At 67.9% G+C, this 110,871-nt stretch carries 110 protein-coding genes, 3 tRNA genes and 2 pseudogenes (1 of these 115 only partly in view); 48 read left to right on the top strand and 67 right to left on the bottom strand.

Features of this window, described 5'->3' with window-relative positions; all coding sequences use genetic code 11:
- Positions 1-71: 71 nt before the first annotated feature.
- The 3 genes from EPY72_RS07655 (at position 72) to EPY72_RS07645 (ending at position 3,153) form a co-directional block, all read left to right on the top strand.
- Positions 72-947, top strand: coding sequence for an ABC transporter ATP-binding protein (locus tag EPY72_RS07655; protein WP_135806042.1), 876 nt, complete (start codon positions 72-74; stop codon positions 945-947).
- A gap of 1 nt (position 948) precedes the next feature.
- Complete coding sequence (locus tag EPY72_RS07650) at positions 949-2,604, top strand: ABC transporter permease (protein WP_135806041.1); 1,656 nt, start codon at positions 949-951, stop codon at positions 2,602-2,604.
- A gap of 261 nt (positions 2,605-2,865) precedes the next feature.
- A complete protein-coding gene (locus EPY72_RS07645) occupies positions 2,866-3,153 on the top strand; it encodes a hypothetical protein (protein ID WP_135806040.1) in 288 nt (95 codons plus the stop codon).
- Between the two features lie 27 nt (positions 3,154-3,180).
- Here EPY72_RS07645 and EPY72_RS07640 read toward each other — a convergent pair whose 3' ends face one another.
- Complete coding sequence (locus tag EPY72_RS07640; RefSeq protein ID WP_168216010.1) at positions 3,181-3,549, bottom strand: hypothetical protein; 369 nt, start codon at positions 3,547-3,549, stop codon at positions 3,181-3,183.
- Between the two features lie 562 nt (positions 3,550-4,111).
- On the opposite strand from EPY72_RS07640, the gene EPY72_RS07635 reads away from it, so the two are divergent.
- From EPY72_RS07635 to EPY72_RS07615, 5 genes and pseudogenes are all read left to right on the top strand, one after another.
- Positions 4,112-4,687 carry a hypothetical protein gene (locus tag EPY72_RS07635; RefSeq protein ID WP_135806038.1) on the top strand — a complete coding sequence of 192 codons (576 nt, stop codon included), beginning with the start codon at positions 4,112-4,114 and terminating at the stop codon, positions 4,685-4,687.
- Positions 4,688-5,101: 414 nt separating this feature from the next.
- Entirely contained in the window at positions 5,102-5,317 is a 216-nt protein-coding gene (locus EPY72_RS07630; protein WP_135806037.1) for an AbrB/MazE/SpoVT family DNA-binding domain-containing protein, read from the top strand.
- A gap of 167 nt (positions 5,318-5,484) precedes the next feature.
- Positions 5,485-6,048: pseudogene (locus tag EPY72_RS20050) on the top strand (bacterio-opsin activator domain-containing protein); the annotation flags it as partial.
- A gap of 148 nt (positions 6,049-6,196) precedes the next feature.
- Positions 6,197-7,255, top strand: coding sequence for an ATP-binding cassette domain-containing protein (locus EPY72_RS07620; protein ID WP_135806036.1), 1,059 nt, complete (start codon positions 6,197-6,199; stop codon positions 7,253-7,255).
- On the top strand, positions 7,252-8,160 hold the full coding sequence (locus tag EPY72_RS07615; RefSeq protein WP_210423509.1) for an ABC transporter permease: 909 nt from the start codon (positions 7,252-7,254) through the stop codon (positions 8,158-8,160). The genes EPY72_RS07620 and EPY72_RS07615 overlap by 4 nt, the downstream gene beginning before the upstream one ends.
- Before the next feature lie 558 nt (positions 8,161-8,718).
- Here EPY72_RS07615 and EPY72_RS07610 read toward each other — a convergent pair.
- The 9 genes and pseudogenes from EPY72_RS07610 to EPY72_RS07570 all read right to left on the bottom strand — a co-directional run bounded on the left by EPY72_RS07610 (position 8,719) and on the right by EPY72_RS07570 (position 16,739).
- On the bottom strand, positions 8,719-10,119 hold the full coding sequence (locus tag EPY72_RS07610) for a DUF7845 domain-containing protein (protein WP_135806035.1): 1,401 nt from the start codon (positions 10,117-10,119) through the stop codon (positions 8,719-8,721).
- Positions 10,120-10,201: 82 nt separating this feature from the next.
- Positions 10,202-10,651: pseudogene (locus EPY72_RS20155) on the bottom strand (DUF7845 domain-containing protein); the annotation flags it as partial.
- A gap of 283 nt (positions 10,652-10,934) precedes the next feature.
- Complete coding sequence (locus tag EPY72_RS07600; RefSeq protein ID WP_135806033.1) at positions 10,935-11,426, bottom strand: DUF8129 domain-containing protein; 492 nt, start codon at positions 11,424-11,426, stop codon at positions 10,935-10,937.
- The gene (locus EPY72_RS07595; protein WP_135806032.1) at positions 11,423-11,695 is read right to left on the bottom strand and encodes a hypothetical protein; all 273 of its coding nucleotides are present in this window, start codon (positions 11,693-11,695) and stop codon (positions 11,423-11,425) included. The genes EPY72_RS07600 and EPY72_RS07595 overlap by 4 nt, the downstream gene beginning before the upstream one ends.
- Before the next feature lie 103 nt (positions 11,696-11,798).
- Entirely contained in the window at positions 11,799-12,065 is a 267-nt protein-coding gene (locus EPY72_RS07590) for a DUF7563 family protein (protein WP_135806031.1), read from the bottom strand.
- Between the two features lie 96 nt (positions 12,066-12,161).
- Positions 12,162-12,234: transfer RNA gene (locus tag EPY72_RS07585), tRNA-Pro, on the bottom strand.
- 81 nt (positions 12,235-12,315) lie between these two features.
- Entirely contained in the window at positions 12,316-14,136 is a 1,821-nt protein-coding gene (locus EPY72_RS07580; RefSeq protein ID WP_135806224.1) for an SLC13 family permease, read from the bottom strand.
- A gap of 153 nt (positions 14,137-14,289) precedes the next feature.
- Positions 14,290-14,589 carry a HalOD1 output domain-containing protein gene (locus EPY72_RS07575; protein WP_167599383.1) on the bottom strand — a complete coding sequence of 100 codons (300 nt, stop codon included), beginning with the start codon at positions 14,587-14,589 and terminating at the stop codon, positions 14,290-14,292.
- Positions 14,590-14,684: 95 nt separating this feature from the next.
- A complete protein-coding gene (locus tag EPY72_RS07570; RefSeq protein ID WP_135806030.1) occupies positions 14,685-16,739 on the bottom strand; it encodes a DEAD/DEAH box helicase in 2,055 nt (684 codons plus the stop codon).
- A gap of 231 nt (positions 16,740-16,970) precedes the next feature.
- On the opposite strand from EPY72_RS07570, the gene EPY72_RS19300 reads away from it, so the two are divergent.
- Positions 16,971-17,144 carry a hypothetical protein gene (locus tag EPY72_RS19300; protein ID WP_167599382.1) on the top strand — a complete coding sequence of 58 codons (174 nt, stop codon included), beginning with the start codon at positions 16,971-16,973 and terminating at the stop codon, positions 17,142-17,144.
- Here the strand turns inward: EPY72_RS19300 and EPY72_RS07565 are convergent, their stop codons facing one another.
- Both EPY72_RS07565 and EPY72_RS07560 read right to left on the bottom strand, forming a co-directional pair.
- The gene (locus EPY72_RS07565; RefSeq protein ID WP_135806029.1) at positions 17,145-17,537 is read right to left on the bottom strand and encodes a cupin domain-containing protein; all 393 of its coding nucleotides are present in this window, start codon (positions 17,535-17,537) and stop codon (positions 17,145-17,147) included. It lies immediately after the preceding gene.
- A 54-nt stretch (positions 17,538-17,591) separates the two neighbouring features.
- A complete protein-coding gene (locus EPY72_RS07560; protein ID WP_134668496.1) occupies positions 17,592-18,800 on the bottom strand; it encodes an RNA-guided endonuclease InsQ/TnpB family protein in 1,209 nt (402 codons plus the stop codon).
- Between the two features lie 181 nt (positions 18,801-18,981).
- On the opposite strand from EPY72_RS07560, the gene EPY72_RS07555 reads away from it, so the two are divergent.
- Complete coding sequence (locus EPY72_RS07555; RefSeq protein WP_134668494.1) at positions 18,982-20,166, top strand: CBS domain-containing protein; 1,185 nt, start codon at positions 18,982-18,984, stop codon at positions 20,164-20,166.
- Between the two features lie 4 nt (positions 20,167-20,170).
- Complete coding sequence (locus EPY72_RS07550; protein WP_135806028.1) at positions 20,171-20,845, top strand: SOS response-associated peptidase; 675 nt, start codon at positions 20,171-20,173, stop codon at positions 20,843-20,845.
- A 355-nt stretch (positions 20,846-21,200) separates the two neighbouring features.
- On the opposite strand, the gene EPY72_RS07545 is transcribed toward EPY72_RS07550, so the two are convergent.
- The 5 genes from EPY72_RS07545 to EPY72_RS07525 form a co-directional block, all read right to left on the bottom strand.
- Positions 21,201-22,055, bottom strand: coding sequence for a class I SAM-dependent methyltransferase (locus EPY72_RS07545; RefSeq protein ID WP_134668491.1), 855 nt, complete (start codon positions 22,053-22,055; stop codon positions 21,201-21,203).
- A 1-nt stretch (position 22,056) separates the two neighbouring features.
- Positions 22,057-22,434, bottom strand: coding sequence for a 6-pyruvoyl trahydropterin synthase family protein (locus tag EPY72_RS07540; protein ID WP_135806027.1), 378 nt, complete (start codon positions 22,432-22,434; stop codon positions 22,057-22,059).
- A gap of 52 nt (positions 22,435-22,486) precedes the next feature.
- Positions 22,487-23,518 (bottom strand): zinc-dependent alcohol dehydrogenase, encoded by a 1,032-nt coding sequence (locus EPY72_RS07535; protein WP_135806026.1) that lies wholly within the window; start codon positions 23,516-23,518, stop codon positions 22,487-22,489.
- Between the two features lie 92 nt (positions 23,519-23,610).
- Positions 23,611-24,387: a CDP-alcohol phosphatidyltransferase family protein gene (locus EPY72_RS07530; protein ID WP_167599381.1), complete on the bottom strand. Its 777-nt coding sequence runs from the start codon at positions 24,385-24,387 to the stop codon at positions 23,611-23,613.
- Positions 24,384-26,351, bottom strand: a complete 1,968-nt coding sequence (locus EPY72_RS07525; RefSeq protein ID WP_135806025.1) for an aldo/keto reductase — start codon at positions 26,349-26,351, stop codon at positions 24,384-24,386. The genes EPY72_RS07530 and EPY72_RS07525 overlap by 4 nt, the downstream gene beginning before the upstream one ends.
- A gap of 164 nt (positions 26,352-26,515) precedes the next feature.
- Between EPY72_RS07525 and EPY72_RS07520 the strand changes: the two genes are divergently transcribed.
- Complete coding sequence (locus EPY72_RS07520) at positions 26,516-27,628, top strand: glycosyltransferase (RefSeq protein ID WP_135806024.1); 1,113 nt, start codon at positions 26,516-26,518, stop codon at positions 27,626-27,628.
- Between the two features lie 24 nt (positions 27,629-27,652).
- Positions 27,653-28,033, top strand: coding sequence for a DUF7475 family protein (locus EPY72_RS07515; protein WP_135806023.1), 381 nt, complete (start codon positions 27,653-27,655; stop codon positions 28,031-28,033).
- Between the two features lie 104 nt (positions 28,034-28,137).
- Here the strand turns inward: EPY72_RS07515 and EPY72_RS07510 are convergent.
- A tRNA-His gene (locus EPY72_RS07510) sits at positions 28,138-28,210 on the bottom strand.
- Between the two features lie 134 nt (positions 28,211-28,344).
- On the opposite strand from EPY72_RS07510, the gene EPY72_RS07505 reads away from it, so the two are divergent.
- Positions 28,345-28,800, top strand: a complete 456-nt coding sequence (locus EPY72_RS07505) for a DUF5814 domain-containing protein (RefSeq protein WP_134668480.1) — start codon at positions 28,345-28,347, stop codon at positions 28,798-28,800.
- Here the strand turns inward: EPY72_RS07505 and EPY72_RS07500 are convergent.
- Positions 28,797-29,207, bottom strand: a complete 411-nt coding sequence (locus EPY72_RS07500; protein WP_134668478.1) for a DUF8146 domain-containing protein — start codon at positions 29,205-29,207, stop codon at positions 28,797-28,799. The two genes, EPY72_RS07505 and EPY72_RS07500, sit on opposite strands and share 4 nt — an antisense overlap.
- 163 nt (positions 29,208-29,370) lie before the next feature.
- Between EPY72_RS07500 and EPY72_RS07495 the strand changes: the two genes are divergently transcribed.
- Positions 29,371-30,183, top strand: a complete 813-nt coding sequence (locus tag EPY72_RS07495; protein ID WP_168216009.1) for a mechanosensitive ion channel family protein — start codon at positions 29,371-29,373, stop codon at positions 30,181-30,183.
- Positions 30,184-30,290: 107 nt separating this feature from the next.
- On the opposite strand, the gene EPY72_RS07490 is transcribed toward EPY72_RS07495, so the two are convergent.
- Complete coding sequence (locus EPY72_RS07490; protein ID WP_134668475.1) at positions 30,291-31,019, bottom strand: helix-turn-helix domain-containing protein; 729 nt, start codon at positions 31,017-31,019, stop codon at positions 30,291-30,293.
- An 88-nt stretch (positions 31,020-31,107) separates the two neighbouring features.
- Here EPY72_RS07490 and hutU point away from each other — a divergent pair, with 88 nt between their 5' ends.
- Genes hutU through hutH form a run of 4 tightly spaced genes read left to right on the top strand, consistent with a single transcriptional unit; the run spans position 31,108 to position 36,605 of the window.
- A complete protein-coding gene (gene hutU / locus EPY72_RS07485) occupies positions 31,108-32,871 on the top strand; it encodes a urocanate hydratase (RefSeq protein WP_135806021.1) in 1,764 nt (587 codons plus the stop codon).
- On the top strand, positions 32,868-33,809 hold the full coding sequence (gene hutG, locus EPY72_RS07480) for a formimidoylglutamase (RefSeq protein ID WP_135806020.1): 942 nt from the start codon (positions 32,868-32,870) through the stop codon (positions 33,807-33,809). Before hutU ends, hutG begins: the two co-directional genes overlap by 4 nt.
- Positions 33,806-35,026, top strand: a complete 1,221-nt coding sequence (hutI, locus tag EPY72_RS07475) for an imidazolonepropionase (RefSeq protein ID WP_135806019.1) — start codon at positions 33,806-33,808, stop codon at positions 35,024-35,026. Before hutG ends, hutI begins: the two co-directional genes overlap by 4 nt.
- Positions 35,019-36,605 carry a histidine ammonia-lyase gene (hutH, locus tag EPY72_RS07470; RefSeq protein ID WP_135806018.1) on the top strand — a complete coding sequence of 529 codons (1,587 nt, stop codon included), beginning with the start codon at positions 35,019-35,021 and terminating at the stop codon, positions 36,603-36,605. The genes hutI and hutH overlap by 8 nt, the downstream gene beginning before the upstream one ends.
- Here hutH and EPY72_RS07465 read toward each other — a convergent pair whose 3' ends face one another.
- Together EPY72_RS07465 and EPY72_RS07460 are read right to left on the bottom strand one after the other, a co-directional pair.
- Positions 36,606-36,905: a DUF7521 family protein gene (locus EPY72_RS07465; RefSeq protein WP_134668466.1), complete on the bottom strand. Its 300-nt coding sequence runs from the start codon at positions 36,903-36,905 to the stop codon at positions 36,606-36,608.
- A gap of 10 nt (positions 36,906-36,915) precedes the next feature.
- Positions 36,916-37,446, bottom strand: a complete 531-nt coding sequence (locus EPY72_RS07460; protein WP_134668465.1) for a DoxX family protein — start codon at positions 37,444-37,446, stop codon at positions 36,916-36,918.
- Between the two features lie 140 nt (positions 37,447-37,586).
- Between EPY72_RS07460 and EPY72_RS07455 the strand changes: the two genes are divergently transcribed.
- The gene (locus tag EPY72_RS07455; RefSeq protein WP_134668463.1) at positions 37,587-37,991 is read left to right on the top strand and encodes a universal stress protein; all 405 of its coding nucleotides are present in this window, start codon (positions 37,587-37,589) and stop codon (positions 37,989-37,991) included.
- Here EPY72_RS07455 and EPY72_RS07450 read toward each other — a convergent pair.
- The 4 genes from EPY72_RS07450 to EPY72_RS07435 form a co-directional block, all read right to left on the bottom strand.
- Positions 37,988-38,317 (bottom strand): hypothetical protein, encoded by a 330-nt coding sequence (locus EPY72_RS07450; protein ID WP_135806017.1) that lies wholly within the window; start codon positions 38,315-38,317, stop codon positions 37,988-37,990. The genes EPY72_RS07455 and EPY72_RS07450 overlap by 4 nt on opposite strands.
- A gap of 324 nt (positions 38,318-38,641) precedes the next feature.
- Positions 38,642-39,277 (bottom strand): RPA family protein, encoded by a 636-nt coding sequence (locus EPY72_RS07445; protein ID WP_134668459.1) that lies wholly within the window; start codon positions 39,275-39,277, stop codon positions 38,642-38,644.
- Positions 39,277-40,212, bottom strand: a complete 936-nt coding sequence (locus tag EPY72_RS07440; RefSeq protein ID WP_134668457.1) for a replication factor A — start codon at positions 40,210-40,212, stop codon at positions 39,277-39,279. Before EPY72_RS07440 ends, EPY72_RS07445 begins: the two co-directional genes overlap by 1 nt.
- Before the next feature lie 135 nt (positions 40,213-40,347).
- Positions 40,348-40,983 (bottom strand): LysE family translocator, encoded by a 636-nt coding sequence (locus EPY72_RS07435; protein WP_135806016.1) that lies wholly within the window; start codon positions 40,981-40,983, stop codon positions 40,348-40,350.
- A gap of 113 nt (positions 40,984-41,096) precedes the next feature.
- Between EPY72_RS07435 and EPY72_RS07430 the strand changes: the two genes are divergently transcribed.
- From EPY72_RS07430 to EPY72_RS07420, 3 genes are all read left to right on the top strand, one after another.
- On the top strand, positions 41,097-41,375 hold the full coding sequence (locus tag EPY72_RS07430; protein WP_134668454.1) for a DUF7091 family protein: 279 nt from the start codon (positions 41,097-41,099) through the stop codon (positions 41,373-41,375).
- A 23-nt stretch (positions 41,376-41,398) separates the two neighbouring features.
- Positions 41,399-42,430, top strand: coding sequence for a mannose-1-phosphate guanylyltransferase (locus tag EPY72_RS07425; protein WP_135806223.1), 1,032 nt, complete (start codon positions 41,399-41,401; stop codon positions 42,428-42,430).
- Positions 42,431-42,621: 191 nt separating this feature from the next.
- Positions 42,622-45,087, top strand: a complete 2,466-nt coding sequence (locus EPY72_RS07420) for a methyl-accepting chemotaxis protein (protein ID WP_135806015.1) — start codon at positions 42,622-42,624, stop codon at positions 45,085-45,087.
- A 184-nt stretch (positions 45,088-45,271) separates the two neighbouring features.
- On the opposite strand, the gene EPY72_RS07415 is transcribed toward EPY72_RS07420, so the two are convergent.
- The 17 genes from EPY72_RS07415 to ahaH form a co-directional block, all read right to left on the bottom strand.
- The gene (locus EPY72_RS07415) at positions 45,272-46,057 is read right to left on the bottom strand and encodes an SDR family oxidoreductase (RefSeq protein ID WP_134668445.1); all 786 of its coding nucleotides are present in this window, start codon (positions 46,055-46,057) and stop codon (positions 45,272-45,274) included.
- Between the two features lie 76 nt (positions 46,058-46,133).
- On the bottom strand, positions 46,134-46,616 hold the full coding sequence (locus EPY72_RS07410; protein ID WP_135806014.1) for a Tfx family DNA-binding protein: 483 nt from the start codon (positions 46,614-46,616) through the stop codon (positions 46,134-46,136).
- A 120-nt stretch (positions 46,617-46,736) separates the two neighbouring features.
- Positions 46,737-47,207 carry a TRAM domain-containing protein gene (locus EPY72_RS07405; protein WP_135806013.1) on the bottom strand — a complete coding sequence of 157 codons (471 nt, stop codon included), beginning with the start codon at positions 47,205-47,207 and terminating at the stop codon, positions 46,737-46,739.
- A 215-nt stretch (positions 47,208-47,422) separates the two neighbouring features.
- On the bottom strand, positions 47,423-47,602 hold the full coding sequence (locus tag EPY72_RS07400) for a hypothetical protein (RefSeq protein ID WP_134668439.1): 180 nt from the start codon (positions 47,600-47,602) through the stop codon (positions 47,423-47,425).
- 342 nt (positions 47,603-47,944) lie between these two features.
- Positions 47,945-48,340 (bottom strand): DUF6276 family protein, encoded by a 396-nt coding sequence (locus tag EPY72_RS07395; RefSeq protein ID WP_135806012.1) that lies wholly within the window; start codon positions 48,338-48,340, stop codon positions 47,945-47,947.
- A gap of 168 nt (positions 48,341-48,508) precedes the next feature.
- A complete protein-coding gene (locus tag EPY72_RS07390) occupies positions 48,509-49,207 on the bottom strand; it encodes a V-type ATP synthase subunit D (protein ID WP_134668434.1) in 699 nt (232 codons plus the stop codon).
- Positions 49,208-49,235: 28 nt separating this feature from the next.
- Complete coding sequence (locus EPY72_RS07385) at positions 49,236-49,991, bottom strand: lycopene cyclase domain-containing protein (protein ID WP_135806011.1); 756 nt, start codon at positions 49,989-49,991, stop codon at positions 49,236-49,238.
- Positions 49,992-50,096: 105 nt separating this feature from the next.
- Positions 50,097-50,846 carry a bacteriorhodopsin gene (locus EPY72_RS07380; RefSeq protein WP_134668430.1) on the bottom strand — a complete coding sequence of 250 codons (750 nt, stop codon included), beginning with the start codon at positions 50,844-50,846 and terminating at the stop codon, positions 50,097-50,099.
- 45 nt (positions 50,847-50,891) lie between these two features.
- Positions 50,892-52,877, bottom strand: coding sequence for a bacterio-opsin activator domain-containing protein (locus tag EPY72_RS07375; protein WP_135806010.1), 1,986 nt, complete (start codon positions 52,875-52,877; stop codon positions 50,892-50,894).
- A gap of 93 nt (positions 52,878-52,970) precedes the next feature.
- Positions 52,971-54,398: an ATP synthase subunit B gene (locus EPY72_RS07370; RefSeq protein WP_134668426.1), complete on the bottom strand. Its 1,428-nt coding sequence runs from the start codon at positions 54,396-54,398 to the stop codon at positions 52,971-52,973.
- Positions 54,399-54,401: 3 nt separating this feature from the next.
- Positions 54,402-56,162, bottom strand: a complete 1,761-nt coding sequence (locus EPY72_RS07365) for an ATP synthase subunit A (protein WP_134668424.1) — start codon at positions 56,160-56,162, stop codon at positions 54,402-54,404.
- Positions 56,159-56,500, bottom strand: a complete 342-nt coding sequence (locus EPY72_RS07360) for a V-type ATP synthase subunit F (RefSeq protein WP_134668423.1) — start codon at positions 56,498-56,500, stop codon at positions 56,159-56,161. Before EPY72_RS07360 ends, EPY72_RS07365 begins: the two co-directional genes overlap by 4 nt.
- Positions 56,497-57,558 (bottom strand): V-type ATP synthase subunit C, encoded by a 1,062-nt coding sequence (locus EPY72_RS07355; protein WP_134668421.1) that lies wholly within the window; start codon positions 57,556-57,558, stop codon positions 56,497-56,499. The genes EPY72_RS07360 and EPY72_RS07355 overlap by 4 nt, the downstream gene beginning before the upstream one ends.
- The gene (locus EPY72_RS07350; protein WP_134668419.1) at positions 57,555-58,136 is read right to left on the bottom strand and encodes a V-type ATP synthase subunit E; all 582 of its coding nucleotides are present in this window, start codon (positions 58,134-58,136) and stop codon (positions 57,555-57,557) included. The genes EPY72_RS07355 and EPY72_RS07350 overlap by 4 nt, the downstream gene beginning before the upstream one ends.
- Positions 58,137-58,160: 24 nt before the next feature.
- Entirely contained in the window at positions 58,161-58,436 is a 276-nt protein-coding gene (locus EPY72_RS07345) for a F0F1 ATP synthase subunit C (protein WP_134668417.1), read from the bottom strand.
- A gap of 190 nt (positions 58,437-58,626) precedes the next feature.
- The gene (locus EPY72_RS07340) at positions 58,627-60,828 is read right to left on the bottom strand and encodes a V-type ATP synthase subunit I (protein WP_135806009.1); all 2,202 of its coding nucleotides are present in this window, start codon (positions 60,826-60,828) and stop codon (positions 58,627-58,629) included.
- On the bottom strand, positions 60,815-61,147 hold the full coding sequence (gene ahaH / locus EPY72_RS07335; protein WP_134668413.1) for an ATP synthase archaeal subunit H: 333 nt from the start codon (positions 61,145-61,147) through the stop codon (positions 60,815-60,817). Before ahaH ends, EPY72_RS07340 begins: the two co-directional genes overlap by 14 nt.
- Positions 61,148-61,377: 230 nt before the next feature.
- Between ahaH and EPY72_RS07330 the strand changes: the two genes are divergently transcribed.
- Entirely contained in the window at positions 61,378-62,001 is a 624-nt protein-coding gene (locus EPY72_RS07330; RefSeq protein ID WP_134668412.1) for a methyltransferase domain-containing protein, read from the top strand.
- A gap of 213 nt (positions 62,002-62,214) precedes the next feature.
- Here EPY72_RS07330 and EPY72_RS07325 read toward each other — a convergent pair whose 3' ends face one another.
- Complete coding sequence (locus EPY72_RS07325; RefSeq protein ID WP_134668410.1) at positions 62,215-62,676, bottom strand: type IV pilin domain-containing protein; 462 nt, start codon at positions 62,674-62,676, stop codon at positions 62,215-62,217.
- 27 nt (positions 62,677-62,703) lie between these two features.
- Positions 62,704-63,957: a DUF7094 domain-containing protein gene (locus EPY72_RS07320; protein WP_135806008.1), complete on the bottom strand. Its 1,254-nt coding sequence runs from the start codon at positions 63,955-63,957 to the stop codon at positions 62,704-62,706.
- A gap of 154 nt (positions 63,958-64,111) precedes the next feature.
- On the opposite strand from EPY72_RS07320, the gene EPY72_RS19295 reads away from it, so the two are divergent.
- The 4 genes from EPY72_RS19295 to EPY72_RS07300 all read left to right on the top strand — a co-directional run bounded on the left by EPY72_RS19295 (position 64,112) and on the right by EPY72_RS07300 (position 68,091).
- Positions 64,112-65,242 (top strand): helix-turn-helix transcriptional regulator, encoded by a 1,131-nt coding sequence (locus EPY72_RS19295; RefSeq protein ID WP_168216008.1) that lies wholly within the window; start codon positions 64,112-64,114, stop codon positions 65,240-65,242.
- A 69-nt stretch (positions 65,243-65,311) separates the two neighbouring features.
- Positions 65,312-66,103 (top strand): electron transfer flavoprotein subunit beta/FixA family protein, encoded by a 792-nt coding sequence (locus EPY72_RS07310; RefSeq protein ID WP_135806007.1) that lies wholly within the window; start codon positions 65,312-65,314, stop codon positions 66,101-66,103.
- The gene (locus EPY72_RS07305) at positions 66,100-67,050 is read left to right on the top strand and encodes an electron transfer flavoprotein subunit alpha/FixB family protein (RefSeq protein ID WP_135806006.1); all 951 of its coding nucleotides are present in this window, start codon (positions 66,100-66,102) and stop codon (positions 67,048-67,050) included. The genes EPY72_RS07310 and EPY72_RS07305 overlap by 4 nt, the downstream gene beginning before the upstream one ends.
- A 198-nt stretch (positions 67,051-67,248) precedes the next feature.
- Positions 67,249-68,091 carry a polyprenyl synthetase family protein gene (locus tag EPY72_RS07300; protein WP_134668401.1) on the top strand — a complete coding sequence of 281 codons (843 nt, stop codon included), beginning with the start codon at positions 67,249-67,251 and terminating at the stop codon, positions 68,089-68,091.
- Here EPY72_RS07300 and EPY72_RS07295 read toward each other — a convergent pair.
- Together EPY72_RS07295 and EPY72_RS07290 are read right to left on the bottom strand one after the other, a co-directional pair.
- Positions 68,088-69,179: a DUF373 family protein gene (locus EPY72_RS07295; RefSeq protein ID WP_134668399.1), complete on the bottom strand. Its 1,092-nt coding sequence runs from the start codon at positions 69,177-69,179 to the stop codon at positions 68,088-68,090. The two genes, EPY72_RS07300 and EPY72_RS07295, sit on opposite strands and share 4 nt — an antisense overlap.
- A gap of 112 nt (positions 69,180-69,291) precedes the next feature.
- Positions 69,292-70,608: a tRNA(Ile)(2)-agmatinylcytidine synthase gene (locus tag EPY72_RS07290; protein ID WP_135806005.1), complete on the bottom strand. Its 1,317-nt coding sequence runs from the start codon at positions 70,606-70,608 to the stop codon at positions 69,292-69,294.
- 149 nt (positions 70,609-70,757) lie between these two features.
- Here EPY72_RS07290 and EPY72_RS07285 point away from each other — a divergent pair, with 149 nt between their 5' ends.
- Positions 70,758-71,717 carry a transcriptional regulator gene (locus tag EPY72_RS07285; protein ID WP_134668396.1) on the top strand — a complete coding sequence of 320 codons (960 nt, stop codon included), beginning with the start codon at positions 70,758-70,760 and terminating at the stop codon, positions 71,715-71,717.
- A gap of 39 nt (positions 71,718-71,756) precedes the next feature.
- Here EPY72_RS07285 and EPY72_RS07280 read toward each other — a convergent pair whose 3' ends face one another.
- The 7 genes from EPY72_RS07280 to EPY72_RS07250 form a co-directional block, all read right to left on the bottom strand.
- Positions 71,757-72,581: a formate/nitrite transporter family protein gene (locus EPY72_RS07280; protein ID WP_210423508.1), complete on the bottom strand. Its 825-nt coding sequence runs from the start codon at positions 72,579-72,581 to the stop codon at positions 71,757-71,759.
- Between the two features lie 169 nt (positions 72,582-72,750).
- On the bottom strand, positions 72,751-73,008 hold the full coding sequence (locus EPY72_RS07275; protein WP_135806004.1) for a glutathione S-transferase N-terminal domain-containing protein: 258 nt from the start codon (positions 73,006-73,008) through the stop codon (positions 72,751-72,753).
- Positions 73,009-73,083: 75 nt separating this feature from the next.
- Positions 73,084-74,520: an arylsulfotransferase family protein gene (locus EPY72_RS07270; RefSeq protein ID WP_135806003.1), complete on the bottom strand. Its 1,437-nt coding sequence runs from the start codon at positions 74,518-74,520 to the stop codon at positions 73,084-73,086.
- Positions 74,521-74,704: 184 nt separating this feature from the next.
- The gene (locus EPY72_RS07265) at positions 74,705-76,174 is read right to left on the bottom strand and encodes an NCS2 family permease (protein WP_135806002.1); all 1,470 of its coding nucleotides are present in this window, start codon (positions 76,172-76,174) and stop codon (positions 74,705-74,707) included.
- Between the two features lie 112 nt (positions 76,175-76,286).
- Positions 76,287-77,003 (bottom strand): phosphoribosyltransferase family protein, encoded by a 717-nt coding sequence (locus EPY72_RS07260; RefSeq protein ID WP_134668388.1) that lies wholly within the window; start codon positions 77,001-77,003, stop codon positions 76,287-76,289.
- Between the two features lie 82 nt (positions 77,004-77,085).
- A complete protein-coding gene (pyrE, locus tag EPY72_RS07255; protein WP_134668387.1) occupies positions 77,086-77,607 on the bottom strand; it encodes an orotate phosphoribosyltransferase in 522 nt (173 codons plus the stop codon).
- Positions 77,608-78,106: 499 nt separating this feature from the next.
- Complete coding sequence (locus tag EPY72_RS07250) at positions 78,107-78,652, bottom strand: CDP-2,3-bis-(O-geranylgeranyl)-sn-glycerol synthase (protein ID WP_135806001.1); 546 nt, start codon at positions 78,650-78,652, stop codon at positions 78,107-78,109.
- Between the two features lie 101 nt (positions 78,653-78,753).
- Between EPY72_RS07250 and EPY72_RS19290 the strand changes: the two genes are divergently transcribed.
- Together EPY72_RS19290 and EPY72_RS19285 are read left to right on the top strand one after the other, a co-directional pair.
- Positions 78,754-78,957, top strand: coding sequence for a hypothetical protein (locus tag EPY72_RS19290; protein WP_168216007.1), 204 nt, complete (start codon positions 78,754-78,756; stop codon positions 78,955-78,957).
- 62 nt (positions 78,958-79,019) lie between these two features.
- Positions 79,020-79,541 carry a metal-dependent hydrolase gene (locus EPY72_RS19285; protein ID WP_168216006.1) on the top strand — a complete coding sequence of 174 codons (522 nt, stop codon included), beginning with the start codon at positions 79,020-79,022 and terminating at the stop codon, positions 79,539-79,541.
- 28 nt (positions 79,542-79,569) lie between these two features.
- On the opposite strand, the gene EPY72_RS07240 is transcribed toward EPY72_RS19285, so the two are convergent.
- Positions 79,570-80,133, bottom strand: a complete 564-nt coding sequence (locus tag EPY72_RS07240; RefSeq protein ID WP_135805999.1) for a hypothetical protein — start codon at positions 80,131-80,133, stop codon at positions 79,570-79,572.
- An 11-nt stretch (positions 80,134-80,144) separates the two neighbouring features.
- Positions 80,145-80,504, bottom strand: a complete 360-nt coding sequence (locus EPY72_RS07235; protein ID WP_134668379.1) for a hypothetical protein — start codon at positions 80,502-80,504, stop codon at positions 80,145-80,147.
- 369 nt (positions 80,505-80,873) lie between these two features.
- On the opposite strand from EPY72_RS07235, the gene EPY72_RS07230 reads away from it, so the two are divergent.
- Together EPY72_RS07230 and EPY72_RS07225 are read left to right on the top strand one after the other, a co-directional pair.
- Positions 80,874-81,710: a proline dehydrogenase family protein gene (locus tag EPY72_RS07230; RefSeq protein WP_135805998.1), complete on the top strand. Its 837-nt coding sequence runs from the start codon at positions 80,874-80,876 to the stop codon at positions 81,708-81,710.
- 67 nt (positions 81,711-81,777) lie between these two features.
- Complete coding sequence (locus tag EPY72_RS07225; protein WP_134668376.1) at positions 81,778-82,389, top strand: DUF502 domain-containing protein; 612 nt, start codon at positions 81,778-81,780, stop codon at positions 82,387-82,389.
- Between the two features lie 42 nt (positions 82,390-82,431).
- Here the strand turns inward: EPY72_RS07225 and EPY72_RS07220 are convergent, their stop codons facing one another.
- The 3 genes from EPY72_RS07220 to EPY72_RS07210 form a co-directional block, all read right to left on the bottom strand.
- Positions 82,432-83,367 carry a branched-chain amino acid transaminase gene (locus EPY72_RS07220; RefSeq protein ID WP_134668374.1) on the bottom strand — a complete coding sequence of 312 codons (936 nt, stop codon included), beginning with the start codon at positions 83,365-83,367 and terminating at the stop codon, positions 82,432-82,434.
- A gap of 65 nt (positions 83,368-83,432) precedes the next feature.
- On the bottom strand, positions 83,433-84,089 hold the full coding sequence (ribB, locus tag EPY72_RS07215) for a 3,4-dihydroxy-2-butanone-4-phosphate synthase (RefSeq protein WP_134668372.1): 657 nt from the start codon (positions 84,087-84,089) through the stop codon (positions 83,433-83,435).
- Positions 84,086-84,793 (bottom strand): DUF120 domain-containing protein, encoded by a 708-nt coding sequence (locus tag EPY72_RS07210; protein WP_135805997.1) that lies wholly within the window; start codon positions 84,791-84,793, stop codon positions 84,086-84,088. The genes ribB and EPY72_RS07210 overlap by 4 nt, the downstream gene beginning before the upstream one ends.
- A 171-nt stretch (positions 84,794-84,964) precedes the next feature.
- Here EPY72_RS07210 and EPY72_RS07205 point away from each other — a divergent pair, with 171 nt between their 5' ends.
- Positions 84,965-85,327 carry a cupin domain-containing protein gene (locus EPY72_RS07205; RefSeq protein WP_134668368.1) on the top strand — a complete coding sequence of 121 codons (363 nt, stop codon included), beginning with the start codon at positions 84,965-84,967 and terminating at the stop codon, positions 85,325-85,327.
- Between the two features lies 1 nt (position 85,328).
- Here the strand turns inward: EPY72_RS07205 and twy1 are convergent, their stop codons facing one another.
- Positions 85,329-86,306 (bottom strand): 4-demethylwyosine synthase TYW1, encoded by a 978-nt coding sequence (gene twy1 / locus EPY72_RS07200; RefSeq protein WP_134668366.1) that lies wholly within the window; start codon positions 86,304-86,306, stop codon positions 85,329-85,331.
- A gap of 100 nt (positions 86,307-86,406) precedes the next feature.
- Here twy1 and EPY72_RS07195 point away from each other — a divergent pair, with 100 nt between their 5' ends.
- The 3 genes from EPY72_RS07195 to argS all read left to right on the top strand — a co-directional run bounded on the left by EPY72_RS07195 (position 86,407) and on the right by argS (position 92,384).
- Positions 86,407-88,419, top strand: a complete 2,013-nt coding sequence (locus tag EPY72_RS07195) for an outer membrane protein assembly factor BamB family protein (RefSeq protein WP_168216005.1) — start codon at positions 86,407-86,409, stop codon at positions 88,417-88,419.
- A gap of 478 nt (positions 88,420-88,897) precedes the next feature.
- Complete coding sequence (locus tag EPY72_RS07190) at positions 88,898-90,460, top strand: Na+/H+ antiporter NhaC family protein (RefSeq protein ID WP_134668363.1); 1,563 nt, start codon at positions 88,898-88,900, stop codon at positions 90,458-90,460.
- 151 nt (positions 90,461-90,611) lie between these two features.
- Complete coding sequence (argS, locus tag EPY72_RS07185) at positions 90,612-92,384, top strand: arginine--tRNA ligase (protein WP_134668361.1); 1,773 nt, start codon at positions 90,612-90,614, stop codon at positions 92,382-92,384.
- A 149-nt stretch (positions 92,385-92,533) separates the two neighbouring features.
- On the opposite strand, the gene minD is transcribed toward argS, so the two are convergent.
- Positions 92,534-94,219 carry a cell division ATPase MinD gene (minD, locus tag EPY72_RS07180; RefSeq protein ID WP_135805995.1) on the bottom strand — a complete coding sequence of 562 codons (1,686 nt, stop codon included), beginning with the start codon at positions 94,217-94,219 and terminating at the stop codon, positions 92,534-92,536.
- Between the two features lie 233 nt (positions 94,220-94,452).
- Between minD and prf1 the strand changes: the two genes are divergently transcribed.
- Positions 94,453-95,694 (top strand): peptide chain release factor aRF-1, encoded by a 1,242-nt coding sequence (prf1, locus tag EPY72_RS07175; protein ID WP_134668357.1) that lies wholly within the window; start codon positions 94,453-94,455, stop codon positions 95,692-95,694.
- Between the two features lie 60 nt (positions 95,695-95,754).
- Here the strand turns inward: prf1 and EPY72_RS07170 are convergent, their stop codons facing one another.
- Positions 95,755-96,747, bottom strand: coding sequence for a radical SAM protein (locus EPY72_RS07170; protein WP_134668355.1), 993 nt, complete (start codon positions 96,745-96,747; stop codon positions 95,755-95,757).
- Positions 96,748-96,882: 135 nt separating this feature from the next.
- On the opposite strand from EPY72_RS07170, the gene EPY72_RS07165 reads away from it, so the two are divergent.
- Positions 96,883-98,307, top strand: a complete 1,425-nt coding sequence (locus EPY72_RS07165; RefSeq protein ID WP_135805994.1) for an amidohydrolase family protein — start codon at positions 96,883-96,885, stop codon at positions 98,305-98,307.
- A 46-nt stretch (positions 98,308-98,353) separates the two neighbouring features.
- On the opposite strand, the gene EPY72_RS07160 is transcribed toward EPY72_RS07165, so the two are convergent.
- Genes EPY72_RS07160 through EPY72_RS07150 form a run of 3 tightly spaced genes read right to left on the bottom strand, consistent with a single transcriptional unit; the run spans position 98,354 to position 100,994 of the window.
- The gene (locus tag EPY72_RS07160; protein ID WP_134668351.1) at positions 98,354-98,875 is read right to left on the bottom strand and encodes an NUDIX domain-containing protein; all 522 of its coding nucleotides are present in this window, start codon (positions 98,873-98,875) and stop codon (positions 98,354-98,356) included.
- Positions 98,872-100,038, bottom strand: a complete 1,167-nt coding sequence (locus EPY72_RS07155; protein ID WP_135805993.1) for a pyridoxal-phosphate dependent enzyme — start codon at positions 100,036-100,038, stop codon at positions 98,872-98,874. The genes EPY72_RS07160 and EPY72_RS07155 overlap by 4 nt, the downstream gene beginning before the upstream one ends.
- Positions 100,038-100,994, bottom strand: a complete 957-nt coding sequence (locus tag EPY72_RS07150) for a succinylglutamate desuccinylase/aspartoacylase family protein (RefSeq protein WP_135805992.1) — start codon at positions 100,992-100,994, stop codon at positions 100,038-100,040. Before EPY72_RS07150 ends, EPY72_RS07155 begins: the two co-directional genes overlap by 1 nt.
- 125 nt (positions 100,995-101,119) lie before the next feature.
- On the opposite strand from EPY72_RS07150, the gene EPY72_RS19960 reads away from it, so the two are divergent.
- Both EPY72_RS19960 and EPY72_RS07145 read left to right on the top strand, forming a co-directional pair.
- The gene (locus tag EPY72_RS19960) at positions 101,120-101,248 is read left to right on the top strand and encodes a hypothetical protein (RefSeq protein ID WP_280177968.1); all 129 of its coding nucleotides are present in this window, start codon (positions 101,120-101,122) and stop codon (positions 101,246-101,248) included.
- Positions 101,249-101,296: 48 nt separating this feature from the next.
- Positions 101,297-101,557 carry a DUF7536 family protein gene (locus EPY72_RS07145; RefSeq protein ID WP_134668345.1) on the top strand — a complete coding sequence of 87 codons (261 nt, stop codon included), beginning with the start codon at positions 101,297-101,299 and terminating at the stop codon, positions 101,555-101,557.
- 1 nt (position 101,558) lies between these two features.
- On the opposite strand, the gene EPY72_RS07140 is transcribed toward EPY72_RS07145, so the two are convergent.
- The gene (locus EPY72_RS07140; protein WP_135805991.1) at positions 101,559-102,773 is read right to left on the bottom strand and encodes a potassium channel family protein; all 1,215 of its coding nucleotides are present in this window, start codon (positions 102,771-102,773) and stop codon (positions 101,559-101,561) included.
- A 114-nt stretch (positions 102,774-102,887) separates the two neighbouring features.
- Between EPY72_RS07140 and citZ the strand changes: the two genes are divergently transcribed.
- Entirely contained in the window at positions 102,888-104,027 is a 1,140-nt protein-coding gene (citZ, locus tag EPY72_RS07135; RefSeq protein WP_135805990.1) for a citrate synthase, read from the top strand.
- Positions 104,028-104,049: 22 nt separating this feature from the next.
- Here the strand turns inward: citZ and EPY72_RS07130 are convergent, their stop codons facing one another.
- Entirely contained in the window at positions 104,050-105,360 is a 1,311-nt protein-coding gene (locus EPY72_RS07130; RefSeq protein WP_135806221.1) for an MATE family efflux transporter, read from the bottom strand.
- 391 nt (positions 105,361-105,751) lie between these two features.
- Here EPY72_RS07130 and ilvA point away from each other — a divergent pair, with 391 nt between their 5' ends.
- The 6 genes from ilvA to EPY72_RS07100 all read left to right on the top strand — a co-directional run.
- Positions 105,752-106,963, top strand: coding sequence for a threonine ammonia-lyase (ilvA, locus tag EPY72_RS07125; protein WP_134668339.1), 1,212 nt, complete (start codon positions 105,752-105,754; stop codon positions 106,961-106,963).
- A 45-nt stretch (positions 106,964-107,008) separates the two neighbouring features.
- Positions 107,009-107,389 (top strand): Rid family detoxifying hydrolase, encoded by a 381-nt coding sequence (locus EPY72_RS07120; protein WP_134668337.1) that lies wholly within the window; start codon positions 107,009-107,011, stop codon positions 107,387-107,389.
- Between the two features lies 1 nt (position 107,390).
- Positions 107,391-107,582 (top strand): DUF7981 family protein, encoded by a 192-nt coding sequence (locus EPY72_RS07115; RefSeq protein WP_134668336.1) that lies wholly within the window; start codon positions 107,391-107,393, stop codon positions 107,580-107,582.
- 41 nt (positions 107,583-107,623) lie between these two features.
- Positions 107,624-107,705 (top strand) — tRNA-Ser (locus EPY72_RS07110).
- A 459-nt stretch (positions 107,706-108,164) separates the two neighbouring features.
- On the top strand, positions 108,165-109,811 hold the full coding sequence (thsB, locus tag EPY72_RS07105; RefSeq protein ID WP_135805989.1) for a thermosome subunit beta: 1,647 nt from the start codon (positions 108,165-108,167) through the stop codon (positions 109,809-109,811).
- A 266-nt stretch (positions 109,812-110,077) separates the two neighbouring features.
- Positions 110,078-110,871 carry the 5' portion of an ornithine cyclodeaminase family protein gene (locus EPY72_RS07100; RefSeq protein ID WP_135805988.1) on the top strand. The gene runs 202 nt beyond the window's last position, so only the first 794 of its 996 coding nucleotides appear in the window; its start codon is at positions 110,078-110,080; its stop codon lies off the right edge, out of view.

The raw sequence follows: 110,871 nt of genomic DNA, 5'->3' as shown, positions 1-110,871 counted from the left end.
CGGCGCCTTTCCGGGAAATCTGTGGACTGCGAACTGATTGAGAGAAGAGACCCGACTGAACGGAGTAACGTATGAAACTGAGCGTAGAGGATCTCGGAAAGCAGTACGGGGAAGATACGTGGGGGATTCGGGATATCTCTCTAGAACTCGATGTCGGCATCCACGGGCTTCTCGGGCCAAACGGAGCCGGGAAATCAACCCTGATGGGGATTCTTTCGACAGTAATCAAGCCGACGACAGGCACGGCATACTGGAACGGAACGGACATCATCGAGTCCCCCGAGGTTGTTCGGTCAGTGCTCGGATACCTTCCACAGGAATTTGGCGCCTATCCCGACCTAACGCTCGAAGAGTTTTTGGAATACGTCGCCGCCCTGCGCGGTCTCGACAAGGAGACTGCGAGTGCTCGCATCGGGGAAATGATAACGCTCACGAATCTCCGTGACGTTCGAGACCGAAAAATCAAGACGTTCTCGGGTGGGATGAGGCAACGAGTCGGTATCGCGCAAGCGCTACTCAATGACCCGGACCTGCTCATCGTCGACGAACCGACCGTCGGATTAGATCCCGAAGAGCGCGTCCGCTTACGAAGCGCCTTGGCGAACACTGCGACAGACCGAATAGTCCTCCTCTCGACACATATCGTCCCGGACGTCGAGGCGACGGCGAACAAACTTGCTGTCCTCGAGAACGGACAGTTAGTGACACACGAGACGGTTGACCATTTCATCCAGCGGGTGTCTGAGAGGGTCTACGAGTGTCTCGTTCCTCGGTCAGATGTCCCTCAACTCAGGGAGCAATACCAGGTATGTAGTACCGTCCAGCGTTCGGACGGTGTCAAAGTTCGACTGATCGCGGAAACACGCCCGATAGAAACTGCCGAACAAGTTCCTGCCACCCTCGAGGACGCGTACCTCGACACGGTCGACCATCCCGCGGAGGTGTGAGATGCGCCGAGCGTATCACGTTGCGCGGGCCGACTTCCTCCAGCGAGTCCGGTCACGTCGACTTATTGTCGTTCTTGCTATCGTCGCGTTCTTCGGCTATCTCGTCAACGTGGGTCAGATCGAACTCGCGTACCAAATCGGAGACGGTGACTCGCTGAAAAATATTCAGGGGACGAACACGGCCGCGTTCGTCGGCTTGAAAGCGGGTATGACCGGCTCGATGGTGTTGTTATTCGCGGGATTCTATCTGATGAAAGGGACACTCAACCGAGACCGAGTCCACGATGTCGATAGACTCGTCGCGAGTACCGCGGTCCCGAATCGGACGTACCTACTTGGGAAGTGGGTGAGCAACATCGGTCTCGGGGTCGTCGTCCTCGTTACGCTCGCACTCGCGACGGTAATCAATCATGCCGTCCACGGTGTCGGACCGACCAAGCCGCTCGCGTTAGTCGGCCCAGTCTTCGTCCTCGCGCTGCCGTTGAGTGCGCTGGTCGGGGCCGTTGCACTTCTTTTCGAGACCGTCGACCGGCTGAGTGGCACGCTTGGAAACATCGGCTATTTCTTCCTCGCGACGTTCGCGCTCGCTGGGCTTCAGTCGGCCGAGGGGCGACTTCCGAGTGAACTGCCGTTCTGGGTGAAATCGGTCGACATCATGGGACACCTCGCCGTCTACACTTTGACCGCAGACGCGCTGCTGGCGGTCGTTCCCGACGCGAGCGGTATACTCCCGTCGTTCGGGACGCTCAGTGGTGAGACACAGATGTTCCGTTACGACGGTCGGCCCTGGCCGCTATGGATATATATTCAGCGAGCCGGACTCCTACTGCCTGCTGTTATAACTATCCTCGTAGCTACGATACCGTTCACCCGAAGACCATCGGATACCGGTTCGGAAGACTCCAGATGGCTGTCGCGTCTCACGACACTACTACCCGCAGTCGGTCACAGTACCGATACGAACGAAGACACGTCCGATCGAGTTCCAGTTGATTCCATGTCGCTGACGAACGTCGAAAAACGAGAGACATGGAATTTCTGGCGGCTGGTCGCTGCCGAGACTCGGCTCACAGTTCGTGGACAACAGTGGTGGTGGTACATCGGCGCTGCGGCCTTCGTCGTAGCTCCCGTCAGTATCCTTGTGGGGGCCGGAGCGTCGACACGCTCACTCGAGCTCGCGCGAAGGGTACTGCTACCGCTCGCGTTCGTATGGCCGATCTTCATCTGGTCTGAACTGGGTGTACGGGTGACAAAACATCGAGTGGCGGATCTCGTGTTATCGTCGAACCATCCTGTCAAACAACTCGTCGCTGAGTGGTTCGCCGGCGTTATAGTGGCTGCCGGTGTGAGCAGTGGACTACTCACGTTGTTCGCGCTCAGTAATCAAACGGGGACTCTCGTTGGTATTGCGAGCGGCGTGTTGTTTGCTCCATCACTCGCGGTTGCGATGGGAATGTGGAGCCGTTCATCATGGCTGTTCGAGATGTCATACTTGCTGGTGTGGTACATCGGGCCGCTCAACGGAGCAACGCCCATGGATTTCATCGGTACGACGGCTGGTAGCGTAGAATCTGGTGTTCCCATCGTTTTTACCGGACTAAGCGTCATACTGCTCGGTGCGGGGTTAGCTCGTCGGACGATAGAACTACGGCGCTGACGGATCGCGGCTCACGATTTTCGTGGTAGATGTTGCAAGCCGATACATTTTGAGTGCGACTCCCAGCGGTTGCACGCGGACAGAAACGAATCCCGCTCGTTGCACAACCCCAGCGAACTCGGTTGTGCAACGAGCACTACGACGCGCCCCAAACCATCCCTATCTTCGGCTCAATCGCGCCGTCCCCACTCGCCTTTTATATACGAATCCCGTTTCAATCACCGCAGAATACTAGGTTCGGGGGGAGGTTGTGCAACGAGTATGCGCATCGAAGCCACTGACGCTCGCGAACGCAAGTGGGAGAATCTCAAAGAAGCCACTGGGGAAGGCCACAAGTCGACTGCCCTCGACGCGGCCGCCGATTACTACCTCAAAATGGCCGGCGACACTACCGCCGTTCCGGTCGGTCGCTTTCAAGAGCTCATGGGACTTGCCACCGAACAAGGTTCGGTCACACCCGAACAGATTGCTGAGGTTCTCGACACTCAGGAACTATCCGTCGAGGCCGAGACTACATGGTCAGTTGGAGAGACTTCTGCTAAAAAATAGTGTCACAGTACAGGATCTCGCTGAATCCTATAGAGATGATTTCGTTTCTTCGTACTCCCAAGATTCCTCATTCTTTGGATGGGACGGCGACCGATAGCGAAACCCCGCGAACTTCGCCGAGTATGTTCGCCAGTCTTCCCCATTCCGTTTTTCTTCCATCACATACCGATCCTCGCCGCAATCGACGACCAGTCGGTACGGTTTCCCTTTTGGGTAGTGGCTGCTCGGGGGACTCCGCAGGTACACGACTACGCGGTCACCAACCTCGTTTCGAGATTCACGTTCGACATACTTCACCTCGTAGCGAGTATCTTGCTGAAGTGTGTAGAGGGCCCCACCTTCTTCGACGCACGCCAATTCGCGGTACATGTCCTCCGCTGTTTTGGTGATTTCCATCATAGGCAATTCCTCAACACGCAATATTATTCCTTCGATTAGAATTTATACTATCCTACAATAATTCTGGGGCTTAACTTGATAGCACGTCCGAATTTACTAATTCGAGTTTATATTCACCATCCGCCGTGCACTTGAGTGAGATGAACCGCCCGTCCGATAGTAGGATCTCGTCTATGCCTGCAAGTTCTTTCTGACGGTGACCATCTTGGGGCGCGCCCCCTCTGCGTCCAACCAGTCATACCTCTGTAATTTAACAGTGACGTGATGATCATGTCGACAGGCCCACGAGAGATTTGTTTAATATTCTATCTTTATTGCTCGAAGTATTCTCCGGCCCAATCTTTATAGCACTACCGGTTTCTCCCATGGCCGTCTATGGCAGAAACCGAGTGCCGAGATACCGATTCAGCACACTACCGATCGTTCACACCAGTCGGCCGAAACCGCGAGTGTGAGTGTCCCGCCTGCACCCACGATAATGGGGGCCTCAGCTTCTGCGCTCGCTGCCGATTCAACGATTGCACCTCAGATCGAGCCTGCTGTGGCCAGGGGACAACCAATGAGTAAAACCATCACTCAATCCTCTACGAGCACTACCGACGATCTCCTCGACCGATTCGCGAACGTGCGAGGAGTGTTTCAGGATCGCGTCGTCGCGAAGCCGAACGGCAGCGGCTTCCACCGGCTCGCACTCGACGCCAGCGCCGACCAGCCCACTCCCGCGTGCCCGGCCGGTGGCTCCGCCTCCGACTGGCAACTCGTCCCGCCAGCCACAGTCCGCCAAAGCGGGCTTACTCCCTGCGAGTCGTGCTATAAAGCCATCTTCGAGCACCTCGCAGCCGATCCCGAAAGTCCGGTCGAGCCGCGGCGGACGCCCATCCGGTCTCGCGAGTTTGGCGAGCAGTTCGAAGACGACGAGGAACTGTTCGAGCCGCTTGAGCTCCCGTCGATCTCGTCACTGGCTGTCCTCACTCAAGAGGTGCTGGTCCGCGGTGGTTCCTCGAAAGTCATGCATGCACCGACGACTGACGGCCCGCTTTGCGGACAGTCCGGCGAGTATCGCCACGTCGTTCCCGACGCTCTCGGTGGTCACTATCGGCCGTGTCAGGAGTGCTTCGCCACCAACCGAGACTGATTCGTCTGCTACAGAGCCACTTTCGCGTGGGAAAGCCACTGCTATGTGAAATCCGGATTCAGTCCCCTCCCCGGGGTTGAGTTCCGTTGCGATACTACGAGCGGGTGCGTACTCCCCAGGGATTTCTCCCAAAATGAGTTCTTCCAGTTGAGCAATACTGATTCGAAACGAGTCACCGGCTCAATCTCAGTGCTACAGTAAATCAAGGGGAGGGGGGTTGGCTTTACTCTCCTAACTACGCGCGCGCCTGTACTGCCAGCCAACCCGTCAGTGTCTCCACCTCGAAATCAATCCAAATCAAGAGAGTTATCTCCACCAGCAACATTGTGAAGTGAGATTTGGAAGGTTGTTGGCTCAATTGAGTACGCTGGGGGTAATCTTTTTGAGGCCCCCGGTTTGTAGCGATGTGAACAGATGTCCGCAGAACTCCCCGAAACCATCGTCGAGTCCCGGAAAGTCCAAGACAGCCATAGCTCCTACCACGTCACTCTCCCGAAAGAGGCGGTCGAAGCGCTCGGTATCGGCCCCGGCTCCTCGGTGTTCTTCACCGGCGAAGCAGGCGATACCTCCCTCGAGCTCCACACCGCCGATCAGATGGTCGAGTCGATCCAGCAACTCAGCGACGCGTAACAGTCGCCGGTAGCGTGACCTCTTTTTCTTTTAGAATCGGGTGTGGAACTGAGACCTCGAGATTCGGTAAGTACGAAGTACGTACTGAACAAAAAGTGGCCCACAACTGTCACTACGAAAACTTGCTTCTCCGCCAGCGCTAACTGTCCGTCCGTCCTCTGACCTCCATGGGACTGATTGCAGAGTTCCGGATGACCTCCCAGCATCTGCCGCTGGTCGACGTGGCGGAAGACGTGTCCGAAGCAACCGTCGAGTTCGAGTCGGTCCAGGGGCGCCCGTCGGGGGCGCCGACGTTCATCGTGCGGATCGTGGGCGGCGACGCTGACGCGATCGAGGCGGCGTTCGACGACGCCGACTCGGTAACCGACTACTCGTTGGTCGTCGCCGACGGGACGACGCGGCGCTACCGCTGTCGCCCGACCGGCGACCCGCCGACGGATCTGGAACTGCTCGCGGACAACGGGTCTATCCCCGACCGTGTGCTCGCTACGCCGAGCGGCTGGGAGGAGCGGCGCTGGTTCGCCGACCGCGAGGAGTTCGACCGGTTCCGGACGTTCTGCCGAGCCAACGACTACGGGTTCCGGTTGGATCGCCTCGTGGAGGCCGACGAGGATTCGGACGAGAGAGAGACCAGCCCGTTCGGGACCGGCGACCGCTTTCGGCCGCGCGAGATGACCGGCGCCCAACAGCAGGCGCTCGTCACCGCCCACGAGATGGGCTATTTCGACACGCCGAGGACCGCCACGATGGCCGATGTCGCCGACGAGCTCGGCGTCGCTCTCCGAGCGACTGCGCCGCGCGCAGAACCACCTCGTCGCGGAGTTTCGACGCATCTCCGGTATAAAAACCCGAACAAATTAGGGCAGATGCTACGGGTCCGTGGTCACAAAGAAGCCTGTGACCGACGACACGCTACGGACGGACGGACGCGGCGCCGCCATCGACGCCGAGGGCGTGGAACTCACCTACGCCGACGGGACGGAGGCGGTGAAAGGAATCGATCTGAGGGTCCCCGAGGGCGAGTTCTTCGGCTTCCTCGGCGCGAACGGTGCGGGGAAGACGACGACGATCAAGACGTTCTCGACACTGCTGTCGCCGACCGCGGGGTCGATCACCGTCAACGGCTTCGACGTGCGCGACGAGCCCCGCAGGATCCGCGAGACAATCGGCTACATGGCCCAAGAGACCAGCGTCGACGAAGAACTCACCGCCCGCGAGAACATCCGCTTCGCCGCCCAGGCCTACGGCGTCCCGAAAAGCGAGCGCGCCGAGCGCATCGACGAACTACTTGACCTGGTGGACCTGGCGGACGTGGGCGACAAGCAGGCTGGCGAGTTCTCCGGCGGGATGAAGAAGCGGCTTGACGCCGCGACGGCGCTCGTCCACAACCCGCCGCTCGTCTTCCTCGACGAACCGACGACCGGGCTGGATCCGAAGGCACGCAATCGCCTCTGGGAGTACTTCGAGCGCATCAACGAGCGCGGGACGACGCTGTTTCTCACCACGCAGTACCTCGAAGAAGCCGACCAGCTTTGCGACCGAATCGCCGTCATTATGCACGGCGAGATTGCCGCCACGGGCTCGCCCGTGGAGCTGAAACGGCGGGTCGGCGGAGAGATTCTCGACGTGGACGTTCCCGCGGGGAAGGACGCTCGCGAGCGCGCCGCCGAGATCGCCCGCGAGGGCGATGTCTTCGACGCCGACGCGGATGTGAGCGTCACCGACGACGGAATCAGCGTCACCGCCGAGCGGGCGCGCGAGCACGGGACGGACCTGCTCGTCGCTCTACGCGACGCCGGGATCACCGTCACCGGGTTCAATATCCGCGCGCCGACGCTCGACGACGTCTTCCTCGCGATCACCGGCGAGGAACTCGACTCCGAGGATCGGTCGGCTGACGCCGTTGACGTGACGGAACCGGAGGTGGGCGCCGAATGAGCGAAGCCTCGGGAGACAAGGCCGCCAACGAGTCTCGCCCCGACGGCGGACAGGTCCGCACGATGCCGTCGAGCAACTCCTTTTTCAGCGATTTCTGGGTGAACTTCGTCCGCTGGAACTTGAAGGCGGTACGTAACCCCTTCGTCGTCGTCGGATCGCTCGTCCAGCCGATCATCTTCCTCGTCCTATTCACGCAGGTGTTCGGCCAGATCGCGACGAGCGCGCTCGGTAGTGGTGGCGGGGCAGGGGGAATCACCTACGAGACGTTCCTGCTGCCCGCTATCGCGATGCAGGTCTCACTGGCGGCCGCCGCGGGGTCGGGGATCGGTCTCGTCAACGACATGGAGGAGGGGATGTTCGAGAAGACACTCGTGATGCCGATGAGTCGCTCGGCGATGTTCCTCGGCAAAACCGCCGCCGAGATCCTCCGGATTGTCGTCCAGATCGCCATCATCCTCGCGCTGGGCACGGTGCTCGGCGCAAACGTCGCCACTGGGGTCCTCGGCGCCGTCGGAATTCTCGGCATTGGCATCCTCTTCTCGCTGTGGTTCATCGCGCTCTCGAACATCATGGCCATCGTCACCCGCGATCAGGAGTCGACGATCATCGGCGCGAACCTCCTGCAATTCCCCCTGCTGTTCGTTTCGACCGCCTTCCTCCCGTTGGACGCGATGCCCGACTGGATCCAGGTCGTCGCGACGTACAACCCAATCACCTACGGTGTCGACGCCGCACGCGCGCTCATGCTTGACCAGGACGTCATGACCGTCGTCGAGGTCACTCGCTTCGGCGGTATCTGGGACACGCTCGTCCCGGCGATCGCCGTGCTCCTCGCACTCGATATCGTTCTCGGCGGCGTCATGATCTACTTGCTCAACCGGGCGTCGAGTTCCGCTGTACAGTGAGACCCGCGAAGTCGGCATCCACCCCACTGACGTGATCGCGGGGCTGTCGGTACACGCGTCGTCTCGATTCGACTCCCAGTTTGTCACCGGTCGCTCCGTAGTAGATATTTAAATCAGCGGTGGAGCAGAACAACTCCATGGAGGAATGCGTTCGCTTGCGGACGAAGCACGAGCGCTCACTCGCGTGGGAGCAGTCGATCCATGCGCACTCGGCGCCTACTTGTGGGCGTGGCCTCGATCTCGCGCTCGGACCCGTGTGCGCGACGAGGCTGAGTGGTCGTGCGTGGCCTGAGCAACCGACCGTGGTGTCTTTTGTTTCCGGTGTCCTGAGCGAAGCGAAGGACGTACTTTGAGCCCGTGGCTCTTTAGCCACACCCTCTAAGCGGAAATTCGGGGGGACCCCCCGGATTCCGCGCTCGGCCACCGTCCTGATCACGGCGCTCCCGATGCAGGAGATACCACTCAAAACAAGTCTACTTTACCACTATGGCAAATAGAACAAATAGAGTTAGAATAAGGTCAACCGAGAGATAGTGTTGCCACTCACCAGTCGGCCCGTCAGCCGAACGTCTGGCTGAACAGGCTCGGACCCTTCGTCCGAGTAAACAGATTCTTCCAGAGCACCGGGTTGTATCGCGAGCCGTCCGCCAGTCGAACATCCGGCCGGAACTCGACGGCGAATCGTCCCACCGCGCTGTCGGTCAGCTCCGCCCAGTGACGAGCGCCCGACCGGAGGATTCGCTTGAGCTCTTTCCGGTCCTCCGGCGTGTACTTCATCGAGAGCGTGTCGCGATCCTCCTCGTCGTCACTGTCAATCTCGACGCCGTAAGTCTGGCGCCACTGTGCGAACGCAGAGTCGCCATCCGCAACGCGCTCGGCCTGAACCATCTTGTCCGCCGCTTCGGACATCGAGACTTCGAACGACTCCTTCGCGCCCTGGACGTACTTCAGAATCTCTTGTGCGACGTTCTTCGAGCGCAGACGAACGTCACCGTACTCGTGGACGACGATGTCGCCGAGGCGATCCAGCGCCCGGTAGACCGTATCGATGTGGCGTCCGAGATCCGCCGCGAGGTCGGCCGGCGAGATCTGGCCGCCGTCGGCCAGTAGCTTGTCGAGCGCCTCCGCGTCGGTCGGCGCGAGATTCGGAACGACCCGCATCACGTCGTCATTCTGCTCCTGCTGGATGCTCGGGAGCTGGTTCACGGCCAGCTGGCGAAAGCGACGCTCACCAGTTACTTCGAAGACCTCGTCCTCGACGTAGTACTGATCGTCAGGTCGGAGCGGAATGTCCGCCCAGTCAAGGACGTTCAACAGTGCCTCGTCGAGTTCCTTCTCCAGGCGCCGGAGATCGTCCCAGTAGACAGTGCGGTCGGTGACCGAGTTCTGAAGCGCGACGCCGACCTTCGGATGTTCGAGCATCCCGTCGCCGTCGACAGCGCTAGGGTTGTTGACGTGATAGTGCTTGAATTCCTTGCCGAGCGAGTGGCCGCCGAGCAGCTCGGACGCGCGATCGCTCCCGATCGTCGCGACGTGGTAGTAGCCCTCACACTCGCGATCGTCCCGAATCGACTTCGCGTACCCCGAGCGCTCGTCAGCCAACAGCATCGAGATGCGATGAATCGGCCCGTCAATGGCGTACAGCGGGCCGGTCTTCTCCTCGTCGAGGCGGACGTAGAGCTCGCCGTCGACGATGTTCGAGGAGTGGTGGATGTTCTCCGGTCGGACATCGTCGTAGGGGATGTAGGTCGGGTTCGACCAGTTCTTGCCCTGCTGGCCGTGGAGCACACCCAGTGCGTGATAGAACAGCTTCGGGTACACATTCGGTTCGAGGTTCGACCCGTCGAAGGTGACGTCGACGCCGAGGATGTCGTGGGGGTTGCTCGGATTCGAGTAGCCGTCTTCTGATTCGAGGTCGGGCCACCGCGGTTTCACCGAGAACGTTTTTCCGAAGTGCATCGTTGTGATCGTCGACACCTGCGGGATGAACTTTGATCGAGTACTCGCGGACGTTCTGAATGCGGAACGACTGATCGTCCCACGGTTTGAGCTTGCTGTCCGAGAACGAGAACTCCAACTCCCAGCGTTCGCGGTCGGTCTCCTCGGCGATCTCGTCCGGGACTTCAAATTCGGTAGTGAGGGCGCCGTCGTCGCGGAAGTCGTGTTCCTTCTGGAGACTGTTCAACCCGTAGTAGACGTCGAGGCCGATATCGTACTTCACGTAGGCTTTGAATTCGTGCCACTGGGTCCGGATGAAGTACGTCCGATTGATGTCGTCGACCGTCGCGTCCTCTTGGTCGTCACTATCAGTTTCCTCGCGAGCGACCGCATGCTGGAGGTCCTCGCAGGTGTACTCGTGGTCGTCGTAGTCGACGATACGTTCGAACTCTTGTTCGCAGTACCGACAACAGATGACCGTGTCCGGACCGGAGTCGGCTGGCCCCGGACCGTCTTCGACCTCGTAGTCACCCTCCAGGAGGGCGCCCTCCATCTGGTCGGCGAGATCGTCCTCGGCGTGGATGTCGTCCATCGTGACCGCGTCGCGGTCTTCGCCGACGTGGTGGACCTCGCGGGTCACGGTTGGTCACCCCCGCGAATCACGGGCCGACTCGCGCTCGGCAACTCGGTCGGCGAGTACTGGCGCTCGTCGGGATACCGGTGCTGGCAGTCTCGACAGAGTACCCGCGCGGTCTCGCCGGCCTTCGCGACGTAGATCGTCGCGGACCTCTCGAATACCCGCTCGCTGCATTCGGCGCACTCCGGGCGAGCGAGCGTCACTGGCCCTCACCTCCGTCAGCTACGACCTCGGTCTGTGTCGTTGCCGAGTCGAATCGCCGGCCGACTGTGGGCTTCGTGGGCCGTTTGTCTGCGGGAACGCGTTCGCCGTCGGCGGTGACGTAGGTGACCTCGGTTGCAGGAAGATCGCGACTGTGAGGCTGGTAGCGCGACGGTCGTTCGTCGAGACGTGCGGTAGCGAGGTCCGGACGCTCGCCGTACTCTTCGAGGTATGCCTTCCGTTCTTCGAGTAACTCGATAATCCGATCGCGCGGCCCGCGATCGAGCTTGCGCTCAACTGCAATCCAGGCGTTCACCACGCCGATCTTGTCGATACCTCGGATTCGAGCTCGGACGAGTGGCTGAAGCGTCCGATCCGTATGTCGGGAGCCGCGCTCGACGAGGTCGTGGTCGAGGAACCGCGCGGGATTCTCGCCGAGCTTCCGCTTGAGTCGCCGCTGCCAGTCAGGCGTGGCGTCGCGATCGTTCACGACTCGGCTCCCTCCTGATCGAAGGTCTCGCGAGCGTGGTCGTCGCCCTTGAGCAGCTGGGGGTTGCTCGGTCGATTGTCGAACCTGATGCCCGAGCGATGGTGGATATGGTACTCGCCGGCCGAGAACACCAAGTACGGGCTCGCACCGTCGGCGATGGCGGTTAGCTGGTGGACGTAGACGTAGCGCTCGCGACCGTCGACACGATCCCAGGCACGCCACCGGCAATAGCCGTCGCTACGGGTCTCGTAGCGGGCTGGCGCGGCCATCCTTAGCCCTCCTCGCTAGGTAGCTCGCTCGGACGCTCAGCTGGATGAACGAGAAGTTCCCCTTCGCGAACGTCGTAGAGTTCGCTCGCGCGGACGAATCCGGTCACGGCGATTCACCTCCGTCAGCCACGCACTTGCGACGGAGTTCCTTCCCGCCGTTACGAGCGGGGTTCTCTTGCGGATCAGGATGGTCGACTTCGTCGCCGCGCGCCGAGCCGTGTTCGATACGTGGCCACGAATCGTAGCCCGGACATCGTTTAGCTCGGCCGCTCTCGGTCCCGTAGATGCGGCGGAACTCGGCAGTGACGTGGGCGTCGCAGTAGTCGCAGGTGTGGCGGTCGCGGTCCGAGTCGGGGAGTTGAACCGCCATCAGAAACCGCACCTCCAGCCAGTGAGAAGGGCGAGAACGAGACCGATTCTAAGGCGTTTAGAAGCGGCAAAATCAGCTGATTTACTTAAGTGGCTATGGGACCGCCCGGATTCGAACCGGGGTTATCGGCACCCAAGGCCGAAAGGATACCAAGCTACCCCACGGTCCCGTACCGTGTACGTAGCGCGCGAACACCTGTAAAGGGTTTCGTTTGTCGCGGCCGACGGCGCCGATCGGCGACCCGCGCGCCTCAGACGCCCCAGATCACCGCGATACCCGCGGTCGTGGCGATCGCGAACAGCAACTGAAGCGGCGCGCCGACCCGGATGTAGTCGGTGAACCGGTAGCCGCCGGGACCGTAGACGAAGAGGTTCGTTTGGTAGCCGACGGGCGTCATGAACGCGGTCGAGGCCGCGAACGTGACCGCCAGGACGAACGCAAAGGCGTTGGCGTCGAGCTGGGCGGCGGCCTCGGCCGCGACCGGGATCATCAACACGACGCTGGCGTTGTTGCTGATGACGTTGGTGAGCAGGGCGGTCACGACGTAGAACAGCCCGAGGACCGCGATCGCGGGCAACACGTCGGCCGAGGCGACCACCAGATCCGCGAGCAGGTCCGCGCCGCCGGTCTTCTCGAGCGCGATCCCGAGGGGGATGACCCCCGCGAGCAGGAAGATGACGTCCCACTCGACGGCGTCGTACACCTCCGGGGGCTTGAGCACGCCGGTCACGACCATCGCGAGCGCCCCGGCCAGCGCCGACACCATGATCGGGAGGACGTCGAGGGCGGCGACCGTGACGACCGCCGCCACGATCCCGAGCGCGAGCGGGATCTTCGACTCCCGGTAGTCGGGGCGCTCGATCTCCTGGGCCACGATGAAATCGCGGTTGGCGTTCAGCCGCGAGACGCTGTCGGCGGTCGCCTGCACCAACAGCGTGTCCCCGACACGGAGTTCGGCGTGGTCCATGCGCTCGCGGATGTACTCGGGCCCCCGCCGGAGCGCGAGCACCGTCGCGTCGTACCGGTCCCGGAAGCTCGCGCTGGCGAGGCTCTCGCCGACCAGCGACGACCGGGGCGCGACGACCACCTCGACGAGGCTTCGCGCGAGGCCGGTGTCGTCGCCGCCCTCGAGTTCGGCGTCGGTCACGTCGACTTCGGGGAGCAGTGCCAGCCCCTCGGCGTCGATGAGCTCGACGAGCGTCCCGCGGTCGGTCCGGAGCGCGAACACGTCCCCGGACTGGATCTCCTTGGGACCGAGCGGTTCGGCGAACGTCGTCTCGCCCCGGATGAGCTGGACGAGATCGACGTCGAAGTCGGTCTCCGCGAGCGCGTCGGCGACGGTCCGGCCCACCAGCGGCGAGTCGTCCTCGACGACGACCTCGGTCAGGTACTCTTCGAGCTCGAACTCCTCGGTGAGGTCTTCGCGGGGCGGGATGCGTGCGGGGGTGAGCCACCGGCCAACCGTGAGCAGGTACACCGTCCCGACCCCCGAGACGATCAGCCCGAGCGCGGTGAACTCGAACATCGAGAACGCGTGGAGTTCGCCGAACGCCGCGGGGTCCTGTGTCGCGAGCCGGACCGAGAGGTCGCTGGCGAGGATGTTCGTCGAGGTGCCGATGAGCGTGAGCGTCCCGCCGAACATCGAGGCGTACGACAGGGGCAACAGCAGTTTCGACGGGGAGGTCTTGCCCTCGTGGGCGAGGTCGGTCACCATCGGCAACAGGATCGCGACCGCCGCGGTGTTGTTGATGAACCCGGAGATAGAGCCGACGACGCCGATCGTCGCGCCGAGCTGGCGGCCCTCGTCGTCGCCGGTGAACGCCGCGATCTTCCGGCCGAGAATCTGGACCGCGCCGGTACGCTGGACGCCGTAGCTCAGCACGAACATCGCGAGCACCGTCACGGTGGCGGTGCTGGCGAACCCCGAGACGCCCTCCGCGGGAGAGACCCGGGTCCACGGCTCGAGCACCATCAGCGCCACCATGATCCCGATCGCGGTGATGTCGATCGGAACCGGCTCGGTGGCAAACAGCACAAGCGCGACGAGGATGACGAGGAAGACGACCTGCATGCCGCCGACACCCGCCGTCAGCTCCGGAAGTACCACGGCGGATACGTCTCGACGGGTGACCAAAAATCGTGCGGACTGGCGGCGACGGCGATCCCCCTCAGCGAGCGTCGAGCGCCCGGTCGGTCGTCGACCGGGCGGCGAGCGTCGGGAGCGTCAGCGGTCGTCGTACACCGCGATACAGCCGTCGCCGTGGACGACGACCACGAGATCGTGGACGCCGAACTCGAAGCGCCAGTGGTCCCCGCGCGAGCGGCGCTCGAACAGCGAGTCGAGCGCTTCGAGATCGAGCGCGTCGTACAACTGGAGGTTCCGGTGGGTCGGGTCGACGCCCTCGGCGGCCGCGACCGCGTTGATCACCGTCGTGCTGAGCGCGGCGTCGCCGTCCGGGTCGTGGTACGCTTCGTGTTTGGGCGCGACCGCGCGTTCGGAGCTCTCGGGGTTTGCCGTGGCCATTATCAACGCATTGGCAGCTACCGCATATGAAACTCCGGCAGACGAGCGTCAGACGCTCCCCGGTCGTCGCGCCCAGACGGCGGTCGCGGGCGGTCTCACTCCTCGTCGCCGTGGAGTTCGAGTTCGGCCGCGATCTCGTAGAGGTCGGTGTCTTTCCGGATGCCGTCGAGGATCTTGAACGCCTCGTCGGGCGCGAGGAAGTGGCTGGTGACCACCCGACCGAGGTCGGTGGGTTCGAGCCCGTCGATGAAGCCGTATTCGAGGAGCTTGCCGAGCGCGTGCTTGGTCGGCACCTCGCCGATCATCCGCTCGTTGAGCCGCTTGGTCTCGGTGCCGGCGACGGTGATGTTCGCGAGCGTCTCCTCGACGGCGGCGCTCTCGTCGTACAGCGTCCGGACGTTCTCCATCTCGCCTTTCAGGAGCTTGAACGCGACCTCGTCTTCGGTCATCTCCATGCTGTTGTGGTAGGCGGCGTCTGGCTCGACCAGCACGTACACCTTCCCGCGGTCGTGGTAGTCCGGCCGGCCCGCTCGCCCGAGCATCTGGTGGAACTCCTGGACCGAGAGCCACTCGATCCCCATCGCGAGGGTGTCGAACACGACCTGCGAGGCCGGGAAGTCGACCCCGGCCGCCAGCGCCGCGGTCGTCACGACCGCCGCGAGGTCCTGATCGGCGAACTGGCGCTCGACGGTCTTCCGACGGCCGTAGTCGAGGCCCGCGTGGTACGGCGCGGAGCTGTACTCCAGCTTCCGGGAGATCTCGTGACACCGCCGCCGGGAGTTGGTGAAGATGATGGTCTGGCCGCGATACCCCTGCGAGGACGTGCTGTCGAACTCGCGTTTGACCAGTTTGTTCTCGATGTCGCCTTTCTCCTGGCCGTCGGCGAAGGTGACGTGGCGTTCGAGCGGGACCGGCCGCTCCTCGTACTCGACGAGGTTCGCCCGGAGCGACTCGGCGAGCCCGGAGGGGTTGCCGACCGTCGCCGAGAGGTAGACGTACTGCGCCCCGTCGTACGCCTCGCGGCGCTCGGCGCGGGTCTCGCAGTAGTGTTTCAGCCGGGCGATGAGCCCGTCGAGGCGGTGGCCCCGCTCCTGTTCTTTGAGGGTGTGGACCTCGTCGATGACGACCGTCCCGATGTCGCCCAGATCCCGACCCGTCCGGAGCGCGTGGTCGACGCCCTCGTAGGTGCCGACGATGACGTCCGCGCTCGGGTCGAACGCCTGTCCGTCGTCGCGCACCCGGCTCGCGCCGACCCGGATGGTCACGTCCACGAGGTCGCCGTACTCCTCCTCGAAGTCCTCGTGTTTCTGGTTGGCCAGCGCGACCAGCGGCACCAGAAACAGCATCTTGCCCTCCCCGTCGAGCACCCGGTCGAGGCCGGTCATCTCGCCGACGAGGGTCTTGCCGGTCGCGGTGGCGCTCACCACGAGCTGGTCCTCGCCGTCGAGGAGGCCGTTCTGGACCGCCAGACTCTGGACGGGCAACAGCTCCTCGAAGCGGTCTTCGAGGAGGTTCTGGACGCCGGGGTGGAGCCCGAGCGAGTCGACCGGGACCGTCTCGACGTCCTCGACGTTGGCGCTGATCTCGTCGAACTTCGTGAGGTCGGGGTCGAGCTGTCCCTTCAGGAGGTTCGTGATGCGTTCGAGGTCCTGCACTTCGAGCAGGAGGTCTTCGAGCCGGTCGTGGGCCTGCCCGGTGAGGTCGCCGTGGAACGCGAGCTCACGCTCTAGCTCCTCTTTGGCGCAGTCGGGACAGATGTACTCCTCGCCGGCGTCGATGGCCGTCTCGCTCGTGATCGGCGAGTAGCGCCCGCTCGACGCACACAGCCGACAGGTCCGGACGACCTTGGCGTCGAGCTGGTAGCCGTCGAGCATCTCCCGTAGCTCCGTTCGACTCGACGACGGGGTCTGTTCGGAGATCCGGATGCGGTCGGCCCTGCGGGCGATCTCCACGAACTGGTCCGGGTCGCGTAGCTCCTCGCTCGACCCGCGCTGGACCCGGAGCTTTCCGGGGCGGGGCCCGGCGTCGGTCTGTTTCAGTTCGAGCTTCGCGCGGAACACGCGCGACCCGTCGCGGTTCACGACCGCGACGTAGTCGCCGGACTGCTCGTGGAGGAACAGCGTGTCCACCTGCGGGACCTGCTTCGACACACCACCCGATAGTGGCTCGCGGTATTTGAGCGGTTCGGAACGGTCGGTCGGCCGCCGAGCGCGCGGCGTCGACGACCGTCACCGGACGGGTCGCGACCGACCGAAACGCGACGATACCGGTCGGTAAGCTCGGGATAACTCCCCCGACGGGTTCGTTATCGTCGCAATTCCGTTCGGCAACCGGCAAATAACAAAGCCCGCTTCGTCGCAACCGCGGGACGTACCAGACCTATGCGGGGGAGCCAAAACGAGCAGTTGCCGGCGCGGTTCGACGAGGAAGTCCAGTTACAGATAGACGACGCCACGGACGGCCGCCCGACCGTGCGGATGCAGGACCGACGCGTCTCCGAGGCGTGGATCTCGGCGGACATCTCGGCGCTCGTCTCGCTGCCGGAGTACGAGTAGCTACTCCACCAGTTCGATCTCGTCGTCGCCGTTCGGAACTGCACAGAGGAAGGCCCCGGACTCGTCGCCCTCGTTTCTGTACCAGTGGACGGCGCCGGCAGGGATGAGCAGCGAGTCGCCCGCGCTGACGGTGTACTCCTCGCCGTCGGCTTCGGACGGCTCTCTGATCCCCACGACGTACTCGCCCGCAAGGACGTACTGCTCGTGTTCGACGTCGTTGGTGTGCTCGGGGACCGACGCGCCGGGGTCGAGTTCGAACCGCCGGATCGCGAAGTTCGGGGCGCCGTGCTCCTCGGCGACGAGCACGCCCTTTCGCATCCCGTCGGCCGCGCCGACGTTCTCGTACTCGATGTCGTCTCCGCGCCGGATCACCGGCTCGACTTGCTCGCTCATACGGATGTCCTACGCACGCGAGCGCTTAAAAGGTCGGCTCGGTCGGCGAGCGCGTCAGTCCGACAGCGGCGGGTCTGACAGCTCCGCGTACGGCGTGAACCCGTCGTCTGGGGTCACGACGCCCGACTGGAGCGCACACGCCGCCGCGCCGAGCCCGCGCGAGGAGAGCGGGCCGCGTCGCACGCACCGGAACGCGATGTTCTTGGCGGCGTTGTAGTCGTCGTTGGCCGACGCCTCGCATTTGAGACACTCGAAGTGGCCGGCCTCGACGTCGCGGTTCTGCGGGTGGGTGAACCCACACTCCATGCACCGCTGGCTGGTGTACTCGGGGTTGACCTCCACGACGGCGATGTCGCGGGCGGCCGCACGATACTCCACCATCGAGAGGAGTCGCTCGAACAGCCACTCGTGGAAGGGGTCGGCCTCGGGGAGCAGGTCGTGGACCTCCGCGAGCTTGCCGAAGGCGACGAGCTCGCAGTCGTAGCGCGTCGCCTCCTCGACGATGCCGTTGGCGATCTCGTGGAGCCGATGGGTGACGAACTGGTCGGTCCGGTAGCCCGCCTGCCGGAGAGTCCGGGACGCGCTCCGGGTGCCGGTCGCTTCGAGGGACTCCCGGACGCGCTCGAACTCCTCGCGGCGGTGGGAGAGTTCGCCCGCGGGGAAAAACCGGGCGGTGCTGGTGACCGCGAGGTTCTCGACGCCCAGATCGACCCCGAGCACGGTCGCGCCCTCGGTCGGCGGGTCGACGGCGGGCTTGGGCGTCCGGAAGCCGAGGTGGAAGACGAACTCGCCGTCGCGGTAGCGGAGCGCGCTCTTTGCGGGCTCCCACTCCTCGCCGTCGAGGTATCGGGACTGGTAGCCGCCGTCGGCCGGCAGATCGAGGTCACACCGGACCCGGTCGTCGGTGGTCGTGAGGCTGACCGTGCGGTCCTCGAACACCGTCATCGTGCGGGTGTCGAACGCGACGGTCGGGCTGGTGAACTCGGGTTTGGTCCCCGACTCGCCGGCGCGTTTGATCGCCTCGGCCGCTCGGTGGGTCGCCAACACCGCGTGCTGGCTACTGAGGTCGGTGTGCTCGCGGAGTTCGTCGTACGCGAGCTGTTGGACCTCGCTCCGCGTGTGACAGACACCCCACGCCTCGTTGACCGCGAGCTGACAGCCGCGTTTCCACTCCGAAACCAGCTCGCGGAGCCGTGTGGCGTCCGTCGGAGACACGGAGAGACCCGTGACCGCCGTCCGTCTGCAGTACTCGGTGTCTGCCACGTTGTTCGTGACTGTCTCCGGGGGCCTCTTGAATACTTGGGTTGACGGTCGCCGGACGGGACCGACCCGGGCCACCGTCGAACCGCCGGCACAGACCGCCGGGGTGGCCGACTGTCGTCCCACGAAGCCCCCGAACGGGCGACCAAATACTGTTAAGGGTCTGCCACGGTAACCCACAGGTATGCGAAGTTTCACAGTGGGTCGGGCGTTCGGCATTCCGATCAAGCTCGACCTGACGTTTCTCCTCATCCTCCCGGTGTTCGCGTGGCTCATCGGGTCACAGGTGGGTCTGTGGGTCGAGAACCTGAACATGCTGTGGGCGCTCGATCTGGACGCCGGCCCGCTCACCGCCGACGGAACGCAGTGGGTGCTCGGCGCCGTCGCGGCCGTCGGGCTGTTCGCCGGCGTGGTGCTTCACGAACTCGGCCACTCGCTGGTGGCGATCAGATACGGCTTCCCGATCGACTCGATCACGCTCTGGATCTTCGGCGGCATCGCGCAACTCAGCGACCAGCCCGAGGAGTGGCGCGAGGAGTTCGCCATCGCCATCGCGGGCCCCGCGGTCAGCATCGCGCTCGGCGTGCTCTCGTACGCCGCGCTGTTCGTGATCCCGACCGGACTCCCGACGGTCCGGTTCGTGTTCGGCTACCTCGCGCTGATGAACCTCGTGCTCGCGGCGTTCAACCTCCTGCCGGGGTTCCCGATGGACGGCGGGCGGGTCCTCCGGGCACTGCTCGCCCGGAACCGGCCGTTCGCCGACGCGACCCGGATCGCCGCGGAGGTCGGCAAGCTGTTTGCGGTGTTGCTCGGGCTGTTCGGACTGCTCCAGTTCAACATCGTTCTCATCGGGATCGCGTTTTTCATCTACGTCGGCGCGACCAGCGAGGCCCAACAGACCGTGATGAGCACGGCGTTTCGCAACGTCCGGGTGCGCGACGTCATGACAGAGGTCGACGAGCTCGACGCGGTCACCCCGGACACGTCGGTCTCGGACCTGCTGGAGGCGATGTTTCGCGAGCGCCACACCGGCTTCCCCGTGATCGAGAGCGGCGAGCCGGTCGGGATGGTGACCCTCGAAGACGCCCGCGATGTCAACGAGGTCGAGCGCGACGCCTACACCGTCGCCGACGTGATGTCCCGGGAGCTCAAGACGATCCGGGCCGACGAGGACGCGATGACCGCGTTCGAGCGGATCCAGCAACACGGCATCGGCCGGCTCCTCGTCGTCGACGACGACGGCGAGCTCGCGGGGCTCATCTCCCGGACCGACCTGATGACCGCGTTCGAGGTCATCCAGCAGACCGGCCGGATCAGCGAGGTCACGCCCGCCGAGGAGCCGACCCGCGAGACCGAACAGCCCTTCTGAGACGATGTGTGGGAGAACTTCGCTTTTCGCCTCGGCCGAGCGCGTCCGCGAGCGCTTCGACGCCGAGCCGGTCCGACCGCTCGAACCGCGGTACAACGTCGCGCCGGGCGACGACCACCCCGCGGTCCTGAACGACGCCCCCGACGAGATTCGGTTCCCGACGTGGGGGCTGGTCCCCGAGTGGGGCGACGGCTCGGGCCACAGCAACGCCCGATCCGAGACGGTCGCCGACAAGCCAAGCTTCCGAGAGGCGTTCGCCGAGCGGCGGTGTCTCGTCCTCGCCGACGGCTTCTACGACTGGAAACCCGTCCCGACCGGCAAACAGCCCTACCGGATCGAGCGGGCCGACCGCGAGCCGTTCGCGTTCGCGGGGCTGTGGGAGCCGGCCCGCGCGGACGCCTCGACCGGCGCCGACGACCCGACGTTCACCGTCCTTACGACCGAGCCCAACGCGGTCGTCGAGCCGATCCACCACCGGATGCCGGTGATGCTGTCGCCGGGCGAGGAGGGCCGCTGGCTCCGCGAGGGCGGTGTCGATCTGCTCGATCCGTTCCCCGCCGAGGAGTTGCGGGCCTACCCGGTCTCGGACGCGGTCAACGACCCCGCGAACGACTCGCCCGACGTGATCGAGGAGGTCCCGGCCGAGGAGGACGTCCAGACCGGGCTCGGCGACTTCTAGGCCGGAGTCCGCCGTCGAGGTCGCTCGGAAGCCCCGCCGGCCGTCCGCGAAACGGGGAGACCGCTCGGCGTCGAACGGAACCGAAAGGAGAGATACCGAGAGTGACGGCGACCCGGAACGAGAACTTTCGTGGGAGGGTTGGTGACACGACGGCGGGAGGCCAGCCCGCCACCAGCGCCTCCGGCTCCGCCGGACGTCGCCGTCCTGTTACTGCGCCCGAGCCGCCGGGCGCGTCAGTTGCTTTGGCGGGTTCGGACTTTGTTATGGGGCGAGTTCCCCGCCACAGGACGCGACTGTGACGCGACAGACCGACGCTACGACCGCGTACGGCCCCCCGGACCGCCCCCGACCGGCGTCAGGGCGCCCGGTAGAGCAGATCGTACTGGTGGGCGACGTAGCTCAGCTCCCCGGCCGCGAGCTGGTCGCGGCGGGTCTCGATCCAGTCGTCGAACTCGGCCACCTCGCCCCCCGCGAGCGCGTCGGCGACGAAGTCGAGGATGCACGACAGAAACAGCGCCTCGTCGGCGGGGTACGAGCCGTCGCGGGGCCGGACCACCCAGTCGGAGGCCCCGACGGCGAGCAGGTCGCCGTCGGCCCGCCCGAGCAGATCGAGGAGGCGTCTGCCCGCGCGGCTGTCCCGGCTCTCCCGGGCGTCGATAGCGCGGTGGTACGCCCGCTCGACGGCGTCGTCGGCGGGGTGGCTCGGCTGGAATATGGTCCCGGCGTCGAACGTGATCGGGAAGTACGCGAGCCCGCCCGGCGAGAGGGCGCGCTCGAACGCGGCGACCGCCGGCTCGACCGCGACCACGTCCATGAACGCCTGCGCGACGAGCAGGTCGAGGCCGGCGTCGACGCCATCGACGGCCGCCAGCGCGTCGCCGGCCTCGAACGCCACCGAGAGCTCCTCGACCCGGAACCCGCGGTCGGTCTCGACCGGGTCGTAGCCGGCCGCCTCGAGCTCGGCGGCGCGGGCCGTCCGGGCGTGTTCGACCAGCGCCTCGGCGCGTTCGACCCCCCGGTAGCGACCCGCCTCGACGCCCCACTCGAGCAGTCGGGGGACGGTCACGCCGGTGCCGGCGCCGGCCTCGAACACCGTCGGGCGCTCGGGGAGCGCCGCGAGGAGTCGCTCGCGGACCGACCGCGCGAACGCGCGCTCGTCGACCGAGCGCTTGGCGTTCAGGTAGTCGATCCGGGCGTGGTCGTCGACCATCTCAGAGCGACCGCTCGTGGCTCGCCCACGCGGCGTCGTCCTCCCACATCCGGACCGCGAGCCGGTCGGGCGTCTCGGGGTCGAGCTCCGCGAGGAGCCGGTCGCCGAACTCGCGGGCGAACCGCTCGACGCTCGGGTTCGCGTCGGCGAACTCCGGGAGGTCGTTCAACAGCGCGTCCCGGTAGCGGGCTTCGAGCGTGTCGAGCGCCTCGTCGACCGCGTCGATGTCCACGAGGTAGCCGTACTCGCCGAGCTCGGGGCCCGCGAACCGGACCGCGACCTCGAAGTGGTGGCTGTGAACCTCGCCCTCCGGTCCCGGGTCGGGCACCGTCAGGAAGTGCTGGGCGACGAAGTCGCGAGAGACGGACAGTTCGTACACGGTCCGGTTCTAGGGAGCTCAGCTCTTAGTTCTCCGGGTGGTCGCGGATCGCTCAGTCGTAGGTCAAAAGCACCTGCAGGGGCGACCCCTCGCCCGCGTCGGCGCCGTCGAGGAGGTCGTAGGCCCGCGGGGCCTCGTCGAACGGGATTCGGTGGGTCACGATCTCCTCGACGGGCACCCGTTCGAGCAGGTCGACCGCGGCGTCGAGCCGGCGGTCGGTGGTCCACCGGCCGCGTCGATCGGGCGCGATGGTGCTGACCTGACTCGAACTGATGTCGATCCGGGCGCGGTGGAACTCCCCGCCGAGGTCGAGGTCCGCGCGCTTCTGGCCGTACCACGAGCCGACGACGATCCGGCCGTCGTAGCCGACCGCGTCGACCGCGTCGTCGAGCGCGGCGGGCCGGCCCGAGATCTCGACCGCGAGGTCCAGCCCCGGCGGCTCGTCGGCGTCCCGGTGATCGCCGAGTCGGTCGCTACGGTCGGGGTGGAGCGTCTCGTCGGCGCCGAGTTCGGCGGCGAGGTTCCGGCGACCCGGAAGGGGATCGACCGCGACCAGCGACGAGAGGGGAAACGCCGCGAGCAGGCCGATCGTGAACAGCCCCACGACGCCGGCGCCGTGGACCGCGACCCGCTCGCCGACCGCCGGCGCGGCGTCGAGGACGAGATTGGTCGCGGTCTCGGCGGTCGGCAACAGCGCCGCCTCGGTCGCCGACAGCGAGTCGGGGACGGGGATCAGCGAGTCGGGGGCCGCGAGGAACTGCGACTCGTGGGGATTGAACGCGAACACCGACCGGCCGCGCCACGCGTCGTCGACCCGATCGCCGCAGGCGGTCACCGTCCCCACGGCGGCGTACCCGTAGCTGACCGGAAACGAGAAGTCGCCGTCGAACGCCTCCAGCGTCGGGTCGACAGCCATCTCGGTCGGCACCTCGTCACGGTAGACCAGCAGTTCGGTCCCGGCGCTGATCGCCGAGATCGCGGTCTCGACCCGAACCTCCTCGGGACCCGGCTCCGGGACCGCCCGCTCGCGGAGCGCGACCTCGCCGGGCGCTTCGAAGTACAGCGACCGTGCGCGCTCGCTCATCTCAGCCGGTCCCCCGAACGCCGCTCGACCCGGTCGTGAAACGAGTACAGGACACACACCTAGTTGGGCCGACTGTTGTTGAAGATTACGTTTCAACGCGTCGACCGGAGCCGACCCGAGACCGCGAGGTAGTCGCGGGCGAACACGGTCAGCGACGGCGCCAGCACGACCGCCGCGACCGCCCGCAGGGAGCCGGCCGGAACCACCGGCGCCAGCGCGACCGTGAGAAAGCACATCTGGAGCGCCGCCAGCGGTCGCCGGAGCCGGCTCTCCGGGAGGTCACAGACGGGTCGCCCGCGGCGTCGACGCCACGCGACCCCGGCCTTGAACACGTAGCGGGCCGCCGACAGCGAGAGGTACCACACCGGGAGCCGGCCCCACGCGACCGCGACCAGCGGCGCGACCACGAACCCGAGCGTGTCGAACGCGAGGTCGAGGCGCTCCCCGAGCGCCGTCGTGCGACCGATAGTCCGGGCGACGGCGCCGTCGAGTCGGTCGAGGGCGACGCCCGCGCCGTAGCAGACCGACGGCCCCCACACCAGCGGGCCGGCGGACGGGACCGCGAGGAACCCCGCGACCGACGCGAACAGCCCGCCCCGACACAGCGTCACCACGTTCGCGAGCCCGAGCGATCGGCGACGAGTGGCGCCCGACTCGGGCCGACACGCGTCGAGCGAGAGCCGGAGGTACGCGAGCTCCGCGACGACGACCGCCCCCGCCACGCCGAACCACCGCCTCGCGGTCGGCGGGTCGGCGTGACCGGCGGTGACTCGCAGTCCGGCGAACAGCCAGAGGCCCGCGATCAGCGCCGACACCGCGACCTCGATCCGGACCCGGTCGCCGGGCGGAGAACGGGTCGCTTCGCTCACGCGTCGGACCCCGCGGCCGATCGTTCGGCGCCCGACAGCCCGTCGAGTCGCGCGATCTGCTCGGCGTCGAGCCGGACCGCGCCGGCCGCGAGATTCTCGACGAGGTGGTCGTCGTCGGTGCTCGACGGGATCGGGACGACCCCGCGGTGGACGTTCCACGCCAGCGCCGCCTGCGCGGGCCCCACGCCGGCGTCGGCCGCCACCGACGCCACCGTCCGGTTCCCGACCAGCTCGCCCGACGCCAGCGGCGTGTGGGCCAGCACCCGGATCCCTCGCTGGTGACAGAACGCGACGAGGTCCCGCCGAGGTTCGAGCGGGTGGGTCTCGACCTCCACCACGGACGGCTCGACGTCGGCGCGCTCGACGAGGTCGGCGAGGCGATCGGCCGAGACGTTACAGACGCCGATGGCTCGGGTCAGCCCGCGGTCGACCAGTCGTTCCATGGCCCGCCACGTCTCGGACAGCGACACGTCGGCCGCGACGATCTCGCCGTCCTCGTCGCGGGGGAACGTCAGCGCCTCCTGCTCGTCGACCGGCCGGGAGGCGAGGTCGACGAGCGGCCCCTGATACGCCCACGCGTCGGGCCAGTGGACGAGATACGAGTCGAGTCGGTCGATCCCGAGCGCGTCGAGGGTCGTCTCGCAGGCCTCCGCGACGTGACCGTGGTTCGTGTTCCACACCTTGCTCGTGAGGTGGAGCGACGACCGATCAGGAGACCCCGGTGCGGCCAGAATATCGCCGATACGTGCCTCGTTACCGTACAGCTCCGCCGAGTCGAGCAGCCGGTAGCCCGCGTCGAGGGCCGCGGCGATCGAGTCCTGGCGGTCGACGTACTCGCCGTCGCGGTAGCGCGCGCACCCGACCCCGACCGGCGGCAATCGGATCGCGGCGTCCGACCGCGACTCGGCTCCGAACTCGGGCGGGTGCGGGGCGGCGGCGGGCGGCGCGTCGGCGTCGACCGAGACCGGCGATCCGGACTCGGCGGCGCGCTCGATCGCGTTGCACGTCGCGACGACGTGGGCGGCCCGCCGCGCGGTCCGGAGCGTCTGGCGACCGCGTTGGATCTCGGCGGCGAACCGGGCGGGCCCGGAGACGAACGCCCGATCGCCGTCTGGTCGCTGGGGCGGCACCGAGACGTACTCGCGGCCCTGTCGGCCGAACGAGACGAGGTCGGGGCCGTCGGTCATCGCGCCGGCGTCCCGGAGGTACACCGAGCCGTCGTCGCCGTGGAGTTCGAGGGCGTTGAACTCCCGACTCCGGTGGGGCGCGTAGAGGCTCGCGGTCAGCCTGACCGTCGGCCCCGACGCGAACCCGAGAGTCGACTCGACGTGGCTCGGACGCTCCGGCCGACGGGCTTCCCGGTCGGGCCACGGGTCGGCGGCGTCGGCGGTGCGGACGCGCTCGACCGGGCCGAACCACGCGACCAGCAGGGTCAACGGGTAGACCGCTCCGTCGTACAGCGGCCCCACGCGGAGGAACGACTCCGGATCGTCGTGCCACTCGGTCACCCGACCGACGTGGGCGTGGGCGTAGGCCAACCGGACCGTCCCGAGTCGACCGTCCGCGAGCGCGGTCGCCGCCCGGCGCTGAGGACCGCCCGCGGGGTTGGTCGGCGCGCAGGCGAGCGAGAGCCCCCGCTCGTCGGCGAGCGCCACGAGTTCGCGAGCGACCGTCGCGTCCATCGCCAGGGGCTTCTGGCTGAAGACGTGGCGGCCGGCTTCGAGCGCGGTCCGGGTGACGGGCGCGTGGGCCGCGTGGCCGGTGAGGTTGAGAACGAGCGGGGCCTGCTCGGCCGCGATCGCGGCCGAGAGGTCCGCGTAGGGGGTCGCGCCGTACTCGTCGGCCAGCCCCTCCGCGCGCTCGCGGTCGAGGTCACAGACCGCCGCGAGCCCCAGATCGGTGTCGGCGAGCCCGGCGGCGTACTCGCGCGCCACCTCGCCGGCGCCGACGAACAGGCAGTTCATGGCGCGATCGCGCCGGCGAACCGGCCGCGGACGCCGGTACCGTGGCTCTCGGTCACAACGTTCATACAGTAGCGCAGGACCAATCGATAAAAACGGTTGTGGAAGCGGTACGGACGCCGGCGCCGGAACGTCGGAGTTTTGCCGTGCGAGCCCGTCGTTTTCGTATGGCACGGCTGGCGGTCGTTCACAACACCCTCGATCTCCGGAGCGGCGCCGACGCCGTCTGTCTGCACGTCTGCGAGGCGCTCCAGGAGGTACACGACGTAACGTTGTTCACGCTCTCGCACCCGCCGCTGGCCGGGCTCAATCGGCTGTTCGACACCGACGCCGCAGTTCCGGTCCGGACGCCGCCCGGCGACCGCCTCCTCGGCCGGGCTTTCGCGACGGCGGCCGACCGGGCGGGACCGCTACTCGCGGTCCGGAGCGTCCTGCTGGATCGGTTCTTCCGGCGACACGCCGACGGGTACGACGCCGCGGTCAGCACCGCAAACGAGTTCGCGCCGCCGATCCCGTCGGTCCAGTACGTCCACTACCCGCAGTTCAACGGTCGGGCGGTCGGCGACGAGGACGCCCCCCGGCTCGACGCGCTCTGGAGTCGCCTCGCCGGCGTGGGCGGGGGTCGACTCCCCGGAGACGCGACGCTCGTCGCGAACTCCTCGTGGACCGCCGACGTCGTGGCCGAGCGGTACGACCGACGACCCGCCGTCGTCCACCCGCCGGTCGATCCGATCACGGGCGGCGCCGACTGGGCCGACCGGGAGAACGGGGTGGTGGTCGCCGGCCGGATCGCGCCGGACAAGCGGACCCTCGACGCGATCCGGATCGTCGACGCCGTCCGCGAGCGCGGGCCCGACCTCCACCTCCACGTCGTCGGGTCGGCCGCGCCCGCCTACCGGTCGTACGTCGAGCGCGTCGAGCGCGCGGCGGCCGCCCGGTCGCATGTGACGGTCGAGACCGACGTGCCCCGGGGCCGACTCGAAACTCTGCTGACGACCCACAGGTACGGCCTGAACGCCAAGCCCGACGAGCACTTCGGGATGACGGTCGCGGAGTACGTCGCCGCCGGGATGGTGGCGTTCGCGCCGGATTCGGGCGGCCAGCGCGACGTGCTCGCGGGCGAGGACCGCCGGCTCTACGAGTCGGTCCCGGACGCGGCGGCGAAGCTCTCGGCGGCCGTCGAGAGCGACGCGAGGCCCTCGCTGGCGCGGGACCGCTTCGCGAGCGAGCGCTTCCATCGCCGCCTGCGCGACCTCGTTGCCGAGACCCTCCCGTCTTAAGTGACTGAAGCGACACGACCTTGTATGGGTATCGGTACCACCAATCAGAGTGGCGGCCTCGATCTCGGCGACGTGACCGCGCTCCAGTGGGCGGGCATCGCGCTCGCCGCCGTCACCGGGGCGATACATCTCGTGCTCGGCGTCTCGTTTCTCGGAACTCCGATGGGCTGGAGCTTCCTGCTCGCCGGCGTCGGCTTTTTCGCCGGCGGTGGCGCGGTCGCGGTCGGCTACCGCCGTCGGCTGGTGTACCTCCTCGGGCTCCCGTTCACCGGCGTCCAGATCGTCGCGTGGTATCTGGTGAACGCGCCGGCGTTCTCGGTGCTGGGAATCGCGGACAAACTCGCGCAGGTCGGTCTCATCGCCGTCATCGTCGGGCTGTATCGGCGGGAGTCGGCCGCGCGGTGACGGAGAGAGACGACACCCGACTCGCAGGGTTCGATCTCTTCTGCGATACTCGGAACTCTCGAAGCGGGTTTCGCAGTACTGGCCGTTTGGTTCGCGTCGAAAAGGTCCAGGTGCGAGAATCGAACCCGCGTCTCAGCCTCCACAAGGCTGAAGGATGGTCCACTACCCCAACCCGGACACGCATCCAGACCTAGCCTCGTGGGATTAAAATACGTTACGACTCGCGGCGGTACTGGGACGCTTTCACGCGTTCGGGCCGGAGCGAGACGACGACACGCTTTTGGGTCCGAGCGCCATATTCGGGGCTAACAGTGGCGATTACGGACAAAATATACGTCAAAAACCACCGCCAGATCGGCTCCCAGCTCGAGACCAACATCCCCAAGGGAGCGTTCAAGGGCGCGACCCTCGACATGCTGTTTCAGGGCCAGAACCTCGCGCAACTCGACGACACCACCCAAGAGCGGGTGCTCGACTTCGCGGAGGACTTTCTGGACTGTGACTGTCAGAGCAACCCCTACTGTGGCTGTCCCGAGCGGAAGTTCATGCGCTACCTGCTCGAACTCCGCGAGGAGGGGCTGGGCCCCGAAGCCATCGTGGACGTGATGACCGACGACTACATGGTGTATGCCTATCCGGGCGACGTGCTCTCGTTTCTCGACAACTCGGTCCGGACCCTCGAAGCCGTCGAAGAGCTCGCGGCGGTGGAGGGCGAGCGCGAGACCGCCGAGGAGGCCCGCCAGAAGAAGCGCCGGCTGTCGGGCTAACCCAGCCGATAGGTCTCGTCGGTGTCGAGTTCGTCGTCGAGTTCCTCCAGTTGGACGACCTCCTCGACGCCGCCGTCGCCCTCGGCCTGCTCTTGAAGCCGGGTGACGTACTGCTTGTACTCCTGTAGCTGTTCGCGGAGGTGTTCGGCTTCGAGTTCGAGGCGTTCGTGTTCGCGGACGAAGCTCTTCGACACCTCGACCTTCGGGGGGAACTCCTCGCCGTCGGCCTGCTCGCCGAGTTCGCTCTCGGGGACGACCTTCACCCGACCGTCGTGGGCGACCAGCGTGTCGACGTAGTCGCGGAACACCGCCGACAGCGAGAGGTCCCGCTCCTCGGCGATCTCCCGGAGCGTCTCGAACGAGTCCTCGTTGACCCGGAAGGAGATCGTCTTGTTCTTGTTGCCCATCTTGGTGACAGTTCGCAGGGCTCGCCACTTAAGCGTTCGTCAGACGCGACGCGGGCGACCGCGGGTGACAGCGCGCCGTCGAGAGGCGCCGAAGGACACGGCCGTCCGCGAGACCGACTGAGCGGCCGGAATGTTCAGGGGGGCTCGGGGCGTGTGTCGGTCGGTGAGCGGCGTCGCACCCGGAGCCGAGCCGTCGGAGCTCCCGACCGACAGGTACATCGAACTCGCGTGGAGCGTCGGGGAGTTCGCCGTCGCGTTCGCGGCGGTCTACGCGGTCGGGCGATGGGTGCTCGAACCGCTGGTCGAGCGGGCGCTGGACGCCCGCATCAACCGGACCGCGGCGAACGCGCTCGTGAAGGGAATCCGCGTCGGAGTCCTCGTCGTCGCGCTCCGGGTCGCGCTCGACGTCGCCGACTACGGCTACCTGCTGTCGATCCCGCCGACCGTCGTCGCCGCGCTGACAGTGGCCGCCGGGTTCGCGAGCCGGGACATCGCCTCGAACCTCGTCAGCGGCGTGTTCATCGTCACCGACCCGGAGTTCAACATCGGCGACTGGATCCAGTGGCGCGACAGGGAGGGCGTCATCGAGGACATCAGCTTCCGGGTGACCCGGATCCGGACGTTCGACAACGAACTGCTGACGGTTCCCAACTCCCAGCTCGCGACCTCCGCAGTGGTCAACGCGGTCGCCAAGTCCCCGCGGCGGGTCTCGTACACCTTCCACGTCGGCGACGACGCCGACCTCGGTCGGGTGGCCGAGATGCTGGTCGCCGAGGCCGAGCGCCACGAGGAGATCCTCGACCGGCCGACGCCGTCGGTCCGGGTCGTCGACCTCGACGCCGGCCGGGCGGGCGTCCAGACCCGGTTCTGGATCGACCGGCCCTCCCGGGAGGCGCTCGTGCGGATCCGATCGGAGTACCTCCGCCGAACGAGCGTCCGGTTCGCGGCCGAGGGGATCGAGCTACCGGCGGAGTGAACGCGGCGCCCGGTGAGCCGGACGCGTCCAGCGACGTTCCGATCCGGTGTCGCGACCTCGTCCCGCTCGTCGCGGGGATGACCCACGCGGTCGCGGCGCTCGGGCTCTTATAGGTACTCGACCATCGCGCCGAGCAGTTTGTTCTCCGCGCGCCGGAGATGCTCCTCGAAGGTGCGGCGCTCGACGCCCATCTCGGCCGCGAGGTCGGCGGTGGTCGTATCGCGCGGGATCCGGTAGTAGCCAAACTCCGTCGCGGTCGCGAGCGCCTCGCGCTGGCGGGCCGAGAGGTCGGGTAACGCCGACTGGAAGGTGAGTAGCGGCCGGTCGGCCGCGACCGACGCGACCTCGCGCTTGGACTCGACGGTCACCGGGTGGTCGGCCGCCACCGCCCGGTAGAACCCGGTGAGGTTCGCGGGGTCGAGCGCGAGCACGCGACACCACTTCGTCCCGTCGGCGTAGGTCAGCGGCGGGACCAGCAGACAGCCGTGGTCGGCGAGCACCGATTCGATGTGGTCGTCGTCGGACGACTTCAGGCAGTCGTCGGTGATGAGGAGTCGCTGGCCGTCCTCGACGAGGCGCTCGCGGACGCCGACCGTCGCCTCGACGTGGGCGACGACCGCCGTCGCGCCCGCGTCCGCGTCGCGATCGGCCCCCGTCGCACTGGCGTCGGTCCGCGTCCCGCGGCCGGCGGGGCTCCCGGCGTCCGAGTCGGCCCCGCCGCTGACGTGGAGGAGGTCGCAGTGGTCGTTGCACCACAACTCGACCGTCGTGTCGGTTCCGGCGGTCGCGTCGGCGTACGCGCCGGGCTGGTCGATCCCGAGGAGCGCCTCGTGCATTCGGCTCGGGATTCGCGCCCGACTCATTTAAATCACCCTCCGAGGGGCGGGGTTCAGCTATTTGCCGGTCGCGCCCGAACACGAACGTATGAGCGAAGGCCAGTCCGAAGCGACCGAAGCCGACGACGCCGACGACGCCGGGATCGGCGACCCGAGCGACGAGTGGCGCGAGTACCAGGGCGCGCCGACCGGGACCGACATCGAGTGTGAGGGGTGGCGACAGGAGGCCGCCCTCCGGATGCTGAACAACAACCTCGACCCCGAGGTGGCCGAAAAGCCCGAGGAACTGGTAGTGTACGGCGGGACCGGACGGGCGGCCCGGTCGTGGGACGCCTACGACGCCATCCTCGGAGAGCTCCGCGGGCTGGACGACGACGAGACGCTGCTGGTCCAGTCGGGCAAGCCCGTCGGGCGGTTCAGGACCCACGAACGGGCGCCCCGCGTGCTGATCGCCAACTCCAACATCGTCGGGAACTGGGACGACTGGGAGCACTTCCACGAGCTCGAATCGAAGGGGCTCATCATGTACGGCCAGATGACCGCGGGGTCGTGGGCGTACATCGGGACGCAGGGCATCATCCAGGGCACCTACGAGACGCTGGCCGAACTCGGCCGCCAGCACTTCCCCGACGACGACGGCCTCCGCGGGCGCATCGTGGTCACGGGCGGACTCGGCGGGATGGGCGGGGCTCAGCCGCTCGCGGTCACGATGAACCACGGCGTCTGCATCGCCGCCGAGGTCGACGAGGACCGCATCGACCGCCGGATCGAGACCGGCTACTGCCAGGAGAAAGCCGAGGACGTCGAGACCGCCATCGAGAAGGCCCGGGCGGCGGCCGAGGCCGGCGAGCCCTACTCGGTCGGCGTCCACGTCAACGCCGCCGACATGCTCGAAGGGATGATAGACAGGGAGTTCGTCCCGGACGTGGTCACCGACCAGACCAGCGCCCACGACGAACTCGAGGGGTACTACCCGTCGGGCTACTCGGTCGCGGCGGCCGACCAACTCCGCGAGGACGACCCCGAGACGTACCGGGCCGAGAGCCTCGACACGATGGAGCGCCACGTCGACGCGATCCTCGAACTCCAGGACCGGGGCGCGGTCGCCGTCGAGTACGGCAACAACATCCGCGGGCAGGTCAAAGAGAACCGCGGCCGGGAGGACGCCTTCGACTTCCCCGGGTTCGTCCCCGCCTACATCCGGCCGCTTTTCTGTCGGGGCAAGGGGCCGTTCCGGTGGGCCGCCCTCTCGGGCGAGGAGGCCGACATCCACCGGACCGACGAGGCCGTCAAGGAGTTGTTCCCGGAGAAACGACGCCTCCACAGGTGGATCGACCTCGCCCAAGAGCAGGTCGAGTTTCAGGGACTGCCCTCGCGAGTGTGCTGGCTCGGCTACGCCGCCGAAGACGGTCTCACCGAGCGGGCGGCGTTCGCGCTCCGCATCAACGAGCTGGTCGCCGACGGCGAGATCTCGGCCCCGATCGTGGTCACTCGCGATCACCTCGACGCCGGGAGCGTGGCCAGCCCCAACCGCGAGACCGAAGCGATGCGCGACGGCTCGGACGCGGTCGCCGACTGGCCGATCCTGAACGCGCTGGTCAACTGCGCGGCCGGCGCCGACATCGTGTCGGTCCACGACGGCGGCGGGGTCGGCATCGGGAACTCGCTCCACACGAACAACCACGTCGTGCTCGACGGCTCGGAGCTCGCCGCCGAGAAGGCCCGCCGGGTGTTCACCACCGACCCCGGAATGGGCGTGATCCGCCACGCCGACGCGGGCTACGACGAGGCGATCGACGAGGCCGCCGCCTCGGGCGTGGCCGTACCGATGCGCGACGGGACCGACAAATGACCGAACTCGCACGAACCTTCGACTGGATGGGCACCTCAACCGACGCCAACGACGAACAGTTCGGCCACGTAGTCGAACTCGCGAGCATCGACGACGCCGACGGCTACGACGCCGCGCTGGTCGGCGAGCCGTTCGACCGGGCGGTCATCGGTCGGAAGGGGGCCGCCGAGGGCCCCGCGGCGCTCCGCCAGCGACTGGCCGGCACCAAGACCCACCACTTCGACGCCGGGCCGGTCGGGTCGGTCGCCGACCTCGGCGACGTGACCTTTCAGGCGCCCCCGGAGTCGGTCGCGGAGCTTCAGGACCGGGTCCGGACCATCGCCGAACGGGTCCACAACGCCGACGCCTTCCCGGTCTTTCTCGGCGGGGACAACTCGATGACGTACCCGAACGCCGCGCCGCTGTTGGCGGAGGGGTCGCTCGGGGTAGTCAACTTCGACGCCCACCTCGACGTGCGGGACGTCGGCGACGACCCCACCAGCGGGAGCCCCTACCGCCAGCTCTACGACGCCGGGCTCGACGCCTACGCCTGCGTCGGCGCGCGCCACTTCGAGACCTCGACGGCGTACGCCGAGTTCGTCCGCGAGCGCGGCGGCGAGGTCGTCACCAGCGAGGAGGTCGGCGACGACGAGATCGGGGCGGTCGACCGCGCGCTCGACGCGGTGGCGAGCGTAGACCGGGTCTACGTCAGCGTCGACCTCGACGTGCTCGACGCCGCGGCCGCGCCCGGCGTGAGCGCCCCGACGCCCGGCGGTATCACGACCAGAGAGCTGTTCCGGATGCTCCGACTGCTCGGCGAGGAAGACCGCCTCGCCGGCTTCGAAGTCGTGGAGTGTGCGCCGCCCCTTGAGCAGGGGTCGGCGGCTCTGACCGCGAGCGCCGGCGCGCGAGCGATCGCCCACCTCCTGAGCGCGCGCCAGTCGGGGGCCGAGCCATGACGGTGAGCGCGGTCGTCCACGACGCCCGCGAGGTCGTGACGGTCGAACCGGACGGGAGCCTCGGCGTCTACGAGGAGGCGGCGATCGCGATCGAGGACGGCGCGGTCGCCCGGGTCGGCCCGACCGGACCCGTGACCCGCGAGTTCCCGCCCGAGAACGCGACCCACGCGGTCGACGCCTCGGGGAAGGCCGTGATCCCAGGGTTCGTCGATCCCCACACCCACGCGGTGTTCGCGGGCGACCGCTCCGACGAGTTCGAGGCGAAACTCAGGGGGAAGACCTACCAGGAGATCCTCGAAGACGGCGGCGGCATCCTCCGGACGGTGCGGGCGACCCGGGAGGCCAGCGACGACGAACTCCTGTCGAACCTGCTCGACCACCTCGACACCATGCTCGCCCACGGGACGACGACGGTCGAGGTGAAGTCGGGGTACGGCCTCGACACCGAGACCGAGCTCCGGATGCTGGAAGTCCTCGACCGGGCCGACGACCGCCACCCCGTCGACGTCGTGGCGACGTTCATGGGCGCCCACGCGGTGCCGGCCGACCGGGACGCCGACGAGTACGTCGACGATGTCGTCGACGACCAGCTCCCGGCGGTCGCCTCCCAGGGCATCGCGGAGTTCTGCGACGTGTTCTGCGAGGAGGGCGTCTTCGACGTCGAGCAGTCCAGACGCGTGCTCGAAGCCGGCGCGGAGGCGGGCCTGACGCCGAAGGTCCACGCCGAGGAGCTGGCGCACATCGGCGGCACCCGACTCGCCGCCGAGGTCGGGGCCGCGAGCGCCGACCATCTGCTCCACTCGACGGCCGACGACATCGACGCGCTCGTCGAGGCCGACGTGGTGCCGGTGTTGCTCCCGGGGACCGCGTTCGGGCTCGGCGCCGAGTACGCCGACGCGCGGGCCTTCGTCGAGGCGGGCGCGGACGTGGCGATCGCGACCGACTTCAACCCCAACTGCTACAGCCAGAGCATGGGGTTCGCGGCGTCGCTGGCGTGCGTCGAGATGGGGCTGACCCCCGCCGAGGCGCTGGTGGCGTCGACCGCGAACGCCGCGAGCGCGCTCGATCTCGACGACGGCGTCGGCACCCTCCGGGAGGGATCGCCGGGCGATCTGGCGGTGCTCGACGCCCCGACCTACGTCCACGTCCCGTACAACTTCGGCGTGAACGCGGTCGGGACCGTGCTGAAAGACGGGGAGGTGGTCCACCGTGCCTGATCCGGTCGAGGTCGACGGCGAGCGCCTCACGCCCGAGGACGTCGCCCGGGTCGCCCGCGAGGACGCCCGGGTCGTCGTCCCGGACGCGGCCCGCGAAAAGGTCCGGGTCGCCCGCGAGCGCGTCGAGGCGGTCGTCGACAGCGGCGAGGCCGTCTACGGCGTCAACACCGGCTTCGGCGAGCTGGTCGACGAGCGCATCCCCGACGAGGACATCGAACAGCTCCAGTTGAACCTCGTCCGGAGCCACGCCGCGGGCGCGGGCCGCGAACTCGGCCGCGAGGAGGTCCGGGCGCTCTTGCTCGGCCGGCTCAACGCGCTCGTCAAGGGCCACTCGGGCGTCCGGGAGGTCGTCGTCGACCACCTCGCGACCGCGCTCAACGAGCGGATCCACCCCGTGGTGAAATCTCGGGGGAGCCTCGGGGCGAGCGGCGACCTCGCGCCGCTGGCGCACCTCGCGCTCGTGCTGATCGGCGAAGGGGAGGCAGACGTCGAGTCCGGAACGGACATCGAGCGACTGCCGGGCGAGGAGGCGCTCGCGACCGCCGACCTCGACCCCCTGACCCTCAAGGCAAAGGAGGGGCTCGCGCTCATCAACGGGACCCAACTCAGCGTGGGTCTGGCCGCGCTCGCGGTCGTGGACGCCGAGCGGGCGATCAGGGCCGGCGACGTCGCGGCCGCGCTGACGACGGAGGTCACCATGGGAACCACCGCCTCGGCCGACGACGCGATCGCTCGGGTCCGCCCGCACGAGGGCCACGCCGAGACCGCCCGCAACCTCAAGCGCCTGACCGCCGACTCCGAGGTAGTCGAGTCCCACCGCAACTGCGACCGGGTGCAGGACGCCTACTCGATCCGGTGTGCGCCCCAGGTCCACGGCGCGGTCCGGGACGCCGTCGCCCACCTCCGGGAGGCGGTCGAGGTCGAACTCAACAGCGCGACCGACAACCCCCTCATCTTCGACGCCGCCGACGCCGACCCGCGGGCCTCGGGCACCGAGAGCGCGGCAGTGCTGTCGGGCGGCAACTTCCACGGCGATCCCCTGGCGCTCCCGCTCGATTACCTCACCAACGCGATCACCGAACTGGCGGCCATCTCCGAGCGCCGGGTCGACCGGATGGTGAACCCGAACGTCCAGGAGTCACACCTGCCGCCGTTCCTGACCGAAGCGAGCGGCCTGCGCTCGGGGTACATGATCGCCCAGTACACCGCGGCGGCGCTCGTCAACGAGAACCGCGCGACCGGCCGGCCTTCGATGGACAACACCCCGGTCAGCGGCAATCAGGAAGATCACGTCAGCATGAGCGCCCAGAGCGCGTTCGACGCCCGCGCGGCGGTCGAGAACGCGACGACCGTGGTCGGGATCGAACTGCTCTGTTGTGCGCAGGCCGCCGAGTTCCTGCCCGACGACCTCGCCCACGGCGCCGGCACGGCCGCGGCGTACGAGGCGGTCCGAGACGCGGTGCCCCGATTGGTCGAGGACCGACCGATCCACGACGACATCGAGCGCGCCGACGCGCTGGTGGCGTCGGGGCTACTCGAAGAACGAGTCGAGAGCGCCGTCGGCGACCCGCTCGAATAGTCACCTCGGGCCGTCGTCGCCGGGATACTCGGCGTACAGCGAGTACGCGAGTACCACGAACCCGAGGGTGACGACCGCGGTGCCCGCGAGCAGGCTCGGCGCGGGCGCGAGCCCGACGCCCAGCGCGGCCACGCCGGGCAGCGCGGTTCCGACGGTGACTACGCAGATGCCGATCGCGACCACCCGCAGTCCCGGCGACTCGGTGCGCCGGAACGCCTGCTGGGCGAAGTACGCGAGGACGCCGCCGAGCGCGATGAGCACCGCGTCGAGCGCGAGGACGAGCGCGGTGAAACCCGGCATCGTCCCGTCGTCACCCGAGGACGTATCGGAGCCACGGGTTTCGTTGCACGATGCCAGCGTCCTCGACGAGCTCGTCGAGCCCGAGGATTCGGCCCGCGCCGAACGCGCCGAGCCCGAACAGCAACATCGCGTAGACGATGTGGTCGTCGATGACGATGCCGTTCTCCAGCGGGAGGCTGGCCGCCCAGTAGAACAGCATCATGACCGCGCCCCAGAAGGCGCTCCATCGGACGAACGCCCCGACGAGCAACGCCAGCCCGACGAGGGTCAGGCCCCACTGGTTCAGCGGGTCGATGAGCCACAGCCAGTCGCTGGCGAGCGTCGTCCAGAGGCCGGTGAAGGGATTGCCCTCCGGGATCGCGTGGAGGAGGAACCCCTCCGCGGACCACGACGGGTCGAGCACCTTCGTGATGCCGGCGTAGAACATCGTCCATCCCATCACGAGGCGGAGCGCGAGCAGGGCGTACCCGACCCACGTCTCGGAGTATTCGAAGTCGGTACGCCGCCCGAGCAGTTCGGTTTCGAGTGTACGAGTGGACATCGGCGGTCACCTCACATGCGATACTCGTTCGGGAAAACAGTTTAATAGGGGACCCGAATCTCAGTTCGTGAAAATCGGTCGAGGCCGCCGACCGACGGTCGAGTTCCACACTTATGGCGGAAGCGGCCGTATTCGCGGGTATGTACCGCGTGCTCGCGGCGATCGGCGACGACGAGGAGCGAGCGATCGAACAGGCTCGGGCCATCGCGGATCTGCCCCGGGACCCCGCGGCGATGGCGGTCACCCTCTTTCACGACTTCACCGACAACACCGAAGGGGCGTCGGTCCACCAGGTCGCCGCCGTCCGGCGGGCGGCCGAACACTTAGAGGACGCCGGCATCGAGATCGAGTACGCCGAGTCGAGCGGCCCCGCCGCCGAGGAGATCCTCGAGGCCGCCGCCGACCTCGACGCCGATCTGGTCTCGCTCGCGCCCCGAGGCCGGACGCCGGCCGGGAAGGCGCTGTTCGGGAGCGTCACCCAGCAGGTGTTGCTGGAGACCGACCGCCCGGTCCTCGTCTGCGGGGCCGGAACCGCCAGCGGCTAATCGGCCGTCCCGCGAATTCGGTCGTTCGGGTCGGCGGAGTCTTCGGACCGGTCCTCGCCGGGGCGAAACAGTCCGTGGGCCACACAGTCGTAGGCGTCGCCCGCGACGTTCGGACACGGTCGGTCGCAGTCCGGACACCGCGCGGTCGCGGCCTCGATCCCGGTGTCGACCGCCATCTCGCGGCACACGCCGCGCCACCCCGCGCTCGGGGACTCACGCTCGTCGGGCATCGTCTCCTCCGCGTCGTCGGCGGGCGCTCGCGTCCGAGACGCCGGGCCGGTCGCGGTGCTCGCTCGTCGAAACTCGTTGCAGTTCGTCGTCTCCACACCGGAAACACCCCTCGCGGAGGTCCGGATCCGTGCTTTCGAGCCCGCAGCGCTCGCACCGCCAGTAGCGGTGGTCGGGCCCGCCGTCACGGCCGCGGCCGAGGTGCGGCCCGGAGACGGTCTCGGTACCTTCTTGTAATCGTGACGTATGGGTTGCCATTGGGCTACTCGTAGCTGACACGCCCAGCGTTCGGGTGCTGGTACCACCCGGGCGCGTTTTCGAGCGCGGCCGCTGGGCTGTTCGGTCACCGATGCTCCGGCCGCGACGTCGTCCCTACCCCCCGGAGAGCCGGTCGGCTGTCGAATCGGCGGATCGGGCCCCGGCTACGTCTGGGGCTCGAGTTCGGTTTCGTCCGAGCCGTCGGGGTCGTTCCCGTCGGCGTCGGACTGCTGGTCTTCGAGGCTTTCGAGCGCGGCGATGGCCGTCTCGCGGTAGCGGTCGAGCGGCAGGTCGTACTCGTCTTCGACCATTCGGGCGTACTCGTTGGTCTCGTCGTCGAAGGCCTGAATCCGGTCGAGGGTCTGTTCGGCGGTCTCGACCACCCAGCGGTCGCGGGTCGCGGCGTCGACCAGCGTGATCGATTCGGGTCGCACGGAGACGTTGGTGTTCCCGTCGTCGGTCTCGTACGTCCGGGGCTTGCCCGTGATGGCGACGTACGCCGGCGGCTCCAGTTCTCTGAGCATGCTCGCGGCCTCGGGCTGGTACTGGCCCGCGTAGACGAAAAACGGGTCACCGTTCGGGTCGACCACGCGGCCCTGCCAGTACTCGCTGTCCTCGCCGACGTCTTCTGTCTCGGTGAGGGTGCCGACGATGAACACGCGGTTGGCTCGCTCGCCGGTCGGCAACAGGACGTACACCGGGGCGCGCTCCTCGTCGGACTCTTTGAACGTGTGGGTCGCGTCGTTGAACTCGTCGGCGAAGACGCGGCGCGCGACCTCTCTGGTCGGGGTTCCGCTCATTATATCGACCTCGCTTTGATGAGAACGTCCTCGGCGTCCGTCGGCCCGGCGAGGGTCTCTACCTCGTCGGCGAGGAGATACCGGCCCATCGTGGGACCGCTCACGCGGTAGTACCGCCCGAGGGTCTTCTCGCGCATCTCCTCGGCGACGACGGTCGTGTCGAGCGCGTCCATCGCCATGTCCTGGGCCTCCTGCAGGCCGATACCGGTGAACTCCTCGGTCGCCTCCTTGTCGAAGATGACCTCGTGGACTTCGAGGCCGTCGTCGAGGACGCCCTTGATCCGGAGGTCGAACTCGCCCTCGACCTCGCCGTGCTCGGAGCACCGACCGTTCTGGAGGACGCGGGTGCAGTCCTCGGCGGGACAGCGCTTGATGAGGCCGCTCCCGCTCTGGATGTCGACGAGCGCGCCCTCGACCTCGGCGGTGTCGTCGCCGACCTCGATGTCCTCGTCGGCCTCCGCGACGGTGGTCGTGCGGTTGAGCTTCACCGAGTAGTTACCCTGGTACTCGTCGGAGACGAGGTTGCCGAGGTGGTAGACCGCGCCCTCCTCGAGTTCGGGGAGGTCCGAGTCGGCCCACTTGGTGAACTTGATCGTGCCCGTCTCGTCGCCGAGCAGACCGACCTGCCCGACGGCGTCGCTCCGGGGCTCCCAGAGGTCGACGACCTTCGCGGTGAGGCTGAGCCACTGCTCGTCCTCGTCGACGTCCTCGACGGAGACCTGTTCGGAGCCGCCCCCGCCGCTCCGGATCTCGTCGCGGTCGAGGCCGGCCTCGTCGAGGTAGTGGCTCACGACGCTCCGGCGAGCCTCCTCGAGGGGGACTCGGTACTCGTTGACGAGGTTGTCGAGGCGCTGTTCGACCTCGTCGACGGTGACGTCTAGGTGCTCGGAGAACTGTTCGCGTATCTCTTCGGCGTGCTGGCGCACATCGCTCATGGGTGTATCTGTCTCCGCGTCGTTTTCTTCGGGAGACGTGCGAACGGTTAGTGCGCCATGATATAAAAAGCTCGGTGAGGCCGGAGTGAAAGTGAAACTGAAGCGCTCTGGCCCTCTGTGCCGGTCCCGCAGGGGTCACGCGTCCAGCGCCAGCGCGGCGCCGAGCGCCCCCAGCACCGACCCCGAGAGGTATCGGAGGCCGTCCGCGAACCGAGGCCGGGTCCGGAGAACGGACCGCACGCCGCCCGACGCCACCCCGACCCCGCCGAGATACAGCGCGGTCAGGGCGGCGTAGGTCCCACCGAGCGCGATCATCGCGGTCGGCGCGCCGGCCCCGGCGTCGACGAACTGCGGGAGGAAGGCCAGAAAGAACAGCGCCACCTTCGGGTTCAGGACGTTGACGGTCACGCCCCGGAGGTAGCTCCGACGGAGGTCGGGGTCGGCCCGCGAGGCGTCGGTCGCGGTCGGCACGTCGAACTCTCCGCCAGACCGGAGTGTCTTCGCACCGAGATACAGGAGATAGACCGCGCCGGCGTACTTGACCGCGGCGTACGCCAGCGCCGAGGTCCGGAGCAGGGCGGCCAGTCCCAGCGTGGCGGCCGCGGTGTGGACGAGTATTCCGGTGCTGACCCCGAGCGCGGAGGCGACGCCGCCGCGCTTGCCCGCGCTCACGCCCTGCGTGAGCACGAAGACGGTGTCGGGGCCGGGCGTGAGAATCAGCGCCGCCGCCGCGCCGACGAACACGAAGTACGAGTCGATCGACGGGAGCATCGCTGGTTCGAGGGTCGGTCTGGGTCGCCCTAAATCGTGGGGTTGGCACAATCCGTTCGATCGAGCCGATCGACGAACAAACCTTTCTACGCCCACGCCCTACATGAACCGACATGGACGACCGCCTCGAAAGCTTCCTCCGCGCCAAGCTCAGGTCCGCGGGGCGACAGGTCGCCGACGCGAAACGGGCCTACCGCGACGGCCGGCAGGCCGCGCTCGCGGACCTCCCCCAAGACGAGGAGGGCCGCGCGAAGATCGTCTGTCGGCGGTACGCCGAGCGTCGGGCCGTCTCGCTCGACGCGGCGGCCCGCCCCGCCTGCTTCGACGCCGACCACCCCGACTGCGAGGGGTGTGTCGAGGACGTTCGCGACGGACGGGTCGAGACGTGGTAGCCCGCCCGATCGTCGCGGTGGTGATGGCCGGCGGCACCGGGACCCGGCTCTATCCGGCGAGCAGGGCGGATCGGCCGAAGCAGTTCCTCGCGCTCGGCGGGTCGGAGTCGCTGCTCGCTCGGACCGTCGAGCGCGTCGGCTTCGCCGACGAGGTGTACGTCTCGACGACCGCCGAGCACGCAGACCGCGTCCGCGAGGCGGTTCCCGGGGCGGGGGTCATCGTCGAGCCCGACGCCAAAGACACCGGCCCCGCGCTGGCGTACGCCGCCCACCGGGTCCGAGAGCAACGCAACGGGCCCGCCCCGGAGACGGGCGAGCAGGGCGAGACGACCGCCGATCGGGACGGCGACTGCGTGGTGCTCTGTGTCCCGAGCGACCACGTCGTCGGCGACGGCTTCGCCGGCGCGGCCCGGACCGCGGCCCGCGCCGCAGTCGAAACGGAGGGGTTGGTCGCGTTCGGCGTCGAACCGACGCGGCCAGCGACCGGCTACGGCTACATCGAGCCGGGCGAGTCGAGGGGCGAGTACGCCGAGATCGCTCGGTTCCGCGAGAAGCCCGACGCCGAGACCGCAGAGCGACTCGTGGCCGCGGGCTGTTACTGGAACGCCGGGCTGTTCGCGTGGACGCCCGAGGCCTTGCTCCGGGCGGCCCGCGACTCGCCGCTCGCGCCGCTGGTCGAGGCCCTCGACGACGGCGATCCCGAGCGAGGGTTCCGGGCGGTCGAGCCCGTCAGCGTCGATTACGCGGTGATGGAGCGGACCGACGACGCCTACGTCGTGGCCGCCGACTTCGAGTGGGACGACGTGGGGTCGTGGGACGCGATCGAGCGCGTCGTCGAGACCGACGCCGACGGCAACGCGGTCCTCGGGGACGCGCTCACGATCGACGCCGAGGAGACGGTGGTCGCGGGCCTCGACGGCGCGCACGTCAGCGCGGTCGGCGTCGAGGGACTGGTGGTCGCGGCCGCCGGCGACCGAGTGGTGGTCGTCCCGAAAGACGACGCCCAGCGCGTCCGCGAGGTCGTCGCCGCGCTTCGCGAACAGGGGCGGTTCTGAGACGGGCGATCGAACCGGGTTCGGTGCCGTGGTGTCGAGGCTCGGGCGAGACGTCGGTCCCTGTCGCGTTCGGTCCGTCCCGACTCGATCGAGAGTCTACGATTTTCGTTCAACATGGCTGATCTGCTATCAGTATTGATAACTGCGACGAAGGTTCTATGACATACCAGTAATCAGTAATTTTCACGGGGATGGATGAACAGACGCTCAGTTTCGTACGGAAGAGCTATCTCAGAAAGTTCGCCGCGGTGGTGCTCCTCACGCTCGCGGTCGTCGCGGGCGTGGGATTCTGGATTCAGGGCGAGGTGTCGGCCCAGCTCACCGACGAGAAGCACAACGAGGCGAAGACCATAACCGAGTTGTCGGCCGATCAACTACAGGAGTGGCAGAGCGAGCGAAAGCGAACGACGCGGTTGCTCTCGGAGGGAGTCGCGGTCCGTTCGGGTGACGCCGACCGAATTCGGTCGACGTTCGAGACCGAACTCGAAGCGCTACCGGACGAGGTACACGGCATAAGCTACCTCAACACGAGTTCCGGACGGGTCATCAGCGGGACCGAAGACGAACTGGTGGGCGCCGACCTCGCCGAGCGGGGCGTTCCGTGGCTGGCGAACGTCTCGGCCCTACAGAGCGCCGACGGCGTGTTCGTGTCCGGTCCGTATCGGAGCCACAACGAGTCGACCATCGCGTTCGTCAGTCCGGTTCCGAACGCGCCCGACAGGGCGGTCCTGATCACCGTCGACCCCGGGCACGTCGCGGACCTGTTCAAGCGACCGTACGAGGGGAGCTTCACGCAGGTCGTCGACTCGGAGGGGACCGTCGTGTTCGCACAGCGGGAAGGCCGGATCCTCGATACGTACATGGGCAAAGACTCGATGGCGATGAAAAAGGGGCTCGGCGGGGAGTCCGGAGTAATGGACATGGGCCCGATGGAGGGCGTCATCGACTCGGACCACGTCATGGCGTTCGCCCCCGTCGAGGGGACCGACTGGGTCGTCCTGATGCACGTCCCCCAGTCGAGCGCCTACGCCCTCAAATCCCAGATAGAGCAGGCCATCGTGGCTCTCGTAGGCGTTTTCACCCTCGGGTTCGTCGTCGTTGGACTCACGATCGGTCGTCGAACCGCCGTCTCGCTCGACGACCTCTCGGGGAAGGCCAGCGCGATCGCCGACGGCGACCTCGACGTGGAGATCGACGAAACCGACCGCATCGACGAGGTCGGCGAGGTGATCGACGCGTTCGCGTCGATGAAAGCGTTCCTGAACACCGCCGCCGAGCAGACGAACGCGCTCGCCGCCCAGAACTTCGACGCGCCGGTGTTAGACGAGGACGTGCCCGGCGAGTTCGGGGAGTCGCTCGAGGAGATGAGCCGCGACCTCGAAACGCTCATCACCGACATCGAGCGAGCCCGCACCGAGGCACAGGAGGCCCAAGCGGAGGCCGAGGCGGTCAACGACGCGCTCGAACGGAAAGCCGTGGAGTTCCGCGACGTCATGGAGGAGGCGGCGGCGGGCGACCTCACTCGGCGGATGGACGCAGAAAGCCAGAGCGAGGCCATGAGCGACATCGCCGACTCGTTCAACGCCATGATGGACGATCTCGAGCGGACCATCGGTCGCATCCAGGAGTTCTCCGACGAGGTCGCCGACGCCAGCGAGGAGGCGAGCACCGCGAGCGAGGAGGTCGAAAACGCGAGTCAGGAGGTCGCCGAATCCACCGCGGACATCTCTGCGGGAGCGGTCGAGCAGTCAGAACACGTCGACGAGGTTACCAACGAGATGAGTACCCTCTCGGCGACCATCGAGGAGGTCGCGGCCTCAGCGAATCAGGTCGCTTCCCTCTCCGAACAGGCCGCAGAGAAGGGAGCGACCGGTCGGGAACTCTCCGACGAGGCCATGGACGAAATGGACCGCATCGAGGAGACCACGGTCGAGACCGTCGAGACCGTCGAGCAGTTGAGCGACGAGATGAACCAGATCGGTGAGATCGTGGACATGATCGACGACATCGCCGAGCAGACCAACGTGCTGGCACTCAACGCCTCGATCGAGGCCGCACGGGCGGGCGAAGCCGGTGAGGGGTTCGCGGTCGTCGCCAGCGAGGTGAAAGACCTCGCCGAGGACACCCGCGACGCCACCCAGGAGATCGGTGACCTGATAGACCGAGTACAAGAGTCGACTTCCGATACGGTCGAGGACATGCAAGAGATGCGCGACCGGGTGGACGCGGGGATGGAAACTATCGACGAGGGCCTCGGGACGCTCGAAGAAGTCGTCGAAGACGTCGAGAAGGCCAACGATGGCATCCAAGAGATCCACGAGGCCACCGAAGATCAGGCGACCACGACCGAGGAAGTCGTCTCGATGACGAGTGAAGTCGCCAGTATCAGCGAACAAACCTCCGCCGAGGCACAGAACGTGTCCGCGGCCGCAGAGGAGCAGACCGCCTCGCTGAGTCAGGTCACCGGCGAAGTCGAGACGCTCTCTGAGAAATCGCGTGAACTCGACACGCTCCTCGGGGAGTTCACAGTGGCGACCGGTGATCCCACCGTCCCATCAGACGAATCGGCCGTCGAGTCGGCCACTGAGACCGGCGACGATCGCCCGCTGGCCACTGACGGAAACGGAGTCGAGTCGGCCGAGGCCGAGGACCGATAAACAGGACGAGCCGCCGATACGGCACCCTTTGGCTCGCGGCGTCCGGGATTGATCCGCGGCTTCGGCGGGCGTTAACTCTCGGGGGTTGGTTCATCATCCAGACGGAGGATATCGCGATTCTGACGCCAAGAGCGCTCGGAGTAGCGGACCGTCGTCGACGCGTCCGCACTCGTCTCCGCCCGGGTCAGCTACGGAGGGTCCCGCCGTCGACCGGGAGCGACGCGCCGTTGACGAAGCTCGCCCGCTCGCTACAGAGGAACGCGACCGCATCGCCGAGTTCGTCGGGGTCGCCCACCCGATCCAGCGGGATGTCGGCCGCCCAGTCGGCGAGCCCCTCCTCGTAGCTGTCGTACTCGCCGCGCTCGACCCCCGCCTCGACGAGTTCGGCGATTCGGGGGGTCTCGTGAGCGCCCGGGAGCACTGCGTTGGCGCGCACCTCGGGCGCCCACTCGCGGGCTTGGGTCTTCATCAGGCCGATGACCGCGCGCCGGACCGCGTTCGAGAGCACGAGGCCGTCGATGGCCTCCCGGACGCTGGTCGAGGTGACGTTGACGATCGTGCCCGCGTCCGACTCGACGAGGTGCGGATGGGCGGCCTTCGTGAGTCGGACCACGCTCATCACCAGCAGGTCGAACGCCTCGTACCAGTCGCGCTCGGTGGTGTCGAGGAACCGTCCCGACGGCGGGCCCCCCGCGGAGGTGACGACGTGGTCGAGCCCGCCGAACTCCTCGACGGTCGCCTCGACCAGCGCCTCGACCTCGTCGGGATCGGTGATGTCGGTCCGGACCGCCACCACGTCGCCGTCGCCGGCCGCCTCGAGCTCCGCTTTCGCGTCGGCGAGTTGCTCCTCGCCGCGCGCACAGATCGCGACGTCCGCGCCTTCGGCGGCCAGCGCCGTCGCCGACGCCCGACCGAGACCGCTCGAACTCGCCGTTACCAGTGCCGAATCGCCCGCTAATCCGAACTCCATGCGAGTCAGTTCGGAACCCACCCCCAAAGCTCCCGGGGGCGTCCCGGTCGGTCGACCGCGCGCCGGCCGGCCCGGGTCACTCCGGGCGATCGGCTTCCCGCGACTCCCGGACGGTCACCGTGCCGTCGGTCGTCACGCCGATCAGGAGATCCTCCAGAATCTGGCGGTTCTCGACCGCGTCGCCGGCCTCGTCGCTCACGCGTTTCATGAGTTCGGGGGCGGCGTGGTCGACCTTCACCCCGGCCTCGTCGCAGGCGTCGTACACCCGCGAAGGCACGTCGTAGAGGTCGGTGCCGGCCTCGACGACGACTCGGACCGGCGCGCGCAGGGCTTCGGCGAACGCGACGGTCTCGCCCGCTTTCCGGACGTTCTCGCGGGCGCTGGCTTCGATGCTCGAGACGTTCGCGCGCGAGGTGCCGAGCCGGTCGGCGATGGTCGCCTGCGCGACGTCGTGTTCGCGCAACGCCAGCACGACGGCCTGACGCTGAGTCAGCACGTTCGTCTCGGCGTCGAAGCCGGCCCGGTCGAGCAACTCTTCGGGATCCGGAACGTCGTTCACGGGCGACCCTCCGAGAGGCGTCGTCGGCTCATAGTAGCGTGTATGCACTCCGTGCGAAAAAACCCGCGGCGCGAGCCGTCGTTGGGACTGTCCACCCCGAGGCGCCCCGCGAGAGCGGGATCAGCTGCCCCAGAAGTTGTCGCGGCTCCCGAGCTGGGGACGGGACGGGCCGTCTTCGTCGTCGGTCTCGGTCTCGGCGTCGTCGGCCACGTCGTCGACCTCGTCGGCGTCGGCCTCGTCGGCGTCGGCCTCCTCGTCCATCGGCAGGCGCTCGACGGGGTCGGCCTTCGCGTGACTGCCGTGGACGTTCGTGATCTCGACCTTCGCGCGGGCGTCGGGCAGAATGCCGTCGACCATCACGATGAAGCCGTCCTCGGTCCGGCCGACGCCGGCGCCGCTCTCGTGGATGTCCTCGACGTCGACGACCACCTCCTCGCCCGGCTGGACCGGCGCGGTCTTGAGTTCGGAGATTGGCTGGCTGTAGTGTTGGCACCACTCGGCACCGCCCCGGTCGCCGTAGTGTTGACACCCCATACCCTCGATCCGCTCCTGAAAGCTCGGGCAGTCGTCGGCGAGTGGACAGTCCGGCATGGTCGTGGGTAGTCGCCCGGTGGCCTAAACGTTTACGTACAACCTTTTGCTGCGGGCGCGCCCCGAGAGGCGCGCCCTTGCAAAACGTTGATGAAAAGGCCGCTCGCTCCCTCCGGTCGCTCGCGGGACAACTGCTCGATGGCGTACTGCTACCGCGCCGCGACCGCACCGCGACTGCACCGCGGCCGCGACCGCGCCGCGATCGGACCGCGGGCCTACTCGCCGGCGATCAGTAGCGTCGTGCCGCCCTTGCGTTCGAGGTAGACGTCGCCGACGTCGGGGAACCACTCGGTGACGTACTCCTCGACGCGCGCGGTCTCGACGTCCGAGACGTCGAGCATCGTCCGGTCCGATCGGTCGGTCGCGCGGTCGCCGCGGATCAGCTCTGGAGTCATACGTCTAACTTATCTGGAACTGATATGAACGTCAGCCATCCGGAGTGAAAGTGAAACTACCTGACGGGACCGAGGTCGGGCGAACGCTGGGGTCGGATACAGTGAGCCCCGAGTAGGTGAGTATCCCGAGCGCGACGAACGGGACGACGTGGAGCGCGAGGCTGATCGCGACCGCGAACGGGACCGCCGAACCGCTCCGAAGAGCAAGACGGCGATGATGACCGTCGGGATGGATGTGACCGAGAAGCCGACCAGCGTCTCGGGGTCGAACCGTGAGCCGGCCACTCTCGGGGACGCACGACCGCCACGGCCGTCCCCCCACCCGTTCGCGTGGCGAGGGGCTCAGCCGTACAGCAGTTGTTCGATCTGGGTCCGGCGCCGATCGAGGTCGAACCGGGGCTCGACGTCGGGGTCGGCCGCGAGCCGGTCGACCACGAGCAGGGGGTCGGTGCCCGCGCGCTCGACCCGCTCTAGGAGGGCTCCGATCTCGCTCCGGTAGAGCGCCAGCGAATCGAGTAGCCCGATCGCGAGCGCCATCGTCGCGCCCGCCTCGCCGTCGGGGACGGCGTCGCTGATTCCCGCGAAGTCCGGCAGGTCTGCCGGGGCGTCCTCGACCGGGGCGAGGTCGAGACACCGCGGACAGATCGCCATGCGCTCGGCGTCGTCGGGCAGATGCTCCCGGAGGTCGGTCGGGACCGCGAACGCGAGGCGCTCGATACCGCAGTTCGGACAGGTCATATCGGAGCGTCGGCGGGCGAAGTGAAAGGCGTGGTCGAAAGCGGGCACAATACCGCAGATCAGCGAGCGAAGCGAGCGGACCGAGGAACCCCCGAAGGGAGTGACGACGGTTTTTGATCGAGCGTTTGCGAGGGCGGCCCACGAGCGCGCCGCCCTCGCAAACGGTCGTTAGTCGTCGGCGGTGACGACTTCCTCGTCCTCGGCGGCTTCGGCCGCGGCGGCGGCGCGCTCTTCTTTCTCCTCTTCTTCTTTCTTGCCCTTGATCTTCTTGAGCCGGAAGATCTCCTCGCGCTCTTGCTCTTCGAGCTTCTGCTCGATGTACTCTTTGTTGTCGTTGAGATCGGGCAAGAGCTTGAACTCCAGGGCGTTCACGCGGCGCTTGGTCGTCTCGATCTCGGTCAGCATCTTCTTCATCGCGGTCTCGACCTCCGCGGCGAGGATGATGCTCTCTAAGAGCTCCTCGTAGGCCTCGGCGGCCTCGTCGATCCGGGCGCTCGTTCCTAAGACGCCGTATCCGCGCTCGTCGAGGCCCTTCCGGACCTTGCTCGACTCGATCTGGGGCACGACGACGCCCATGATGTTTTTCGACTCGGTGGTGATCTCGGGGTGTTCTTTCAGCGCGGCCGCGGCGCCTCGAACCGCCACGTCGCCTTCCATGGCCCGGGCCATGTTGATCTTCTGCTGGGCGAGTTCGTAGTCGTCCTCGAGGTCGGCGCGCACGTCCTGGGCCTGATCGAGGATGTCCATGAACTCCATGATGAGACCGTCACGCTTCTTTTCGAGCGTGTCGTGACCCCGCTCGGAGAGCTCGATGCGATCCTCGATCTGCATCAGGTTCTTCCGAGTGGGTTTGACGTCCTTGGCCATCTTGAGGGACGTTTGTTGTTCGAAGGGGTTAACCTTTTTCAGTCGCCGACGGTCGGCGTCGACCGTCGAGCACCCACGCGTACAGTAGCAAGCCCTGCACCACGAAGAGGTTCGTGACGGCGAAGAACGTCGCCTCCTCGACCGGCAGTCCCGCCAGATTCCAGCCGGTAGTGTACGCGGGCGCGAGCTCCCAGATGCCGTATCGGAGCGCGAGCCAGTCGGCGGCCCAGAGGTACGCAGTCGGGGCGCCGACGCCGATCGCGAGCGTCCGTCGCCGCCGCCAGAGGTACGGCCAACCAAAGCCCCACTGGAGCGCGAGCACCGGGCCGGCCCACGCCAGAATGGCGCCGAGATACAGCGTCGCCGGGCGCGCGAGGAGCCCGAGGCCGACGCCGCCGATCCCGAGTCCCGCCGCGGCGCCCGCGATCCGCGCCCGGCGGGTCACCGAGAGCGACTCCGAACCGGCTTTCGGCGGCCGCTTCAGGTGGTGGAGCCACAGGGCGACGAGGATCGGTTGGATCAGGATGAAGAGGTACTCTTCGAGCGGCGCGTTCCAGATCCGAACCGCGACGGCGCCGGTCCCGTACCGCCAGACGCCGACCTCGATGAGGTAGTTGTCCCACGGAATCGTGTACGCCAGCGCGACGACCGAGACGACGACCACGCCCGACGGACGGACGTCGCTCGATCCGGCCCGCCGTCGAACCGACGAGATCGCCGACAGGACGAGCAACGCGGGGACCAGCAAGGCGACGTGAAACTGGAAGTAGGTGATCGTGCTCATGGAATCGAACGCGCGAATCGGTCCGTCGGTCCTCCGAACCCGGGTGGGTCGGGCGCGGTCCCCGGCCTCACGCGGGCGAGCGAAGCGAACGAGCGACCGCGAGCCTCACGCGGCCGCGGGTTCGGGGTCGCCGCCGGCCGCGGCGGCGTCGTCGATGGCCTTGCGGCTCGACAGCAGGATGAAGCCGAAGCCGACCTTGGCGACCAGATCGAGAACCATGAAGCCGGCCGTTTCGAGGCCGAGTCCGATCACCCCGAGTCCCTCCGTGCCGACCAGCCACCAGACGGGATACACCGCCCACACCACGACGACGAGATTCCGGAGCCGAGTGAACGTCGACTGGGCCTCGGCCGACACCTCCGAGGCCTGCGAGCTCAGCGTGCCGAACAGGAAGTACAGCAACACCACGAGGAAGCCGGTGCTGACGCCCCACCAGATCAGGCGTCGAGCGCCCTCGCCCAGCGCGCCGGTTCCGGCGGCCAGCGTCGCGACCGCGCCGGTCGCGATCATCAGCATGTCGAGACCGACCAGCGTGCCGAGCTGGTTGCGGTTCGCTCGGGCCAACAGCCCGAGGTCGACGAGCAACAGCGGCGTGGTGAAAAACCAGTCGGTGTACCGCGCCCAGTAGATGTCGAGGGTCTCGCCCGCCAGTTCGACGGTCGTCAGCCCGAACCCGAGCGCCATCGCGAGGTAGTTCACGAACGCGATGGCGGTGATGAATATCGTGACGATGTAAAACTCCTGTCGTCGCTGGTCGCGTTCGTTCCAGCCCCTCGCGATGAAGTACACCATCCCGAGGAACATACCGGCGGTTCCGAGCCAGAGCCAAATCGATTCGCTACCTGGTTGTGGCATAGCACTTAGTAAATAATGCTGAAGGATAGAAAGCGACGTACCACACTAGTGTGGTATCGGGTCGAGGTCGGGGCGGTCTTCGAGAAACGCTCCGAGGACCTTTCGCTGTGCCGCGAGCAGGTGCTGGTGGAACGTCGACCGGGAGATGCCCATCGAGTCGGCCAGATCGTCGCCGGTCACCCGGTGGGGCCGCTCGAAGAACCCGCCGAAGTACGCCTTCTGGAGCGCGGTCAGTTGGCGGTCCGTGAGCCGGTCGCGGACGTCGCGGACGAACCCCCGCCCCGAGCGGTCCGACCGCTCGCGACGCCGAAACCGCGTGAGCTCGACGCCGTCGTAACGGTCCTCGAAGGCGTCGACGGCCGATCGGGCCACGGGTTCGCCGGGCGCCTCGAACCGATAGGCGACGCGCTCGTCGGTGGCGTCGAGGTCGGTCAGCCGAACGCCCAGATCCCCGAGTCGGCCGACGACGGTGTCCGCCGAGAGCGAGACCTCCGTCAGCGACCACTCGGGATCGGTGCTGACCGCGGTGATCGCCCGCACCGACGAGTCGTCGTCGACGTCCGACGACACCGCGCCGTCTGCTCCCAGAAAGAGCACGACGGTCCCGTCGGATCGGCGATTCACGCCCTCGAACTCGAACCGGCTACCGGCGGCCGCGGCGAGTTCGGTGAGGGGCGCGTTCGGATCCGAGACGGTCACTTCGACGGCCACGACCTCGTCTGCCGCCACCATTCGCTTGCTCTCGATGGCGTTGATCGCGTTGCCGGTCGCCCGCCCGACCGACGCGAGCAGGGTCGCGTCGTGGGCGTCGAACGCGTTCGAGTCGGCCCCGTACACCGTCAACACTCCGTACGTCGTCTCGCGGTAGGCGAGCGGCACCGCGATCGTCGAGCAGTCGGCCGGGTCTGAGTCCGGCGAGGCGGCCGACCCCTCGCCCGACTCGGCCGTCCCGGTTCGGACCGCACGCGCGGCCGGCGCGGCGGACGAGAGGTCGACCGACCGATCGCCGAGCGAGCGGTCGACATCGCCCGCTCGGGCGCGCGTGGTAACCTCGTCGCGAGTCCGGTCGACCCGCCCCACCCACGCGGCCGCGTATCCGGGGGTCGCCGCGACCCGCTCGCAGACCCGACGTTCGACCGCTCGACGCGACGACGCCTCGACTAACACCCGGGTCACGTCCTCGACCAGCCCCTCGACCCGGTCGAGGACGTGTTCGACCGTCCGTCGCTCGGCGCGACACTCCTCGGCCCACCGGCGCGCGGCGGTCGCGGCGCGTCGACGCCGGGTCACGTCCGTCTGGAACCCGATGTAGTGAGTGACGGTTCCCGAGCCGTCCCGGATCGGGGCGACGTCCACGCGGTTCCAGAACGGCTCGCCGTTCCGACGGTAGTTCCGGAGTTCGACCGAGACGGGCTCGGCCCCATCGATGCCCGCCCGGAGCTCTCGAACCGCCTCGGGGTCGGTGTCGGGCCCCTGCAGGAACCGGCAGTTTCGCCCCAGCACCTGCTCGGTTGAGTAGCCGGTCAGCCGCTCGAACGCCTCGTTGACGTAGACGAGCGGCTCGTCGGGCTGTGTCGCGTCGGCGACCGTGATGCCGACGGGCGCTTCGTCCATCGCGCGCTCTTTCATCGTCTCGGAGATGCCCACGCGAGCCTCGTCGCCGAGACAGTTCGCGAGCCGGCGACACAGCCGATCGACGCCGCCGTCGTGGGTCGGAACGAACGCGCCGGCGGCGTCGAGCACCGCCGCCGCGAGCGCGGGATCGTCGGCGTCCGAGAACACGACGACCGGGAGGTCGCGCTCGCGCCGGAGCCGACGTAGAAGGTCGAGGCCGTTTCCCTCGCCGAGTCGGAACTCGGTGACGACGCAGTCGGGGTCGCGCTCGCGGACCGCCCGGATCGCGGCGTCCGCCGACGCGACGACGGTCACTGCCGCGCCCGCGGCCGCCAGCCCGTCGGCGACGTCGGCCGCGGTGTCGGCCGCCGAGGCGACGTACACCACGTCTGCCCCGTCCACGCCACGCGTTGTCATACGCTAGCGTAGGACTCCTGACGTATGAACATCGGGGACGCCCGCCGGCCCGGCACCACCGCTTTCGGCGAGCGGTCGAAAAGAGATCGGTCGTCAGTCCGCCGCGACTTCTTCTGCCGTCTCGGTCTCGTCGTCCTCGGGGTAGTAGCGCTCGATGAACTCCTCGTCGATGCGGTTGAGCTCCTCTTCGGGAAGCATCCCGAGCAGGTCCCAGCCGAGGTCGAGCGTGTCGTCGATGTCCCGGTTGGTGTCGAAGCCCTGCTGGACGAACTCCGTCTCGAAGGCGTCGGCGAAGTCGAGGTACTTGTTGTCGCGGTCCGAGAGCGCCTCGCGACCGACGATGTTCACGAGGTCACGCAGGTCCTCGCCTTCCGCGTACGCCGCGTACATCTGGTCGGAGACGTCGGCGTGGTCCTCGCGGGTGAACCCCTCGCCGATGCCGTCGTCCATCAGCCGCGAGAGGCTCGGTAGCACGTTGATCGGCGGCTCGATGCCCTGACTATTGAGGTCCCGGTCGATGTAGATCTGGCCCTCGGTGATGTAGCCGGTGAGGTCCGGGATCGGGTGGGTGTCGTCGTCGCCGGGCATCGTGAGGATCGGGATCTGGGTGACCGACCCCTCGCGGCCCTCGATGCGGCCGGCCCGCTCGTAGAGCTGGGCGAGGTCGGTGTACATGTAGCCGGGGTAGCCACGGCGACCCGGCACCTCCTCGCGGGCCGCGCCGATCTCGCGGAGCGCCTCGCAGTAGTTGGTCATGTCCGTCAGGATCACCAGTACGTGGTAGTCCTTCTCGAACGCGAGGTACTCGGCGGTCGTGAGCGCCATCCGCGGGGTGACCGTCCGCTCGACCGCGGGGTCGTCGGCAAGGTTCATGAAGACGACCGAGCGTTCGAGCGCGCCCGTGCGCTCGAAGTCGTCCATGAACTCGTTTGCCTCCTCCTGAGTGATGCCCATCGCGCCGAAGATGACCGCGAACTCCGAGCCCTCCTCGTCGTCGCCGTCCGCCTCTTCCTCCGGGACGGTCGCCTGTCGGGCGATCTGGAGCGCGAGGTCGTTGTGGGGCAGTCCCGAGCCCGAGAAGATCGGGAGCTTCTGGCCCCGGATCAGGGTGTTCATGCCGTCGATGGCGGAGACGCCGGTCTGGATGAACTCCTGGGGGTACTCGCGGGCGTAGGGGTTGATCGCCGCGCCGACGATGTCGTGGCGGTCGTCGGGCACGATCTCGGGGCCGCCGTCGATCGGCTGGCCCGTCCCGTCGAGGACGCGCCCGAGCAGGTCTTCTGTGACCGGCATCTTCATCGTCTCGCCGAGGAACCGGACCGAGGCGTTGCGGTCGATGCCCTCGGTGCCCTCGAACACCTGGATCGCGACGAGACCGTCGCTGGATTCGAGCACCTGCCCGCGGAGCGTCTCGCCCTGTTCGGTCTCGATCTCGACGATCTCGTCGTATCCGATGGACTCGTCAACTTCGGCGAACACCAGCGGGCCGCTGATTTCGGTGATAGTTTGGTATTCTTTCATGGTTCAGTATTTGGCGCGGAGCTGGTCCGCGATGTCGTCTTCGAGGTCGGAGATGTACTCCTCCCAGTCGTCCTGCACGCCCATGCGGTTGAGCCGCGGGACGGCGTCGATGTCCTGGATCTCCTCGACCGGGACGCCGGCGTCGAGCGCGTCGAACGCCTCGTCGTTGAACGTCTCGATGGCGCCAAGCATGGCGTAGGTCTTCTCCGGGGAGCAGTAGGTGTCGACGTCGTGGAACGCGTTCTGCTGGAGCCACGACTCCCGGATGTAGCGGGCGACTTCGAGCGTGAGCTGCTGGTCTTCGGGCAGGGCGTCCTTGCCGACGAGCTGGACGATCTCCTGAAGCTCGCCCTCCTCGTCGAGCACGTCGACGGCCCACTGACGCCGGTCGGGGAAGTTTTCGTCGACGTTCTCCTTGTACCACGGGTCGAGCTGGTCGGTGTACAGCGAGTACGACTCGTCCCAGTTGATCGAGGGGAAGTGACGACGCTCCGCGAGGTCGGCGTCGAGCGCCCAGAAACACTTCACGATACGCAGGGTGTTCTGGGTGACCGGCTCGGAGAAGTCGCCGCCGGGCGGGCTGACCGCGCCGATCGCCGAGACCGACCCCTCGGTCCCGTTGATGTTCTGGAAGTAGCCGGCGCGCTCGTAGAACTCCGAGAGGCGCGCGGCCAGATACGCCGGGTACCCCTCCTCGCCGGGCATCTCTTCGAGCCGGGAGGAGATCTCGCGCATGGCCTCGGCCCACCGGGAGGTGGAGTCGGCCATCAGCGCCACGTCGTACCCCATGTCGCGGTAGTACTCCGCGATGGTGATACCGGTGTACACGCAGGACTCACGGGCCGCGACCGGCATGTTCGAGGTGTTGGCGATGAGGCAGGTCCGAGACATCAGCGGCTTGCCGGTCACCGGATCCTCCAGTTCGGGGAAGTCGTCGATGACCTCGGTCATCTCGTTGCCGCGCTCGCCACAGCCGACGTAGACGACGATGTCGGCGTCGGCCCACTTCGCGAGCTGGTGCTGGGTGACGGTCTTGCCCGAGCCGAACGGGCCGGGAATCGCGGCCGTGCCGCCCTTCGCGATGGGGAACAGGCCGTCGAGGATGCGCTGGCCGGAGACGAGCGGCTCGGTCGGCGTCTCCTTGCGGGCCGCGGGCCGGGCCTCGCGGACCGGCCACTCCTGGTGCATCTGGATCTCCTCGCCGTTGTCGAGTTCGACGACCGTCTGCTCGACGGTGTAGTTGCCGCTCTCGATCGCGACGACGTCGCCGCCCTCGTAGTCGGGCGGGACCATCACCTTGTGGTCGATGCTCTCGGTCTCGGGGACCGTCCCGACGATGTCGCCGGGTTCGACGTGGTCGCCCTCGTCGACCTCGGGCTCGAACGCCCAGGTCTTTTCGAGGTCGATGCCGGGCGCGTCGACCCCGCGGTCGAGGAACGCGCCCATCTTGTCTTCGAGGACCGCCAGCGGGCGCTGGACGCCGTCGTAGATGGAGTCCAGCATTCCGGGGCCGAGGTCGACCGAGAGGGGTTCGCCCGTGTTCTCGACCGGCTCGCCCGGCGCCACGCTCGACGTCTCCTCGTACACCTGAATCGTCGACAGGTTGCCTTCGATCTCGATGACCTCGCCCATCAGCCCTTCTTCGCCGACGTACACGACGTCGTTCATCCGGGCCCCGAGGTCAGTGGCGGTCACGACCGGTCCACTTACGCTCTCGATGACGCCGTCCTCGCGGACGGTGTCGGTTTCGGTTGCTTGGCTCATTCGTTGTCACCGTTTTCGTCTTCGTCCATAAGGTCGATACCGATTGCGCGCTTGATCTTCTCGCGGAGTCCGCCGCTGCCCGCGCCGCCGCCGATCGAGACCATCGTCGGTTCGACGCTCGTCTCGACCTCGTTGCGGACCTGCCGCGACAGGCGATCGAGGTCCTCGTCGTGCATCACGACGATACCGATCTCCTCGTCGTCGAGGACGCGGTTCACCGCGTCGTCGAGCTCCTCGTCTTTCCGGTCGTCCGGAACGTTCTCGAACTTTCGAACGCCGGCGAGCCGGAATCCGGTGGTGAACTCCGGGCTGCCGACGACCGCGATCTCCTGGCTCATAGTATCACCAGTTCGTCTTCGATCTCCGTCTCGGTCAGGCCCGCCTCGCGGCCGCGAGCGATGGCGCGGATGTTCTCGACCTCGCGCTCTTTGGCGAGGATGTACGCGAGGACCGGACAGACCGACAGCGGGAATACGTGCGAAAGGTGGTTCGAGTACTCTAGCAGTGCAGCGTCTAGTGCGTGTTCGAACCCGATGAGGCTGTCGGCTCGTTCGAGCTCGTTCAGCGCATCCGAGAGGTCGTCGCCGTAGCTGCTGTCACGGACGAACGTGACGAGTTCGTCGACGTTCCCCGACAGTTGGGCCACGTCCGACGCGTCGAACAGGTCGCCGCCCTCGATGAAGTAGTCCTCGGGGTCGATCTCGGCCCCGCTCCGGGCGATCCGGAGCGCGTTACGGACGTTCCGGAAGTCGATCTCGGCCTGCAGGAACTCGGCGTACAGCTGGGTCGCGCGGTTCCCGGACTTGGTGGCGCCCTCGATCAGACCCTCGTAGTACGTGCGGTCGGCGGCGTTTTCGAGCGGGATCAACACGCCCGACTCCTCGTAGTCCTCGAACGCGGCGGCGAGCGGCTCGCCGTAGCGCGTGCCGTCGAGCAGTTCGACGGCGTCCTCGATGGAGCCGGCCTCCGCGAGCCGGTCGAGGAACTGCCGGTCGAACTCGCCGGCGTAAGTGAAGTCCTCGGCGATGGTCTCGCTGTCGGCGCCCGAGTAGATCCCCCGGAGCGCGGTCTTGACGTTCCAGGCGTCGAACTTCCGGAGGTACCGGGCGATGAGGGTGTAGAGCCGGCCCTCGGCCCAGTCGAGCAGGTCCTCGAAGTGCTTGGCGAGGTTGCGGTTGAGCGCGTACTCGATCAGATCGACGCCGTCGTACCGAGAGCCAAGCGCGTTGATCTCGTCTTCGTACTCCGTCTCCTCCATGTACCGCGCGATCTCGCCGGGGCCCATCCGGATGAGCTTCCGGTAGTCCTCCTCGGCGAACAGCTTCGCTCGCCGGGCTCGGACCCGGGCCGAGACGTACTCGTAGTTCGAGGGACCGCCCGTCTTTTCTACGCTCATTGCTCGAAGAGACGGCCGCTGATGTCTTGGAGGTTGTCCTCCCAGACGCTTTCCAACACCGAGTCGAAGGTGTTGTTCACGCGGAGTCGAGACTCCTGGCTCTCGACGACGACGCCGCCGAGGCAGTCGTACTCGCCGGCGTACTCGTAGCCGTCGTAGTCGGCGACGATGTCGGTGAGCAGTTCGTCGTCGTCGGGCTTGCCGTACACCCGAACCGTCGCACCGTCGTCGAACTCCTCGGCCGCCGCGTCGAGGAGTTCGCGGGTGAGCGCCTCTCGGTCGTCGCCGCCGAGAGTTGCGAGTCGCTCTTCGACGCTCTCGCGGACGTCCTGCAGGACGTCTCGGCGGGCTTCGAGGCGCTTTTGCTTGGCCTCCAGCTTGGCGCTGGAGAGTTTCTGCTCGCGCTCCTGGGCGATCGTCTGTTCGGTTTCGCGTTCTTGCTCCGCGAGTATCTCCTCGGCGTCGGCTTCGGCCTCGGAGACGATTTCGGCGGCGCGTTCGTCGCCCTCCGAACGAATCTCCTTCGCGCGCTCGCGGGCTTCGTTTCGAATATCCTCAACTACCGTGTCCAGACTCATTGATGAAGAGGGGAAAGGGTGCGTTTAACCGACGATGAAGACGACGACCAGCGCGAGGATCACGAGCGTCTCGGGCAGGACCGTCATGATGAGGCCCGTCCCGAAGAGGCTCTCGTCCTCGGCGATGGCGCCGATGGCCGCACTACCGATACCGCGCTCTGCGTACCCCGCGGCCAGCGCCGCGAGACCGACCGACAGCGCGGCGGCGGCTTCGGCCGTAAACGCCGGGCCGCCGCTGGCGGCGCCGTCTTGAGCGAGCAGTACACTGCTTTCCACGAACGCGAGTACAAATTCGTACATAGGGTTTTGTCTCCGTTTGCTCTCGTAACCGGACAGTCGTATTTGCCGTCACTGCCATCATAAAGCTTCCCAAAAGAGTTGACGAGCGGGGGCGTCTCGGCCCTTGAGCCGGTTTTGTGATACCAAATGACAATGGAAAAGACACGGGGGGAACCGCCAACGCAGAGTCGATCGGAGAGCGGCGGGGGAGTCAGTCCTGCGTGGTGTACGTCCGTTCGTACCCGAACGGCTCGTACTCGTCGCCGCCACCCTCGTAGAACTTCCCGAAGAACTCGACGTACTCGAGACGCACCGCCTGCAGTCCGGCGCTGGTGATCCCGAGCGCCAGCACCAGCAGGTGGCCGACGACGAGCACGACCAGCCCGCCGAGCACGCCGGCGATGCCCGAGTGCATCAGGCCGGGGAACATGATGGAGGCCGCCTCGTAGTGGTCGAGGACGTACTGCGGACCGTAGTCGATCATGAAGTGCCACTCGGCGCCCTCCCCGTGGTCCACGGAGTACACGCCGAAGAACAGGAGGTTGACCACGAAGGCCATCCCCGCCTTGGCGAGCAACACCGCGGCGATCCGGGTGTACGACAGCGCGTCCGAGAGGACGCTCAGGCTTTCGAGCGCGCCGATGACGATACCGGGTCCGCCGAAGTGCTTGAACTCGCCGGCGACGTAGAGCACGAAGCCGACCGCGCCGATGGCGAGTCCGACGGTCCCGATCACGGGCGAGAAGCCCCCGAAGCCGAGCGCGAACGGTTCGCCGTCGAAGACGGTGAACAGGAAGCCCGGCTTCATCGTCTCGGCCTGCGTGCTGAAGATCCACGTCCAGATGCCCGCGAACAGCAGGACCCACGAGCCGCTCTCGAGGACGGCGTCGGTGACGCTGTGTTGTAGGTTCTCGACGAAGTCGAGAACGTATCCGACGGTCATGTGGAGCAGGCCGACCAGGATCGAGACGACCATCCACGTCAGCGCGAACTCGCCCTCGATCGGCTGGAGTCCCTTCTTCATGGGCGGGTGGCCGCCCCAGACGAGTTCGCCGAGCTGGTGGAGTCCGAATATCTCGCCGTAGAGGACGCCGAACAGCGCGGTGAACCCGCCGGCCCATATCGCGATGCCGCCGAGGCTCTTGAGCGCCGCGCTGTCGAAACTGCGGTACAGCCAATAGCCCATCCCCATGTACAGGAGTCCGTAGCCGAGGTCACCGATCATGAACCCGAAGAACGCGGGGAACGTCAGGAACAGCAGCGCCGTCGGGTCGAACTCGGAGTACTTGGGGCGGTTGATCGTCTCGACGAGCAGTTCGAACGGCTTGAACGCGCCGGGGTTGTCCTGGACGACCGGCGGCTGGTCGTCGCCCATCGTGACCTGTCCGCCGTCGGCCGCCACGTCCTCGTCGGCGATCTCCTCGCGGGCGGGCTCGTCGCGCTCGACTTCTTCGGTGTCGTGGGCGTTGCCGTGGCGGTCGTAAGCGGCGCGTTCGAGCTCGTCGACCTCGACGCGGTCGCCGACTCGATCGCCGAGCGCGCTCGCGAGTTGGGTGTACCGGTCGGTCGGGATCCAGCCCTCCGCGACGAACGCGTTCTCGGTGGTCGCGAAGTTGAGCGGCGCCTCGGCCTTCTGGACGTCGATAGAGAGCTTCTCCTCGGCGGCCAGCAGGAAGCCGGCGGTGTCGAGGCGGAGGTTCTCGAGTTCGCTCTCGACGCTTTCGAGCTCGGTTTCGAGCTTCTGGCGCTCGTGTTCGAGCTCCTCGACGTACTCCTCGGGGCTCCCCTCGGCGTCCGGGACCGCGAGTAGCGCGAAGTCGACGCCGACCAGCGCCTCGTCGAGCGCGTCGTCGCCCGCGTCCGACTCGGGGTAGGCGAACACCGCGATCGTGTCCGACCCCGCGAACACGTCGAACTCACGCACGTTCTCGTCGGCTTCGAGCGCGAGACGGACCTCGTCGGCGTCGCCCTCGCCGACCGCGACCTGAACGGCATCGTAGCCCGAAAGCAGGTCGAGATCGATACCGAGGTCCGCGAACGGCGCCATCGAGTCGATACGCTCCTCGACTTCCCGGAGCTGGGTTTCGAGCTCGCTCCGTCGATCGTCGAGTTCGTTCACCTCGGTGCGGACCGATTCGAGTTCGTCTTCGAGGGCCTCGTCGGTGACGATGCGGCTCGGTCCGGCGTCGGCCTCGTCGAGGTCGAGCATGCTCTCGAGCGATCGGACGGTGACGAGCTTGTCCGACGCCTCGTCGGCGCCCTCGATCGGCGCGCCGGGCTCGAACCCCTCCCACGAGCCGTCGTAGTCCGAGAGATGCACCAGATTCAGCTCGTGGACGGTCTCGATGACGTCGTCCATGACGGCGCGCGAGCCCGTCACGGACACCTTGCTCATTCGTTCAGGTCTGAGCATGCACCGCCTCCTCGAACAGGTCGACGACGTAGTCGGTTACTTCCTCCTCGTTCTCTCGGGCGTGGGTTTCGAGCTCCTCGCGCTCGGCCTCGCCCTCGGCGAGGATGTCTTCGCGCTCGGCCTCGATTTCCTCGCGAGCCTCGGCGACCCGCTCCTCGTGGAGCTCGGACGCCTCTTCGTCGGCTTCGCGGCGGATCTCCTCTGCTTCCTCGCGTGCTTCGGAGATGCGCTCGTCGCGGGCCTCCTCGGCCTCGGCGACGATTTCGTCGGCCTCCGTCTCGGCCTCCTTGATTCGTTCGAGAACCTCTGGCCTCGGCATACTAATCACGCGAAAGTTGCGGGAGCGCCTATAAACTACTTGCGGAACGACCTACGGTCCTTTGGCGCGACCCCGCGAGCGAAGCGAACGCGGGGTCCTCGGAGCCGGCCGCCCCGTCGGTCGGGTGTGCGATCACGAGCGCGTTCCGCGGGAAGCGCCGGCGTGCGCTCGTCGGTTTCACCCGCGCGAAATGGCAGGATTATTTGTCGAGCGGCACAAAAATAGTGCCAATGGGTATCCTCGAAGACAAGAGCCGGGCGCGGCTGTTCTACAAGTACCTCTCGAAGGTGTACGACAGCGTCAACCCGTTCATCTGGAACGAGGAGATGCGTGCCGAGGCGCTGGCGATGCTCGACATCGAGGCCGACGACCGGGTCCTCGACGTGGGCTGTGGCACCGGCTTCGGCACCGAGGGACTGCTCGAACACACAGAGAACGTCCACGGGCTCGACCAGAGCGTCCACCAGATGGAGAAGGCGTGGGACAAGTTCGGCAAGCACGACCCGGTGAGCTTCTACCGAGGCGACGCCGAGCGGCTCCCGTTCCGCGACGACAGCTTCGACGTGGTGTGGTCGTCGGGCTCGATCGAGTACTGGCCCAACCCGGTGCTCGCACTGCGGGACATCCGCCGAGTCGCAAAGCCCGGCGGACAGGTGCTCGTGGTCGGGCCGAACTACCCGGAATCGACGGTGATGCAGAAGGTCGCCGACGCGATCATGCTGTTCTACGACCGCGAGGAGGCCGATCGGATGTTCCGCGATGCGGGGTACGTCGACATCGAGCACCGCGAGATGGGGCCCTCGTACGATCCCGACGTCGCGATCACCACCGTCGCTCGCGTCCCCGAAGAGTAGGTCAGCGATCGACCGGAGCGACCGGAGATGCGAGCGAACGCAGTAGGGGAGCGTCGTTTTTGATCCAGCTTTTTGCGAGGAGCGGCGTCCGCGGCGAGCACCGCGAGCGAGGACGCTCGACGAAGTAAAAAGGTGGTCGAGCACCGCGAGATGGGGCCCTCGTACGATCCCGACGTCGCGATCGCCACCGTCGCTCGCGTCCCCGAAGAGGAGCTACGCCCTCGCCGACGCCTCCGCGACGACTACACCTTCGACGAGGAATTCGACCGCGACGCGTTCGCCGGGCGCTATCGTCGGCGCGTTCGTCCCGGCGATTCGGAGGCTCGCACGCTCGCCGACCGACCACCGGGGGTCGGCGGCGGGGTTGAACGGGCCGGTCGGCCCGGAGACGAACCCGCGCGCCGAGAAGAACGGGACCGGCGGCTGGCGGTCGAGGGGGTCGCCGTCGATCAGAATCCGGACGGACAGCGCTCGCACGTCGAGGGCCTCGCCAGCGCGGTGAACGAGCGCGAGCCGGTCGGCGCCCGCGTCGACGCGTAGATCGACGGCCGCCGTCGGTCGGTCGGTCGGGAGCGTGGTCCCGAGCGCCGCGGTCCCGACGGCGGCGGCGAGGACGACCGTCACGACGAGCAGGCAGACGACGCCCAAGACGGGGGAGACGGCGCGGGGGGACACGCCGCCAACTGGTCCCGGCTTCCGCCTTCAACCTTCGGCCGAGCGGATGTCGACCGGTGTCGCGGTCACGTTGACCGTCGTCCCGTCGTGGGTCGCGCTCACGCGGAACTGCTCGTCTGGCCCGAGCGTCCACAGGACGCCGTCTGAGCCCGTAGCCCCGACGGGTTCGCCGTCGACTGTGATCGTCCCGTCGAGGGGCGCGCCGGTCTCGTTCGCGAGATGTGCCCGAAGCGGACCGCCGGGGTAGGTGCGGTTGACGGTGAGCGTGACGTTCTCCGTGCCGAACGCGTTCGCGGCGGTGTTCCGGACGCCCGGTCCCGGCGGAAGGGTCCGCTGGCCTTCGAGGTGCTTGTACTGGATCTCCTTGAATATCTCACCCGTCCCGGCGTCGAGCGAGGCCGTGAAGTTGCCGTGGTTGTGGTTCACGGTCACGTCGTAGACGTCGGTCGGACTGTACTGGGAACTGCTCCCGCCGGCGGTGTTGTTCCGGACCCAGGGGTACTGGTCGAGGACGAGGTTGAACGCCCGTCCGACGGTCAGCGACTCGGTCGTCCCCGAGTCGCGCCGGTCGGGGCGGGCGATCTCACGGACGTATTCGCCGTCGCGAATCGCCGAGAGCGCGACGCCGCGTCCGGCCGTGCTGACGTGGACGCGGATCGGATCGCGCGTCCCCCGGAGTGACTTCGAGATCCGGTCTCGGACCGGCCCTTCGACGAGCATGAGCCGCACCTGCACCGACGTGTCGACGTTCAGCATTCCGAAGTCGGGGAGCTTCTGTGCCCGCGTCTGGAGTTCCCGTACGGTGTGGCGGACGTGCTCGGCTTCGGCGTCGATGCGACCGAGCGTCCGGAGGTACGCCGTGGCCGACAGCGATCCGTTCGAGAACGCCTCGGTCGCGCGCTGTTCGGCCGACCGTAGTGAGATGACGTGATTCTCTATCCGATACCGGTACCGCGTCAGGATCTGTTTCCGCCGGCGGTCGCTTCCGGCCGCGGCCAGTTTCTCGTCGAGCGCTCCGACGCTGAGCGCCGTCTCGGCGCTCGCCCGATCGGCCGCGAGCGCGCGTCCGAGCGACACCGACGTCGAGTCGAACGCCGTCCGATCGGGGTCGGCGCCGAGCGTCAGCACCGCGGTCGTGTTCTCGTTCGTCGCCGGTCGGACCACGTCGGTCGCCCCGACGCGGTCGTCGGCGGCCGAGGCCAGCGGCGCGGCCGCCTGCACCGCCGCCGCGCCCGGAGAGAGGGCCAGCAGTAACGCCAGCATAACGGGGGTGACTCGCATCTCGTTCGCATCTCGCCCGCCCACCATTAAAATACGCACGAAAGTATGAACTCCGCCGGGACGCCATCAGAGCGCCCGAGACGTTTCACGGAGCGCGCTGACGTTTTATCTCCGGATAGAAAGTATTTTCTTGTCGGCGTGTTCACGCGACTGTATGCGGTGGTTCGCCGCCCTCCTCGTCGCCCTCCTCGCCCTCGGTCCCGTCGCCGGAGCCGCCGCTGGCGTCGGCCAGTCGACCGACGAGCTGACCGCGACGCCCCTACAGCAGAGCGAGACCGCGACGGAGACCAACGAAACCCGCGACGAAACGATCATGCGCGTCTCCCTCCGCGAGACCGGGGACGCCGACTGGACGGTAACGACGCAATTCGCCCTCCGGGACGAGAACGAGACGGCGGCGTTCCGACAGCTCGCCGAGAAGTACGAGAGCGGTGAGACGGACGTCGGGGTCACCAGCGAGACGTTCGAACGCATCGGGTCCCGCGCCGCCCCCGACCGAAAGATGGCGATCCGCGACGCGAGTCGGTCCGCGAGGCTCCTCGAGAACGGGACGGTCGGCCGGCTCACGCTGTCGTTCACCTGGACGAACTTCTCGCGAGTCGAAGACAGAGTCGTCGTCGTCGACGACGCGTTCAGAACGCCGTCCGGAACCTGGCTCCCGGAGCTGACCCGCGACCAGTCGCTGGTCATCGACGGCCCCGACAGCTACGTGGTGCGGAACACGCCCCCGAACAAGGGCGTCTCGAACGTCAACGAACTCCACTACGAGGGCCCCGAGTCGTTCGAGCCGGGCGAGATCGAGGTCTCCTACGAGCCCCGGAACCCGGCCTCGACGACCCCCGGATCGCCGGGCGGCGGCTTGCCCGACGTCGGGAGCCTCTCGGGAGTCGTCTTGCTGTTGTTGGTGCTGGCCGGCGGGACCGGCGCATACGCGTGGACTCGCCGCGAGGACGCTCCCGACCTGTCGGAGGCCGACATCGCCGACGCCGCGTCGGACGAGCCGTCCGAAGACGCTACTACGGGCGGCGCGACCGCCGAGGAGACCGACAGCGACGACGAGGCCGAGCCCGATCCGGAACTGTTGAGCGACGAGGAGCGAGTCCTCCGACTGCTCGAGGAGAACGACGGCCGGATGAAGCAGGCCGACATCGTCAAGGAGACCAACTGGTCGAACGCCAAAGTCTCCCAGTTGCTCTCGAAGATGGCGGACAACGGCGACGTGGACAAGCTCCGGATCGGCCGCGAGAACCTCATCACCCTCCCGGACGAGGACGTGACCGAGTAGCTCGGAAACTACCGGCATCGCGTCGTGCGTTTCGAAAGCGTTTACCTCCGTGCCAGAGACACATCTATTATGAAGGTCCTGGTGACAGTGAAAGAGGTCGCGGAAGTCGCCGACGACTTCGAGATTGCGGGGACCGAGGTAGACGAACGCTACCTCGAGTACGACCTGAACGAGTGGGACGATTACGCGGTCGAGGAGGCCGTCCAACTGAAAGAGGACGGTCCGGCCGACGAGGTCGTGACGGTCACTATCGGGCCCGAGCGGGCCGACGAAACCATCCGGATGGCGCTGGCGAAGGGCGCGGACCGCGCCGTCCGAGTGTGGGACGACGCGCTCGAAGACGTCGACCTGCTCGACGTCGAGACGAAGACCAACATGCTCGCCGCCGTCGTCGAGGAGGAAGACCCCGATCTCGTCCTCTCCGGCGTGCAGGCTGGCGACGACGCGTTCGGCGCGACCGGCGTCTCGCTGGCCGACCACCTCGGCTTCCAGTGGGGCGCGGTCGTCAACGCCCTCGACTACGACCACGAGGCGGGCGTCGCACACGTCCACCGCGAACTGGAGGGCGGCGTCGAGGAGCTCACCGACATCGAGCTCCCCGCGGTGCTCACCATCCAGACCGGGATCAACGAGCCCCGGTACGCCAGCCTCCGGGGCATCCGGCAGGCCCAGAGCAAGGAGATCGCGCCAAAGACCCTCAACGACGTCGGGCTCGATGCCGACGCCGTCGAGAGCGATCTCACCCTCACCTCGATGTACGAGCCCGAGAGCGAGAGCGACGCCGAGCTCTTCGAGGGCGACGCCGGCGAGACCGCCGGGCGACTGGCTGAAGTCCTCCGCGAGAAGGGGGTGGCAGAATGAGCGACGTGCTGGCCGTCGCCGAGCACCGCCGCGGCGACCTCCGGGACGTGAGCTACGAGCTCGTGACCGCGGGACGGGAGCTGGCCGACGCGACCGGCGGCGACCTCCACGTCGCGGTCATCAGCGGCGACACCGAAAAGTTCGCGGACGAGCTGAACCGCGAAGGCGTCGACTTCATCCACACCGTCTCGGAGGGCGAGGAGTTCAACCACGACGTCTACGCCCAAGCCGTCGAGGCGCTCCACGCCGAACTCGACCCCGAAGTGCTGGTGATGGCAAACAGCGTCAACGGGCTCGACTTCGCCCCCGCAGTCGCTAACCGACTCGACCTCTCGCTGGCGACCGACGCGGTCGGCTTCGAGTACGACGACGGGCTCGAAGTCACCCGCGAGATGTACGGCTCGAAGGTCGAGACGACCGTCGAGGTCGGCGGCGACCGGACGGCGGTCACTATCCGCGGCGTGGAGTGGCCCGCCGCAGACGGCGTCGGCGACGCCGAGGTGGCCGAGTTCGACGTCGACATCGACACCGACGCCGGCTCGACGGTGACCGGCTTCGAGGAGGTCGGCGGCGGCGACGTCGACATCAGCGAGGCCGACTTCATCGTCTCGATCGGCCGAGGCATCGAGGAGGAGGAGAACCTCGATCTCATCCGCGATCTCGTCGAGGCGACCGACGCGACGCTGTCGTCGTCGCGACCGATCGTCGACAACGGCTGGCTCCCCAAGAACCGGCAGGTCGGCCAGTCGGGGAAGGTCGTCACCCCCGACGTCTACCTCGCCATCGGCATCTCCGGGGCGGTCCAGCACGTCGCCGGGATGAAGGGCTCGGACACGATCATCGCGGTCAACACCGACCCGAACGCCCCCATCTTCGACATCGCCGACTACGGCGTCGTCGGCGACCTGTTCGAGGTCGTGCCCGAACTCATCGAGGAGTTCGAGTAACGCCTCCAGACCGATCCGGGGAGGATCGATCGCCGGCCGCTCGGGACATTCGCGGCCGGGATTTTGATCGAGCGTTCCGCGCCGAGCGGTGTCCGCAGCGAGCAACGCGACCGAGAGCGAAAGCGGGTGCGGAGCGACCGTCACGGAACCGCTCCGCTATCGTCACGTACTTGTTTTGCCGGTCCTGAGTCCCGGCCGATGGATTATCCCGAGTCCCGGCGGGCGCTGGTCGAGGAGCGCCTCGAAGCGGTCCTCGACCGGGTCGAGCCGACGGAGCTCTCAGAGGAGGTCCGCCACGTCGCGCTGTCGGGGGGCAAGCGCGTCCGGCCGACCGTCACCGTGCTGTCCTGCGAGGCCGCCGGCGGGGTCGCCGAGGCCGCGGTCGACTTCGCGGTGGGCGTCGAACTGGTCCACGACGCGTCGCTCGTGGTCGACGACATCATCGACCGGTCGGACACCCGCCGGGGCACCGCGAGCGCGTGGGCCGAGTTCGGGTACGCGCCGGCGATCATCGCGAGCGACGGGCTCATCGGCGAGGCGTTCGAACTGTTTTCGTCCGATCCCCGAGCGACCGTCGCGGTCGCGGACGCGATGGTCGAACTCGGCGAGGGCGAGGCGACCGAACTGGTCGCCCGGCCGACCGACCGAGAGGGGTACATGGAACTCGCCCGCCGGAAGACCGGCGCGCTGTTCCGGGCGGCCGCCGAACTGGGGGCGCTTGCGGCCGACGCCGACCCCGTGACCGTCGAGGCGTTCGGCGAGTACGCCGAGCGAGTCGGCGTGGCGTTCCAGATCCGCGACGACGTGCTCGACGCGACCGCCGACGCCGAGGAACTCGGGAAGCCGACCGGAACCGACGCCGAGATGGGCCGGCCGTCGATCGTGCAGGTGACCGACCTCGACGCCGCGGCGGCCAACGACCTCGCTCGCGAGCAGTCCGAGTCCGCGCTGGCCGCCCTCGACCGGGCCGAGACCCCCGACGAGACCGCGACCGGCTACCTCGAAGACCTCGCGTCGTTCGTCGTGACCCGCGAGCGCTAGCCGACCTGTTCTGCCCGCCGCGACTGGCGGGATTCGGCGACCGCGAACGCGAGCGTGCTCGAGAGGCCGAGTAACGTGCCGACAGTGAGCATCCCCGCCAGATACGTCAGCGGGACGCGCCCGAGGAAGTAGGCGCTGACCGCGTGGAGCACCGCGGCGATCGCGACGACGTAGAACGGGGCGTTGAGGTAGCGCCACCGGAAGCGGTCGGCGAGATACTCGTCGGTGATCTGACCGAGACTGGTGGTGATTCCGGCGGCGGTGAACCACGTCACGGCCCCGTAGACCAGCGACGCGAGCACGCGTATCGGTCCGACCGGGGCGTCGCTCCCGGCCTTCACCGATTCGAGCATCTCGACCCCGCGGACCCCGCCGATGACCAGCAGGGCGGTCGCGACCACGTAGGTGATGAGCGTCACGCGGCCCGCGTACAGCCCGGTGCGGGCTTTCTCGGCCGCCCGGTCGAGCAGACGCTCGACGCCCAGCCCCCGGCCGAGGACGTAGAGCCCGAGCAGTCCCGAGGTCATGCCGAACACCGCCGCGCCGGGCAACCCCTGCCAGTCGGAGATGACCGCAAGCGGGTAGATTAGCAACAGGATGCCAAGCGGGACGAGGACGGTCCCGCGGGTCTCGGGGTCGTCGAGCACCTGCTTCATGGTGTAGTACATCGATTCGAGGTCCTGGGCCTGCCGGACCACCACGCGCCGGACGCCGTCGACCGGCACCCGAGATCGGACGACCGGGATCACGCTCTCGTCTTGGGCGCCGTCGGTAACGATGACCGCCCGGACCTCCTCGCTGGTCGAGAGCCCGGCAAGCACCTCGTCGACCTCCTCGCCGACCGCCCGATTCGCGGCGACGTCGCTCCCGTCGACGCCGGTCACGACCGCCACCTCGACCGTCTCGTCGTCGATGCGGTCGGCGAGGTGGACGCCCTCGAACATGACGTTCACGTCGCTGTCCTCGGGGTCGGAGGTCGCGAGCGCCACGGCGGCGCGCTCGACGTCGTCCCGACCGACGACCGGGGTGTCGAAGTCGGTCTTCCGGCCGAGGTCGTCGTCGAGGTCCACACACAGGACCAGCAGCATTAGCCGGGCGTACGGGTGCGGGGTTTAACTCTTTTCGGGACGCCGCCGCGAGGTCGGAATGACGGCCGGTGGTCGACGCCGATCGAAATCCCCGGACGTCGGCCCGTCGCGGTCACCGCTCGGGGTGAGTCGGTGCGTCGAACCCGCCCCTGACCAGCGGCCGGGCGATGTGTCGGCGGGCCTCGGGAGGCACCTCGTACCACCCGAGTTCGATCTCCCGGTCGACCGCCCGTTCGATCTTGCCGTCGGCGGTCGTCGCGCAGTCTCGACACCGGTAGCCCTGTCCCGCTCCGGCGCTCTCCATCGACCGGCCACAGTCCGGGCAGTCCGGAGTGGCGAGTTCCGTCCGGTTCAGCGACCGCACCGCGAACTTCTCCAGTTTGAGGGTGTCCTCGGACGCCTCGCCGCAGGCCGTGATTCGGTCGCCGGCCCGGAGCGCGCGGACCCGGTCGCGAAACCGCTTGGTCGGTTCGAAGGCGGCGCAGTCGAGGCGCGACTCGCCGTCCTCGATCGCGAAGAAGACGTGGCCGCCCCGCCTCGTCTCCGGGTCGTCGACGACGGTCCCGGTCGTCCGGTACGAGCGGCCGTTCGCGGCGGCCGAGAGCGGGGCGTCTCGGAGGTGGGCGTCGGTGCCCTGATTCGTGACGAACACCGCCCGGCGTTCGACGGGCTCGCTCTCGATCGCCTCGGCGACCTCGCGGACGGCGTCGGGGTCGTCGCCGCGGATCCCGTGGAGGATCGGGCCGGGCGTGTGGGGGACACAGACCAGTTCGCCCGTCTCGCGGTCGACGGTGTCCCAGACGACGGGGTAGGCATCGTCGGCGGCTTCGAACACCGAGTCGGCGTCGACCTCCCGGGGCGTTCCCCACCGGTTGCGCTCCCGATAGGTGATACATTCGTAAGTCCACTCGCCCCCCGGGCCGTCGGCGGCGTTCGAGCCGTCGCGGTCGACGCCGTTCGCGTCCGGCGCGGGGCCCAGCCCCGCCCACGCGCCGACCGCGGCCAGCGCGCCGATCTTCCCGCGACCGACCTTCCAGCCGGCGTGGCGGTAGCCCGCGGCGTCGAGTTCGGCCTCAGCCGCCTCGACGTCGAGCCGCTCGCGAACCGCGCGGCGGGCGAACGCGGCGACCGAATCGGGCACCGCCCCGGGGTCGCCGGGCGCGACGACCAGCCCGGGGTTCGTCCGTGGATCGTCGGTCGCGGCCGCCTCGGCGACCGCCTCGCGGGCGACCTCGAAGGCGTCGTCGGGGTCGGCGTCGGTGTGGATCGCCAGCGCCGCGTTGCCCCGAGTTTTGTGCTCGACAGCGGGGTTCAGCCGGACGAGGAGCCGTCGCTCGGCGCCGACCCGCTCGGCTACCCGGGCGGCGAGGTAGGTCGTACACATCCCGAGTTCCCGAGAGTCGGTGTCGTCGATGCCGATGACCGTCACTGTCGGCGGTAGGGGCGTGTCGGACTAACGGCTTTCGGAGCCGTCCGTCTTCCAATATGAATGTACCGCCGTGGCGGCGTCCAATCGCAAGCAGCGGTCGGGATACGTTCGACACAACGCATATATAGGGGAATCACTTACATGCGGATATGTCCCGGTCTGCACTGGTCGGGAACGTGACTGCGATGCTGGAGGACGCGGGGTTCTCCGTGAGCGACCGGTGCGCGATTCGACCGAAGAGTTTCGACGTGGCCGCAAGGCGCGGCCGCGACCTGTTGTTACTGAAAGTGCTGGCGAACGTCGACGCGCTCGACGGCGCGACCGGTGTGGAGATGCGTCGGCTCGGGGAGTACCTCGACGCGACGCCGCTCGTCGTCGGTCTACGGACTCGCGACGAGGACCTCGAACCGGGCGTCGTCTACTTTCGCCACGGCGTCCCCGTGTTCAGTCCCGACACCGCGATGGAGCTTTTCGTCGAGGGACTGGCGCCGCTGGTCTACGCCGCGCCCGGCGGCCTCTACGTCAACATCGACGGCGACGTGCTCCGCGACGAGCGCGAGGAGCGCGGCTGGAGCCTCGGCCAGCTCGCCTCCGAGCTCGGGGTCTCTCGGCGCACCGTCTCGAAGTACGAGGACGGGATGAACGCGAGCGTCGAGGTCGCGTTCGAGCTCGAAGAGATGTTCGAGGGAGACCTCACCAGCCCGGTCGAGGTGCTCGACGGTGCCGAGGAGGTCCGCGACGGCGACCCCACGCCCGAGGACCCCCAGCCAGAGAGCGACGACGAGCGCATCGTCACGGTGTTGACCCGGGCGGGCTTCGAGGTCCACCCCACGGTTCGGGCGCCGTTCAAGACCGTCAGCGAGGACGAGGACAGCGACGAGAACGTCCTCACGGGCCACTCGGCGTTCACCAAGGCCGCCGAGAAGCGCGCCCGGATCATGTCCTCGATCGGCGAGGTCGCCCACACCCGATCGGTCTACTTCGTCGACGAGGCCAACCGCGAGAACGTCGACGGCACCGGGCTCGTCGAGCGCGACGAACTGGAGGAGATCGACGATCCCGACGAACTGCGAAAGCTGATCCGCGAGCGCGCCGAGGAACCGGCCTGAGCGCCCGGGACAGATCGTTCTCCGGGTCCGGGCGAGCACTCAGCCCCCGCCCCGTACGACGTGACCGTACTTCAACAGCGCGACGAACACGCCCCCGCCGATCGCGTTGCCCGCGGTCGCGAGCGCGAGGAACGTCGCGTAATCGGTCACCGATACCCCCGAGGAGACGAACACGCCGAACAGCACCTCCACGTTGCCCGCGATCGAGTGCGGGAGGTGGAGGAGCCCGATCGAGGCCGTGACGAGCCAGACGACCGCGAGTCGGCTGATCGTCTCCTGTGCGGCGGTGAGCAGCCACGCGAGCAGTCCCATCAGCCAGCCCGCGAGGATCCCGGCGACGAACAGCCAGCCGGGGTCGTGATCGACGAGCTTGTGCGCGATCGTTTCGAACGCCTCGGGCGAGGCGACCCCGAGGTTGGGCATCAGCGTGACCAGCAGGCCGGCGAACACCGCCCCGCCGACGATATTGCCCGCGTACACCAGCCCCCAGAGCCGCCCCAGTCCCGCGAGCGACGCCCGCCCGTCGACGACGGGGAGCACCGCCAGCGTCGTGTGCTCGGTGAACAGCTCCGAGCGACCGATGATGACGAAAATGAAGCCGACGGCGTAGGCGCTCGCCACCAGCAGTTCCGTCCCGAGGTCGCCGTACCCTCCGGTCGAGAGAGTGAGAATCACCGCCATCAGCACCGGCCCGAAGCCGATGTCGAGGCCCGCAGAGAAGCCAGACAGCAAAAGCCCGTTTCGCTCGCGGCGAATCTCGTGGAGCCCGCTCTCGATGAGCGAGTCCAGAATGTCCGGCGATGGCGTCTGCTCGGTCGTCGACTCCTCGGAGTCGCCCTCGGTCGTCGTTTCGGCGTCTCCCACGCTACTCCCCCCGAACCCCGATCGTCTCTATCGTGCGTTCCCAGCGTTCCACCACGGTCGGACGCACTGGCGGGAGCCACGTAGCCTTTGTTGCCACTCCGCGGAGTGCAGAGGTCAGAAAGCGCGTTCGGACTGCCGGCGGATCGCGCCCGGACCGATCCGGGGGTCCTCAGGCCGCCTGATCGCCGTACGTCTCCTCGAGGTACTCGACGATGTCGTCGCTCTCGGCCATTCCTTCGACGCCGTGCTCCTCGTCGACCAGCACGGGGACGCCCGTCTGGCCGCTGACCGCCTCGACCTCGGTGCGCTCGGAGTGCGACGAGGCCACCATGTGAGACTCGTAGTCGAGACCGAGCTCGTCGAGCTTCTCTTTGACCTTCGCGCAGTACGGACAGCCTTCGAGTTCGTACAGTTCGAGGTTCGTCATGTGGGCGCGTAGTCGCTTGCGAGCAAAGAACGTGATGGTGTCGGAAGGTCGTGACGCGACCGTCGGCTCGCCGGACTACCGCCCTCCCAACTCCGACACCCGCCTCAGGGCGTTCGAGAGGCCGGTCCGGAGCCGACGGCGCTGGTAGATCGCCTCGCCCGCGCCCCACGCGACCAGCGCGATTCCGGCGGCGATCGCCGCGAGGAACTCCCAGCCGGTCATCCACACCGGCCGGATCCACGGCGTGACGTGAGCCCACGTCCGGGCGACGGAGGTGGCCTGGGCCTCGACCGGCGTCCCCCCGAACGTCTCGTCGATCCAGAAGGCGACGCCCTCGCTGTCGCCGACCGAGAGGCTGCTACCGCTCAGGTCGTAGCTTCCGGAGGCGTTCAGCTCCCGCATCGTCGGCCCGCCGGGTTCGTCGCCGAGGTGGACGCGCTCGGCGTCGTAGGGCGCCCACGGCGCGTGGAACTCCCAGACCACGTCGCCCTCGGGGGTCATCTCGAACACGCGCTGGTTCATCGTGTCCACGACCAGCGTGTCACCGTCGGGGAGTCGGTCTGCGTCCCGGGGCCAGCTCAGCCCGTCGGTGCCGACGCTCCACGTCCGGGTCCACTCGCCGTCCGAGGACGCCGACGCGCTCGAACCGTTCGCACCGCGGGCGTCCCGGGCGTACTCGACGATCCGGTCGTTCTCGCTGTCGGCGACCAGAATCGTTGGCGTCCCGTCCTCGCCTTCGAGGTACTGGGGATTGTGCTGTTCGTACAGCGTGTCGTGGTCGTCGTCGCTCCCGAGTCGCGCGTCGATCTCGTTGGTCGAGCGGTTCACCACGATCACCTGATCGAAGTTCCGGGGGGAGGCCAGATACTCGCCGTCGCCGATCTTGTCGACGTCGTTGACGTGGGTCCAGTCGTTCGACGAGCCCCCGACCGACTCGGGGTAGTGGTCGTCGAAGTGCCACTCCCAGACGATCTCGTCGGCGGCGGTGTCGTAGACGAACAGGCGGTCGTCTTTCCCGGCCTCGCGCATGTTCGCGACCAGCAGTCGGTCGCCGTTGATCAGATCGACGTCGTGGGTGTCCTGAATGGGGAGGCGTTCGGTCCAGATCCGCTCTTGGGTGTCGGGGTCGAGTTCGTACACCAGCGTCTCGTCGGCGGCGGTCGCGGTCACGAGCAGGTGGCCGTCCTCAAGCGGGTCGACGTCGTAGAACCACGTCGCGTCGAATCCCGAACCGTTGTGGACCCACTCGACGTCGCCGCGGGGGCCGACCGCGACGAGGCGGGCGGGCTTGTTCTCGTTTGCCATCCCCTGGAAGTGAAAGCCCTGAATCGAGATGACGGTCGTGCCGTTCGCGGGCTCTTCGACAGACGCCCGGAGGTTTCCGGGGTCCTCGTCGGTCAGGACGTACGTGGCGCCGGAGATCGCGGCGGGCGCGAGGAGCGCGGCCGCCACCAGCGCCACCGCGATCCGGACGAGCCACCGCCGCGAGCGCGAGACGGAGCCGAGGTTCATACCGGCCGTGACGACGCGGTGCCCGTTAAATGTACGTCAGACTGAGAGTCAGTCCTCACGGCTCGGCCTCGCCGGCGGACGCTCGTCGCGATCGAGGCGACGGCCGCCGAACCCCGCCGTACTCGTCGACCGGCGTGTCCCGCCGGGATAAGCGGCCGCGAACGAGAACGAGTCGAGCGTCGCGTCAGACGCTACCGGCGAGGAGCCCGCTCGTGCGCACGAAGAAGTAGAGGACGAACGCCGCGGCGAGCGCCCAGTGGCCGGGGCGAGTGTCGTCGAGTTCGCCGGCCGCGAGCTTCACGATCGGGTACGAGATGATCCCCGCGGCGATGCCGTAGGCGATGGAGAAGGTAAACGGCATCACGAGGATGGTGAGCGCGGCCGGGATGGTGTAGGTGATGTCGTCCCACGCGATCTCGGCGACGTTCGAGAGCATGATGACTCCCACCACGACGAGCACGAGGTGCGAGGCGTAGGAGGGGACCGCGACCGCGAGGGGCACGACCGCGAGCGAGGCCAGAAACAGCAGTGCGACCACGAGCGCGGTCATGCCGGTTCGACCGCCCTCCTCGACGCCGGTCGCCGACTCGATGTAGGTCGTGACGGTCGAGGTCCCGAGCATGCCGCCGACCGTGGTGCCGACCGCGTCGGCCATCAGGGGCTTGTCCATCTCGGGGAGGTTGCCGTCGTCGTCGAGGAAGCCCGCGGCCTGCGAGACGCCGGTGAGCGTCCCCGCGGTGTCGAAGAAGTCCACGAAAAAGAAGGTGAAGACGATGAGCGCGAACGAGAACGCCTCGATGTTCTGGAGCCCGGAGACGAACGCGCCGGCGAGCGGCGCGATGTTGTAGCTCGCGGCGTCGTAGGTGACGGGTGCGTTCGGCGCGAGCGCGACGTCGACGAGGGTAACGCCCATCTCCGCGAGCGCGTCGGCGTCGGCCGGGTACGCCGAGTAGCCCAGCCACGCGACGGCGTAGCCGAGCACCGACGTGAAGACGATGCCCGAGACGATCGAGCCCCGAACGCCCCGGGCGTAGAGCGCGAGCGTGACGAACAGGCCGACCACCGAGACGATCGCGACCGGATCGGAGGCGAACACCGGATTGAACGTCAGGAACGTCGCGGCGTCGCCCGCCACCACCCGCATCTCCTCCAGTCCGATGATGGCGAGAAAGAGCCCGATGCCCGCACCGACCGCGAGTTTGACCGGTTCGGGAAAGAGCCGGATGATGTACTCGCGGGCGCCGACCGCGGTGAGCGCGATGAAGACGACGCCCTCGACCACGACGGCCGCGAGCGCGGTCTGCCAGTCGATCCCGAGCCCGAGCACCACCGTGAACGCGAAGAAGGCGTTGAGCCCGAGCCCCGGCGCCTGCGCGAACGGCCGCTTGGCGTACAGCGCCATCACGAGCGTCGCGGCCGCGGCCGCGATGATGGTCACGACCGCGAGCATCTGGAACGTCCGGTCGGGGCCGACGCCATCGATCTGAATGGCGGCCGCGAGGATGTCCGGGTTGACCACCACGATGTAGCTCATCGACAGGAACGTGGTCAGCCCCGCGAGGATCTCCGTCCGGAGGTCGGTTCCGTGCTCCTCGAAGTCGAAGTACTCCGCCAGCGCACCCGACGACTCGTCGGCAGCGTCGTTAGCTCCCATAATGCACGAGTGAGCATACTCCCGACGCGTTATTTAACCGTTACCATAGAGAAACCCCACATATACACAAATATGGATATCACGCGACCCGCGAACGGCGCCGGGGTCGGCGTCAGGCCTCGTACGTCGTCAGCGCGCCGACCGGAGCGGCGGTCCGGCCCTCGGCGCGTTCGAGTCCCTCGTCGCCGACGGCGATGAGCGTGAACACGCCGCCGACGCTCGCGTCCGCGCGCTCGGCGATGTCGAGCAACAGTTCTTGGGTCTCGCCCGACCGGATCAGGTCGTCGACGACCAGCACGGTGTCGCCGGCGTCGATGGCCGAGGCGGGCAGGTAGTACGTGAGTTCGATCCCCGACTGGAGGCGCTGGCGGGACTCGATGAACTCCTCGACGGCGGTCTCCTTTGACTTTTTCGCGTAGGCGACCCGGGCGCCGAAGTAGTCGGCCATCGCCGCCCCGAGGGTGATGCCGTCGGTGGCGGCGGTCAGCACCACGTCGGGGCGGTCGAACCCGAACGCCTCGGCGGCGACCGGCGCGACCAGATCGAGAAACGACTGGTCGAACACGACCGCGGAGTTGTCGACGTACCCCTCGCCGTCGACCCGGACGCGGGCCTCGAGTTCGGCCGCCAGTTCGTCGCGGCCGACGCCGCCGACGATCTCCTCGGCCCGGTCGAGACTCGGCAGGACGTGGCCGTTGACGTAGCGGTTCAGATCGCCGGCCGGGAGGTCGGTCACCGCCGCGAGTTCGTCGTACGTTCGCGTCTCCTTCAGCATCCGAAGCACGGCGACCGCCCGCAACTGGAGGTTCGCCTTCTCTGCGCGGTTCATACCCCGCCACACTCATCCCACGAACTTGAATACCTCGAAGTGATTCCAGCAGAGATAGACCAGAGGTGCGTAATCGACCAACTCACTCCGCGTCGAGCAGTTCCGAGGCGGTGAGCAGCGATTCGAGTTCGACGTCGTACTCCGCGAGGTTCTCGGTTGCGCCCTCCTCGCGGTCCACGACGACGACGACCCGGTCGACGGTCGCTCCCGCCTCGCGGAGCGCCTCGACGGCGTCGGCCGCGCTCTGGCCGGTGGTGGCGATGTCTTCGAGGACGACGACCTCCTCGCCCTCGTCGAGTCGGCCCTCGATGAGGTTGGCCGTGCCGTACTCCTTTTGCTGTTTGCGGGCGATGACGTAGGGGTTGCCGGTCTCGACGCTGGTGACCGCGACCAGCGGCACCGCCCCGAGCGCGACGCCCGCGAGCTTCGTCTCCCCGACGCGCTCGGCGAACGCCTCGGCGACGAGTTCGAGACACCGCGGGTCGGTCTCGAACAGGTACTTGTCGACGTAGTAGTCGCTGGTCCCGCCGTGAGAGAGTTCGAACTCGCCGTACTTGACCGCCTCGGCCTCCCTGAGCGCCGCGATGAGTTCCTCGTTGGCCATCGGAGAGTAGTGGGGGCGGCGGGCGTGAAAAAATGTGCCCTTTGCGTCGGCTCCGCTCGAACGAGGGTACCGAACGGACCGACAGCGAACGCGAAGGCGATGACTCGGAGGATGCGTTTCGGAGCCATCGGCGTGCCCCGAGTTGGTCCCGGCTTCGGTTATAAATCTACGGAGCGAATCTAAGTCAGACCGGATCGCTCGGCCGAGCGTTTCAGTTGGGGATGACCCACGCTACCGCGAGCGAGAAGCGAAGTTGTTCGAAAGCCATCGCCTTTCGTGATGCCGAGAGAGCGTCGCTCTCTCGGACCGCGACGCGCGAGCGGACCAAGGAACCGTCGAAGGAACACCCGAGCGAAGCGAGGGTGTGACTGAGGCGGTGACGCCGTGTCTGCGTGAACGGAGTGAACGCAGGCTCGGGAGAGCGAAGCTCTCCCGGTGTTTTTGATCGAGCGTTTGGGAGGGCGCGGCGCTCGTGGCGCGCCCGCAGTAAAAGGTCGTCTTACCACGGCTCGTTTTTCAGCCCGAGGGCGTACGCGACGGCGTTCGTCCCGACGTGCAACAGGGGCGTCGCGACGACCACGACCGCCAACACCGGGAGCGTGAACACCGCGCCGAACCACGCGGGCGCGGCGACGAACGCGAACAGTAGCGAGAACACCACGAAATCGAGCTGGTCGAGCCCGGGGAACGCCGCGCCGCGCTCACGACCCGTCCGGCGCTTCAGGAAGGAGGCGGCGATGTCCCCCGCCATCGCACCGGCCGGCAGGGCGACCGCGACCGCGGCGGGGAAGGTCGGGAAATCGACGCCGACAGCCGCCGACGCCGCCGGTGCGAGCGCCGAGAGCGCGACCGCCAGCGCCGCGCCCGCCGCGACGCCGACCGCCGTCCCCCGCCACGTCTTCCCGTCGCCGAGGAGTCGCCGGTCGCCCCACGTCCGACCGCCGTCGATGGGGCGGCCGCCGCCCGCGAGGACGGCGGCGTTGTTCGGCACGTAGGCGGGGAGCATCGCCCACAGCGCGACCACGATCGTCTCGAAGAGGCTCATGACCGAGTACGCGAACGCCGAGACCTTAAGCGCCGGGAGTTCGGAGCGGTCGACGAGCGGCCGTAGCCCCCTTGCGGACGGAGGTCGTCGCTCTCTGGAAGATGTCCGACGCGATCGAACCCCTCGCGGTGCTCGTGGGGACGACGCTCACCTCGTATGCGGTCTGGAAGCTGGCGTTCGGCCCGTTCGAGGGGCCGCTCCCGGGGCGAGTCCTGCCTCTGTTCGTGCTCGGGACGGCGCTGATCGCGGGCCTCGGGCTTGGGGCGTGGGGGCTCGACCGACTCGACCTCTTGGGCCGACCGTGAGCCCGGCGGATCGCCAGACGGCGATAACTGTTAACCGCCTCAGGGCAGTACCAAAATCCGGTATGTATCCCGCGGGTCACTACGGCGTCGCGATGCTGTTCGCGGTCCCGATCCCGTTCGTCCTCGGTCGGAAACCGGGCACCGTCGTCTCGGCGTTCGTCTTGGTGGTCGCTCTCCTCCCGGATCTTGACAACCACCTCCCGTACGTCACCCATCACGGCGTGACCCACACGTTCCTGTTCGCGGCGGTCGCGGGCGTCGGCGGCGGCGTGCTGGCGGCCGGCGCGTTCGTCGCGTGCGTCCGGGTCGCGGGCGAACCGCGGTCGGTGAGGCTCACCGCGAACGCCGTCTTCGTCTGGGCGGCCATCGGGCTGTTCGTGGGGACATCGAGCCACGTCGTCGCCGACGTGCTCGTGTTGCTACCGGGAACACAGCCGGTCAGTCCGTTCTGGCCGGTCTTCGAGCGAAAGCTCCGCGTGGAGGTGTTCGATCTGGGGGCGCCGATCCGGAATCTCGTCTTTTTGATCGGGGGGCTCGCGGCCCAGACGGTCACACACCACCGGGTCGGCGCGCGCGACGCCTGATCGCCGACGACCGAGAGGGTCGATCGGGCTACTCGGTCGATTCGGTCGTCGCGGTCTCGAGAGCGGTCGTTTCGGTGCCGGTGGTCTCGTCGCCCGTCGTCTGGTTTCCGTTCGCCGTCGCGTCCGACTGGATCGGCGAGAACTCCACCCCGACCAGCCCGACCTCGCCGGCGTCGTCGAAGAGGAGGTCGCCGTCGAGCACTCCCTCGTCGACGTCGACGGCTTCGATACCGGTACTGAACTCGTAGGCTTCGCCCTCCTGCAGGCCGGCTTCCTGCGGGACGAACAGCATCGCGTACGCACCGGAAGACCAGTCGTAGTTGATGACGCGGGTGTCGTACTGCGTCCCGTCGAACTCGCTCTCGATGGGCGCCCACCCGAGTGAGTCGGACGCGACGGTGAACCGCGCGCCGCCCGAGAACTGGCTGTTGAGCATCACTCCCACACCGCCGGCGTCGTCCTGAGCCGCGACGCTCCCGAATCCGGAGAAGCCGAGCGCGACACTTCCCGACGCGACCGCACCGGCCTTCAGGAACGTTCGACGCGTCGATTCACTCACTATCGGATCGAGCGTGGTGTCGTTGTCTGTCATGGTTGAGTCGTCTACGCGGGATTGAACGTCACGTTCACGAAGTTCACGGTGCCGTCGTCGGCCTGATCTTCGATGTCCGCCCAGTCGCCACCGAGCGTGTACCGCTGGCCCTCCGAGACCTCCGCGTCCTCGTACGGGAACAGGAACGCGAACTGGTTGGCCGCGCCGACGTACTGGACGATCCGGGTGTTGAACGCGGTCCCGAACTGTCCCTCGCCGGCTCCTTCGGGCGCCCAGTCCAATGCGGGCGTCACCACGACGAACTGAGCGTCCGGCTGGAACTGATTGTTGAACATGTACCCTTCGCCACCGGCACCGACGTCTTGGAGCGCTGTGTCGCTTGACTCGGACGAGATGCTGTTTTCTTGCATGGGTCTGTGTCGCGATCGCTGGTCGGGTGCGATCCGACTGCGGTTATACCCGGTTGGACGGAAAACGTCGTTGGCCGTTGCAACTGTAAGATCCGGCTTAAATGGCGAAATTCGGCTTTACTCGAGTATGCGACGCTCGCGGCGGCGATCCGAAGCGGTCTCGGCGGTCCCAGCGTAACGTGACCGTTCGAGCACGGTTTCGGCGCGTAATCAGAGTTGACAACAGCAAACGGCCCCTTTCGGCGTCGGATAGCTTCGGTCTGTCCGAACCGAAGCCGGAGCGTTTTGCCGGGAGAAACGATCTGAGACGGTCGTCGACGGGGCTTCGAATGCCCATCGTATAAGTCAAGTGGGTACTAAGCCCCAATAATGATCCCGCCAATCGCGAGCAAGTTCGTGGCAGGCGAGACCCCCGCCGAGGCGCTCGACCACACCCGAGAGCTCAACGACCGAAACGTCAAGGTCATCCTGAATCTGCTCGGGGAACATTACCACGACCGCGGACCCGCCGACGAGGACGCCGAGGCGTACCTCCGGCTGTTGGAGGGAATCGACGGGTCGGGCCTCGGCGCCTGCGTCTCGGTCAAACCCTCCCAGATCGGGCTCGACGCGGGGACGCAGGTGTTCCGCGAGAACGTCGAGCGCATCGTCGACCACGCCGCCGAACGGGACCTGTTCGTCTGGATCGACATGGAGGACCACACCACGACCGACGCGACCCTCGACGTCTACGAGGAGCTCGCGCGCAAACACGAGGGCGGGGTCGGAGTCTGCATTCAGGCGAACCTGCACCGGACCGCCGACGACCTCGAACGACTCGCGGACGTGCCGGGGAAGGTTCGGCTCGTCAAGGGCGCATACGACGAGCCCGAGTCGGTCGCGCTCACCGAGAAGTCGGCGGTCGACGCGGCCTACGAGGAGTACCTCGAGTACATGTTCGAGCACTTCGAGGGCGGGATCGCGGTCGGGAGCCACGATCCGGCGATGATCTCGCTGGCGAAAGACCTCCACGACGAGTACGGCACCGACTTCGAGATCCAGATGCTGATGGGCGTCCGCGAGGACGCCCAGTACGACCTCGCCGAGGAGTACGAGGTCTACCAGTACGTCCCGTACGGCGGCAAGTGGCTGTCGTACTTCTACCGGCGCGTGATGGAGCGCAAGGAGAACCTCCTGTTCGCGGCCCGGGCGATCATCGGCGGGTGAACTCCGCGATCGGGCGGGCTCGCGATAGCATCTAGTTTATAATCCTGGGGTCGGATGTTGCCTACAAATGTCCTCGTGGAAACGCGACATCGCCAGCGGTCTCATCGTTCTCGCGCCCATCATGGTCACGACCTACATCGTCGCGTGGCTCTATCTCAAGATCGCCGGCCTCCCGTTCCTCCAGGACATGACCCCCGAGTCGTTGCGCGTGTTGACCGTCCTGATCGTGTTCAGCCTGCTCGTGTTGAGCGTCGGCTACATGATGCGGACCGCCGTCGGCTCGCTCGTCGAGGGGATCATCGACGGCGTGATGAACCGAGTCCCCGGCCTCCGGGTCATCTACAACGCCTCGAAGATGGCGGCCGAGACCGCGTTCTCGGACACGACCGATCTGCAGGCCCCGGTCAAACTCGAGACGTGGAACGGGATGCGGATGACCGCGTTCAAGACGGGCAAGACCACCGACGACGGCCGCGAGATGCTGTTTTTGCCGACCGCGCCGAACATCACCACCGGGTTCGTGGTCGAGGTCGAGCCCAGCCGCTTCGAGGAGACCGACGAGAGCGTCGAGGACGCGCTCACCCGGGTCCTGAGCGCGGGGTTCGGCGAGACAAGCGAGTCGGGCATCCCCATCGACGTCGAGGACGAGAAGACCGCCGAATCGCCGCCCTCGCGGTGAGCGAGCGATCGAACTCGCTCGACTACGCGTCGACGGCGACGACTACTCGCCGACGTAGCTGAACCACTCGTCGTGGTCGTCGGTGCGCCGTTCGACGAGGTCGAAGAAGGCGGTCTGGAGCTCCTCGGTCACCGGGCCCCGACTGCCGTCGCCGATCTCGACGTTGTCGACCCGCCGAATCGGCGTGACCTCCGCGGCCGACCCGGTGAAGAACAGCTCGTCGGCGGTGTTGAGTTCGCCCCGCGAGATCGTCGCCTGATCGTGGACGGTGTAGCCCCGCTCCTCGGCCAGCGTGATGACGGTGTCGCGGGTGATGCCGTCGAGGATGCTCTCGGCGAGCCCGGGGGTGAATATCTCGCCGTCACGAACCATGAACAGGTTCTCGCCCGGCCCCTCCGCGACGTCGCCCTCCTTGTTGAGCACGATCGCCTCGGCGAAGCCGTTCCGGCGGGCCTCCTCGCCCGCGAGCATGCTGTTGACGTACAGGCCGGTGGTCTTGGCGTTGGTCGGGATCTGGCTGGAGGCATGCTTGCGCCACGACGAAACCATCACCTCGACGCCGTTTTCGAGGGCGTCCTCGCCGAGGTAGGTGCCCCACGGCCACGCCGCGATCGCGGTCCGAGTCGGGTTGTCGCCGGGGCTGACACCGAGGCTGTCGTAGCCGTAGAAGACGATCGGGCGGATGTAACACGAGCCGAGGTCCTGCTCGCGGACGAGCCGCTCGGTCGCCTCGGTCAGCTCCTCGCGATCGTAGCCGATGTCGAGGTCGTAGGGCTTACACGAGTTGTACAGCCGGTCGAGGTGTTCCTCCCACCGGAAGATCGCGGTGCCGTTCTCGGTCTCGTAGGCGCGAACGCCCTCGAAGACGCCGGTTCCGTAGTGCAGTGCGTGCGTGAGGACGTGGATCTGTGCGTCCTCCCAGTCGACGAACTCTCCGTCCATCCAGATCGTGTCCACGTCCATCTCGTCGAAGCTCATACGTCCCGACGAACGCACGCCTCCGTAATGAGTGTTGACGGTTCGCACCGCGAATCGACGCGGGCTCAGTCGACGTAGCCGACGATGTCCGACCCCTCCAGATACGGGAAGCCGTACCGGTCGGCGTACGCCCGGGCGTCGGCCGGCGAGAGCGCCCCGCCGGTCTCGTCGTCGAGCATCTCACAGACCACGACCGCGGGCTCGCGGTCCGCGGCGGCGGCCAGCGCGATTCCCAGTTCGGTGTGGCCCTCGCGGTCGGCCAGCAGGTCCGGGGCCGCCCGCAGGACGTTGACGTGACCCGGCGCGCGGAACTCGGCGGCGAAGTCGGTGCCGTCGGGATCGGCGGCCGCCGCGGCGAGTTCGGCGATGGTTCTCGCGCGGTCCTCGTCGGTGATCCCGGTGTAGGTGTCCCGGTGGTTCACCGGCAACGAGAACGACGACCGCTCGTCGTAGCCCAGATCGTGGCTCGCGCTCGCCGGATGGTCGAGCGCGTCTTCGAGGAACGGCAGGTCGAACGCCTCGGCCACCTCGTCGGCGAGCGCGACGCAGATCAGGCCGCCGGCGTCGTTGCGCAGTCGGGAGACGTCGGCGGGGCCGACCGCGCCCGCCGGGTAGATCAGATCGGTCTCGCCTTCCCGGTCGGCGGCGTCGTGGACGAGCACCGGCGATCCCTCCCGGAACGCCTCGACAGCGGCCTCGACGCCCGCGGCGGCGCGGCTCATGGCCCCTCCTCGATGTGGACGGTGACGTGGTCGCCGTCGTCGAGTCCGAGTTCCTCGCGGAGCTTGTCCGGGGCGATGATCTCGAGTTGGTCGTCCTCGTGGTGGGTGCGTTCGGGCGCGATGGTGTGGGCCTGCTCGTAGGTCTCGCCGTCTCGCGTCTCGACCACGGCGGGGTAGCAGACAGCGGGGCCGTAGGTTCGCTCGTCGTCCTCCCATCCGTCGATGGCCACCGGCTCCATGGCCTCCATCGCCGACCGGGCGCGCACGCTCTCGTCGGTCAGTTCGACGTTGAGGGTGCCGAGGAACGGCTCGTAGCCGAGTCGATCCTCGAACTGAGCCATGTAGCCCGACAGCGAGATGTAGTGGCGGCCCTCGCCCATCCCGCTGGTGACGGTGCCGGTCAGGTCGACGCCGGCGGGCCCCTCGAAGATGCGCCGGTAGTCCTCGTACTCGCGTTTGAGCGCCCACTCGCCGTCCTCGGTGACCGAGACCCACTGGCCGTCGCTGACCATCTCGCGCTCGACCAGCCCGGCCTCGTCGAGCCCCTGGAGCCGACGCGAGGCGGTCTGGTTCGACGCGTCGAGGCGCTCGGCGAGCGCCGAGCACGAGATCTTGACTTCGCCCTCCAGTCCGCCGTCGAGGGCGAGCAGCTTCAGCGCCGCGAGCTCGTCGTAGCCGACTGCACGCGGCTGGGTCGTTGACATAGGTGAAACTCCGGTCGCTCGCGGTTTAAGGATAACGGATGCGGTACGTTTCTCAGAATTGGAACGGAGAGGCGCGCGCCGTCGGACGTGAAATTTGGGTCCGCCACCACGTAGTCGTTTCCCTTCGGGGCCGCCCCCAGAGCTTTCCGGGTCGAGCGCCACCCCTCGCTCATGGAGACGGTGAACCTCGAGGCGGCGTTCGACTCGTTCGACGACCACTGGTCGCCGCGGATCGCGGCCGAACTCAACGGACAGGCGGTCAAGCTCGCCAAGCTCGACGGGGAGTTCGTCTGGCACTCCCACGAGGAGGCCGACGAGCTCTTTCTGGTCCGGACCGGCGAACTCCGGGTCGAGTTCCGCGAGCGCGAGGACGCGGTGCTGGGCGAAGGCGAGTTGCTGGTCGTCCCCGCGGGCGTCGAACACCGACCCGTCGCGCCGTCGGAAGTCGAGGTCCTGCTGTTCGAGCCGACCGAGACGCGAAACACGGGCGACGTCGAGAGCGAGGCGACCGAGGAGGAGCTCGAACGGGTGTGAGTCAGTCGCCGGTGACGGGGTCGCGCGCCCAGAAGTCGCTTTCTTTGTTCAGCTTCGGCACCCACGTCTCGTCGGTCTTCGACAACAGCGCCACCCGCGAGACCGGCACCTCCTTCAGGTAGTCGTGGTCGGGCATGTGGGCCTGAATCTCCTCGGCGAACGCCACGACGTCGTCGTGGTCGAGCATCGACGACCGCGCCACGCGGTCTCGCGACTCGCCGACGTGCATGTAGGATTTGAGCTCCACGAAGTCGGGGTCGGCCCGCCGGTAGAACCCGGCGTACCACTCCGGATGTCGGACGTTCTCCCCGCCCACCAGCGTCGTCCGGAGCACGGTCCGGGTCTCGTCTTTGTCCGCGAGCACGTCCATGGTGTCGACGAGCTTCTCCCACGCGTCGTCTTCCATGGCCTTCACGACTTCGTCGAAGGTGGCCCGTTCCGGGGCGTCGACGCTGACGTACAGCTGGGTGGGGTCACACTCCCGGATGACTTCGGGGCGCGTGCCGTTCGAGACGAGGAAGGTGGTGATGTCGCGGTCGTGGAACGCCTCGATGAGTTCGGGCAGGTAGGGGTAGAGGGTCGGCTCGCCGTCGAGGCTGATCGCGACGTGGCGCGGTTCCATGCTCTGTTCGAACACCTCGCGGGGGACCTCGTCGTTGCCGCCGAACCCCGACAGGAGCTTCTGCTGGAGCTCGATGCTGGCGTCGACGACCGCCTCGGGATCGTCCCACTCGACGTCGCCGAGCTCGTAGGCGTGGCCCGCGTGGTCGCGCCAGCAGAAGACACACCGCTCGTTGCACTTGACGACCGGCGTCATCTGGATACACCGGTGGGACTCGATGCCGTAGAAGATGTTCTTGTAACACTTGCCCTCCCCGCGCAGGGCGTTGGCGGTCCAGCCGCAGGTCTGGGCCGCGGTGTGGTTCTCGCTGTGGTAGTCCGGAGAGTCCACCTGCTTGGGTCCCGACGAGTCGCTCATGGTGGACCGTGGTATGCGGGCGACGCCCAAAAGGTGTCGGTGTTCTGGCCGTCGCCCCGGATGGGAAGTGAAATGTAGGTCGAGTGACCGGTGTACGGTGATGACGCGGTCCCCCAACAGACGCGAGCTCCTCGGCGCGGGCCTCGCCGCCTCGGCCGCGAGTCTCGGCAGTTGGCAGGTGACGAACGCGACCGACGCGATCACCGACCACCCCTTCGTCCCCGAGGCGACGGTTCGGTGGTCGACCGACGCGGGCGACTCCGCGACGCTTCTTGGCGCGACAGGCGGCGTGCTGACCGCCGTCACCGAGCGAGGGGTCGCGGGCATCTCGACCGACGGCGCGGAGCGCTGGCGGTACGAGGTCGAGAGCCGCGGCTCCCAGACTCGCCCCTACGCGGTCTTCGCGGCGGGGCTGGCCCTCGTGGTCGACGCGAGCGGGCTCGTCGCGCTCGACGCCGCGACCGGGGCGGTCCGGTGGCGCTTCGACGGGAGCGAGAACCCCGCCGTCTACGGGACGCTGTCGGAAACGGTCCTCGTGGAGCGTGACGGCGGTATCGTCGCGCTCTCGATCCGGGACGGTCGGGAGCGGTGGCGGTTCACAGACGCCGAGGGGTTTCCCTGGACAGATCTGGTGTCCGACGGCGAACGCGCGTACCTCGGCACGACGGAGGGTGAACTGTACGCGCTCTCGGCGGCCGACGGCCGCGTCCGGTGGCGCGAGCGGTTTCAGCCGGTCGAGGACGCCGGCTACGGCTCGTCCTATCCCCACATCTCGACGGCGGGCGCGACTGAGAACCGCGTGTTCGTCTGGGACACCGGGCGGGCGGCCCTCCACGCGTTCGACCGGGAGGGGACCCGACGCTGGCGCGTGTCGACCGGCGAGGACGAGGCCTACGGCCTCCCGGGGACAGTGACCGACGACGGCGCGTATCTCAACGACGGGTCGGTCGTCCGGGCGGTCTCGCCGTCCGACGGCGCCGAGCGGTGGCGGTTCGACGCGGGCGCCCAATTGGACTGGCGGCCGCGCCGGGTCGGCGACGCGGTGTACGCCAGCGGGCAGGGGTTCGTGGCCGCGCTCGCGCCGGCGGACGGGACCGAGCGCTGGCGGTTCGCGACCGGGCGCGAGGCGGCCGCCTACCTGATCGGGATCGCCGACGGCACCGCCGTCGTACACAGTCACGACGACGGGCTGTACGGGGTGAACGCGGATACCGGCGCGCCGAAGTGGCGGTTCGAGTACCCCGGGGAACTGACGTATCTCCCCCGCCTCGACCGGAGAGCGCTCTATCTCGGGACAGTCTTCGGGACCGTCCTCGCCGTCTCGCCGCCCGAGTCGACGCCGCTCTACGACGCCTACCGCGCCCTCTCGTCGACCGCGGGGCTCGCGGTCGGCGGCGCGGTCGGCGCGGCGGTGCTCGCCGGCGCGTACCGCCGGTTCGGTCGAGACGACTCGACTCCCGACGCGTCGATGGACATCGGCGACCTCGAACCCGGCGAACGGATCGCCGAGACCACCCTCGCTGACGTTCGACGAGCCCGGACGCCCGCCGACCAGCGGGTCTCGCTCCACCGGTACGGCGACGCGGTCGACGACGACGCGTTCGCCGACGCGCTCGCGACGTGGAGCGATCTCGGCGCCTCGGGAGTTCTCAGCGTGCGGGCGTGGGGCGTCGACCCCGAGCCGTGGGCGGTGACCGACCCCGTCGAAACGACGCTCGACGCCCGCGCGGCAGATCGGTCGATCGAGTGGATCGCCCGCGCGGTCGCCGCGGCCGCCGAAGCGGTCCACCGGGCCCACCGCGATGGCGCCGTCCACGGGCGGTTGACCCCCGAGAGCGTCTGGATCGCAGGCGACGACGTTCTGGTGGGTGACTGGGGGCTCGCCGCGGGGTTGGACGGGTCCGATCGGTCCGCTCCGCCCGAAGACGACCCCGCACCCGAGGCCGTCGACGTCTACCAGCTCGGTGCGCTCGCGGACCGCCTGCTCGCCGACGATCGCGGCGGCGAGCTCGCCGGCGTCGCGTCCCGCGCGCTCGCCGCCGACCCCGCCGAGCGCTACGACTCGGCGCTCGCGTTTGCCGACGCGCTCCGATGGGCCGCGCTCGAGGGGTAACGCGGTTCAGGAGCCCCTTTATGCCGGTCGAAAAGCTCGTAGCATGTCCCTCCAGTTCCGCGAGGAGGTGGCGGCGGCGCTGGCCTCCGCGCTCGACGCGCTCGACCTCCCGACAGGCGACCTCGGCATCGAGGACCCGCCCGAGGGCGTCGACGCCGTGCTGGCCGCGAGCGCGGCGGCGAGCTCGCGGGCGGGGTCGGCGCGCCCCCGCCGCAGGTCGCCGGCCGGATCGCCGACGAGATCGACGCCGCCGAGTAGATCTCGTCGAGGCGGCGACCGCACAGGGCCCCTACGTCAACTTCCGGGCGAGCGACGCCTACTACGAGGGCACCGTCGAGGTGCCCCGCGACCGGGCCGTTTGCGACACCGTAGTTGTGTCGAGTCTGCCGATCGGAGAGGAATTGTTGATTACCTATCTATTTCGAGCGGTGCAATTGAACAAGTTTTAACTTTCCTACTTGGAAACTGCCCGAGCGTAATGGCATCTGAAACGTACGGCATCATCAGCCTGCTGCCGGCGCTGTTCGCCATCGTGCTGACGCTGGTGAGCAGGCAGGTGTTGCTGTCGCTGTTTGCGGGCATCTGGATCGGTGCGACCATTCTGGTTGGCTGGAACCCGATCACCGGGGCGGCCTACTCCCTCCAGTTGGTCATCGACAACATCACCGCATCGTTCAACAGCAAACTCCTCCTGTTCACGTTCCTCTCCGGAGCGATGCTCGGGATGATATTCCTCTCTGGCGGGATGAAGGCCCTCGCCGAGCGCATCATCGCCCGGATTCGAACCCGCAGGCAGGCCGAGCTCGGGACCAGCATCCTCGGAATGCTCATCTTCGTCGACTCGTACGCGAGTACGATGATAACCGGATCGGTGATGCGGCCGATCACCGACAAGTTCGACATCAGCCGCGAGAAGCTCGCATACCTGCTCGACTCGACCACCTCGCCCGTCGTCAGCGTCGCCGTCGTCTCGACGTGGGTCGGCTTCGAGGTCGGGCTCATCAAAGAGCAGTTCTCGGCGCTCGGCATCGACCAGAGCGCGTTCGTGGTGTTCCTCCAGAGCATCCCGTTCCGATTCTACAGCCTCCTCGCGGTGGTGCTCGTCTTCATCACCGTCACCACCGGGTGGAGCTTCGGCCCGATGAAGCGCGCAGAGACCCGCGCGAAGGAGACGGGGAAGGTTCTCCGGGACGACGCGGACCCCCTGCTCGAGACCCGCGAGGAGGACATCGTGACGCCCGACCACGTCGATTCGCGCTGGTGGTACTTCGCGGCGCCCATCGTCGCGCTCGTGGCCGTCACGGGACTCGGCCTCCTGACCTCCGGCGGGTGGCCGGGCGTCGCGCCCGTCGAGGCGCTGAAGGACGCCGCGACCGCCGACGCCATCCTCTGGGGCGTCTTTTCGGCCTGCGGACTCCTGCTCGCCATCCTCGTCGGGCACGCCCGCGTCGGGCTGGAGGCGGTCAGCGACTCCATCTTCGAGGGGTTCAGCATGGTGATCTTCCCGGTCGCCGTGCTCTCGCTGGCGTGGACCATCGGGTCGGTCAGCGAGGCGCTCGGCGTCGGCGAGTACGTCGTCGCCGTCGCCGAGGGCGTCATCACGCCCGAGCTCCTCCCCGCGGTGGTCTTCGTCGCGGCGGCCATCATCTCGTTCAGCATCGGCACCTCGTGGGGGACGATGGGGATCATGTTCCCGGTGGCCGTCCCGCTCGCGTTCAACCTCGGGGCGCCGCTCCCGGGCGCGATCGGCGCCATCCTCACCGGGTCGCTCTTTGGAGACCACTGCTCGCCGATCAGCGACACGACGGTGATGTCGTCGATGTTCGCCGGGGCAGACCACGTCGACCACGTCAACACCCAGATCCCGTACGCGCTTCTCTGTGGCACCGTCGCGACGGGGCTGTTCCTCGCGAGCGGGTACGACGTCTCGCCGCTGCCCCTGCTCGCGGTCGGCGTCGTCGCGCTCGGTGTCGCGGCGTACGTGCTCTCCGAGCGGACCACGGTCGCGATGCCCCGGGTCTTCGGCTCGGACGCCGACTGACCGGGCCGGCCGCGTCGTCGGCGAGCGCCGACGCCCACGGCTAACCGGTTCGTCCGCGACTCGCGCCGGCGCGTCGGCGTCGGATCGGACCGCGCGGACGGGCTCACACGCTTCAGAAACCCATTTACCCGCCGGTCGAAAAGCTCGTAGCATGTATCTCCAGTTCCGCGACGAGGTGGCGGCGGCGCTCACCTCCGCGCTCGACGCGCTCGACCTCCCGACAGACGACCTCGGTATCGAGGACCCGCCCGAGGGCGTCGACGCCGTGCTGGCCGCGAGCGCGGCGTTCCGGCTCGCGGGCGAGGTCGGTGCGCCCCCGCCGCAGGTCGCCGGCCGGATCGCCGACGAGATCGACGCCGCCGAGTACGATCTCGTCGAGGCGGCGACCGCACAGGGCCCCTACGTCAACTTCCGGGCGAGCGACGCCTACTACGAGGGCACCGTCGAGGCGGCCCAGTCCGAGACGTTCGGCCGGCTCGACCCCACCGGCGAGTCCGCGGTGGTCGAACACACCTCCGCGAACCCGACCGGACCGGTCCACGTCGGCCGGGCGCGCAACCCCATCGTGGGCGACGCGGTCGCCCGAGTGCTCGACTTCGCGGGCTACGACGTCGACCGCCACTACTACGTCAACGACGCGGGGCGCCAGATGGCCGTGTTCACCTGGGCCTACGAGACGTTCGACGAGGACGACCTGCCCGATCCCGAGCGCGAGAAGGCCGACTACGACCTCGTGCGCTACTACCGGAAGGGCAACGAGGTGCTCGAAGACGGCGACCCCGACGAGGTCGAGGCCGCCGAGGAGGAGATCACCGCGATCATGCAGGGGCTCGAAGCCGGCGACGAGGAGACCTACGACCGCGTCGGCGAGGTCGTCGACACCGTGCTCGGCGGCATGCGCGAGAGCCTGGGGCGGCTCCCCGCGGAGTTCGACGAGTTCGTCAAGGAGACCCGGTTCATCCGCGACGGCTCGGTCGACGACGTGGTCGACCGGCTTCAGGACCTCGACGAGGCGGTCTACGAGGACGAGGCCTGGCAACTCGATCTGGCGGCCTACGACATCGAGAAGAACTTCGTGTTCCTCCGTTCGGACGGCACCACTCTCTACGCCACCCGGGACCTCGCCCACCACGAGTGGAAGTTCCAGAACTACGACCGCGCGGTGACGGTGCTCGGCGAGGACCACAAGCTCCAGGCCGACCAGATGCGGGCGACGCTCGACCTGCTTGACAACGACACCGACCAGCTCCGGCAGGTCATCTACTCGTACGTCAACCTCCCGGAGGGGAAGATGTCGACCCGCGCCGGCACGGGCATCGACCTCGACGACCTGCTCGACGAGGCGGTCGACCGCGCCCGCGAGGAGGTCGAAGACAGGCTCGACGACCGGATCCGCGACGACGACCTGACCGACGACGACGTCGAGCGCATCGCCGAGCAGGTCGGCATCGGCGCGGTTCGGTACGACATCGTCTCGAAACAGCCCGCGAAGGCGATCACCTTCGAGTGGGACCGCGCGCTCGACTTCGAGGCCCAGAGCGCGCCGTACGTCCAGTACGTCCACGCCCGCTGTTGCGGAATCCTCGAAGAGGCCGGGCTCGATTCGGCCGACACCGACGGCGCCCTCGCCGGCGTCGACGCCTCGGTGCTGGACGCCGAGGCGGAGCGCGAACTGCTCGAAGTCGTCGCGCGCTTCCCCGCGGTGATCGAGGCGGCCGCCGAGGACCTCGAACCCCACGTCGTCGCGACCTACACCCGCGAGATCGCCGACACGTTCAACACGTTCTACCGGGAGTGTCCGGTGCTCCGCGACGACGTCGACGACGATCTGCGGGACGCACGCCTCGCGCTCGTCGCGGCGGCGAAACACGCCGTCGGGAACGCGCTGGGCGTGCTCGGCGTGGCCGCGCCGCGGTCGATGTGATCGAGCCGGGAACTTAACGCCGAACGCCCCCGGCGGCCGGCGGCGCCGACCAGAATCGCCACGAGCCCAACGGACCCCACCGCGCCGGAGCAGGGCCGGCGTCTCGACCCTGCACTCGACGCGGGACGGCGAGCGCTCGGTGGCCCCAGTCAGCGGAACAGCGAGCCGAGGCGCCCGAGCACCCCGTCGCTCGCCTCGGCGTCGTCGTCGGAGTCGCTCTCCTCGGCGTCCGTGGTCGCGTCGGAGTCGGACTCGTCGTCGGTCGACGGGCCGGCGTCGGGGCGGTCGCGGGTGAACGGGACCGCTTCGGACTCGGCGTCGAGCGCGTCGGGCGTCGAGTCGTCGGGACCGCTCGCATCCGCGTCCGGGGCCGGGTCGGTCCCATCCGCCTCCGAATCGAGCCCGGCCTCCTCGCGTGCCTCGGAGAGCGGGTCGGATTCCTCGGCGTCGGCCAACGGGTCGTCGGCGTCGTCTTCGGCGAGCGGATCGCCGCCCTCGTTTTCGACGAGCGGACCGTCGGCGTCGTCTTCGGCCAACGGATCACCGCCTTCCTCAGCGTCCTCGAAGGGGTCGGTCTCGATCGCCGACCCCTCCTCGAAGCCGCCCGCACCTGATTCGGAGGCCGACGCCCCCTCAGACGTCGGCTCGTCGTCGCCCAGTCGGTCCTCGTCGAGGTGCTGTTCGAGGAGGTCGTCGACGCTCCGGGCGTCGTCGTCGACGTCGTCGGCTGGCGCCACGTCCGATCCCCCGGCGCTCGCCGAGTCGGGAGCCCCGTCCTCGCTTGCCCCGGCTTCGTCCGGGCGCCGGTCGTCGACGTCGAACAGCGACTCGTCGACGTCGGGGCTCGATTCGTCGGCGGCGGAGCGCGATTCGTCGGGGTCGGGGACCGGCTCCGCGGCGTCGTCCCCGGCGGCCTCCCGTCGGATCTCGTCGGCCGCCTTCGCCAGTTCGCCGCCGAGCAGGCCCTGCGGGTCCTCGTCGCCGTCGACGGCCTCCCGGACGTTCTCGGCTACCTCGGCGCCGGCGAGGGGCGTTTCGACCTCGCGGTCGACGCCTTCGGTCAGCGTCTCGGGGGTGACTCGGTCGTCGTCGGGCTCTTGCTCGTCGAGTTCGAGTTCCGGGTCGGGCTCGGCGTCGCCGATCAGCACCGCGGCGAGCTCCCGATAGGCCTGCCCGGCCGGCGCGTTCGGCGCGAACGACGCGAGCGGTCGGCCGGCGTCGATGCCCATCGGCACCGCCTCGTCGGAGGGCACCACCACGAGCACCTCGGTGCCGAGCGTCGACTCCACGTCGTCGGCGTTGAGGATGTTGCTCGAACGCTGGGTCAGCACCGCGCCGACGACTCCGGTGCCGACGCGGGCTGAGAGCTCGCCCGTCTTGGCGGTGTCCCGCACCGAGGCGACGTCCGGGGTGGCGACCAACAGCGTGGCGTCGGCCAGCGCCAGTGGCACCAGCGTGTCGTAGCTGACCCCCGCGCCCGTGTCGAGCAACACGTAGTCGTAGGCCTCGCGCAGGGGCTCGACGACGTGGGTGAGGTTCGCCGGGTTCGACTTGGCGAACGCCTCGATGTCGGTGGCGCTGGGGAGGACGTCGATGCCGCCGGGCGCCTCGTAGATCGCCTCGTCGGCGTCGGCCTCCTCGGCCAGCACCTCGTGGAGGGTCGGGCTCTCGACGTCGAAGTCGAGAAAGCCCGCGAGGTTCGCCATCCCGAGGTCGGTGTCGACGACGACGACCGAGTGGCCCCGGTCGGCCAGCATCGCGCCGAGGTTGATCGCGGTCGTCGTCTTTCCGACACCTCCTTTCCCGCTCGCTATCGCGTAAACCGTGTCGGACATGATATTCGTTGTCCCAACCGAACCACGATGCGCATATAAAATTACTCCGTGATCGCCGACGCGTTCGCCCCGATTCGGCCGCGGCGCGCGCCGCGCGTCCGACGCGCGACAGACGCGGGGTCCGGTCACCGCCCGGGGCGGCCTCTAGCGTGTTCCAATCGGGCGCGTGCGGCCGCAACGCGCGGCTCGCAGGTCAAAGGTTACTTACCCTCTGGAGGGCCTACAACGTAGCAATGAGTGAGCAGGAGGACGAGCAGTCCGACCGGAAAAAATACGAGTTCCGAAGGGTCATCGAGGACCTCAAAGACTACGAGGGCTCGGGGACCCAGCTCGTAACGATCTACATCCCGCCGGACAAGCAGATCAGCGACGTGGTCGCCCACGTCACCCAAGAGCACAGCGAGGCGAGCAACATCAAGTCCAAACAGACCCGCACGAACGTTCAGGACGCGCTCACCTCGATCAAAGACCGGCTCCGCTACTACGATACCTTCCCGCCGGACAACGGGCTGGTCATCTTCAGCGGCGCGATCGACTCGGGCGGCGGCCGGACCGACATGGTCACGAAGGTGCTCGAAGACCCGCCCCAACCCATCGAGTCGTTCCGGTACCACTGCGACTCGGCGTTCCTGACCGACCCCCTCGAACAGATGCTGGCCGACAAGGGGCTGTACGGCCTCATCGTGCTCGACCGGCGCGAGGCCAACGTCGGCTGGCTCCGGGGCAAGCGCGTCGAGCCGGTCAAGTCCGCCTCGTCGCTGGTGCCGGGCAAACAGCGGAAAGGGGGCCAGTCCGCCCAGCGGTTCGCCCGCCTGCGGCTCGAAGCCATCGACAACTTCTATCAGGAGGTCGCCGAGATGGCCAACGACCTGTTCGTCCCCGAGCGCGAGAACATCGACGGCGTGCTCGTCGGCGGCCCCTCGCCGACCAAAGACGAGTTCCTCGACGGCGACTACCTCCACCACGAGATCCAGCAGAAGGTGCTCGGCAAGTTCGACGTGGCCTACACCGACGAGTCTGGACTCTACGATCTGGTCGACAACGCCGAGGACGCCCTCGCGGACGCCGAGGTGATGAAAGACAAAAAGGAGATGGAGGAGTTCTTCCGCCAGCTCCACGAGGGCAACAAGGCGACCTACGGGTTCGAGCCGACCCGGAAGAACCTCGTGATGGGGTCGGTCGACCGGCTGTTGCTCTCGGAGGACCTCCGCAAGGACGTGGTGGTCTACGACTGCGGCGAGAAAGAGGAGTTCGAGTTCGTCGACCAGCGCGAGGACACGCCCGACCACACCTGCGAGAGCGGCGAGGATGCCGAGATCGTCGAGCGCGAGGACGCCATCGAGTACCTGATGAACATCGCCGGACAGCGCGGCACCGAGACGAAGTTCATCTCCACGGACTTCGAGAAGGGCGAACAGCTCCAGTCGGCGTTCGGCGGCGTCGCCGGAATTCTACGCTACTCGACCGGCGTCTAAAGCCGCCCTCGACCCGAAAGACGGCCAGACGCGCCACGCTCGTCCGTCCGCACCGGACGACTACGCCAGCGGCGTCCGCTCGACGACCTGCCCGTCGTAGGTGGGGTACTGCTCGACGATCTCGCCCTCTTCGAGATCGCCTTCGTCGATCATCTCCTCGAGCAGCCACCACGCGAGCTCGACGTGGTCGGACTTGACGCTGTAGAACTCCTCGGGGACCCCGAGTTCGTCGAGGCGCTGTTCGGTCTCCCACGTCTTGCCGTAGACCAGCGTGCCGTCGTCGGTCACCTCGTCGAACTCCCGGCGGATGTTGCGGGCCATTCGCTTCATCCGGTTGCGGTGCTGGGCGGCGTCTTTGAACACGGAGGTACAGAAGTAGACCCGGTCGTGGTCGCCCATCCTGTCGAGAATCTCCTTCGAGCCCTCGACCGCGCTCATGTGGCCGTCCTGAAGCTCGTAGCCTTCCTCTTGCATCCGGCGGAAGTTGCCGTCGCTCATCTCGAACTCGTTGATGTTGCAGAACTCCGCGGCCCCCTCGTCTAAGAACTCCAGAAACTCCTCCTCGGCGCGGATGCCCGGGATCTCGAACGCGGGGGTCAGCCCCTCCTCGCGGGCGATGTAGAGGATCTCCTCCCACTCGGTGCCGTGCATGTCGCCCCACAGCTCCAGCGGCGGGTGGAACCGGATCTCGTCGAGGCCGGCCTCCGAGAGCCGGCGCATGTTCTCGCGGCCCCCCGTGATGCCCGTGTAGAGGTGGGTGTGGTGGTCCTCGCCGAACTCGTCTTTGAGCAACGAGAGGTACCGACACGTCTTGTTCATCGCTTCCTGGGGCTCGCCGCCCGTGATCGAGGTGCCGAGCGCGTCCATGCGCTTTGCCTCGGTGAGGACGTCCTCGTCGGACTCGACCTTCCGCTCGTTGGCGTACACGTCGGTGACGTTCTTCCGGTTCTCGCCGAGCGGACAGTAAAAGCAGTCGCGCTGGTCGCAGTAGCCGTAGACGAACAGCACCATCTTGCCCCCCTCGGCGCACTGTTCGCAGCCCTTCGAGATCATTTCGTTGTACCCCTCTACCGGGCCGACGCTGAAAAACTGTGCGCATTGGCTTTCGCGGCGGCTGAGCCGTCCGTGCCCGGATCGCCGTCTTCCGCCACCCTGAACGTTAAGCGCCGTGGTTACGAGATCACGAGTATGGATACCCTGATCCACGGTACCACGCTACTCACGTTTCGCGACGAGACGCTCGGTATCGTCGAGGACGGCGCGCTCGGGATCGCCGGCGGCGAGATCGCGTACGTCGGACCGACCGACGACGTCGACGCGAGCGCCGAAACCCGCATCGACGGGTCGGGGACGGTCACGATGCCCGGGCTCGTGAACGCCCACGCACACACCCGCCACACGCTCGTGCGCGGGGGCGCACAGGACGTGCCCGAGATCGAGTGGATGAACCGCGCGCTCGGCCCGCTCGCGAACCACATGACCGACGAGGACGAAGCGGTCGGGGCCAGACTCGGCGTGCTGGAGGCGGTCCGGGGCGGCGTCACTACGATCGGCGAGTATGCGGGCGAGGTCGGCCGGCTCGTCGAGGAGGTGTACCGGCCCCTGGGCGTGCGGACGGTCGCGATCGAGACGATCAACGAGGTGCCCGACGACCGCGCCGATCTCGGGCCCCGAGAGCTCTACCCCTTCGACCGCGAGCAGGGCGAGGCCGCGCTCGACCGCGCGGAGGCGCTGTTCGATCGGTACGGCGACGACCCGCTCGTCGAGCCCGCCTACGGACCGCAGGCGCTCGATATGGTCTCGCCCGAGTTGCTCGGGGAGATCTGCGACCGGGCCCGCGAGCACGGTCGGGACGTCCACATGCACGTCGCGCAGGGCGAGCGCGAACGCCTCCAGATCGAGGAGCGGTACGGCGACGGCGAGACCACCGTCTCGGCCCTCGACGACCACGGGGCGGTCGACGACTTTCTGGTCGCGGTCCACTGCCACGGGACGACCCCGGCCGAGCGCGAGCGACTGGTCGAGGCCGGCGCCCGCATGCTCGCGTGTCCGAGTTCTATCGGCATGATCGACGGCGAGGTGCCCCCGGTCGCCGACTACGTCGAGCGCGGCGGGGTCGCGGGCGTCGGCACCGATCAGGCGCCGGGCCCGGGACACCACAATCTGCTCAGGGAGGCCCGGACCGCGAGCCTCCTCTCGAAGGTCGAGGCCGGCGATCCGACCGCCCTGCCCGCGTGGCGGGCGCTGGGGCTGGCGACCGTCGAGGGCGCGAAGGCGCTCGGGATCGCCGACGCGGTCGGCACGCTCGAAGCCGGCACCGCCGCCGACGTGATCACCGTCGACGTCGACGCGCTCGGGGTCGCGCCGACCGTCTCCGAGCCGCTCCACACCGCGGTCCCGAACCTCGTCCACTCGACCACCGGCCGGGAGGTCCGGGACGTGTTCGTCGCCGGCGACCCGATCGTTCGCGACGGCGAGTTCGTGGACGCGGACCCCGAAGCCGTCGTCGCGGACGCGAGCGAACGCGCCGAGCGAGTCTTCGCCGACGCCGAGGACGACTGGCGGGCGGCCGACTCGGAACTGGTCGCGCGGGCCGAGGCGGGGTGGTTGTAGCTCCGAGCCGCGGGATCCTCCGGGCGGGCGACGAGCGGTCGCCGACTCAGATCGCGTCGAGGACCGACTCGACTCGGTCGGGGACGTGGGGCCGGAACGCGTCCTCGTCGGCCTCGACCTCGTCGCGGGAGAAAAACCGGACCGCGGCGGCGTCGGACCCGGCGGTGGGCGCCCCCTCGGCGCGGGCCGCCGGGACGGCGTACACCATCGAGACGGCGCGCTTACCACGGAACGGAGCGAGGAGTTCTGCGTCGACCAGTTCGAGCGCGTCGGGGTCGACCCGGACGCCGGTCTCCTCGCGGAGTTCTCGGGCCGCGGCGACCGCGGGCTGTTCGTCGGCTTCGAGGTGGCCGCCGGGGACGGTCCACTCGCCGACCCCCGGCGGGACCGCCCGCTCAACCAGCAACACCGAGTCGCCGTCGACCACGCCGGCCGCGGCGGTCGGCGCGGGGTTCTGGAACACCGGGCGGTCGCAGGCCTCGCAGTACCGGCGCTCGCGGTCCTCTATCTCCCGGGTCGTCGTGGCGGTCCCGCAGTCGGGGCAGTAGTCGGCCGGGCGGACCGTCACGACTTGAGACCACTCCCGGTCAGCGCGACGACCACGTCGTCGCCGGGGTCGACGACGCCCCGTTCGCGGTACCGCTCCAGCGCCGCGGGCGCGGCCGCACACGTCGGCTCGACGTAGAACCCGCCCCGGTGGAGCCGATCGAGGGCGTCCTCGACCGGGTCGGCGCCGAGCGCGATCGCGTCGCCGTCGGTCGCCTCGATCGCGTCGAGGATCTGGTCCTTTCGGACCGGTTCGCGGATCTGGATGCCGTCCGCGACCTCGTTGTCGTCGGGCGGTGTCCCCGAGGCGCCGCCCGGCCCGTCGCCGTGCAGTTCGTCGGCGATCGGCGCGTATCCGGCGGCCTGCGCGCCGAGCAGGCGGGGCATCTCGTCGGTCCAGCCCGCGTCCGTCAGCGCGCGGAACCCCCGATGGGCGCCGAGAAAGAGCGTCCCGTGCCCGAGCGGCGCGACCACGGCGTCCGGCACGTCCCAGTCGCGCTGGGCCGCGATCTCGAACGCGACGGTCGCGGTGCCAGCGAAGAACGCGGGGTTCCACGCGTGGCTGGCGTACCACGCGTCGCCGCGCTGTCGCGGGTCGGCTCCGGCTCGACTTCGCGCCACGCGCTCGATGCACGCGTCGGTCACGTCCTGCCGGGAGCCCTCGACTTCGATAGGGGTCGCGCCGACCCGCTCGATCGCCGCGAGCTTCGAGGCCTTCGCGTCGGCCGGAACGTAGATGTCGGCCTCGATGCCGGCTCGGGCGGCGTACTGGGCGACCGCCGCGCCCGCGTTGCCCGACGAGTCCTCGACGACGCGTTCGACCCCGAGTTCGGCGGCCCGCGAGAGAGTGGTCGTCGCGCCGCGGTCCTTGAAACTCCCCGACGGGAAGACGTACTCCAGCTTGAACTGCGCGTTCGGTCCCCACTCGGGGGCGTCCTGCAGGGGCGTGAACCCCTCGCCGAGCGTGACCCGGGGCTCGATCGGGACGAACGCGTCGAACGCCCACAGGCCCCTGCGCGCGTCCAGTTGCTCGAACTCCGGGGCGGGGCCGGTCGGGAGCGGCCGGTCGGCGAGTTCGAGCGGTCGTCCGCAGTCACACCGCCACGGCTCGTCCGGGCCGGCGTCGTACGTCCGGCCGCAGTCGGGGCACGCGAGGTCGGTCGGCGTCGGCGCGTCGGCGGCCATCAGTACTCGCTGACGTTGGTGCCGACCGAGCAGACGTACTCGCCGGTCGCCACCTGCGGGAGCCGGCGCGAGCGCCAGAACACGCCCGAGTCGTCGGCGGTCACCTCGGCCTTGAGTTGGCCGAACGGGTCGGTCACCTCGAACAGCACGTCGCCGGGGTCGACCGGGTCGCCGAGAGCCACCTGAAAGTCGACCAGTCCGCCCGACGGCGAGCCGTACCGGTCGAACCCGGACGCTCTGATCTGGGGGTCGGGGTCGACGCTCCCGTCGAGAAAGCCGTAGTACCGGAGGACGTTGAACAGCCCGTCGACGCCGTACCGGATGCTCTCTTCGTCCCACCCGATGGCGCCGCCGAGTTCGGGGTCGATCGCCGGGATGCCCTCGTCGGGACCCACCCGAGCGAGTTGGCCGTCCGGACCCTTCTGGTCGAGGACGTGGCCACAGCCGAACACCTTCGCGAGTTCGAGACAGTCGTCGTGGAGCCGGTGGCGCCGACCGCACCGCACGCGGGCCTCGTTGAGCATCCGGCTGGTCGACCCCTGATGGAGGTCGAGGATGTAGTCGGCCCGCGAGGCGGCCTCGAAGGTCGCGGCCGCGATGCGCTCGCTCGACGTCCCCGACTCGCTACCGGGGTAGGTGCGGTTCATCTTCGTGTCGTCGATCGGATTGCGGTGCTCGGCCACCTGGAAGGCGTGGTAGTTCACGATGCCGACCGCCAAGATCGTCCCGGAGAGAGCCGCCGGAGAGATCTGGGGGATCGCCCGCCGGAGCACCCCGAGCCCGTTGAGTTCGTCGCCGTCGCTGACCGCCTGGACGTACAGCGTCGGCCCGTCGTCGGCGCCGTTCAGCACCGCGACCGGCAGTCCGAACTCGCTTCCGTCGCGCGTTTCGCCGACCTGCAACCGTCCCGTGTCGAACTCGCCGGGGGCGGCACTCGCCGTTCCGAGCGTCTTCATTACCCATAACCGACGCCTACACGCCCTTTAGCGGTTCGGTCTCGGCGAAACGCCGACGCGCCGAACCGGCAACTGCTCGGCGGTTCCCGAACCCCTATGGCCCGGAGAGAGCTATCGGCGGCTGAATGTCGCTCCGATCGGTGCTGGTCGCGGCGAGCCTCCTGTTCGGCGCCGGCGCGCTGGCGCTGGAGGCCCGGATCCCGGCCGCCGCGAACGGGCGCCCGCAGGCGACCGCCGGCACAGAGACCGACTGAACGGCGCGGACCGACGCGCCTTTGACGGTTCCGTCCCAATCGCCGACCGTGTCCGAACCCGTCCCCGAGCGCCCGCGGGCCAACTTCGCCGCGGCGCTGAACGTCCGTCGGAACGCCGTCCGGGGGTTCTCGTTCGCGGCGCTCGCCACGGCGGCAGTGCTCGCGGTGTTCGTCTTCCTGCCCGGCGCCCAGCGACCGGTGGCGTACTACCTCGGACTGGGGTTCGTCTTCGGGTCGGCGCTCGGCGCGCTGGCGACGACGGTGCTGACGCTGATTTCGGCGTATCGGCTCGCGAAGGAACTGGACTGAGTCAGTCGGCGGCCTCCTCGCCCGTGAGCGCCGCGAGTCGCTCGGCGCCAGACCGTGTCCCCTTCGCGAGGAACACGTCGCCGGCCCGGAGCTCGGTCGTCGGGCCGGGCTGGATGATCCAGTCGCGCTCGTCGCCGGTCGAGCGTCGGACCGCGATGACCCGCATTCCGGTCTCGGTTTCGACCTCGCGGTCGCCGAGAGTCGCGCCGTCGAACTCGCTGTCGGGCGCGACGGTCCGCCGAACGATCACCTCGTCGCTCTCCTCGACCGCCTGCTCGACGACCGGGTGGGTGCCAAGCCCCCGGAGGACGCCCTCGCTGATCTCGACCGCGGCGTCGCTGACGACCTCGGTCGCGTTCGCGAGGTGGACCAGCCCGCGGAGCGAGACGGGGTCGTCGACCCGGGCGGCGGCCCGCAGAGTCCAGGCCTCGAACCGCGACTGGAGGGCGTCGACTTCAGCTTCGAGTTCGACGACCTCCTCGGCGACCGCCTCGCTGTCGAACAGGACGCTCCCGTACGCGAGGTCGACCCCGAGTTCGCTCATGTTTTTCATCAGCACGATCGAGTCGACCGCGCGTTCGAGGTCCTCGATGCCGGGGTCGACCTCCGCGGGCGGCTCGTAGGCGTGGCCGGTCGCGCGCTCGTACACGTCCGCGATCCCATCCTCGGTGCCCCGCAACAGGAGGCTGTCGCCGGCGTCGAGGCGGGTGTCCCGGTCGGGGTTGGTGATCCAGTCGCGGCCCCGACGGATCGCGATGACCCGGACGCCGGTCTCGGTTTCGAGGTCGGCGGCTCCGAGCGTGCGGCCGGCGAACCCCGAGTCGGTCGCGAGCTCCGCCCGAACCAGCGTCTCGACCGCCTCGGGGAGCGCGGCCCGCATCGCGTCGGGCAGGCCGATATCCTCCAGCACGACCTTCGCGATGTCGCCGGCGGCGTCGCTTATCTTCTCGGCGGCGCCGACCACACCGAGCACCGGCGCCAGCTGTTCGGCGTCCTCAGGGCTCCGGGCGGCCATCAGAAGGCTCATCCGGGCTCGCATCTGAAGGACGTCCATCCGGGCTTCGAGGTCGAGCACCTCCCGGGCGACGTCGTCGCTACCGTGGAGCACCGCCGAAAACGAGAGGTCGATCAGCAGTTCGGCGGTGTCTTTCATCTCCGCCAGCACCGCCTTGACGCTGACGGGCTCGTATTCGACGTCGCCCGCCGAAGGGTTCATACGGTGACGTTGGACGGGGCCCGATAAAAACGTTCGCGGGCGAGTTCGGTGGCGGCGCTCCGAAATAGAAACAAAAGATAATCCTTTTCCCGGCTTGCCGAGAAGTATCAGGGTATGTCAGACGAGGTCAAGAAAGGGTTAGAGGGCGTCGTCGTCGCCGAATCGGGACTCAGCTACATCGACGGCGACGAGGGGCGACTCGTCTATCGCGGCTACGCGATAGAGGACCTCGCCCGGAACGCGAGCTACGAGGAGGTTCTGTACATGCTCTGGCACGGCGAACTCCCCGACACAGCGGAGCTCGCGGCGTTCTCCGAGTCGATGGCGGCCGAGCGCGAACTCGACGAGGACGTTCTGGATACGGTCCGGAAGCTCGCGGCCGCCGACGAGGAGCCGATGGCGGCCGTCCGGACCGTGGCCTCGATGCTGTCGGCCCACGACCCCGACGACTCGTCGGCCGACCCCACCGACCGGGAGGTCAACCTCCGGAAGGGCCGGCGCATCACCGCGAAGCTCCCGACCGCCGTCGCGGCGTTCAAGCGCCTCCGGAACGGCAACGACCCCGTCGCGCCCCGCGAAGACCTCGATCACGCCGAGAACTTCCTCTACATGCTCAACGACGAGGAGCCCGACGAGGTGCTGGCCGAGACGTTCGACATGGCGCTGGTCCTCCACGCCGACCACGGCCTGAACGCCTCGACGTTCTCCGGGATGGTCACCGCTTCGACGCTCTCTGACGTCCACAGCGCGATCACGAGCGCGGTCGGCACCCTCGCCGGGCCGCTCCACGGCGGCGCGAACGCCAACGTGATGCGGATGCTCGAAGAGATCGACGACAGCGACATGGAGCCGACCGACTGGGTCCGGACGGCGCTCGAGGAGGGCCGACGGGTCGCCGGGTTCGGCCACCGCGTCTACAACGTCAAAGACCCCCGGGCGAAGATCCTCGGCGAGAAGAGCGAGGAGCTCGGCGAGGCCGCCGGCGACACGAAGTGGTACGAGATGTCGGTCGCCATCGAGGAGTACATGCGCGAGGAGAAGGGAATCGCGCCCAACGTCGACTTCTACTCGGCCTCGACGTACTACCAGATGGGCATCCCGATCGACCTCTACACTCCCATCTTCGCGATGTCCCGATCCGGCGGGTGGGTCGCTCACGTCCTCGAACAGTACGACGACAATCGGCTGATCCGGCCGCGCGCGAAGTACGTCGGCGCGAAGGACGCCGAGTGGGTCCCGATCGAAGACCGGTAATCGGCGACGCTATTTTCGGCCGTCAGGCCTCCTCGACGCTCCCGCGCTCTTCCATCATGTCGGCCGCCCGTGCCGCCCAGCCGCCCCACCGGAAGCCGGCGCCGACGACGAGCAACGACCAGACGTAGTAGAGGAAGATGCCGGCGTACGCGCCCGCGACGCCGTAGTCGAGGACGACCCCGACCAGCCACGAGAAGCCGACCATGAACCCGAACATCCCCGTGGTCCGGGCGACGAACGGGGTCCGTGTGTCGCTACCGCCCTGTAACGCCCCCGAGAGAACGACGAACACCGCGAGGAACGGCGCCGAGAGGCCGTACACTCGCGCGAAGTCAGCGGCGTACTCGAGGGTCGCGGCGTCGTCGGTAAACAACTCGACCAGCCGGTCCGCGCCGAAGACGAGCGCGACGCCGATGGCGCCGACCGAAACCAGGGCGAGCGCGCCCGTCGCCCACCCCTCGAACCGGGCGCGGACGGGGTCGCCCTCGCCGAGCGCCTGCCCGACGACGACGCTGGAGGCGACGCTGTATCCCCGCGAGAGCGGCCCGGTGACCTGCTGGTACATCCGGCGGCCGATCTGGTAGGCGGCGTTGACCTCGGTGCCGAACCCGAGCAGGATCGAGTTGAACGGGAACTCCGCGACGGTGGCCGCGAGCCCCTCCGCGATGCGCGGGGCGCTCACGGCCAACAGTTGGCGGGCGATGACGGCGTCGGTCGGGCGGGCGAACGACGCCTCGGTCAGATCCCACCGGATGGCCGCCACCAGCGCGAGCGCGGTGAACACGTTGCCGAAGGCGGTCGCGACCCCGACGCCGACGATCTCCCAGCGCGGAAACGGGCCGAGACCGAGGCCGAGCGCGACCGTGCCGCCGATGTTGAGGAGGTTCGAGACGACGTTGACGTACATCGGCGTCCGGGTGTCGCCGGTGCCCTGTAGCGAGCGGGCCGCGACGAGCGCGACGTGGCGGGCCGGCGCGGTGGCGAAGATGATCCCGAGGTAGGTGCCGCCCATCGCGGCGACGCCGGCGGGCGCGCCGAGTACCCCGATGGCGGCCTCGCCAAACAGGAGCCCGAACACCACGAACGGCACCCCCGAGAGCGCGCCGACGAGGACGGCCTGCGTGACCGCCTCGTCGCGGTTGGCGGTGGCGTCGCTCCCCGTGTCCTGACTCGACAGCGCGATGGCACCCCCGCCGAGCCCCAGCCCGATCCGGAGCGGGAGCCGAGCGTAGAGGTCCGCGAGCCCGATGGCCGCGACTGCGGCGGGCGAGAACAGCCCGGTCACGACGATGTCGGTGGTCCGCATCAGGGTGCGGAGGACCTGCTCGGCCATCACCGGCCACGACAGCGAGAGGACGCGCCGCCAGACCGCAAACAGGCGAGCGCGGAGTCCGTCGGTCACACGTCTCGGGAGGGGTGAGAGCGTTTTCAGTCCACGGGAAGCCGGCCGGGATTGCCCGTTCGGCGCGGGCGGGACGACCGGGCGAAGAGTATCACAATTCAGTCATACGGGCGTACGTCGTCCGTCTGACGGAGATTTAGACCCGACGCCTTCTTGCGTTTTTACTTTCACTCCACCACCCGGGGCTTTAAGTCCTTGTAGTGACACTCTCTATATGCGCGTCACACGCTTCGCGCCCGAATCCTCACATTCCCCCCTTCGAAACCGCGCCGAACAGCGGTCAGTATAAAGTGCTAAAGACGCGCCCGGAGTACCCGCTGGTATGCTGGAACTCGCCGACGTTCGGGACGCGCGCGACCGGGTGGCCGAAACCGCCCGACGGACCCCGCTGGACTACTCGCACACGTTCTCGGAGATGACGGGCGCGGAGGTCCACCTGAAACTGGAGACCTTCCAGCGTACGGGTTCGTTCAAGATCCGGGGCGCGACCAACCGAATCGCGACGCTGTCCGACGACGAGCGAGCGGCGGGCGTGGTGACCGCGAGCGCGGGCAACCACGCCCAAGGGGTCGCGCTGGCCGCGACCAAGAGCGGGGTCGACGCGAAGATCGTGATGCCCGAAAACGCTCCGATATCGAAGGTGAAGGCGACCCGCGACTACGGCGCGACCGTCCTGCTCCACGGCGACGACTACAACGACGCACAGGAAAAGGCCCACGAGATCGAGACCGAGGAGGGCCGGACGTACGTCCACGCGTTCGACGACGAGATGGTGATGGCCGGACAGGGGACCATCGGTCTCGAGATCGTCGAGGACGCGCCCGACCTCGACACCGTGGTGGTTCCGATCGGCGGCGGCGGCCTGATCGCGGGCATCGCGACCGCGGTCAAGGCACAGCGACCCGACGCCCGCGTGATCGGCGTGCAGGCGGCGGGCGCGTCCAGCGCGGCCCAGTCGCTCCGGAAGGGCGAGGTCCACACCCTCGAGTCGGTCGACACCATCGCGGACGGCATCGCCACCCGGAGCGTGGGCGAGAAGACGTTCGAGGTCATCCGCGAGCGCGTCGACGAGGTCGTGACGGTCTCGGACTCGGAGATTGCGGTCGCGCTGACCTATCTCCTCGAACGCGCGAAGACGCTGGTCGAGGGCGCGGGCGCGGTCGCGCTGGCCGCGCTGTTGTCGGAGGCGTTCGACTACGACGACGGGGAGGTGATCGTCCCGGCGCTCTGTGGGGGCAACATCGACATGAACACGCTCACGACGGTCATCATGCGCGGGCTGGTCGAGACCGGCCGGTACGTCAAGCTCCGGACCGTGCTGAAAGACCGGCCGGGCGCGCTCGACGACCTGCTCGACGTCATCTCGGGCGAGCGGGCCAACATCTACGGCATCCAGCACGACCGGACCTCCCGGGACATCGCGATGAACGCCGCGGAGGTCGAACTCGACCTCGAAACGCGGGGGCCCGAACACGTCGAGACGCTGCTGGCGGCGCTCCGCGAGGAGGGCTTCGACGTCGAGGTGCTGGCGTAGGCTGGCTTGCCCAACTTTAAGTTACGGGGCGCGAACCAACAGGGTATGAAGCGAATCATCAGCACCAACGACGCACCCGAGGCGGTCGGGGCGTACAGTCAGGCGACGACGAACGGCGGCCTCGTGTTCACCGCGGGTCAGATCCCGCTGACGCCGGACGGCGACCTGCTCGACGACGAGGACGTCGCGGTCCAGACCCGCCAGAGCCTCGAGAACGTCAAGGCCATCCTCGAAGAGGAGGGGCTGACGATGCAGGACGTGCTGAAGGTGACGGTGTTCCTCGGCGACATCGACGACTTCGACGAGATGAACGACGCCTACAAGGAGTACTTCCAGGACAACCCGCCGGCCCGGAGCGCGGTCGAGGTGGGCGAGCTCCCGAAGGGCGTCGGCGTCGAGATCGAGGCCATCGCCAGCGCCGAGTGACGTGCGACCGCGCACGAAAGCCAGCCTCCTGTGGGGCGTCGTGGGCGTGTTCGCGTTTCTGGTCGCCCTTCAGGGGTACGAACTCTGGACCGGCTACCGCTACGCGCTCGCGGTGAAGTTCGGCGTCGCAGTCGCGGTCGGGGCGGGCGCGACCGGCCTCTCGTACGTCGCCGAACCCCGCCTCGTCGGGTAGAAAGGAAGATTTAAACGCCGGACCCGACTACGAACGGACGGGCCGGGATGGCCGAATGGCAAAGCGCACGCCTGGAAAGCGTGTCCCCTTACGGGGTTCTGGGTTCAAATCCCAGTCCCGGCGTTTCTCCGCGACCGACACCGCGAGCAGTTCGTCTGCTCGCGAACCCAGAGAGCGGTAGTCGGTATCGGCGCGGGATTCGAACCCCTGCCAGTCACAGCCACCGCAGGCGAACGAAGTGAGCCGAGGAGGACTGTCTGGCTCCGGGTTCAAATCCCAGTCCCGGCGTTTTCTCCGACCGCGACGCTGTGAGCGCCGCGTGTGACCGACCGACCGACCCGAGTCCGCTTCGGCCGCCGCGCGGTGGCGGGACGGCACCCGAGCGACGGAGAATGTGTATATAAAGATGCGCTGACAGGGGTCGGCGCGTCGACGTTTTCGTGGTAACTGTTCCCAGATAATCGGGTCCGTCCGGGCACCTTCCGGCGAAATCGGCGAGTATCGTGTGACTTCGGGGCGTGGGAACCCGTGGCGAGAAAGTAAACATTTATATAGAATCACAATCATACTACGAGGTGAACCATGAGTCAGCGAATGCAGGGTCAGCCGATGATCGTAATGTCCGACGAGTCCCAGCGCGTCAAAGACAAAGACGCCCAGGAGCACAACATCACCGCGGCCCGCGCGGTCGCCGACGCGGTGCGCTCCACGCTCGGACCCAAGGGGATGGACAAGATGCTCGTCGACTCGATGGGCGACGTCACCATCACCAACGACGGCGTCACCATCCTCCAGGAGATGGACATCGACAACCCGACGGCCGAGATGATCATCGAGGTCGCCGAGACCCAGGAAGACGAGGCCGGCGACGGCACCACGACCGCCGTCGCGGTCACGGGTGAGCTCCTCAAGAACGCCGAGGACCTCCTCGAGCAGGATATCCACCCGACAGCGATCATCAAGGGCTTCCACCTCGCCAGCCAGAAGGCCCGCGAGGAGATCGACAACGTCGCCGAGAACGTCGACGTCGACGATCAGGACCTCCTCCGGAAGGTCGCCGAGACCTCCATGACCGGCAAGGGCGCCGAGCTCAACAAGGAGCGTCTCAGCGAGATCATCGTCGACGCGGTCGACCAGGTCACCGTCGAGGGCACCGTCGACCTCGAGTTCGTCAAGACCGAGACCCAGACCGGCCGGTCGTCCGGCGAGTCCGAGCTCCTGAAGGGTGCGGTCATCAGCAAGGACCCGGTTCACGACAACATGCCCACCAGCGCGGAGGACGCCGACATCCTCCTGCTGAACGAGGCCGTCGAGATCGAGGAGACCGACGTCGACACCTCGGTCAACATCGAGAACCCCGACCAGCTCCAGCAGTTCCTCGACCAGGAAGAAGAACAGCTCAAGCAGAAGGTCGACAAGATCGTCGAGACCGGCGCCGACGTCGTCTTCTGCCAGAAGGGCATCGACGACATGGCCCAGCACTACCTCGCGAAAGAGGGCATCCTCGCGGTGCGCCGCGTCAAGAAGAGCGACGTCGGCTTCCTCAAGGAGGTTCTGGGCGCCAACGTCGTCTCGGACCTCGACAGCGCCACCGCCGAGGACCTCGGCCACGGCGACGTGACCCGCGACGACGGCGACGAGCTGTTCTACGTCGAGGGCGAGGACAGCCACGGCGTGACGCTCCTCCTGCGTGGCTCGACCGACCACGTCGTCGACGAGCTCGAACGCGGCGTCACCGACGCGCTCGACGTCGTGGCCCAGACGGTCTCGGACGGCCGCGTGGTCGCCGGCGGCGGCGCCATCGAGGTCGAGGTCGCGAGCCGACTCCGCGACTACGCCGACTCCGTCTCGGGCCGCGAGCAGCTCGCGGTCGAGGCGTTCGCTGACTCGCTCGAACTCGTCCCGCGCGTGCTCGCCGAGAACGCGGGTCTGGACTCCATCGACACGCTGGTCGACCTCCGGTCGGCCCACGAGTCCGGCGACGAGCGCGCCGGTCTCGACGTGTACAGCGGCGACGTCGAGGACACCTTCGACGCGGGCGTCGTCGAGCCCGCCCACTCGAAGGAGCAGGTCGCGTCCAGCGCCACCGAGGCCGCGAACCTCGTGCTCAAAATCGACGACATCATCTCCGCCGGCGACCTCTCCACCGACAAGGGTGACGACGAGGGCGGCGCCGGCGGCATGGGCGGCGGCATGGGCGGCATGGGCGGCATGGGCGGCGCGATGTAAGTTCGGTAGTAACCGAACTTCTCTGTCCGCCGAGTACCGTTCGCGGTGAGACACCGACCGGGCGACCGCCACCGCACAGCCCGCGACTGCGACTGCCTGGCTTCGGTCCCGACCGCCGGTCGACGGCGGTCCCGACCGCGTTCGACTTTTCGATTTCGTCGGCTCCGAGGAGCCTCGCCGACCGTTCGGTCCGAGAGCCCGACCAAAATTGCGCGATTCGCCGAGTTTTAGGTAGATTATAGTGGTCGCAGGCGGACCAGCCACGTATGGACACGCTCCTGCTCAATCAGGACGCCGTCGACGAGAACACGAAGATGGACGACGTGATCCGGGCGGTCGAGGACGCCTTCGCGGCGTACGCCCGCGGCGACGCCCAGATGCCCGCCAAGTCGTACATCGACCTGCCCCAGTACAACGGCGACTTCCGGTCGATGCCCGCCTATCTGGAGGCCGACGACTGGGACGCCGCCGGCATCAAGTGGGTCAACGTCCACCCCGACAACCCCGACGAGTTCGACCTCCCGACCGTGATGGGGACGATGGTGTACTCGAACCCCGAGACCGCGTTCCCGCTGGCGATCATGGACGGGACCGAACTCACGATGAAGCGGACGGGCGCGGCCGCCGCTGTCGCGACCGACTACCTCGCGGTCGAGGACGCCACCACGATGGGCATCGTCGGGGCGGGCGTCCAGTCGTACACCCAACTGGAGGCCGTCGCGGCGATCCGACCCATCGAGGAGGTCGTCGTGAGCGACCTCGACGAGGAGCGGGTCGCGAAGTTCATCGACTACTTCGACGACGACTTCGACGTGCGGGCCGGCTCGATCGAGGAGGCCGCCCAGTGTGACGTGCTCTCGACGGTCACGCCCGTCGAGGACCCCGTCGTCTCCCGGGAGGCCATCGGCGAGCACACCCACGTCAACGCCATGGGCGCCGACGCCGAGGGCAAACACGAGCTCGCCGACGAGATCCTGCTCGACGCGAAGCTCGTCATCGACGACCACGCCCAGACCACCCACTCGGGCGAGATCAACGTCCCGTACCACGAGGGCGTGCT

This window comes from Halorussus marinus (assembly GCF_004765795.1).
In the GTDB taxonomy this organism is placed as follows: domain Archaea; phylum Halobacteriota; class Halobacteria; order Halobacteriales; family Haladaptataceae; genus Halorussus; species Halorussus marinus.
This window is presented reverse-complemented; position numbering and strand designations above follow the sequence as displayed.

Bases quoted from the DNA above. Each gene is read 5' to 3' on its own strand.
- EPY72_RS07275 (WP_135806004.1), bottom strand. From the start codon at position 73,008: ATGACGAACCTCGAACTGTACGAACTCGAAGGCTGTCCGTACTGCGCG.
- EPY72_RS07330 (WP_134668412.1), top strand. From the start codon at position 61,378: ATGGGTATCCTCGAAGACAAGAGCCGGGCGCGGCTGTTCTACAAGTAC.
- EPY72_RS07650 (WP_135806041.1), top strand. From the start codon at position 949: ATGCGCCGAGCGTATCACGTTGCGCGGGCCGACTTCCTCCAGCGAGTC.
- EPY72_RS07395 (WP_135806012.1), bottom strand. From the start codon at position 48,340: ATGACCTGTCCGAACTGCGGTATCGAGCGCCTCGCGTTCGCGGTCCCG.
- EPY72_RS07380 (WP_134668430.1), bottom strand. From the start codon at position 50,846: ATGCCACAACCAGGTAGCGAATCGATTTGGCTCTGGCTCGGAACCGCC.
- EPY72_RS07205 (WP_134668368.1), top strand. From the start codon at position 84,965: ATGGAGACGGTGAACCTCGAGGCGGCGTTCGACTCGTTCGACGACCAC.
- minD (WP_135805995.1), bottom strand. From the start codon at position 94,219: ATGTCCGACACGGTTTACGCGATAGCGAGCGGGAAAGGAGGTGTCGGA.
- EPY72_RS07575 (WP_167599383.1), bottom strand. From the start codon at position 14,589: ATGGCCACGGCAAACCCCGAGAGCTCCGAACGCGCGGTCGCGCCCAAA.
- EPY72_RS07615 (WP_210423509.1), top strand. From the start codon at position 7,252: ATGAGCGAAGCCTCGGGAGACAAGGCCGCCAACGAGTCTCGCCCCGAC.
- EPY72_RS07390 (WP_134668434.1), bottom strand. From the start codon at position 49,207: ATGGCCAAGGACGTCAAACCCACTCGGAAGAACCTGATGCAGATCGAG.
- EPY72_RS07235 (WP_134668379.1), bottom strand. From the start codon at position 80,504: ATGCAAGAAAACAGCATCTCGTCCGAGTCAAGCGACACAGCGCTCCAA.
- EPY72_RS07645 (WP_135806040.1), top strand. From the start codon at position 2,866: ATGCGCATCGAAGCCACTGACGCTCGCGAACGCAAGTGGGAGAATCTC.
- EPY72_RS07415 (WP_134668445.1), bottom strand. From the start codon at position 46,057: ATGGAGTTCGGATTAGCGGGCGATTCGGCACTGGTAACGGCGAGTTCG.
- EPY72_RS07270 (WP_135806003.1), bottom strand. From the start codon at position 74,520: ATGAACCTCGGCTCCGTCTCGCGCTCGCGGCGGTGGCTCGTCCGGATC.
- EPY72_RS07420 (WP_135806015.1), top strand. From the start codon at position 42,622: ATGGATGAACAGACGCTCAGTTTCGTACGGAAGAGCTATCTCAGAAAG.
- EPY72_RS07265 (WP_135806002.1), bottom strand. From the start codon at position 76,174: ATGGGAGCTAACGACGCTGCCGACGAGTCGTCGGGTGCGCTGGCGGAG.
- EPY72_RS07400 (WP_134668439.1), bottom strand. From the start codon at position 47,602: ATGACTCCAGAGCTGATCCGCGGCGACCGCGCGACCGACCGATCGGAC.
- EPY72_RS07130 (WP_135806221.1), bottom strand. From the start codon at position 105,360: ATGGCCGAGCAGGTCCTCCGCACCCTGATGCGGACCACCGACATCGTC.
- EPY72_RS07165 (WP_135805994.1), top strand. From the start codon at position 96,883: ATGGATACCCTGATCCACGGTACCACGCTACTCACGTTTCGCGACGAG.
- EPY72_RS07320 (WP_135806008.1), bottom strand. From the start codon at position 63,957: ATGCGAGTCACCCCCGTTATGCTGGCGTTACTGCTGGCCCTCTCTCCG.
- EPY72_RS07250 (WP_135806001.1), bottom strand. From the start codon at position 78,652: ATGAGCCTCTTCGAGACGATCGTGGTCGCGCTGTGGGCGATGCTCCCC.
- EPY72_RS07610 (WP_135806035.1), bottom strand. From the start codon at position 10,119: ATGCACTTCGGAAAAACGTTCTCGGTGAAACCGCGGTGGCCCGACCTC.
- citZ (WP_135805990.1), top strand. From the start codon at position 102,888: ATGTCAGACGAGGTCAAGAAAGGGTTAGAGGGCGTCGTCGTCGCCGAA.
- EPY72_RS07230 (WP_135805998.1), top strand. From the start codon at position 80,874: ATGATCCCGCCAATCGCGAGCAAGTTCGTGGCAGGCGAGACCCCCGCC.
- hutI (WP_135806019.1), top strand. From the start codon at position 33,806: ATGACGGTGAGCGCGGTCGTCCACGACGCCCGCGAGGTCGTGACGGTC.
- twy1 (WP_134668366.1), bottom strand. From the start codon at position 86,306: ATGAGCGACTCGTCGGGACCCAAGCAGGTGGACTCTCCGGACTACCAC.
- EPY72_RS07545 (WP_134668491.1), bottom strand. From the start codon at position 22,055: ATGGTCGACGACCACGCCCGGATCGACTACCTGAACGCCAAGCGCTCG.
- EPY72_RS07365 (WP_134668424.1), bottom strand. From the start codon at position 56,162: ATGAGCCAAGCAACCGAAACCGACACCGTCCGCGAGGACGGCGTCATC.
- ribB (WP_134668372.1), bottom strand. From the start codon at position 84,089: ATGAGCCGCGCCGCCGCGGGCGTCGAGGCCGCTGTCGAGGCGTTCCGG.
- EPY72_RS19300 (WP_167599382.1), top strand. From the start codon at position 16,971: ATGCGGGGGAGCCAAAACGAGCAGTTGCCGGCGCGGTTCGACGAGGAA.
- EPY72_RS19285 (WP_168216006.1), top strand. From the start codon at position 79,020: ATGTATCCCGCGGGTCACTACGGCGTCGCGATGCTGTTCGCGGTCCCG.
- EPY72_RS07445 (WP_134668459.1), bottom strand. From the start codon at position 39,277: ATGAGCGGAACCCCGACCAGAGAGGTCGCGCGCCGCGTCTTCGCCGAC.
- EPY72_RS07460 (WP_134668465.1), bottom strand. From the start codon at position 37,446: ATGTCCACTCGTACACTCGAAACCGAACTGCTCGGGCGGCGTACCGAC.
- EPY72_RS07195 (WP_168216005.1), top strand. From the start codon at position 86,407: ATGACGCGGTCCCCCAACAGACGCGAGCTCCTCGGCGCGGGCCTCGCC.
- EPY72_RS07170 (WP_134668355.1), bottom strand. From the start codon at position 96,747: ATGATCTCGAAGGGCTGCGAACAGTGCGCCGAGGGGGGCAAGATGGTG.
- EPY72_RS07500 (WP_134668478.1), bottom strand. From the start codon at position 29,207: ATGGGCAACAAGAACAAGACGATCTCCTTCCGGGTCAACGAGGACTCG.
- EPY72_RS07240 (WP_135805999.1), bottom strand. From the start codon at position 80,133: ATGACAGACAACGACACCACGCTCGATCCGATAGTGAGTGAATCGACG.
- EPY72_RS07490 (WP_134668475.1), bottom strand. From the start codon at position 31,019: ATGCACGAGGCGCTCCTCGGGATCGACCAGCCCGGCGCGTACGCCGAC.
- EPY72_RS07210 (WP_135805997.1), bottom strand. From the start codon at position 84,793: ATGTCAACGACCCAGCCGCGTGCAGTCGGCTACGACGAGCTCGCGGCG.
- EPY72_RS07340 (WP_135806009.1), bottom strand. From the start codon at position 60,828: ATGCTCAGACCTGAACGAATGAGCAAGGTGTCCGTGACGGGCTCGCGC.
- pyrE (WP_134668387.1), bottom strand. From the start codon at position 77,607: ATGGCCAACGAGGAACTCATCGCGGCGCTCAGGGAGGCCGAGGCGGTC.
- EPY72_RS07260 (WP_134668388.1), bottom strand. From the start codon at position 77,003: ATGAACCGCGCAGAGAAGGCGAACCTCCAGTTGCGGGCGGTCGCCGTG.
- EPY72_RS07520 (WP_135806024.1), top strand. From the start codon at position 26,516: ATGGCACGGCTGGCGGTCGTTCACAACACCCTCGATCTCCGGAGCGGC.
- EPY72_RS07465 (WP_134668466.1), bottom strand. From the start codon at position 36,905: ATGCCGGGTTTCACCGCGCTCGTCCTCGCGCTCGACGCGGTGCTCATC.
- hutU (WP_135806021.1), top strand. From the start codon at position 31,108: ATGAGCGAAGGCCAGTCCGAAGCGACCGAAGCCGACGACGCCGACGAC.
- EPY72_RS07635 (WP_135806038.1), top strand. From the start codon at position 4,112: ATGAGTAAAACCATCACTCAATCCTCTACGAGCACTACCGACGATCTC.
- EPY72_RS07630 (WP_135806037.1), top strand. From the start codon at position 5,102: ATGTCCGCAGAACTCCCCGAAACCATCGTCGAGTCCCGGAAAGTCCAA.
- EPY72_RS07350 (WP_134668419.1), bottom strand. From the start codon at position 58,136: ATGAGTCTGGACACGGTAGTTGAGGATATTCGAAACGAAGCCCGCGAG.
- EPY72_RS07310 (WP_135806007.1), top strand. From the start codon at position 65,312: ATGAAGGTCCTGGTGACAGTGAAAGAGGTCGCGGAAGTCGCCGACGAC.
- EPY72_RS07430 (WP_134668454.1), top strand. From the start codon at position 41,097: ATGGACGACCGCCTCGAAAGCTTCCTCCGCGCCAAGCTCAGGTCCGCG.
- EPY72_RS07565 (WP_135806029.1), bottom strand. From the start codon at position 17,537: ATGAGCGAGCAAGTCGAGCCGGTGATCCGGCGCGGAGACGACATCGAG.
- EPY72_RS07120 (WP_134668337.1), top strand. From the start codon at position 107,009: ATGAAGCGAATCATCAGCACCAACGACGCACCCGAGGCGGTCGGGGCG.
- EPY72_RS07300 (WP_134668401.1), top strand. From the start codon at position 67,249: ATGGATTATCCCGAGTCCCGGCGGGCGCTGGTCGAGGAGCGCCTCGAA.
- EPY72_RS07515 (WP_135806023.1), top strand. From the start codon at position 27,653: ATGGGTATCGGTACCACCAATCAGAGTGGCGGCCTCGATCTCGGCGAC.
- hutG (WP_135806020.1), top strand. From the start codon at position 32,868: ATGACCGAACTCGCACGAACCTTCGACTGGATGGGCACCTCAACCGAC.
- EPY72_RS07455 (WP_134668463.1), top strand. From the start codon at position 37,587: ATGTACCGCGTGCTCGCGGCGATCGGCGACGACGAGGAGCGAGCGATC.
- EPY72_RS07385 (WP_135806011.1), bottom strand. From the start codon at position 49,991: ATGAGCACGATCACCTACTTCCAGTTTCACGTCGCCTTGCTGGTCCCC.
- EPY72_RS07435 (WP_135806016.1), bottom strand. From the start codon at position 40,983: ATGCTCCCGTCGATCGACTCGTACTTCGTGTTCGTCGGCGCGGCGGCG.
- EPY72_RS07590 (WP_135806031.1), bottom strand. From the start codon at position 12,065: ATGGCGGTTCAACTCCCCGACTCGGACCGCGACCGCCACACCTGCGAC.
- EPY72_RS07190 (WP_134668363.1), top strand. From the start codon at position 88,898: ATGGCATCTGAAACGTACGGCATCATCAGCCTGCTGCCGGCGCTGTTC.
- ilvA (WP_134668339.1), top strand. From the start codon at position 105,752: ATGCTGGAACTCGCCGACGTTCGGGACGCGCGCGACCGGGTGGCCGAA.
- EPY72_RS07375 (WP_135806010.1), bottom strand. From the start codon at position 52,877: ATGACAACGCGTGGCGTGGACGGGGCAGACGTGGTGTACGTCGCCTCG.
- thsB (WP_135805989.1), top strand. From the start codon at position 108,165: ATGAGTCAGCGAATGCAGGGTCAGCCGATGATCGTAATGTCCGACGAG.
- EPY72_RS07285 (WP_134668396.1), top strand. From the start codon at position 70,758: ATGTCCCGGTCTGCACTGGTCGGGAACGTGACTGCGATGCTGGAGGAC.
- ahaH (WP_134668413.1), bottom strand. From the start codon at position 61,147: ATGCCGAGGCCAGAGGTTCTCGAACGAATCAAGGAGGCCGAGACGGAG.
- prf1 (WP_134668357.1), top strand. From the start codon at position 94,453: ATGAGTGAGCAGGAGGACGAGCAGTCCGACCGGAAAAAATACGAGTTC.
- EPY72_RS07595 (WP_135806032.1), bottom strand. From the start codon at position 11,695: ATGGCCGCGCCAGCCCGCTACGAGACCCGTAGCGACGGCTATTGCCGG.
- EPY72_RS07655 (WP_135806042.1), top strand. From the start codon at position 72: ATGAAACTGAGCGTAGAGGATCTCGGAAAGCAGTACGGGGAAGATACG.
- EPY72_RS07305 (WP_135806006.1), top strand. From the start codon at position 66,100: ATGAGCGACGTGCTGGCCGTCGCCGAGCACCGCCGCGGCGACCTCCGG.
- EPY72_RS07355 (WP_134668421.1), bottom strand. From the start codon at position 57,558: ATGAGCGTAGAAAAGACGGGCGGTCCCTCGAACTACGAGTACGTCTCG.
- EPY72_RS07555 (WP_134668494.1), top strand. From the start codon at position 18,982: ATGCGAAGTTTCACAGTGGGTCGGGCGTTCGGCATTCCGATCAAGCTC.
- EPY72_RS07370 (WP_134668426.1), bottom strand. From the start codon at position 54,398: ATGAAAGAATACCAAACTATCACCGAAATCAGCGGCCCGCTGGTGTTC.
- EPY72_RS07295 (WP_134668399.1), bottom strand. From the start codon at position 69,179: ATGCTGCTGGTCCTGTGTGTGGACCTCGACGACGACCTCGGCCGGAAG.
- EPY72_RS07535 (WP_135806026.1), bottom strand. From the start codon at position 23,518: ATGAGCGAGCGCGCACGGTCGCTGTACTTCGAAGCGCCCGGCGAGGTC.
- EPY72_RS07640 (WP_168216010.1), bottom strand. From the start codon at position 3,549: ATGGAAATCACCAAAACAGCGGAGGACATGTACCGCGAATTGGCGTGC.
- EPY72_RS07425 (WP_135806223.1), top strand. From the start codon at position 41,399: ATGGCCGGCGGCACCGGGACCCGGCTCTATCCGGCGAGCAGGGCGGAT.
- EPY72_RS07150 (WP_135805992.1), bottom strand. From the start codon at position 100,994: ATGAAGACGCTCGGAACGGCGAGTGCCGCCCCCGGCGAGTTCGACACG.
- EPY72_RS19295 (WP_168216008.1), top strand. From the start codon at position 64,112: ATGCGGTGGTTCGCCGCCCTCCTCGTCGCCCTCCTCGCCCTCGGTCCC.
- EPY72_RS07550 (WP_135806028.1), top strand. From the start codon at position 20,171: ATGTGTGGGAGAACTTCGCTTTTCGCCTCGGCCGAGCGCGTCCGCGAG.
- EPY72_RS07140 (WP_135805991.1), bottom strand. From the start codon at position 102,773: ATGAACCCTTCGGCGGGCGACGTCGAATACGAGCCCGTCAGCGTCAAG.
- EPY72_RS07155 (WP_135805993.1), bottom strand. From the start codon at position 100,038: ATGGCCGCCGACGCGCCGACGCCGACCGACCTCGCGTGCCCCGACTGC.
- EPY72_RS07345 (WP_134668417.1), bottom strand. From the start codon at position 58,436: ATGTACGAATTTGTACTCGCGTTCGTGGAAAGCAGTGTACTGCTCGCT.
- EPY72_RS07225 (WP_134668376.1), top strand. From the start codon at position 81,778: ATGTCCTCGTGGAAACGCGACATCGCCAGCGGTCTCATCGTTCTCGCG.
- EPY72_RS19960 (WP_280177968.1), top strand. From the start codon at position 101,120: ATGTCGCTCCGATCGGTGCTGGTCGCGGCGAGCCTCCTGTTCGGCGCC.
- EPY72_RS07360 (WP_134668423.1), bottom strand. From the start codon at position 56,500: ATGAGCCAGGAGATCGCGGTCGTCGGCAGCCCGGAGTTCACCACCGGA.
- EPY72_RS07405 (WP_135806013.1), bottom strand. From the start codon at position 47,207: ATGCCGGACTGTCCACTCGCCGACGACTGCCCGAGCTTTCAGGAGCGG.
- EPY72_RS07525 (WP_135806025.1), bottom strand. From the start codon at position 26,351: ATGAACTGCCTGTTCGTCGGCGCCGGCGAGGTGGCGCGCGAGTACGCC.
- argS (WP_134668361.1), top strand. From the start codon at position 90,612: ATGTATCTCCAGTTCCGCGACGAGGTGGCGGCGGCGCTCACCTCCGCG.
- EPY72_RS07580 (WP_135806224.1), bottom strand. From the start codon at position 14,136: ATGCAGGTCGTCTTCCTCGTCATCCTCGTCGCGCTTGTGCTGTTTGCC.
- EPY72_RS19290 (WP_168216007.1), top strand. From the start codon at position 78,754: ATGTCCGACGCGATCGAACCCCTCGCGGTGCTCGTGGGGACGACGCTC.
- EPY72_RS07220 (WP_134668374.1), bottom strand. From the start codon at position 83,367: ATGAGCTTCGACGAGATGGACGTGGACACGATCTGGATGGACGGAGAG.
- EPY72_RS07440 (WP_134668457.1), bottom strand. From the start codon at position 40,212: ATGAGCGATGTGCGCCAGCACGCCGAAGAGATACGCGAACAGTTCTCC.